The organism is Amycolatopsis sp. NPDC005232 (assembly GCF_040607795.1).
Lineage (GTDB): Bacteria > Actinomycetota > Actinomycetes > Mycobacteriales > Pseudonocardiaceae > Amycolatopsis.
On record NZ_JBEXHL010000026.1, the window covers coordinates 56,910 to 144,086 of the forward strand.

Below are 87,177 nucleotides of genomic sequence, written 5' to 3' on the forward strand. Positions count from 1 at the left end.
AGCCGTGGGCGGCGTCGTGGACCGGCAGGGCGGTGAGGACGTGCCGGCGGATGCGCCGTTGGAGTTCCGCCAGGCGGGGTTTGGGGCGCTCGATGAGGCGGAGGCCGCCGGTGGCGGTGGGGATCCAGCGGTGGTGGTAATGGCGGAGGGTGTGGTTGGCGCGGTCGTTCCAGTGGCGGGGGTCGGAGAACCAGGAGAGTTCGCCTGGGGTGAGGTCCAGGGCTGCGGCGCAGGATTCGAAGGTGGGCCAGTGGGGGACTTGCCAGCGCCAGATTGGGGGGAGGGGGTCTAGGAGGGATGGTTCTTGGGGACCGAGTGGTGTGGCGTTCTCGGTTGGGGCGGCTGGCATGGATTGCTGGCTTGGCTCGGGTTGCTCGACTGACCCGGCTCGCTTGGTTGGCACGGCTCGCCGGCTCGGCTCGGCAGGGTGGGACGGCTCGGGTGGTGTGGCCGGGCTGGTCGGACTGGTCGGGCTGGTCGGCGACGCGGGGGTGACTCTTTCTCCGTTCATCCGCGCGGTCTTGTACGCGCAGCGTGCCGCCCTCGCGTGGGGCGCTGTGATCGGGTGATGTGGTGCGTTCCGGGGTTGCCCCGGAAGGGGTGGTTCTCCACCGGGCTCACCTCCCGCGTCGCCGGTGGTCGAGTTTAGGGGCTTTGGGGGAAGCGGGTGGCGGCTCGGCGTGCTGCGCACACCATTGCGCCCGATTGGTGGGTGGTGGGCACCCCGATTCTTGATTGTCACGACCGCGTTTTGGAAAGACATCGGGGGCCGGCCGGGGGAAGGGTGCGGGGAGGGGTGGGTGGGGGGTGAGTTGTGTTGCCGGGTGGGGGTTGAGGGGTGGCAAGGGCGGCGCCGGCCAGCGTTGTGTGATGGGCAGCGGCGGCGTGTGGTCGGGTTGCGTTGGGAGGTGCCGATGGGACGTGGAGTCGATGAGGCCATGGTCGAAGTTCGGGTCGCAGTGACTGTCGCTGAGCTTGAAGAGGCGCGGGAGTGTTGGCGTGCGGCCAATGTTGCGCGCGGCAAGGTGCCTGGGGTGGAGCGGGTGGAGCGGGTGCGGGAGAAGTTGGCGGATCCCGAAGCGCTGGTGCTCGTGGCGGTGGAGGGCGGGTGCGTCGTCGGCATGGTGTTGGCCGAGGCGGGGCGGCCGGAGGATGGGCGGGGGCCGGTGGAGCCGGGGTTGTGTCACGTCTCGATGGTGTTCGTGCGGCCGGAGCGCTGGGGTGCGGGAGTGGGTGCGGCGTTGCTGGGTGTGCTGAAAGAGTGCGCTGCGGGCCGGGGGCAGAGCCGGTTGCAGTTGTGGACCGGCGTCGCCAATGAGCGGGCGCTCGCGTTGTACCGGCGTGTGGGGTTCAGGGCCAGCGGGCGGCGGCACGAGATCTTCGGGGTCGGGCAGGTCGTTCACCTGGTGTGTTCCGGTGGGTGACACGGGCCACGCGCGGACTCTCTTGACCTCAAGACCTTGCCTATAGCAAGTTTTGCCTTATGCAAGACTCCGATCTTGACCGCCTGGAGCGGCTGACGCGGGTGCTCGTGGCGGTGGCGTGGGACAGTGCGCACGCCGCGCCGCGGGGGGTGACGTTTCCGCAGGTGAGGTTGCTGGTCGTGTTGGCAAGTGTGGGGCGGGTGCCGTGTTCGCGGTTGGCGGCGGCGATGGGCGTGAACGCTTCGTCGGTGACGCGGTTGGCGGACAAGCTCGAGGCGCACGGCTATGTGCGGCGCGGGGAGGACGAGCACCGGCGCACCGTCGTCACTGTTGAGGTCACGAAGGCGGGGCAGGCAGTGGTGGATGACGTGCTCGCGCGCAGGCATGAGGCGCTCGGGGAGTTGCTGGGGCAGCTCGATCCGAAGCAACGTGAACAAGCGGCGGCAAGCGTCGAGGACTTGCTGGCGGCGGCGGAAAAGGCGCCGCTGGTGCCGTCGGCCGGGCCGGGGCGGCTGTGAGCGCGCCGGGGCGGGCGGCGCACCTGGGGGACTTCAGTGTGCGGCCGCGGATGTTGCTGATCACGGCGTTCGCGCTCTTCGTGGGGGCGGCGAGCGCGGTGGCGGCGTTCGCGTTGCTGAAGCTGATCGGGTTGATCACCAATCTCGTCTTCTACCAGCGCGTCGCCACCGACCTGGTGGCGCCGGGCGCGGTGCACCACCCGTGGTGGCTCGTGGTGGTCGCGCCGGTCGTCGGCGGGCTCGTGATCGGGGTGATGGCGCGGTACGGCTCGGAAAAGATCCGTGGCCACGGCATGCCCGAGGCGATCGAGGCCATCCTCACGGGAGAGAGCCGCGTGGCGCCGCGGGTGGCGTTGCTCAAGCCCGTGTCGGCGGCGGTGAGCATCGGGACGGGGGGACCGTTCGGGGCCGAGGGGCCGATCATCATGACCGGCGGCGCCGTCGGGTCGATCCTCGCGCAGCTGCTGAAACTCAGTGCGGACGAGCGAAAGACGTTGCTGGTCGCGGGATCCGCGGGTGGCATGGCGGCGACGTTCAACGCGCCGCTCGCCTCGATCCTGCTGGCCGTGGAGCTGCTGCTGTTCGAGTGGCGCCCGCGCAGCCTCGTGCCGGTCGCGGGGGCCGTCGCGGTGAGCACCGTACTGAGGGGCTACCTCCTCGGCACCGGGCCGGTGTTCGGGGTGCAGGCGCCGCAGAGCACCGGGCCGCTGGCCGACGGGCTGGCGCTGATCCCCGGCATCACCGGCGGCCTGCTGGCCATCGGGGCGACGGCGCTCGTCTACTTCGCCGAGGACCTGTTCGCGCGCGTGCCCGTGCACTGGATGTGGTGGCCGGCGATCGGTGGCCTGATCATCGGCGCGGGCGGGCTGGTCGAACCGCACGCGCTGGGCGTGGGTTACGACGTGATCGACCAGCTGCTCACCGGCCAGGCCACCACGCAGCTGATCGTGGGCATCCTCGTGGTCAAAACGCTGATCTGGGCCCTGTCACTGGGCTCCGGCACGTCCGGCGGCGTGCTGGCGCCGGTGTTCATGATCGGCGCCGCGCTGGGTGCGGCCGAGGGGGCGCTGCTGCCGCACGTCGCGGCCGGGTTCTGGGCGACGTGCGGGCTGGCCGCGGTGGTCGGTGGCGTGATGCGCTCGCCGCTGACCGGCATCGTCTTCACACTCGAGCTCACCCACGCGTGGAGCTACCTGCTGCCGCTCGTGGTCGCCTCGGTGTCGGCATACGCGTTGTCCGTGTTGCTGCTGAAGCGTTCCGTGCTCACGGAGAAGATCGCGCGGCGGCGCTTGCACCTCACGCGCGAGTACACGACCGACCCGTTGGAGACGTTCTTCGTGCACGAGGTGATGACGCCGGGGCCGGCCGCGCCCGCGCGCGTCACCGCGTTCCCCGACGAGACGCTGCGCGAGGTCGCCAACAAGCTCGCGCTCGGCCACGTCACCCGCGCCCGGGTGGTGGACCGCGAGGACCCGGAAAAGGTCCTCGGTGTCGTCACGCTCGCGCAGCTGCTGCACGCGCGCAGACGTGACCTGCACGAGGAGCACCACCGCGAGCGCGTGCTGCCGATGCGGGTCGTGGTCCCGGACTGACAGCCCCGCGCACGTCGCGATCTTGACAGTGTGAAAATGATCCACGTGGGTTCGCAATCGCGGCGGCGCTGGTCGCCCGGGTGGATCGTGTTCACCATCGTCCTGGTGCTGATCGCCGTGCCGGCGAGCGTGGTCGGCTACAACACGCTCACGGCCGGCGCGCACGAGGAGGAGCACACCGTCTCCCCCGCTTACTTCGCCGACGTCTCGGCGCTGCCCGTCGCGCCGCCGGCGCCCGCCGTACAGCCGGGCGGGTCGAGCGGCACCTGGCGCATCGGCTGCGGCCGTGACGAGGAGGGGCGTCACAACTCGGACAACGTCGTGATCAGCCCCGGCGTCGCCGGCGGGGCGCACCATCTGCACGACTACGTCGGCAACGACTCCACCACGGCGTTCTCCACCGACGCTTCCCTCGCCGCCGCCGGCACCACCTGCCAGGCCGGCGACAAGTCGACCTACTACTGGCCCGTGCTGCGCCTGCCCCACGGCGACGCGCGCCAGACCGTGTTCGGGCGGATCCTCGTGCCGGACTCGGTGCTGATCGAGTACCAGGGCAGCCCGGTCACCAACGTCGTGCCGATGCCCCGCTTCCTGCGCGCCAACACCGGCAACCCACACGGGTACACCCAGGGCGGCGTCGGCACCGACCACGTGCAGTGGACGTGTTCCGGCAGCCGCGACCACGTCGGGCGCCAGTACCCGCGCTGCCCGGCCGGGCAGCAAGTCGTGCGGCTGTTCGACTTCCCGAGCTGCTGGAACGGTCGCACCACCGACAGCGCCAACCACAAGTCGCACCTGGTCTTCCCGGCTCCGAACGGCGCGTGCCAGGCCGGCACGTTCGCCGTTCCGCGCCTGCACCTGGAGATCTCCTACACCGTGCCGGCCGGCGCGGAGTACGCGATCGACTCGTTCCCGGAGGAGCTGAACAACCCCGTCTCCGACCACGCCGACTTCATCGACGTGATGCCGGACGCCCTGATGGCGACGGTCGTCGACTGCGTGAACTCCGGCAAGCACTGCTCTGCCTGACGCCCGAGGCCGAACTGTGGCGTTGGTCACGGTTCGGTATCCGCTGAACTGAACCCCGCTCGCCATCCGTGTGCCCCTCGTGGAGGTGAGGAGATCCCGCACCTTGCGGGACTCGGGAGGGTGGTAGCGGATGGCCGGGTTGAGGACCCGTCATCGCCAGCAGGTCGCCGACGAGGCTCTCGTGCGCTCGCTGTTCGAGGAGCACGGCAAGGCGATGCTGGCGTACGCCACGAGGCTGCTCGGTGATCGAGCGGCGGCGGAAGACGTCGTGCAGGAGGCATTGGTGCGCGCTTGGCGACACCCCGACAGCCTGGTCAACGGCAAGGGCTCGGTGCGGGGCTGGCTGCTGACCGTGGTGCGGAACCTGGTCACGGACAAGATCCGGGCGCGGGCCGCGCGGCCCACGGAGGTGGCGGAGTCGCCGACCACCGTGCCGGTGGCGCGCGACCACTCCGACCAGGTCGTGGACTCGATGGTGGTGCTCGCGGCGCTGGACGACCTGAGCGCCGAGCACCGCGAAGTCCTGGAACACGTGTACCTGCACGGGCGGACGGTCGGCGAGACCGCCGAGAAACTGGGCATACCACCGGGCACGGTGAAATCGCGCTCCTACTACGGGTTGCGCGCTTTGCGTGAGCAGTTCCGGTCGCAGCGACTGGGAGTGGGGGCCGCCTGATGAACACTTCGCACAACGACCGGTTCGACCTCGAGGCCTACGTGGCCGGCGAGGCGGGCACAACCGACCAGCAGGACGTCGAGCAGCACCTGACGACCTGCGCGGAGTGCCGGGAGGAGGTGGAGTCATTGCGTGAGATGCAGGAGTTCCTGGGCGCGTTGCCGCCCGAGGCGCTGCTCGACGGGCCGCCGGACGACGCGGACCTGCTGCTGCAACGCACCTTGCGGCAGATCAGGTCGGAGTCGGCGGGTGCCCGCGGCCGGGGCCGGATCCTGGCCGCGTCGGCGGCGGTCGTCGTCGCCGCGGCGGCGCTGGGCGCGGGCGTGCTCGTCGGGAAGTCGGGCGACGGCGGGCCAGGAACGGCCGTCGCCGCGCCACCGGTGTCCGCGCCGGCCACTGTGGCACCAGGAACCCGCTTCGTGACAGGCGAGTCCGCCTCCGGGGCACGGCTGAACGTCGCCGTCACGCCGGCGGTCGGCTGGGTGCGGCTCAACGCGTCCGTCACCGGCATCCCGGAGGGGCAGAAGTGCCGGCTCGTGGTGGTCGGCAAGGACGGCAGCCGTGAGATCGCCGGCAACTGGCTGGTGTCGGACAAGGCCGCGAGCGACGGCGTGAACCTCGACGGTTCGGCGCTCGTCGACCCGGCGAACGTCGCGTCGGTGCTCGTGGAGAACACCGACGGGCACCAGTTCGTGTCGGCCTCGCTGTAGGTTCGTCGAAGGGCGCTGCCCGTTCGTCCAGTGTGGACTGGAGGAACGGGCAGCGCTTTTCTGCTGTCCTGGCAAGGAGTTCTCGTTTTGGCCAGGTGTGACCGCCGTCACGAAACTTCGGTGAACCCTCACGGGGACCACACCCGTGTACCGGTCATCAAAGGCTCGCCATCTCCGGCAGCCGGCTCTGACAGGGAGAAACCCGAAATGTTGCGTACTCGAGTTGCGATGCTCGCCGCCCTGGTGGCGACGGGTGTGGCGGCGCTGACGGCGTGCGGTTCCACCGCCGGCACGCCGAGTGCCGCTCCGGCCGGTGCCGGGGGCACCGACACGGCGTCGTCGGTCAACTTCCTGACCGGGACGGCCCAGGAGAACGGCGCGCCGCAGAACACCGGCGACTTCGCCGACCCGTCCGACACCGACGCCGCCGAGCAGTGGGTGGAGCTCGACGCCGGGTCCGCGTCCGGCCTGAACCCGGTGGTGCTGAACGGAAAAGGCTTCCTGCTCTACCGCTTCGACAAGGACAGCCCGAAGCCGCCGACGTCCAACTGCAACGGTGACTGCGCCAAGACCTGGCCGGCGGTCACGGTGAAGGCGGGCGGCAAGGTGTTCCTCAACGGTGTCGACAAGAACGACGTCGGCTTCGTCAAGCGCCAGGACGGCACGCTGCAGGTCACGATCGGCAACTGGCCGGTGTACAAGTTCAGCGGCGACTCGCAGCCGGGCCAGGCCAAGGGCCAGGGCGTGGGCGGCACGTGGTTCGGCGTCACGCCGGAGGGCGGCAAGGCCCAGGCCTCGCAGGAGGGCACCGACCCGACGACCGGCGTCGACTACAAGACCGGTACCGCCAAGGAAAACGGCGCGGACCTGAGCCAGGGCGACGACTACAAGGGCCCGCGCACCGACGACGCCGCGATGAAGTGGGTGCAGCTGACCCGCGGCTCGGCCGGTGGCTTGAACCCGATCGTCCACGACGGTGCCGGCATGACGCTCTACCGCTTCGACAAGGACAGCCCGAAGCCGCCGACGTCCAACTGCAACGGTGACTGCGCTGTGAAGTGGCCGCCGGTGCTGGTGAAGCCGGGCTCGCGCATCTTCGTCAACGGTGTTCCCGCCGCCAAGATCGGCATCCTGACCCGCGCCGACGGTTCCCGCCAGGTCACCATCGGCGGCTGGGCGCTCTACCGCTTCTCCGGCGACAAGAAGGCCGGCGACATCAACGGTGAAGGCGTCGGCGGCACCTGGTTCGCCATCTCGCCGACCGGTGGCAAGGTACTGCCGAAGGGTGGCGCCCCCGCCTCCAGCGGCCAGGCGGCCCCGCCCGCGTCCTCTTCCTCGACCGCGACCCCGCCGTCCTCGAGCACCACGACTCCTCCCGGTGGCGTGACCCTCGGCAACGGCAGCGCGATCCTCGACAGCGGCATCAACTTCTCCGAGCCCAACGGTTCCTTCGGTGTGGCGGGCCCGGGCTGTGTCGCCAACCCGCAGCCGACGCAGGTTTCCTCCATCCAGCTCAGCGGTGGCCCGGTGAAGCTCTGGAAGGGCCCGAACTGCACCGGTCAGTCGATGGTCATCACGGCCAGCGTGGCCGACCTGAGCAAGATCGGTTTCGACAAGCAGGTCGCCTCGATCCGCTTCGGCGACAAGTGAAGTAACCCGTAGCCGAAGAGCCGGCGTGTGCACCGACGGGGGGTGCACACACCGGCTCTTCTTTTATGGGCACTGTTTACGCTATGTGGCGGGAGTGGCCGGACCAGAAGGGTTCGGCCAGTTTTCGTTTGTCCACTTTGCCCACTGGGGTGAGGGGCAGCTCGGCGGTGAAGTCCACGGTGGACGGTACGAAGTGGTCTCCGCCGAGTTCTTCGCGTACGTGGTGGCGGAGTTCGGCTTCGGTGGCTCGGGCTACGACGACGGCGTGAACCAGCTCCCCCTCGCCGTTCTTTCCCGGGACCGCGAAGACAGCCGCGGCTTTGACGGCGGGGTGGGTGAGCAGGGTGTGCTCGATGGCGGTGGAGGCGACCTTGGTGCCGTGCTCGCCGGTGATGATCACATCGGCGATGCGGTCGTGGAGGTAGAGGTAGCCTTCGTCGTCGAAGTGGCCCAGGTCGCCGGTGGGGAGCCAGTCGTCGGCGATCGGGGGTTCGCCGTGGTAGCCGTCCATCATGGACAGTCCGCGGACGAGGATCTCGCCGTTCTCCGTGCGGGCCTCCATGCCGGGGACGATGCGGCCCACGGAGCCGAGCCGGTGGTCCCGGGTGAGCTCTTCGGCCGAGATGCCGGCGATCATTGGTGCTTCGGTGAGGCCGTATCCCTGGCCGACTTTTGCGCCGAAGGTGTCGAGCGCCTGCCTGAGCCTTCTCGGCGGAAGCGGGGCGGCGCCGAGGGAGAGGGATTTCAGGCTGGAGACGTCGGTGCCGGCCAGTGCCGGGCTGTCGAGGACTTTTGCCAGGCGTGGTGGGGTGAGGGAGAGGCTGGTGACGCGGTGGTTTTCGATGTCGCGGAGGAGCTCTTCGGCGTCGAAGCTTGTGCGGAGCACGATTTTGTTGCCACCCAGGAGTGCGCCGAGCGTGGCGGCGTTGCCGGTCATGTGCGTGAGCGGGGCGGTGATGAGGACGGTTTGGGTGCCGTCGGGGGTGAAGATGTGAGCCATGCCGTCGTAGATGCCGGTGTGGCGGATGAGTTTGGGGGTGCCCGTGGTGCCGCCGGTGGGGAAGATCGCGGTGACCCGGTCGGGGATGGTGTCCGGAGTGGACGGTTTGCCGGTGGTGAGCTCGTCGAGGTCGAGGAGGGTGGCGCCGGTCTGCTCGAGGGCTGCTTCCCTGGCCGGCTTGCTGGCTGACGTTGCCACCAGCAGCACTTCGAGCCCCCGCAACTGGGCGGCGACCTGCGCGAGGATCACTTCGGGCCGGTTGGGCGAGTCGATCGCCACGATGCCGGTTGTGCCGCTGAGGCCGGTGTGGATCCGGCGGAGCGTTTCGGCTGCTGCGCCGTAGGTCGTGGCGCGCCCTTCGTGGTGGAAGAGGACGGTGTCGCCACCCTGGTCGAGCATGGTGAGGACGCGGGTCAGGAAGTAGCTCACGTGCGGCACGGTAGCCGTATCTGCTGATGTTCCGGCCCATGCGGTGCGGCAGCAACCCCTGCGGCGACGGATCCGGCGACCCTTGCGGCGAAGACGGAAGGGCGGGGGCTTTCGGTGAGTCCATTCGGCCGATTCAGGGTTGCCGGATCGGTGCAGGCGCGATTGTCGGTGGTGGGCGCGTATCGGGGCAACTCGGCCAGGGCGCCGCACTGGCAGATTTCGGACATCGCGCACCCTTCGGTCGGAGAGTTTTCGCCCGTCACGCGCGGGCGTTACCGTGGGCCCACTGGAGGGAGTGCCATGAAGCGTGTCGTGCAGGTGGTGGCCGCCGTCGCGGTGGCCGTGGTGACGGTGGGGGCGGTGCCTGGGGCGGCGGGCGGCCGGGAGCTGACGCCGAGGCAGCTGGCGGGGCAGCGGGTCATTTACTCGTACGCCGGGTTGACGCCGCCGGTGCAGCTGCTGCAGCGGATTCGCGCGGGTGAAGCGGGTGGGGTGATCTTCTTCGGCGAGAACATCTCGTCGAGCAGCCAGATCGCGGGCGTGGTGAAGCAGCTTCGCGACGCGGCGGCGCAGAGTCCGGTGCGCGGGCCGTTGCTGTTGATGACCGACCAGGAAGGCGGGCAGGTCCGGCGGCTGCCGGGCGAGCCGACGCTGTCGGAGAAGCAGGTGGGGCAGTCGGCGAACCCGGAGGCGGCGGCGAAGGCGGCCGGCACGGGCGCCGGGAAGAACCTCGCGGGCGTGGGGATGAACGTCAATCTCTCGCCCGTGCTCGACGTCTACCGGCAGGCCGGGAACTTCATCGACGAATACGGTCGCTCGTACTCGAGCGACGCCACCAAGGCGGGCACGCTGGGCCGGGACTTCGTCGCCGCGGAGCAGGCCACGGGCGTCGCGTCGACGGCGAAGCACTTCCCCGGGCTGGGGGCGGCTCCGGCGGGGAGCAACACGGACGTCGCGCCGGTGACGTTGAACGTGCCGCTTCCGGAGCTGCGTACGAAGGACGAAGCGCCGTACGCGGGGACGGCCGCGAAGCTCGTGATGCTGTCGTGGGCCGTGTACCCGGCGCTCGACGCGAGCCACCCGGCGGGCCTCTCACCGACGGTCGTGCAGGAAGAACTGCGCCGCCGCGACGGCTTCCGCGGCGTCACCATCACCGACGCCCTCGAGGCCGGCGCCCTCCAGGACTACGGCGACACCGGCAACCGCGCCGTGCTCGCCGCGAAGGCGGGCGTCGACCTGATCCTCGCCTCCGGCCGCGACGTCAACCAGGGCGACGCGGCTGCCGACGCGCTCGCGAAGAACCTCGGCTCGATCCCGGACTTCACGACGTCGGTGGACCGCATTTCGGCTCTGCGCAAGGGGTTGTCCTAGCCTCGAACGGCGAACCGCCGCAAGCTCGGCGTCGTCACGGCGACGGCGGCGACCGCGGCCATGCACAACAGCCCGCCGCTGACGAGCGACGCCAGCGCAGACGTCGGCGCCGCCACCAGCCCCGCGCGCAGGTTGCCGAGGTCCGGCCCCGCCTGTCCGACGATCTGCTCCGCCGCGGCAACCCGCCCGAGCAGCGCGTCGGGCGTGTGCAGCTGCACGACCGTGCTGCGCGAAACCACCGACACCGTGTCCGCGGCGCCGGCCAACGCCAGGAAACCCAGGCCCAGCCACGGATCCGTGGTGAGCCCGAACAGCGTCAGCGCAAGACCCCAAGCGGCCGACCCCACCAGCATCACCAGCCCCGGCCGTGGCAGGCGGGTGAAGACGCCGGAGAACACGGACGCCGCCACGCCGCCGACGGCGATCGCGGTGAGGAACAGGCCGAGGGTGCGCGGGTTGCCGCCGAAGCGTTCGGCGTTGACGAGCGGGAAGAGGCTCGTCGGCATGGACAGGACCATCGCGGCGAGGTCCGTGAGGAGCGCGCCGCGGACGGCGGGGGTGCGGACGAGGAACGCGAGGCCGTCGGCGATGCCGCGCAGGCCGGGGCGCGCGGAGTCGTCGGGTTGCATGGCCGGCAGGCCGAAGGCGCCGTAGAACGCGCAGCCGAACGTCACTGCGTCGACGGCGTAGCAGCCGGTCACACCGACCCAGCCGATGAGTACGCCGCCGATCGCGGGGCCGAGCAACATGCAGCCCTGGAAGGAAATCCGGTTGAGCGCGAGCCCGGCGGCGAGCTGTTCGCGCGGCAGCAGCCGGGGGATGAACGTGCGCGACGCCGGCCCGCTGCCCGCGACGAAACACGACTGCACCGCCAGGATCGCCAGCACCCCGCCGACGGGGAACCCCGGCACCGCGCTCTGCGCGACCAGCAGCACCGAGCACGCGGCCTGCGCCACCGTCATCACCAGGTAGAACCGCCGCCGGTCGACGCGGTCCACGAGAGTGCCCGCGAACAGCCCGAACGCGACGATCGGCAACGCCTGCGCCAGCCCGACGGCGCCCGTCCACACGGTGCTGCCCGTGCGTTCCCAGACCTGGAACAGCACGGCCACGAGCGTCAGTTGCGCGCCGAGCACCGAGCACGTGCGCCCGATCCACAGCCGCCGAAACTGCGGCGAAGTGCGCAACGGCGTCACGTCGAGCAGCTGCGCTCTCATCGCCAGGCCTCGTCACCTTCGAGCTTCTCGGCGATGCGGTCGTGGAAGCTCTTGCGCGCCAACGCTTTCTCGACGTCCCCGACCACCTTGCTCAACGGGTACGGGATCTCGGCCTCGAGGTCGGCCAGCACTGCCTCCGTCGCGCGCCACTCCGCCGCGAGCCGGCCGACGATCTCCTCGGCCTTGGGCGTGAGCACCACCTTCTTGCTGCGCGCGTCGTCGCCCGTGGTGGTGGTGACCAGGCCGGCTTTGCGCATGGCGGCCACCTTCTGGCTCAACGCCGAGTGCGTCCGCTCGACCGACGCCGCCAGCTCGGTGATCGTCATCGGCCCGCGCGCGTGCAGGCGCAGGAGCTCCATGACGAAGCTCGGTTTGAGGCCTTCGATGCCGCGCTCGGTGTAGAGGCGGCCGATGTCGTCGTCCATCGCGTGCTGGAGCAGGCGCATGGGGCGCCAGAGGCTCTGCTCGGTGGGATCGGTGAACTCGGGCATGAGGGGGAGTGTAACAGGACTTATATAAGTGCTGTTGTAACGGGGCTGTTCGAGTGAAGGTGTTCCGCTGGCTGGGAAATTGGCCGATTCGTTGTGGTTCAAGGGAAATCTTGTTCTTCAATGCCGGTTCGGAAGTCGATCACGCGGGTACTTTTCCGGCGCTGGCAAAGGATTCCCCACCGCTGCCGGCTTGGAGGATGCGTGCGTCACGAGCCGAGGTTCACCCGTCGAGCGGTATTCACGGCGGCGTTCGCGGGGATGGTCGTGAGCGCGTGTGGGGCGGTGTCGCGACGGGTTCCGGCGGGGGCGTCACCGCCGTCCTCTTCGCAGCCGCCACTGTCGCCGCCACCGCCCCCTCCGCCGCCGAACGCGCTGGCCACGAGCCTGCTCGTCGGCTACTGCGGTGCGCCGCACGCGAAAGCCCTCGGCGAGATGACCGGTGATCTCGCGGCGGCCGGGCGCAAGCTTCTCGGGCAGGCGGGGGCGTACCGGCAGGCGGTGACGCCCGTCGTCGAGCTCATCGCGACGGCCGCCCACCGCACGCCCGGCCCCGACGGCATGTACCGCACCCGCGCGTCCGATGCCACGATCGCCGGCTACCTCGCCGAAGCGCGGGCGCTCAAGGGTGTGCTGCTGCTCAACATCCAGCCCGGCCGCGCGGATTTCCTGCCCGAGGTGCGGGCGTACGAGCGGTGGCTGGCCGAGCCGGACGTCGGCGTCGCGCTCGACCCGGAGTGGGCCGTCGAGCCGGGGGTGGTGCCGGGTGAGAAGTTCGGGCGGACGACGGGCGCGGAGCTCGACGGCGTCGCGGCCTACCTCGCCCGGCTTGCCCAGGACCGTCGGCTGCCCGACAAGATCATGGCCTACCACCAGGTCGCGGCTTCGATCGTCCGCGACGAGGCCGCGTTGGGGCCGCACCCGGGTGTGTCCATCGTGAAGGTCGTCGACGGCATCGGCAGCGCGGCCGCGAAGAAGGCGACCTGGCGCACGCTCATGGCGGCCAAACCGGCGCACGTGCTGGCCGGCTTCAAGCTGTTCTACGAGGAGGACACGCGTCACGGCGCAGCGCTGATGACCCCGTCCGAGGTACTCGCGCTCACGCCGAAACCCGCGTACGTCGTGTATGAGTAAGCGCCCCCGATCCGGGTGACACCCACGCGTGTGGTCATCCGCTCGGCGCCGGGAGGAACGGGCACTCTTGCTGGGGACCCTCCACGACGGGAGCAGCTCGTATGCAGGCCTGGTGGCCCCTCGCGACGGTCGCCGCGGTGTTCGCGGCGCTCGCCCTGGTGCACCTCCGCCGCTCGGCCCTGCCGCGCGGCCCCAGGCAGCCGGCCGAGGCGCCTTCGGTCCGGCGGCTGCTGTCGCCTGAACCGCCTGGTGCGGTCGCGCCGCGCGGTCGGGCCCGCCACCGCCTGGAGCCGGCCGCGCGCTCCCGCGGTGAGGTCGACCCTCTGGCGCGCTACCCCGTAGCGCGGCAACGCCCGGTGCCCAACGTCGTCGCCCAGCACCTCGGCGGCCTTGGCCCGACGCCGACGCAACCGTTCGCGCTCCCGCAACCCCGCAACCGCGGCACCGACTCGCGGAACTGGCCCGCCGCCGCGCCCCCGCGCCCGACCCCGCCGACCCGTCGCCGCACCCGCCCCGGCAAGATCATCATCGACCCGGCCTGGCCGGGGCCCCCGGTTTCCCGGTCCCGCCCGGCGGCTCCCGATCCGTCCGGACGGGACCGGGAACCGCGCACCTGGCCCAGCCGACGCGACCGTGACCGCCCCGACGATTGACGACGGTTTCCCGGCACGGAGATCTGACATCGGAACGATGATCGTGGCGACCCCGGCTTCGGAGCGGAGTCGTGGAGCTGTATGCCGCTTCGGCGATCCGCGCTGGTCCGGGTGTCGTGGAGATCGGAGCAGCTCCGGCGGTTGACGGCGGCCGGAATCAGGGTCGTCGTGATCGGGGAGCCGAGATCACGGCGGTAGGGAACGGAATCGCTCGGTGTTCGGCGGCGTCGTGATGGAGATCAGCCGAGATCAGAGCCGCCGCGACCCGCGGCCCCGGAGATCGCAGTCACCCGGACGATTGACGGGCGCCACCGCCGGGTACGTCAGGGATAGCCCGCCGCTGTGGTCCCTCCCCCCACCTCTGCGGCGGCGGGCGCGGGCCGGGCCCCCGACTGCGGGGCCCGGCCCTGCCACAGTCCTATGTGGACTAAATTGCCGGCTCGCCCGGGCAGCTGCCCGTGGCAGTCCGCCCGGTGCTGAAGAACTCCACCGCCTTCGACCCGCACGCCACGAGGTCGAGGGAGCCGTGCGCGCCGTTGTCGACGGTCAGGAGCGAACCGCCGAGGTGGCGGCGCATGTCCTGCGCCCAAGACGCCGGGGTGGTCGTCTCCGTGCGGTGGGCCACCAGTTGCAGCGGACTCGTCCCGCGAACCAGGTGCCACGGCTGCTTCGGCAACGGCCACCCCGCGCACCAGTGCTGGTAGCCGGCCATGCCGTGGAACAGCGGCGACGAAGCCTGCCGCTGCTGCTCCTCGCGCCACATGGCGGGTTCGCTCGGGTCGGCGCCCTGGTCGTTGCACAGCACGGAAACCTGCATGAGCAAGCCGGCGAAGTGGCTGTCCTCGAGGCCGAACCCGGTGAACTCCGGCTCGTTCCCGACGAGCGGCGGGTTCTTGCCGTCGCGAAGGGCGGTGAGGGTGTCGGCCATGGCGGGCCAGTGGGATTGCTGGTAGGTCAGCACGGTGCGGAGGTTGCCGCCGCTGAACGTGAGCGGTTTGCCGTCGGCGGTGACCTGGCGCGGGTGGGCGTCGAGGTCGGCGGCGAGGGCGGTGACGTCGGTGCGGATCTTCGCGGCGTCGGTGCCGAGGTGGTACTGGCCGTCGCGCGCGGCGAGCCAGGCGGCGAAGCGGGAGAAGTTGGCTTCGGCGGCGTCGACCTGGCCGTTGTTCATCGTGCGGAGGCTGAAGTCGGGCGGCATCACGGAGTCGAGCAGCATGCGGTCGACGTGCTGGTCGTAGCGGCTGCGGTACACGGCGCCGAGCGCGGTGCCCCAGGACACCCCGTAGAAGCTGATCTTCTGCTCGCCCAGCGCGATCCGGATCTGGTCGAGGTCGCGCGCGACCACGTCGGTCGACAGGCTCGCGATGAACTCCGGGTCGTAAGCGGTGCAGCGGGCGTTCTGCTTGGCCGTCTGCGAGTAGCCCTGCCGGTACTGCTCGGCCGGCGGCGCGCTCGGGTCGGGATTCGGGCCGTCCTCCGGTGCGACGTCGCACTCCTTGCCGTCGCTGAACCCGACGCCGCGTGGGTCGAAGCCCACGATGTCGTGGTCCACGCCCATGCCCGCCACGGTCGTGTGGCTCAGGGTGAGCGGCATGTCGAGCCCGGAGTTGCCCGGCCCGCCGGGGTTCACGACGATCACCCCCTGGCGCTTCTCCGGCGACGTCGCCTTCAGCCGGCTGACCATCAGATCGAGGCGGCGGCCGTCGGGGTGGGCGTAGTCGAGCGGAACGGAGACCTTCGCGCACTCGGTGCGCGCGTCGGTCTGGTCCCACTCCTTGATCAGGGTGCGGCACGGGGTCCAGGCGAGTGCCGCGTGCGCGGGCGTGGCCGCGACGACTGCGGGCAGTGCGATGGCGACCGCCAGCAAGAGGACGAGCTTCTTCATGATGATCATGATCGCGGCGCGCGAGGCGGGCTGCCTCGGGCGATCGGGTCACAAACCCGGCCGATCGGCTGATGTGCCTTCCTCGAGGCAGCCGGGCGCGACGGTTGTCGGCGGTTGATCGTCTGCGGCATTTCCGGCTAGGCCCTGTCCTGTAAGTCATCGGAGCCAGAGGACGATCGCGGCAATGGTGAGTTCAGCCTGGTAGTAGGCGGCGCGTTTGGCGTAGCGGGTGGCCAGATCACGGAACTGTTTGAGCCGGTTGAAGCACCGCTCAACCACGTTGCGCTGCTTGTAGGCCTCGGCATCGAAAGCCGGTGGTCGCCCGCCGCGGGAGCCTTTGGCTGCACGGCGGGCGATCTGGTCCGCGCGCTCCGGGCTGACGAAGTTGATCCGACGGTCTCGCATTGCCTCCCGGGTCGAGGGATGTGAATATGCCTTGTCCGCGATCACTGTCTCCGGGCGGCACCGCGGACGCCCCGGCCCAAGACGGGCGACGCTGATGCCATCCAGCAGCGGCAGCAGCTGCGGGTTGTCTCCGGCCTGGCCTGGAGTGAGCAGGATCCGCATCGGCAGGCCGCGCGCCTCGACGGCAAGGTGGATCTTCGTGCTCAGCCCGCCGCGGGACCGGCCGAGTCCTTCCCCGTCGATGACGAGGGTTTCGATCTCGTCGCTGCATCCCCTTTTTTCCGGGCGCCAGCGGAATGCTGGTGCGCCCGGACCACGCTGGAGTCGACCGAGACGACCCATTCGAGGTCGCCGACAGCGTCGTCTTTCACGATGACGTGGTCAAGGATCCGATCCCACGTGCCGTCCTGGGTCCACAACCTCAGTCGCTCGTGCGCGGTTTTCCAGGGTCCGTAGCGTTCAGGCAGGTCACGCCACGGAGCACCGGTGCGCAGCTTCCACAGGATCGCGTTGATCACCTGGCGGTGATCACGCCACCGCCGGCCACCGCCCTGCTGAGGTGGCAGCAACGGCTCGATCACCGCCCACGCCTTATCCGTCAACTCACCTCGACCAACCACCGAGCACAACTACCAGACACACAGCTCAACCACTTACAGGACACGCCCTAGGAGCTGTCCTGTAAGTCATCGGAGCCAGATCTACCGCATGGTCACCGACAACGGCGCCTGCTACCGCGCGAACGACTTCGCCGCCGTCCTGCGCGGGGCCCGGCATCAGCGGATCACGCCCTACATCCCACGCCACAACGGGAAAGCCGCTGGGGTGGCTGGTCGGTGATCCGCCAGCGCGAAGAGCTCGCTGGCCCTTGCCTATCGGCTGCACGACTTCTAGCATTCGAATGGATTTCGTCCAGAACTTACCAATGGGGGAAAACCGATGAGAAGAGTCAGCATGACCGTGGCCGCCGCAGCGGCTGCTCTTACTCTCGTCGCCGCGCCCACGGTCGCCGCAGCGGCACCGGCCGGCGCAGCTGCCTACCCCACCTCCTACTTCCTGGTAAAGGACGGCACGGGTGGCTACTTCTCCGGCAGGGTCACCTGGTACAACCGCTCCGTCGGCATCGTGGGGTCGTTGAACTCCAGCGGATGCGAGCGGGCCCTCGCGAGGTCGCTGGTGGACACGAAACAGCTTGACGCGAAGAGCACGAGCCTGCGCTGCAATACCGTCACCTCGTTCAACGTTTCCCTTTCCGCGGACGTTCCCGGTGGAGCGAATCGCGTCTATGTCGACCTCACCGACGAGTACGGCGCAGTGCTGGACTTCCAGAATTGTTTTCTTGGCTCCGCAGACTGCGTCTAGGAGCTGTCCTGTGAGTCATCGGAGCCAGAGCACGATGGCGGCGATGGTGAGTTCGGCCTGGTAGTAGGCGGCGCGTTTGGCGTAGCGGGTGGCGAGGTCTCGGAACTGCTTGAGCCGGTTGAAGCAGCGTTCCACGACGTTGCGCTGCTTGTAGGCCTCAGGATCGAACGTGGGTGGTCGCCCGCCGCGGGAGCCTTTGGCCGTGCGGCGGGCGATCTGGTCATGGCGCTGCGGGCTGACGAAATTGATCCGCCGCTGCCGCATCGCCTCACGGGTCGAGGGATGCGAATACGCCTTGTCCTCGATCACTGTGTCCGGTCGCGACCGGGGGCGACCCGGCCCGAGCCGGGCGATGCTGATGCCGTTGAGCAACGGAACCAGCTGCGGATTGTCTCCGGCTTGGCCCGGGGTGAGCAGGAACCGCATCGGCAGGCCACGCCCGTCGACGGCGAGGTGGATCTTCGTGCTCAGCCCGCCGCGGGACCGGCCGAGTTCTTCCCCGTCGACGACGATGGCTTCGACCTCGTCGCTGCATCCCCTTTTTTCCGGGCGCCGGCCGAGTGCTGGTGCGCTCGGACAACACTCGAATCGACCGAGACGACCCACTCAAGATCACCAACGGCGTCGTCTTTGACAATGACGTGGACGAGGATCTTGTCCCAGGTGCCGTTCTTGGTCCACAACCGCAACCGTTCATGCGCGGTCTTCCACGGCCCATAACGTTCAGGCAGGTCACGCCACGGAGCACCGGTGCGCAGCTTCCACAGGATCGCATTGATCACCTGGCGGTGATCACGCCATCGCCGGCCACCACCGGACACCGGCGGCAACAACGGCTCGATCACCGCCCACGCCCGATCCGTCAGCTCACCCCGCCCAACCACCACACACGATTACCAGACCCACAGCTCAACCACTTACAGGACACGCCCTAGAGGGGCCGTACCGCGACAAGAGGGCCTACGACCTGTTGGTGCGGTGCGAAACCGGCGTGCCCGCGCTCACCGGCACGGTACGAGCGCGAACGGAGGCGTTCGACGCGCTCGCCGGGTAGGTGGGGTTTCCGCTGTACTACACGGTTTGCGGCGGCACGCAGCTTCCTCGCCGTGCAGAACGATCGCGGCTGTGCGCCGATGTGACGGACGCGTTTTTGTCGGGGGTGGGTGCGATGCTTCCGGCATGGTCCCCGTGCTGCTCTTGATCGACGTCCAGAACAACATGCTCCTCCCGCCCGAACCGGTGCCTTCCGCGGCCACCGTCGCCCCGGCGATCGCCGCGGTGCTTTCCCGCGCGCGTGCCGCCGGCGCGCCGGTGGTGCACGTGCGCAACAACGGCACCGGCGACGATCCCGACGTGCCCGGAACGCCGGGCTGGACCTTGATCCACGACGTCCTTCCGGGCGAACACGTGGTGGACAAGACCACACCCGACTCCTTCGCAGACACCCCTCTGTCGACCCTCGTGCCCGCCGGCGCGCCCCTCGTCGTCGCCGGCATGCAGAGCGATTTCTGCGTGCGCGAGACAACCCTGGAAGCCCTCCGGCGCGGCCACCCGGTCACCTTGGTCACCGACGCCCACGCGACCTACGACGGCTCCGTTCCCGCCGCGGAGGCCTCCGCGGCGGTTGCCGCCGAACTGGTCACAGCGGGCGCCTCGCTGGCCTCGAGCGAGGTGGTCCACTTCGGCTGACAGGGATCACAGCCGCCGCGCGGCCGGCCCGGGAGTAGGGTAAGTCATCAGGTGATGACATCAACTGATGACTGAGGTGTGCCGCGATGTCCGAGATGGGCGAACTGCGTGGAACACCCTGGCGGCTCGCGAAATGGGAGCCGCCAGGGTGGGCGTGTGAGGTGACGTCGCGCGGGTTCTTGCCTGGCGGGCAGCGGTCGTCGGGGCGATCCGGGTGCGGTCTCGGCGACTTGCCTGCGAGTGAGTTGGCGGACCGTCGGGCGTTCGGTGTGCCCGCTGCGGGGCTTTTGTGAGCGGGCAGCACGAGCGTTCTGTACGCGCGTCAGGCGAGACGCCGGAGTGCCCTGCGCCCGGGTCTGGCGACGCACCGCAGTGCTCCGCGAGCGGCGCGGGCGAGGCGGGGAAGTTGGCTGAGAGCCGCGCGGCTGAGCGAACCGCGCGGGGGTTGGTGCCCACGTTGGTGTTCCTCGGGCTCGTCGTGGCGGTGATCAGCAGCCTGGGGGCGCCGCTGATTCCGGCGGTGGCCGTGGTGCACGGGGTGTCGCTGGGGGATGCGCAGTGGTCGTTGACGGTGACGTTGGTGGTCGGGGCGATGGTCACACCGGTGATGGGGCGGCTCGGCGACGGGCCGGCGCGGCGGGGCGTGATGCTGGCCGGGCTGGGGCTGGTGGTGCTGGGGTGTGTGCTGGCGGCGTTGCCGTTCGGGTTCGTGGCGTTGCTGGTGGGGCGGGGGTTGCAGGGCGCGGGACTGGGGCTGACGCCGCTGACGATCGTGGCGGCCCGGGAAGCGTTGGTGCCCGCGAAGGCGCGGCCGACGATGGCGATCTTGTCGATCACGACGGTCGCCGGGGTCGGGCTCGGGTATCCGGTGACCGGGCTGATCACGGAGCTGGGTGGGCTGCAGGCGGCGTACTGGTTCGGTGCCGTCGTGGCGGCGGTTGCGCTGGTGGCGGCGATCAAAGTGGTGCCCCATGCCGTGAACGCCGAGGCGAAGCGGCTCGACGTGCCGGGGGCGGTGCTGCTGGGGGCGGGTCTCGGGGCGTTGCTGCTGTGGATCAGCAAGGGTGAGGAGTGGGGCTGGGGTTCGGGCGCGTCGGTCGGTTCGGTGATCATCGCGGTGGGCGCGCTGGTGGCGTGGGTGTGGCACGAGGGACGCAGCAGTCACCCGCTGGTGGAGCTGCGGTTGTTGCGGCGGCCGGGGGTGCTCGCGGCCGACGTCGCGGCGCTGTTGTCCGGCACGGGGATGTACCTGCTGACGTCGTTGATGGTGCAGTTCGTCCAGACGCCGCCGGTCGACGGCGGGCTCGGCGGGTCCGTGGTGGTGGCCGGGCTGGTGTTGCTGCCGTTCTCGATCGGGAGCCTGCTCGCCAGCCGCATCGCGCCGCCGGTGATCCGGCGGGGGCGGGGGCGCGTGCTGATCCCCGGCGCTTCGCTGGTCGGTCTGGTGAGCGTCGGCGTGTTCGGTTTCGTGCGCCACGACTACGTGGTGCTCATCGTCGTCATGGCGGCCACGGGCCTGGCCGTCGGCACGGTTTTCGCCGTGCTGCCCGGCATGATCACGCGCGGGACGCCCCCGCACGAGACCGGTAGTGCGATGAGCTTCAACCAGGTGCTGCGCTACGTCGGTTACTCCACCGGCAGCGCGCTCAGCGCCGCGATCCTCGTCGGGCACACGCCGGACGGCCGGCACTTCCCGAACGCCCTCGGCTACACGGTCGCCGCCTTCGCCGGGGTGGCGGTATGGGTGCTGGCTGCCGTGTTCGGCATGCTGCTGCCCGGAAAAACGACCGAAGGAGCGCGCGGATGACGGACCGACCCACACCGCGCCGTCGGGATGCCGGGCGGACGCGGGCCGCTTTGCTGGCGGCCGCGGCGGAGTTGTTCGCGGAGCGCGGGTATGCGCAGGCGACGATTCGCGACATCGGCGAGCGGGCGGGTGTCGATCCGGCGATGATCGCGCGGTATTTCGGAGGGAAGGCGCAGCTGTACGTCGCCGTGTTGCAGGAGGAGACGGGGGACGAGGGGCTCGCGGATCTGGGGGACGCCGAGCGGTTGCGCGGGCTGGTCGGGCGGGCGGTCAGGCAGGGGCCGGGGCCGCTGTACCAGGTTGCGCTCCAGCCGCACCACGACGTGAAGGCCAACGAGTTTTCGCGGGAAGAGCTGCATCGCCGGATCGTGACGCCGCTTGCGCGTCGGCTGACCTCGGAGGGGGTCGAGCAGGCGCAGGCGCGTGCGGAGTTGCTGACAGCGGCGTTCGTCGGGGTGCTGATCGGGCGGACGTCGGGTGCGCTGCCGGAGCTCGCGGCGCTCGACGAGGAGAGCCTCACGGCGTTGGTGACCCGGCTCGTGTCCTCTATGGAGTGAACCGGGCACGGAAAATGCCTCCAAGTACCGGAACCCGTTTCGGGGTCGGCCGTCCTGGGTAGTGAGGAGGCGGCGTGGGAGCCGCCCACGAAGGGGAGTGCAACATGCGGGGTAAGACGATCGTTCCGGGTATCGCGGTGCTGTTCGCGTTGACGGCCTGTTCGAGCACCACACCACCGTCGGCCGGCGCGCCGCAGCCGGCCCAGAACGCGCCCGTGTCGTCGGCGGTGAACGCGGAAAAACCGGCAGTCCATCAAGAGACCCAGCAAGACAAGGACGTCCAGCAGTCCTTCCACGCCGAGCTCACCATCCAGGACCAGGGCCTCGGCCTGCTCGCCCTCGAGAACACCGGCAAGGACCCCGTGACGATCCAGGGCTGGCCGGCGCTGCAGTTCCTCGCCGCCGACAACTCACCGCTGAAGGTGCCGACGCAGAACGTCGACATCCCCGGCGCGGGCCCGTCCATCACGCTGCGCCCGGGCACCAACGCGTTCGCCGGCGTCAAGTGGGAGACAGGCGACAAGGCCAGCACCGACACGTTCGTCGCGACCACCCTCAAGCTCACCCCGCCCCACGGCACGAGCGCGACGGTCGTCGACGTGATCGGCACGGACGGCAAGAAGGTCGGCTACCCCGAGTTCGATGTCACCTCGGTCAAGGTCGGCACACTGCAGCCCAGCACGCAGGGTGTCCTCGTCTTCTGACCATGTCTCACCGGACGCGCAGGTCATCCAACGCGGACAGGTCCCACAACATCCCGTGGCCCGGCCGGTCCGGAGGGGATACGAGTCCGTTGTGGACGGTCAACGCCTCCTGCAGCACGTCCTCGATCAGCGGGAAGTGCTCCACGTACGGGCAGTTCGGCACGGCCGCGGCCAAATGGACGTGCAGCTCCGGCAGGAAGTGCGGGTTCAGCGTCGCACCGAACGCCTCGGCGATGGCCGAGATCCGCAGCCATTCGGTGACACCACCCGTCAGCGGCACGTCCGGCTGCAGCACCGAAGCGGCCCGCGCGTGCAGGTACGCGGCGAACTCGAAACGTCCGTGCAGGTGCTCGCCGACCGCGACGGGCATCCGCAGGGCGGCGGCGAGCGTCGCGTGTCCGGTGACGTCGTCCGACGAGAGTGGTTCCTCCAGCCAGTAAACGCCCAGGTCCGCCAGCCGGGTTTCCGCGCCCGACGGGCTTTCCTCGGCGCAGTTCATCCACGGCCGCCTGAACCCCGCGTGGATCGGCGAGCGCAGCGCGAACTCGCCGATCGGCAACTACCCGGGGGCCGAGACCGAGCGCGCGTTCGACGCGATCGCGGACAACGCCGACGGCAGCGACGTCGACGGCGTCGTGCTGGAGTACACGAACCCGTGGACCGGCGGCCCGGTGATGCCGACGGTGTCGTGCCGCATCCAGCGGCTCGTCCCCGGCTTCCGCGGTGCGGCCCGCCGGCACACCGCCGGTGCGATCCTGCACGCCGTGCGCGGCGAGGGCACCACGATCGTCGACGGCCAGGAGATCACGTGGGGCGAGAAGGACATCTTCGTGGTGCCGTCGCGGGCGAGGTATGAGCATGTGAACTCGTCGAAATCGGAAGACGCGGTGCTGTTCTCGTACTCCAACGAGCCGGTGGTGCGTGCGCTCGGCCTGTACCGCGAAGAGCTGCTCTGAGTGCTCAGTCCTGGTAGTCCAGCAGCCCGCGGTGGTGCGCCAGCAACGACTTCAGGCTGTCGACGAGCTGCTTGCGCTCGGTGGTGTCGAGGCCTTCGAGCATCCGCTCGTTGACCTCCACCGCGCGCCCAGCCGCCTCCGCGTAGAGGGCGCGCCCTGCGCTCGTCAGCCGCACGACGCGGCGGCGGGCGTCTCCGGGGTCCTTCACCTGGCTGACCAGCCGGCGGGCGACGAGCCGGCGGATCACGTCCGCGGCCGTCGAGCGGTCGAGGCGGGCTCGGGAGCGCAGCGTCGTCTGCGTCAGCGGGCCCTCGTGGGCCAGCGCGTGCAGCACCGCGAACTGCGGCGAGGTGAGGCCGCCGGGGAACACGTCGGACCAGATGGCGACGTGCAGTTGCTGCGTGGTGCGCAGCAGGTGCCCGATCATCCCGTAGAGGTCGAACTCGACCGGATCGGACTTCGCCATCGCCGAACACCCCCGCCCGCGGACTGGTCGTCCGGATACGGACGAACTCCGGGCGAAGGATACAAGCCGCCTGCTCAGCCGGGGTCGGGGCGCACTGGCAGGATCCGCGCCATGAGCACTTTCCCCGCGCTCGACGGCGTGCACCACCACAAGTACCCGGTCACCGACCTCGCCCGGAGCCTGGCGTGGTGGGAGCGCGTGTTCGGCGCGCGGCGGCAGCCCGAATGGGACCACCGCACGCCCGAGGGGGTGTTGTTCGCGTACCTGCTTCGGGTGCCGGGGCTGGCCGACCCGGTGGAGCTGCGGCTGGCGCCCGGCTCGGCGGCCGCCCTGGCGGGGTTCGACCCGCTGACGCTGGCCGTCGCGGACGAGGCCGCGGTACGGGCGTGGGCGCGGCACTTCGACGCGCTGGAAGTGGCGAACTCCGGAGTACTGCGGGGAATCACCGGCTGGCTCGTCGCGACCGCCGACCCCGACGGCGTGCCGATCCGGCTCTACAGCAGGGCGTCGCACGAGTGGGATCCCGAAGGCGCCGACCTGGGCAGCCCCTGGACGGCGCCGCTGCCGCGGGATGTCCCGGCCCGGTGAGGTGCCCCATCGTCCCTTCGCGACGGTGACCTCCGTCGCAAGTCTGATTCGCGTTTCACGGGCCCGGTGAGGCTGGGTCCGTCGAGCGCGAAAGGCGAAGCGGATGAGGCCTTACGAGACGGCGGCGTCGGAGTCGCTGAGCCCGGCCGAGGTCGCCGGGCTGGCGAGGCGGCTCACCGGTCCGGTCGTGTTGCCCGGCGACGCGGGGTTCGACGCGGAGTGCGCGACCTTCAACCTGGCCACGCCGATGCGGCCCGCCGTGGCCATCGGGGCGACCACGGAGGCCGACGTGCGGGAGGCGGTGCGGTTCGCGGCCGACCGGGCGCTGCCGATCGCCGTGCTCACCACCGGGCACCAGGTCGTGAACCGAGCGCGCGGCGCGGTGCTGATCACACTGTCGCGAATGGACGCCGTGGAGGTCGAGCCGGTGGCCGGGATCGCTCGTGTGCAGGGTGGCGCGCGCTGGAGCCAGGTCACCGAACGGGCCGGCGAAAGCGGGCTCGCGGGGGTGAGCGCCGCGTCACCCACGGTCGGGGTCGCCGGCTACCACCTCGGTGGCGGGCACAGCCCGATTCTCGGGCGGACGCAGGGATACGCCGCCGATCACGTGCGCGCGTTGCGGCTCGTCACGGCCGACGGTGCACTGCGCGAGGTGACCGCTGACGCCGAGCCCGAGCTGTTCTGGGGCGTGCGGGGTGGCAAGGGGAACTTCGGCGTGGTCACGTCGATGGAGTTCGCACTGTTTCCCGTGAGGTCCTTCTACGGCGGCGGCTTGTTCTTCGCAGGCGAGCACGCCTCGACGGTCCTGCACACTTGGCGGGAGTGGGTGCCGGCGCTGCCGCGGGAGATGTCGTCGTCGATCGCCTTCCGGCATCGCTCACGGCCGGCGGAGTTCGTGGTCCACGTGCGGTTCTCGTCGCTCGGTTCGCCCGCCGAGGCGAAAGCCGCGCTCGCGCGGCTGCGGGCGCTCGCCCAGACTGTGCGCGACACCGTCGCCGAGACCGCGTACCGCGACGGCCACCGCCTGCACCTGGACCCGTCGGCGCCGGTGGGTTGGCTGGAGCGCTTGGCGGCGCTGCGGTCGTTCCCGGCCGAGGCGGCCGACGCGCTGCTCGCCGTGGCTGGCCCGGATTCCGGCACCGAGCCGGGTTTCGTGGAGCTGCGGGCGCTGGGCGGGGCGCTGGCCGACGAGCCCGCCGTGCCGAACGCCGTCGCCGGCCGTGGTGCGCCATGGGCCCTCGTCGCGTCCGGTGGGCGGGAGGCCGGCGCTCGGCTGGACGCCCTCGTGGAGACGCTCGCGCCGTGGTCGCAGGACGAGCGGAACGCCAACCTGCTGGCCGCCGGCGACGCCACGACTCCCGCCGAGGTGCGCGCCGCGTACGGTTCCGCGCGCTACGAGCGGCTCGCGCAGCTCAAGCGGCGCCACGACCCGCAGAACCTGTTCCGCGTCAACCACAACATCGCGCCGGCGGCCAGCCCGCCGGTGCCCTGGACAGCACGGCCCTGGACAGCACGATGGCCCCGGATCGAGTGATTCGGGGCCATCGTGGTGGTGGGCGATACTGGGATCGAACCAGTGACCTCTTCGGTGTGAACGAAGCGCTCTCCCCCTGAGCTAATCGCCCTCCAGGTGAGTCCACATCGGACTACGTGCGCGATACTGGGATTGAACCAGTGACCTCTTCCGTGTCAGGGAAGCGCTCTCCCGCTGAGCTAATCGCGCGCTGTCGGGAAACCAGCTTAGCGAACCCCTTCCGGGCCCCGTCACGGGGGCCACCCTCCCGCCGCGCCGTGGTCCAAGCGACCCCGTGTGGGGGCCGAAGGGGATCGGCTGGGGACACCGGCCGGGGCCCGAACGGACTGGCCGGCGCGGGGCGAAAACCGCCCGCCCGCGAGACGAGTTGACAAACCCCGCAGCTCGGCGGACGATAACGGAAATGTGCTCTGACGGCGAGGAAAAATAGCGCCGTTCGGTTCCGGTTCAGGTGTCCGGCGCCGATTTCGGAGTAGGCGGCTGTGAGGTGGCGGATGCGGCACGGCGAAGCACCTTCGACTACCACCGCCGCTCACCCTGAGTACAACGCGCTCGGCACTTCCGGCTGGAGCGCGCTGCTCGCCCAGTCGCTGCTCGCGTTCACCGTCGAGTCCGACGATCCGCAGCACTTCCGGGGGTACCTGCGCAACCGCAAGATCGCCGACGTCGACTTCATCGAGATGGCCACCGGCCGCCACGTCGCGCACCGCAGCGCCGACACGATCGCCCGCGACTGCCGCCCCGACTACGTGCTGTGCCTGCAGGTCGCGGGCGTGGGCGAGTTCCATCAGGGCAGCCGCACGGCTGTGCTGCAGCCCGGTGACCTCACGGTCTTCGACGGCACGCGCCCCGCGACGGTGGTCAGCAGCGCCGACTACCGCAACGTCTGCATCAAGTTCCCGCAGCGCCTGCTGCGGCTCCCGCGCTCGCACGTCGACCAGCTCACCGCCGCCCGCATCAGCGCGCGCGACGGGCTGGCCCCCGCGACCGGCGCGCTGCTGATGACGCTCGGTCACGTCATGGAGGACATCTCCGGTCGCACGCGATACCTCGCCGCCCGCAACGCGCTCGACCTCGTCTCGACCATGTTCGAAAGCATTCTGGACGTGTCCGGCGATGACGGAAAAACCGAGGGGAACGTCATTCCCGGACAAATCCGGGAATACATCGACGAACACCTCGGCGACCCGGAATTGTCACCCGCGGCCATCGCCTCCGCGCAATTCATCTCGCTGCGGAAACTGCAGGGCATCTTCCAGCAGAACGGCACCACTGTTTCGGCCTGGATCCGCACGCGCCGCCTCGAGCGGGGCCAGCGCGACCTCGTCTCGTCCGGCGAGCTGTCGGTGGCGGCCATCAGCCGGCGCTGGGGGTTCAAGACGCCCTCGCACTTCGGGCGCGCGTTCAAGGACGAGTACGGCGTGACGCCGGCCGAGTTCCGCCGCGTGGCCTCGGCCGGTTGACGGCCGTCACGCGCAGGCGGCCCGCAGGATCCGCTCCACCGCGCCGGCGTCCACCGGCCGCGGGTTCGGGATGGGCAGCAGCTCGCACACGGCCGTGACGGCCTCGTCGAGCCGGTCGAGCGGGAACCCGACCGAGCGCAGGTCCGCCACCGCCCCCACCTGCCGGTACAGGGCCTGGAGCCCGGCGACGGCGTCGTCGGCACCGAGCGCGCCCGCGATGGCCCGCCCGGCGTCCGGCGCCGCGGCGAGGTTGAACGCGAGCACGTGGGGGAGCACGGCGGCGTGGGTTTCGGCGTGGGGCAGGTTGAAGGCGCCGCCGAGCGCGTGGCAGATCTTGTGGTGCAGCCCGGACCCGGCCACGGCGAACGCCGAGCCGGCCAGGTAGGAGCCGTAGAGCAGCTGCTCACGCTGCGCGGCTCCGGACGCGCGAAGCCCGGCCGCGAGCACGCGGATGCCTTCCGCGGCGACGAGCGAAGTGACCGGATTGGCGCCGGGTGCCCAGAACGCCTCGACGCAGTGCGCCACCGCGTTGAGCGCCGAGGACACCGCGAACGGCCGCGGCAGCGTGGCCGTGAGGTCCGGGTCGTAGACGACGGCGCGGGGCAGCACACGGTCGTCGCGCCCGGTCTGTTTGCGGGCCGCGCTCGTCGTGCCCCATACCGCCGTCACCTCCGAGCCCGCGTACGTCGTCGGCACGCAGACCAACGGGAGGCCGGTGGTGAGGGCGACGGCTTTGCCCGTGCCGGTGGTCGAGCCGCCGCCGACCGTGACCAGCCCGTCGACCGAATGCAGCGCGGCAGCCCGGCGGGCGGCCTCGGCCACGTCGACCGGCACGTGCGGCCGGACGTCGTCGAACCGCACCACCACGCGGTCGGCGACCTCGCGCGTCACTTCGTCGGCTGACGGCGCGCCGGCGATCACCATGAGCCGGACCAGGCCGAGCTCCGCGACCTCGGCCGCGAGGTTCCGCGCGGCCGCGCCGCTCGCGAACCGCACCCGGACGGGCAACGCGCGGTAGACGAACTCCACCGTGCTCACGGGCCCGGAATCCCGGCCAGCAGCGCGGCCGCCGAGGTGGTGGCCTCGGTGGTGATCACGTGCTCGTCGCCGGGGTCGATGCGCAGGTCGACCGACGCTCCCAGCCGCGTCAGCGCTTCGGCGGTCCAGTGGACCCGCTCCGCGGCGACCCACGGATCGTGCTCGATGCTGCGCACCAGCGCGGGGACCCCGTCGAGGGGGTTCTCCGGCGCGGCGTCGATCTCGGCCGGGCCCAGGTAGCCGCCGGTGAACAGGACCAGGCCACCCACCCGCGGGTGCTCGTGCACGGCGAACTGCGCGAGCAGGCAGGCGCCCTGCGAGAACCCCCACAGCACGATCCGCCGCCGGTCGAAGCCGTCGGCCTCGATGGCGGCGAGCGTGGCCCGCACGGCCGCGAGCGCGTGGGTCAGGTCGGGTTCGTTGTCCTGCAGCGCAGCGGTGAACGGCAGCGGGTACCAGGTGTCGCCGGCGGCGTGGGGCGCGTAGTAGCGCACGCCCGGCGCGTCGATGTCCTTCGCGACGCCACGCATGAAGTCCGGCGTCTGCCCGCGGCCGTGCACGGCGAGCACGGCAACGCGGGCGTGTTCGCGCGGCTCGCCCCACTGCTGCACGGGCCGGGTCAGGTGCTTGTTGTCGGACAAACCTTCGTTCCTCTCGCCCCGGAATGCACCGCTGAGAACCACGGCAGCCCTCCGGCGGGGGGTCCCACCGGAGGGCCGTCACGTCAGACCTCGATGTGCTCGAGCTTTTCGAAGATCTCCGCGCGGCGCGACTCGAACTGCTCGGGCAGCTGGAACGCGGTGCCCAGTTCCTGCGGCGACTCGTCGCAGGTCCAGCCGCCTTCGGCGTGGGTCACGGCGAGCTCGAACAGCGCGCCGCCGGGGGTGCGGACGTAGACCGACTTGAAGTACTTGCGGTCCTTGAGTTCGCTGATGTCGGTGTAGCCGGCGCCTTCGACCTGGAACTTCACCTCGTCCTGGTTGGCCAGTGTGCCGAGGTTCCACGCGAAGTGGTGGATCGTGCCGGCGCCGTAGCGCCAGGTGCCCTGCTCGTCGGTGTTGTTGACGATCAGCTCGACGTTGTTGCCGATCTTCTCGCCGCCGATGCGCAGCGCCACGCGGTCGCCTTCTTCGGTCAGCGCGCTGTCGCCGAAGAACGTCTCCTGGCTGAACTCGACCATCCGGTCCGGCGTCGCCACGTGCACGCCGACGCCGTGGATGCCGTGGATCGCGTGCTCGGGCGGCACGCCGTTGCCCGGGTGGCCCACGCGCGGGTCGCCGTCGTTGCCGACCAGCACGTACTCGATGCCGCACGGGTGGCGGAACAGCAGGCGGCGGTCGCCGAACACCTCGGCGTCGTGCACCTCGACCTTGTGCTCGGTGAGCCGCTGGTGCCAGTAGGACAGCGACGTCGAGGGCACCGACAGCTGGACCTCCCGCGCCTGGTTCGTGCCACGCTTCCCGAACAGTCCGGCCTGGGCCCACGGGAACGAGGTCACCACGGACGACGGATCGCCGGCCGCGTTGGAGTAGTAGAGGTGGTAGATCGGGGTCGAGCCGTCGAACAGCACGGTCCGCTTGATGAAGCGCATCCCGAGCGTCTTCACGTGGAAGTCGACGTCTTCCTGCGCGGTGCCGACGGACAGCGTGACGTGGTGGCTGCCTTCGATGTGGGCCATGGGATTCCTTTCCGGAGGGTGGGTGCCGGGTGTGTCCGGCGGGCTCAGCTGTGGACCGCTGGTTCGGCGGCGCGGGGCAACGCCGCGTGACCGAGCGCCGAGGTCAACGCGGTGGCGACCGTTTCGGCCGCCACCTGAGTGTCGTCCGAAGCGCGCCACGCGACCACTCCGTCGGGGCGGACCAGGACCAGCCCGGTGGGGCCGATGCCATACGCCGCGCAGAATCCGCCCGTGGTGTCGGTGAAACTGTCGGCGCGGCCGACCCGGTGGACGTCGAGCGCGATCCCGGTCGCTGCGGCGGCGGCCGTCGCCGCGGCGGCCCATTCGTCGGCGCCGGCCGGTGCGAAAGCCACGAACCGGCGGCCGAACAGGTCATGGGTCGAGATCGGTGCGCCGTCGCGCGTGAGGACGTGGTGCGGGGCGCGGCTGCCGGGCGAACCCGCCAGCTCGCGGGGGTTTCCGTGCACCTGGCCGGGGACGTAGCGGTAGCCAAGGTCGATGTCGGCGTCACCGACGAGCGGTTCCATCCCTCCCGCGGCGAGGAACGGCGCCGCGCGCGTGACGTAGCGGGCGTAGGCCTGTTCGACGGTGAAGCGAGCGACGGGCCGACGCTCGGTTTCGTACGTGTCGAGCAAGCCAGGACCGGCGGTGCCGTCGAGCGCGGCCTTGAGCTTCCACGCGAGGTTGTGCGCGTCGTGGATTCCGGTGTTTCCGCCGTAGCCGCCATAGGGCGGCATCGAGTGCGCGGAGTCGCCGACGAGGAACACGTTGCCGCTGGAGAACCGGTCGGCGGTCTGCGCGGTCGCCTCCCACTTCATGACGTCGTCGATCTCCACGTCGATGTCGGGCACGCCCAGCGCGGCGCGGACGAGCTCCACGCAGCGCTCGTCGGTGAGGCCGGTCCAGAGGTCGCTGTCGGGGTGCCGCGGGTCGCCGAGCCCGTGCACCGCGAGGAAGCCGGACCGGTACGGCTTTTCGATGCGGAAGAAGCCCTGCAACGTCGGGTTGACGACCATGATCACGCCGAGGCTGCGCTCGCGCAGCAACGCGGCCATCTCCGCGTGGAAGTAGATCGTCACGCTCTTCGAAAGCACGCCGTGGCCGCCGAGGCCGATGCCGAGCCGCTCGCGGATGCCGCTGTGTGCGCCGTCGGCCGCGATGAGGTACCGCGCTCGCACCGTGGACGTGGTCCCGGTCGCGCGGTCGCGGAGCACGGCCGTGACTCCGTCGCCGTGGTCGGTGAAGCTCGTGACCTCCGTGCCGAACCGGGTCTCGGCGCCGAGCTCCCGCGCCCGTTCGGCGAGCACCGGCTCGATGGCGACCTGGGTCGCGAAGAGCCGCCGGCACGGGCTGAGGTCACGCACGCCTTCGTTCAACGTCGGCAGGTACCAGGCGATCTCCTTGCCCGCCAGCGTCTCCACGGCCATGATGGCCGCCTCCTGGTCGAACTGTTCCGCGGACCGGCGCTGGATCACGTCTTCGATGCCGGCTTCGCGAAGGATCTCCATCGAGCGCTGGAGGATGAGCGCGGCGCGCGGGTGGATCGCGCTGCCCGGGTGGCGCTCCACGACCAGCGAGGGAATTCCCTGCTGGCCGAGGAGCACCGCGCTGGTCATCCCGATGAGACTGCCACCGACGATGAGAACAGGAACGTCGTGGTCCACTCCGGCCACCTCTTTCCTGAGGGTGTTTCTGGGGGTAGTGAGTCCACTGTAGAAAGTGCTTACTCGGTCCGCATCAGCGTGACGCGCACGGGAATGGCCTTGGCGCGCAATGGGATTTAGTCACGCGAGGTGGACGGTGACCGGCAGCTTCGCGAGCGTGCGCGTGCAGTTGTTGAGCTTGCGCGTCGGCTCGCCGGTGAGCTCGAAGCGGGCCACGTGCTTGGCCAGCGCCGCGAGCGCGGCGTGACCTTCGAGCCGGGCCAGTCCCTGGCCCGCGCAGCCGTGGGTGCCGTAGCCGAAGGCGAGCTGGTCGGCCGCACCGCGCCGGATGTCGAAGCGGTCGGGATCCGGGTACTGGCGCTCGTCTCGGTTGGCCGAACCGTAGAGGAGCACGACCCGGCTGCCGGCCGGCAACGCCAGACCGTCCACTTCGTACTCGCTCCGCGTGACGCGCGCGAAGAGCTGCACGGGTGACTCCATGCGGAGAACTTCGTTGAAAGCACTGGGAATCAGGCTCGGCTCCGCGCGCAACAGGTCCCACTGGTCCGGGTTCCCGGCGAACAGCTCGACGGCGCTGGCGAGCGCGCTCACGGTGGTGTCGAGGGCGGGGATGCTGTAGCCGGCCATGAGCGGCACCACGGCCTCGTGGGGGATCTCGCCCCGGTCGGCCGCCTCGTGGATGGTCGTCGCGAAGCCGCCGGGCAGCATGCGGTCGCGCGTGCAGGTGTGCTCGAGCCAGTCGAACATCTCCTGCATCTTCGGCAACGCGTCGGTCATCCGCCGGTTCTCGGGCCCGACGGCGTTGAACGTCTGCTCACCCCAGTCCAGCAAGCCTTCGCGGCCTTCGTGCGGGAACCCGAGCAGATCGAGCACGATGGACACCGGGATCACCTGCGCCAGGTCGGTGACGGCGTCGAACGTGCCGCGCTGGGCCAGCTCGTCCACGTGCGCGCCGACTTTCCGTTCCACCTCCCCGCGCAGTTCTCGCAGCGCACGTGGGGAAAGCCGTTCGCTCAGCACGTTGCGCAGCGCGTCGTGGTGCGGCGGGTCCGACGCGATGATGGTGCCGGTGAGGGCCTGGTTGAAGATCTCGTTGAGCCCGACGCCGTCGGCCGAGGAGAACGTCTCCCAGTCGGCGAGTGCTTCCCGCACCTGGGCGTAGCGCGCCACGACGTGGACGCCGTAGCGGGCCAGGTGCACGATCGGGCCGGCGTCGCGCAGCTGCCGGTAGAGCGGGTAGGGGTCGGTGAGGGCTTCGTCGGTGAACAGGTCGACATCACTGGACTGGACGGCCGATCGTGTGGGCATGACGTATCACCTTTGATTCGACAGGTACACGGAGGCGGATCAGCGGCCGGCGGGCCGCGACAGTTTCCGGAGCTTCACCACGGACACCTTGTGGTTCACGCTGGCCGACACCACCGGTTCACCGGCGTGGTGCCACTGCAACAGAGCGCTGCGCTCGGCCAGGGATCCTTCGAGGACAACGGGATCCCCCGCGATCGGGGTCGGCCCGCAGACCTTGACGTTCAGGCCGAACGCCTCGGTCCAGAAGTATGGCGCCGGCTGGTGCGCCGGGGCGGCGTCGCCGCGGACCAGAGCCGCGGCGGCCGTGCGGGCCTGGTCGATCGCGCTCGCCCACTGCGGGGTGCGGCGCGGGCCGGCCGAGGACCCGAACGCGACGACGTCGCCGGCCGCCACGATCCCCGGCCCGACGCGGCACCGCTCGTCGACGTGGACGCCGCCGTCGGTCGTGATCCCCGAGCCGGCCAGCCATTCGACGTTGGGCCGGCACCCGGCGGCGGTCACGACGAGATCGGCCGTGAGCTCGCCGCCGTCGGCCAAGCGGGCCCCGGTGACGCGGTCCTCGCCGAGCAGTTCGACGCCGCCGGGTGAGATCACGAGCCGCACGCCGTGGTCGAGCGCGGCCGTGGTCAGCAGCTCGGTGAGGAACGGTCCCAGCGAACGCATGAGCGGCGGTTCCCGGTCGACCACGGTCACGTCGAGCCCAAACCCTCGGCACGCCGAAGCGATCTCCATCCCGAGGAAACCGGCGCCGACGATCAGCACGCGCGGCCGCCGTTCGAGCGAGGCCCGCAGCGCGAGTGCGTCGTCGAGGGTGCGGAGCACGACTTCGCCGGGCGTTCCCGGCGCCGCGAGCCGGCGGGCCCGAGCTCCGGTGGCGATCACGAGGTCCTCGAACGGCACTCGCTCACCGTCGGCGAGCACCACGTGCCGGTTGCCGAGGTCGAGGCCCGTCGCCCGCGCGTGCGTGCGCACCACCACGTCGTCGGGGAAGCCGGGCAGGGTGACGGCCTCGGGCGGCTCGGCACCCTTCAAGACGCTCTTGGACAGGGGCGGCCGGACGTAGGGCTGGTGCGGCTCCTCGCCGAGCAGCGTGATCCGCCCGGCGTAGCCCTCCTGGCGCAGGGCGCCGATGGTGGTCACCGCGGCGAGCGAACCGCCCACCACGACCACACCGGGCCCGGTCACCGCTTCAGCCTCAACGCGGCCACCGGGCACAGCCGGACGGCGGCTTCGGCCCGGTCGCACTGGTCGTCGGGCAGCTCGGCCTGGAGGATCTCGAGCTCCCCCTCGTCGTCGAGGCGGAACACCTCCGGTGCCGACTGTTCGCAGAACCCGTAACCCTCACAGCGATCACGCTCGACCTCGACACGAATGCCCATCGGTCTGCTCCTCGAGTGCGTGCGGTTCGTTCCTTCTGATCCGCGCTGCCCGGTAGCGGCGATCGGCCGGCACCCGGGTCGGCGCCGACTCCGGAGTGCTCCGGACGTTAATCAGGGGGAGGGCCGTCCGGCATCGCTGTCAGGCGCACGGAGCTGTCCGCTGCGCGCACACCGGGTGCTCCCGCGCTGACAGACCGGCCCGCGGCGCGATTCGATTGACCAGTCGATCAAGAGAAGGGAGCCGCATGACAGCGCAGGCCCGGACGAGCGATCGGAAGGCACGCGAACGAATCGTCGACGCGGCGCAGAAGCTTTTCGCAGCACACGGGTACGCCGCGACCGCGACGGCGAAGGTGGCCGCCGAGGCGGGCGTGCCGACCGGCTCGGTGTTCTACTACTTCTCGACCAAGCTGGAGCTGCTGCTCACGACCGTGCGCGAACGCGCGTACAGCGGCACGCTCGCGGTGCCAGCCGGGGCCACCGTCGGCGAAGTGCTCGCCGCGGCGGCCGCCCAGCTGGCCGAGGTGTTCGAGCGGCACCGCGACTCGCAGGTGATCGTGTTCCGCGAAGCCGGGACGCAGCCCGAGGTGCGGGCGGCGGCGCTGCGGCTGATCGAGTCGTCGACCGGTGATGTCGCGCGGCTGCTGGCCGCCGCGCCGGACGCGCCCGACGAGAGGTCGTGCACGACGATGGCCCGGCTGCTCGTGTCGAGCTTGTTGCTGGACAACTTCTTCTCCCGCGACGCCACCGGTCCGGTCGCCACGGCCGAGCTCCTGGCGGGTGCCCGATGACGCGTGTCGCCCTCGTCACCGGGGCGAGCCGGGGCATCGGTGCGGCGACCGCGCGGCTGCTGGGCGAGCGGGGTTTTCGCGTGGTGGTGAACCACCGCGACAGCGCCGAGGAAGCCGAGAAGGTGGCCGCCGAGATCGCCGAACGCGGTGGGGAAGCCGTCGTGATCCGCGCGGACGTCACGGTGGCCGACGACGTGGCCGCGATGACCGAGCAGGTAGAACGGCGGTGGGGCGGGGTGGACGCACTAGTCCACAATGCACTGACGCCGTTCGCGATCACCTCCTACGCCGAGCTCACGTGGGAGCAGCTCGGCGGCAAGCTCGACCGCGAGCTGCGGGCTGCGTTCCTCGTGACCAAAGCCGTGACGCCGGGCATGGTCGCGCGCGGCTACGGCCGGCTCGTGTACCTGAGCACCGGGCTGTCCAAACGCCCGCGCGAGGGCATGATCACGCTCGGCACCGCGAAGGCCGCGCTCGACCAGTTCGTGCGGTTCGTGGCGCAGGAGCTCGCGCCGCACGGTGTCACCGCGAACCTCGTCGCACCGGCCACAGTGGACGAGACGACCGGCATCCGGCGCCTGTCACCGGAGCGCGTGCTGCGGCTCGGCGCGGCGACGCCGATGGGCCGGCTCGTGCGGCCCGGCGAAGTGGCTCGCACCATCGCGTTCTTCGCCGGCGACGAAGCCGGCTTCACCACCGGAACCTACGCGCCCGTCAACGGCGGCGCCGCAATGGACTGAGAGGTTTGCGTTGCACACCATCGATCTGGCTTACGTAGGGCGCGGGATCCACGAGGAGCTCGTCGCGCACGTCGCGGACCAGGAGGGCTACTACGCGGACGAAGGCCTGCACGTCGCCATCCGCGACGGCATCGACTGGGACATCCGGCGGCTGCGCGGCGCCGCCACGATCGGCCTCGGCCGGGCGGTGCTGTCGCGGCTGACCGACGGCATCGGCTGGACGATGCTCAGCGTCAACACCCACCGGCCGCTGTTCTGGTTCCTGGGCCGGCGCGGCCTGGAGTCCCTCGAAGACCTTCGCGGCCGCCGGCTCGCCGTGCACGCGGGTTTCACCGCGCCCGGGTGCTTCGCGCGGATCGTGCTGCGGCGCCACGGGCTCGACCCGGACCACGACCTCACGTGCGTCGTGCGCCCGCCCGGCGACTACGGCATGGACCTGCGGATGCTGCGGGAAGGATCGATCGACGCCGCGTACGTGGGCAGCACTCTCGCGCCCGAGCAGGTCGCCGAGGAGGAAGGCCTGCGCGTGCTGGCGTGGGTCGGTGACCATTTCCGCATCCCGACCGTCGGGGTCGCCGTGGACCCCGCGCACCACTCGCCCGAAAGCCCCGCGGTGCAGGGCCTGGTCCGGGCGAACCGGCGGGCGCTCGCCACGATCGCCGCACGACCGGACCTCGCCGTCGACTACCTCGCGTCCTTCCTGACGCGGCTCACGCGCGCGGAAGCCGCGCGGCACTTCGACAAGTACGTGGGCCCGTATTTCTCCGCCGACGGCCACGTCGACCTGGAGGTGGCCCAGGAAGCCGTCGACGCGGTCGCGACGGAGCTCGGGGTGGCGACGCAGCCGGCGGCCGGGATCTACCGGTCGTGAGGGGTGTTGGCCGCGGTCGGCGGTGGCGTTGAGAAACCAGCCGGTGGCTACCCGTGACGGACCGGTTGGTTGAGCTTCTCGGCGTGCCGGCGGGCGAGGTCGTGGGATGCGGCGAGGGACTCCTTGTGCAGGTGCAGCAACGGACGCAGCTGGTCGACGGTGGGGGCGAAGGTCAGCTCCGGCGTGATGAAGTGCACGTCGAGTCCGAAGAGGACGGTGTCGCTGAGGATGGTCCGCAAGGCGGGCACGAGGTAGTCCTTGCCGTGCTGGGGCGCGCCCGGGCCGTAGCCGCCGCCGCGGGCGGAGACGACGACCGCGGTGCGCCCGGCCGTGGGTGCGGCGCCCGGGCCGAGCCCGATGGTGCGGCCGGGAACCATGACCTGGTCCAGCCAGGCCTTGAACACCGACGGGATCGAGTAGTTGTACATCGGCACCGCGAACAGGTAGGTGCTCGCGCCGAGGAACTCCTCGACGAGCTCGTCCTGCAGTGCCGCCGCTGTGGCCTGTTCGGTGGTGCGGTCGGCGGGCGCGGTGGCGCGCGCCGTGATGCCGGCGGCGTCGAGGTGGGCGACGGGGCTGTGGGCGAGGTCGCGGGTCACGACGTCGCCGGTCCAGGTCTCGGTGAAGGTGTCGGCCACACGCCGGGAAAACGAGGTGTCCGGGGTGGCGGAGGCGTTGACGCGCAAGAGGTACGACATGGTCTCTCCAGAGGTGAAGTGTCAGGCGGACGGAGCGGCGCAGCCGTCGGGCGCGCACACGTCGCCCACGCCCAGTGGCGTGGGCCGGCGGGCGTCCCAGGCTGTTCGCAGTGCCGACACGAGGTCGTCGGTGGAGACCGCGCCGGCGAGCGCGTGGGTGCCGCCGAGGACGAGGAAGGGCGTGCCGCGCGCGCCGAGCCGCTGGGCCATCTCCTGGTCGGCGAGCACGCGGGCGCGGTAGCGGTGGCTGTCCAGCGCGTCCGCCGCGGCGTCGACGTCCAGGCCGGCCTCGGCGGCGAAGTCCAGGACCTCCGCGCGCGTCCAGAGCTTGCGGGCGTGGCCGAAGTGCGCCCGGAACATCGCGGTCCAGATCTCGGCACCGCGGCCCTGCTCGGTGGCGAAGGCGAGCAGCTCGTGCGCCAGGTCCGTCGGCCCGAGCGTGCGGTCGAGGACGTGATACGGCGTGAGGCCCTCGGCCTGCGCGAGGAGTTCCAGCGGCCGCAGGACGTCGTGCTCGACCTGCGGAACGCCGTGCTCGACCAGGAGCTGCCGCTGGCTGACGCCTTCGCGCGGCAGGTCCGGGTGCAGCTGGAACGAACGGTGCACCACGCGCACCTCGGCGCCGTGCTCGAACCGCTCGAGCGCGGTGTGCAGCCGGTGGTCCATCAGCCCGCAATACGGGCAGACGACGTCCGACCAGAATTCGACGTCCACTGTGGTCCCTTCGAGATCCGCTTTCCACCGATGGTGCAACAGATTCGAAGGGCTTACAAAAGGCACATCAATGTGCGTGACCAGGCCGGACGGCGAGCTACTCTGGAGGGGTGAGAACTGTGGGAACCGACGTGCGGCTGAGGGTCGCGCAAGTGCCCGAGCCCTGCGTGCACTGGGCGAACCGCGACGCGGACTTCGTGCGCGAGGTGCTCGACCTCGTCGGTGACAAGTGGAGCGTGCTGCTGCTCGGCACGCTCACGAGCGGCCCGCTGCGCTACTCGGACCTGATCGCGGCTGTGCCGGCCATTTCACAGCGAATGCTGACCTTGACGTTGAAACAGCTGCAGCGTGCCGGGTTCGTCGAACGGACCTCGCACCCGGAGGTGCCCCCGCGCGTGGAGTACACCCTCACGGAGCTGGGTTCGTCGCTGCTCTCGGCGGTGCTGGCGCTGGGCACGTGGTCGACCGAGCACCAGGCGCGGATCCGCGGGAACCAGGTGGCGTTCGACGCGGTGGAGTCGCAGGAGGCCGAGAAGCCCGAGTGACCCCGGATGGTCGCGGGGTCACTCGGACTTCTCAGCGCTCGGCCGCCGTGGGAATCGGCGCTGCCGGGGCCGGCCGGCGAGTGTGGACGAACCGGGCCGACACGATAGACGCGACCAGGCCCAGCACGAGGAAGATCAAGCCGAACGGGCCGAGGTTGTAGGCGCCGAACGCGGCGATCCCCGCTGCGCCCGTGAGGCCCGAAGCGGCCGTCGCGAGGTAGGTGGCGGAGGCGTTGAGGCCGATGCTCACCGGCGCGTGCTCGGGAGAAACCTCGATCAGCCGGTGCTGCAGCGGCACCAGCGTCGCCCAGCCGCAGACACCCCAGACGAACAGTGCGACGGCCGCCGTCGCGAAGGTGCGGCTGCTGAAGGGGAGCAGCGCGAAGTCGATGCCGACGACCACGACCGCCACCGCGATGATGCGCTGGCCGGAGATGCGGTCGGTGAGGTGCCCGGCCGTCACGCTGCCGACGGTGGCGCCTGCGCCCCAGAGGAACAGCAGGATGGCGAGCGCGATGCCGTTGCCGCCGGTGGCCCGGTTGAACGACTCGCCGACGAAGGTGTAGTCGGTGAACAGGCCGGTGAACACCAGCAACGTCGTGAGCAGTGTGAAGCCGATGCGCGCGTCCTTCATCGTCGCCAGTCGCTCGCGCAGCCCGGCGACGTGAGCGGCGGGGATCGCGGGCAGGAGCACGGCGACGCCCACGGCACCCAGCGCGGCGAGCGCGGCGACGAACCACAACGTCGTCTGCCAGTTGGTCTGCGAACCGATCACGGTGCCGATCGGCGCGCCCAGCGCGGTCGCGGAACTGAGGCCGGCCATGACGACGGCGAGCGCGCGCCCGCGTTGGTGGGGCTCGACGAGGGACGCCGCCGTCGCGCTGGCGGTCGGGGTGAACATCCCGGCGCCGAGGCCCGTGATCACGCGGCTGGCGAGCACCAGCCCGTAGAGCGGCAGGGTGGCGGTGAGGACGTTGCCGACCGCCAGGATCAGCAGTCCGGCGATCAGCAGCCGTTTGCGCGGCCAGTGCGCGGTGGTGGCGGCGATGATCGGCGACGACACCGCGTAGGTGAAGGCGAACATCGTCACCAGGAGGCCGGTCGCGGCCGCGTTCGTGTGCAACGAGCGCGAGATCTCGGGCAGGATGCCCGCGATCACGAAGCCGTCCGTTCCCACGGCGAACGTCCCCAGAGCGAGAACGAGCAGGCGTCGGTACACGGGAGAATCCCTTCGAGGAAGGTTTGATGTACGTCAAACCATAAGAAGGTGAAACGGCTCGCGTCAAGGACGGTTTGATGAATCTGGTACCGTTGTGACTGAGGTCGCCGAGGAGGTGCTGTGGCTCGCTACCTGGAGGAACCGGCTGTCGCCGACATCCGGTTCGACGACGTGCTCAACGCGATCGCGGACGACGCGCGCATGCGTGTGCTGGTCACCCTCGCCGACGGCGAATTCCACCCGTGCGGGCCGGAAGGTCTGCTGGCCGCGCTGCACAAGTCGACGTTGTCGCACCACAAGAAGGTGCTGCGCGAGGCCGGGCTGACGCGGACGAAGCTCGAAGGCCGCAACTACTTCGTGTGCCTGCGCCGCGAGGATCTCGACGCGCGGTTCCCGGGATTCCTCGACGCCGTGCTCGCCGGGCTGGCCGAGGTGTACTGATCCGTCCGAAGTGGACGGTATTACTTGAGCATGCGCGTGTCGTCGGCGTGGATCGGCGTGCCGTCGGGTGTGACGTAGGTGAGCCGCGGGATCGGCTCTTCCGTCTCGCGGTCCACGAGCAGTACGTGGTCCTCGCCGGGTTCGTAGGTGTGATCCTGGCCCCACTGCCGCAGGCTCACCACCAGGTCGAACAGGTCCTCGCCGCGCTTCGTCAGCACGTACTCGCGATAGGCGCTGCCGTCCGACGCCGGTTCGACGGACAGCACACCGGCGTCGACGAGGTTGCGCAGCCGGTCGGTGAGGATGTTCTTGGCCACCCCGAGGTTGCGCTGGAACTGCCCGAAGCGGCGGATCCCGTCGAACGCGTCGCGGATGATCAGCAGCGACCACTTGTCGCCGACGAGGTCCACCGTCCGCGCCACGGGGCACCGCGGGCTCGTCCACGTGCGCTCGCTCACCGCGGCCACCTCCGGTTGCTGTTTGAAACCACCCTGGCTAGTCTGGTTGCAGTTTACTACCGGTTGGAGAGGTGGTGTCTTGGAAGGGATCGCCGACCTGGGCGGCACCGAAGGCTGGGGTCCGGTGCATCCGCCGCGGCGTGACGAGCCGGTGTTCCCAGAACGCTGGAACGCCCGGGCTTTCGCGCTGGGCGCGCTGGCCTGGCGCGCGGCCGGCGCCAACCTCGACGCCTTTCGCCATGGCCTCGAACGCCAGGACCGTGACGCATACCTCGGCGAAGGCTACTGGGGCCGCTGGCTCAACGCCGGTGAGCTCGTGCTGCTCGACAGCTCACTGCTGGCGCCCGGAGCCGTCGACGCGCGCGCTCGCCGCCTCGCCGGTGACCCCGTCGAAGAGCCCCCGATCCCCGAGCCGCACAAGCCCGGCTACGCGCCGACCGCCGAAGGTTCCTTGCGGGTCCTCGATGTGCCGCCCGCGTTGACGGCCGGCGACCGCGTGCGCACCAAAACGATGGCGCCGCCCGGGCACACGCGGCTGGCCAAGTACGTGCGCGGACACGTCGGCATCGTCGAGGTCGTGCAGCCGGCCTCGGTGCTGCCCGACACCAACGCGCACTTCGTCGCGGAGAACCCGCAGTACGTCTACACGGTGCGCTTCGCCTCGCGCGAGCTCTGGGGCGTGGACAGCGAGCCCTTCGACGTCACCGTGGACCTGTTCGAATCGTACCTGGAGAAAATCGCGTGACTGCTGAGGAAACCGCCGGACGGCCGTCGGCCGCGCTGCGCACGGAGGCGCTCGAACAACTGCTCGTCGAACGCGGCCTGATCGACCCGGCGGTGGTCGACCGGCTCATCACGACGTACGAGACGAACATCGGTCCGCTCAACGGAGCCAAAGTCGTCGCGAAGGCGTGGACTGATCCGGCGTACCGCGAACGCCTCCTGGCCGACGGCACGGCGGCCACGAAGGAACTCGGTTTCGGCGGGCCGCAGGGCGAGCACATCGTGGTGGTCGAGAACTCCGCGAAGGACCACAACGTGGTCGTGTGCACGCTGTGCTCCTGCTACCCGTGGCCGCTGCTGGGCTTGCCACCGAGCTGGTACAAGGACCCGGCTTACCGTGCGCGCGTGGTCCGTGAGCCGCACAAGGTGCTGTCGGAGATGGGATTGGACCTCGACGCGGACGTGCGCATCACCGTCCGCGATTCCAGCAGCGAGGTGCGCTGGCTGGTGCTGCCGGAGCGTCCGGCCGGCACGGAAAGCCTTTCCGAAGAAGAACTCGTCGAGCTCGTCACGCGCGACGCGATGGTGGGCGTCGCGAAGGTGGCGGCCCCGTGAGCGCGCCGCTGAGCGTCGACGGGGTCGCCGCACCGCCGCGCGCCAACGGTGAGCTGCTCTTCGCGGCGCCGTGGGAGAGCCGCGCGTTCGGGTTGGCGGTGTCGCTTTACGAAGCCGGCGCGTTCGACTGGCCGCGGTTCCAGGCCGCGCTGATCGCGCGCGTCGGTGCGTGGGAAGCGGATCGCGCCGGCGGCTGGAGCTACTACCACCACTGGCTCGCCGCGCTGGAGGACGTGCTCGTCGACACCGGTGCGGTGCCCGGCGGCGAGGTCGCCTCGCGCGCCGGGGCCCTCGCCCTGCGCCCGGCCGGGCACGATCACCCGCACCCCCATCCGTGACTGGTGGTCACGTCGTCGCCAGCGCCGCGGTCGGTGTGAGCCGCGAGGCGCGGACCGACGGGTAGACGCCCGCGACCACGCCGATCACGACCGCGCCCACCAACGCCCCGACGACCGCGGCCGGCGGGATCACGACCGGCCAGCGCTGGTAAGTCGCGTACGCGAGCGTCGCCAAGGCCCCGACCGCTACCCCCGCCAGCCCACCGATCGCTGACAACGTGACGGCCTCGGTGAGGAACTGCACGCGGATCTGACCGCGGTTCGCGCCGAGTGCGCGGCGCAGCCCGATCTCACGGCGGCGTTCCAGCACGGAGATGACCATCGTGTTCGCGACACCGATGCCGCCGACGAGCAACGCGACTCCGGCGAGTCCGAGGAACAAAGTGGACAGTGTCGCCTGCGTGGCCCGCTTGGCCAGCAGGCCGTCCGACGGCAGGCTCACCTGGACCAGGCCCGGCAGCTCCGGGTCCACAGTGGCCGGCAAGACCTTGCGCACGGCCTCGACCTGGGCCTCGTCGGCCTTCACGTAGATCACCGTCGGGCTGCCGTCGAAGTGCAGCTCGGCCTGCGCGGCCGCCCAGCCGACGAGCACGGAGCGGTCGATGTCCGGCGACAGCGGCGTTTTGTCGAGAATTCCGACGACCGTGAACCACGACCGCCCGACGTACACCTGCTGGGGCCGGGCGGCCTCGACGCGCGTGAAGCCGAGCCGGCTCGCCGCGACCGAGCCGAGGACGACGGTGGGGAAGCGTTCGTTGGCAGCGTTGAGGAACTGGCCCGAGCCGACGTGGGCGTTGATTGCTTCCGGCAGGTTCGGTTTGGCGGCCAGCACGGTGAGGCCGGAGTAGTCGTCGTCGAGGTCGTTGCGCCCGACCGGCGTGTTCGTGTTCGCGACCGCGCTGGCGACCGTCACCGGGCCGATCCGCTGCGCCATGGCGACGGATTCGGGCCGCAGCTTCACCGGAGGGTCCGACACGACGGGCGTCACCTGCAGGATGTTGGTGCCGAGCCGCGTGAGCTGTTCCAGCAGCGCCTGTTCGCTCGACGCGGGGATCGCCGTCACGAGGATCATCGTGGCGATGCCGATCGCGATCCCGAGCGCCGAGAGCACGGCGCGGGCGGGGCGCGTGCGAAGCCCGACGAGACCGAGGCGGAGCAGGTCGCCGGGAGCGAGCCGGACGACGGGGATCGGTTGCGCGCGCGTCATCGCCGGGCTCCGATCCGGGTGTCGGCGGTGACGCGGCCGTCGAGGATTTCGATCCGGCGTGGCAACCGCGCGGCGATGTCGCGGTCGTGCGTGATGATCACGATGGTGGCGCCGGCGCGGTTGAGCGTGGTGAACAGCTCCAGGATCGCCTGGCCGGTCGCGGTGTCCAGCGCTCCGGTCGGTTCGTCGGCGAGCACCACGGCCGGGTTGTTGACCAGCGCCCGCGCGATGGCGACGCGCTGGCGTTCGCCACCGGAAAGCTCGGTGGGCCGGTGGTCGACGCGGTGGGCCAGGCCGACCTGGGCGAGCGCCTCGAGGGCCAACGGCCGGCGCCGGCGGCGCGGAACCCCGGCATACAGCAAGCCGGTGGCCACGTTCTCGGCCGCGCTGAGGCCGTCGGACAGGTGGAACTGCTGGAAGACGAACCCCAGTTGCCGGCTGCGCAACGCCGACAGGCGGCGGTCCGACAGCGTCGTGACGTCGTGACCGGACAGCTCCACGGTGCCTGCGGTGGGGCGGTCGAGGGTGCCCATGATGTTGAGCAGGCTCGATTTCCCCGACCCGGACGGTCCGACCACGCCGACGAAATCACCTTCGCCGACAGTCAGGGAGACGTCGTCGAGCGCCCGCACACCACCGGGATAGGCAAGCACCGCGTGGCGGACGGCGAGTACCGGCGTCACGACGTGGTCACCACCTTCAGGCCCGCCGCGACGCCGGTGCCGGTGACCTCGACCATGCCCTTCGTGAACAGGCCGGTGGTCACCGCGAGCAGTGTGCCGTCCGGCTTTTGCAGCCCGTACCCGCCGCCGCTGAGCGCCAGCAGCGCCCCTATCGGCACGGCCAGCACGCCTTTGCGCGTCTCGCCGGTGAAGTTCACCTGCACCGGCGCCGGGTCGACGTGCTGCACCGTGGCGGCGTCGGTGGGCACGACCGTCACGGTCTGCTGCGCCGGCTGGCCGTCCGCCGGGTTGCCGGCACTGCGCGCGGGTGTCGTGGTGCTGATCGAGCCGATGGTCGCGTCCGCGGTGGCGCCGTCGGGCAGGACCACGGTGACCTGGCCGGATTTCTGGATCTGTTGTGCGTCACCGGGTTGCAGCGGCACGTGCACGACCTTCGTCGTCGATGCGACCGACAGCACGCCGTTGCCGGCGTCGTCGCCGAGCTGCGCGCTGGTGGCCGTGACGCGGGCTTCGCCGGCGAGCACCACGGCGTCGTCGGCGTCGAGCACGCCGGTGCGCGGGCGGCCGGTGTCCTGCTGCCAGCGGCGGATCGCGGCGGTCAAGGCCGGCGTGAGCACCGCGTCGTCCTTGCTCACGGTGTAGCGAGGTGCGGGACTGGCCGGGGCGTCGGAAGGCGGTGGTGCGGCCGAAGACGCCGGTGGAGCGGGAGTGCCGGCCGGCAGGTCGACGACGGTGCCCGCTCGCGGCTGGCTGCCGATGCGGTAGCCGAGCGCGGCGAGGTTGTCGGCGACCACCCGGACGTCGCGGCCGACCAGCCCCGGGGTGTCCAGGGCGCGGAACAACGGTGTGCTGCCGTAGAACACCGCCACCGCGCGGTCGTCCACGCGCATGAGCGTCGCGCCGCGCGACACGGTGGAGCCGACCGCAGGCAACCACGTCACGTGGCCTCCGCTGCGGCCTTTGACGGGGATTTCGTCGGCGTAGCCGAGGGTTCCCTGCAGGGTGACCGAGGACGTGAGGTCGGTTCTGACCACCTCGGCGGTCGCGGCGGCCGGGGTCGCGCTCGCCGGAGCGGGACCGTCGCCGGGCGATTGCAGGAGCACCACCACGCCGACGGCGACCACGGCGGCGCACACCGCCGCGAGCACCAGCCGGCGACTACCGCGCACCGAACGCCACCTTCTCGCAGTCGGCGGAGATGACCATGGCCTGCGCGATCGGCACGGATCCGTTCGGGTCGTAGGTGTAGCCGGTGGCGTCGATCTTGACCTCGATGCCGTGGGAGCGCATGCAGTTGGCGAGGTCGCGCATGCCGTCCTGGTAGGAGGCGGGATCCTTGCGTGCCAGGCGGTCCTTGAGGTCCTCGGGCTGCTTCGGCGCGCAGGCCTCGCGGGCGCCCGCGAACTTCGGGTTCGGGTTGTCGTGGTCGCGTTTGTAGTCGGGGATGCCGTGGTCGGTCAGGCACTGGATCCACAGCCGGGTGAGCCGGTCGCGTTCCGCCGGGTCGGTGTCGGGCCGGATCAGCGGCCGTGCGTCGTCGACGGACGTCGTCGCGGACGGACTGGCCGCCGAAGCGCTGCTCGGGAGCGCGGCCACGGACGGCGCGGAGCCGGCGCTCGGTGCGCCGCCGCAGCCGGCGAGGACCAGGGCCGCGGCGGCCAGTGCGGTCCCGGCCAGGAGGGGTCGAAGGGTCATGGCGGCGAGGATGACCGACAGATGTGAAGAGGATGTGGTGGCCGTGATCGACGCCGGGACAACCACGCGGAGCCGGGATACGATGGGTGCCTGCGATTCCCAAGTGGACGCGGGGGTGAGGAGAAACCGGGTGTGCGCCTACGTCCTGGTCGCCGAGGACGATGTGAAGCAGGCCGAACTCGTGCGGCTCTACCTTCGCCACGATGGCCATTCGGTGCAGCTGGTGACCGACGGGCAGGCCGCGCTCGACGAGGTTCGCCGCCGTCGCCCCGATCTGCTCGTGCTCGACCTCATGCTGCCTTCGGTGAGCGGTCTCGACGTGTGCACGAAGGTGCGGCGCGAGTCCACAGTGCCGATCCTGATGGTCACGGCGAAGTCCACTGTGAACGATCGTCTCCGCGGGTTCGACCTGGGTGCCGACGACTACCTCGTGAAGCCGTACGACCCGCGCGAGCTCGTCGCGCGGGCCCGGGTTCTGTTGCGCCGCGCGGATCCGGACGACCAGGGCGAGCCGCCGGTGCGCGTCGGCGACCTCGTGCTCGACCCGGCGCGGTTCGAGGTGCGCGTCGGCGACCGGCCGGTGGAGTGCACGGCCGCCGAGTTCCGCATCCTGACGGCGCTGGCTTCGGCGCCGGGCCGGGTGTTCAGCCGGGCGCAGCTCGTGGAACGGGTGTACGGGATCGACGCGTTCATCACCGAGCGCACGATCGACGTGCACATCAAGAACCTGCGCAAGAAGATCGAGGTGGATCCGCGCAACCCCGAGTACCTGCTCACGGTGTTCGGCGTCGGGTACAAGGTCCGTGATGGCCGCTGAATCCTCCTGGCAGCACAGCATTCGACTGCGTTTCCTCGCCGGCGGGGTGCTCGTCGCCGTGTGCGCGATCGCCGCCACCGCATGGCTCGCGGCGAGCACCACCACCGGCGCGATCCGGCAGGAGCAGGGCGAGACAGCAGCGAGCACTGCGTTGAGCTACAACGCATTGCTCGGTTACGCCGGCGGCCACGCGACGTGGACCGGTGTCGCCGACACACTGCAGGGTCTGCACCGCACGACCGGCCTCGACCTCGAGCTGGCCACGACGTCCGGCGCCCGGATCGCGGCCAGCGGCGACGGTGTGCCGGCGGACGAACGCAAGCTCGCCACGGTCGTCGACCCGCTCGCGGTCGACCCGGCGTTGCAGCCGGACGCCCCCGGCGACCGGATCGACGCGCGCGTGATCGGCCCGTTCACGCTGCCCGCCGCGGAACGGGAGGTGGTGCGCAAGCGCGCCGACGACGAAGTGGTGTGCGCGGGCAAGGTGCCCGCCACCGCGAAGATCGTCGAGACGGCCGGCGGACGCGTGTACGTCGAAGCAGATCCGAAGACCCGCCGGATCTGCGACCAGCTGGGTCTCGCGGTGACCGGCGGACCCGCCGCCGACGACGTGCTGCAGGACCCCACGCCCACCGAAACCGCGGCGCTGGGCGAGCTCAACCGGCTGTTGATTCCGTGCATCGAAGGACAGCAGGACCAGGTGAAAGCCGTGCTTTCCGCGTCGGGCAAGCTCGTGCCCGCGGCGGCGGTCTCCGATTCGGCCGGCTTCACCACGTGCCTCACCCAGGCGCGGCACCGGCAGCTCGCCCCCTACGTGGCTCCCGCGGCGTTGCTCTACGTTTCAGCTCCCGGCACTCCGGGCCCGACCGTGGTCGGCTTGCCCGCCGCGGGCGCGCTCCGGATCGTCGCCGCGGCCGTCGGCGTGCTCGCCCTTACCTTGCTGGTCGGCTTCTTCCTCGCCAACCGGGTGCTGCGGCCGTTGGGCACGCTCGCGGACGCGGCGCGGCGCATGCGGGGCGGCGATCGCACGGCCCGCGCCGACGTCGCGGCGAAGTGGGAGATCGCCGACGTGGCCCAGGCGTTCAACGACATGGCCGAACACGTCGAACGCACCGAGCGGCAGCGCACCGAGCTGGTCAGCGACGTCTCGCACGAGCTGCGCACCCCGCTCGGCACCCTGCGCGGCTGGCTGATCGCGACGCAGGACGGCCTCGCGAAGCCCGATCCGGCGCTGATCGAGTCGCTGCTGGAGGAGACGGAGGTGCTGCGCCACCTCGTCGACGACCTGCAGGACCTCGCGAACGCCGACGCGGGGGAGCTGCGGATGTCTCTCGAAGACGTCGACGCCGGCGAGGTGCTGCGCCAGATCGCGGCCGCACGCCCCGACGTGCTCGTCGCCGCGGTGTCCGGCGCGCTGCCGATGCGGGCCGATCGCGTGCGGCTGCGGCAGCTGATCGGCAACCTCGTCACCAACTCCCTGCGCCACTCGCCGCCGGGCGAGCACGTGGTCCTGCGCGGCGTCCGCGCCGGCGCCCGCGTCGAGCTTTCCGTGATCGACCGCGGCGCCGGCATCGCCGCCGAGGACCTGCCCCACGTGTTCGACCGCTTCTGGCGCGCGGACAAGTCACGCTCGCGCAGCACCGGCGGCAGCGGCCTCGGGCTGGCGATCGTCAAGCACCTCACCGAAGCCCACGGCGGCATCGTCACTGTCGCCAGCACGCCGGGCGCGGGCACGACCGTCACGGTTTCGCTGCGCGCCGGCTGACGAGGACCTGCCTCGCGAACGAGGGTGCCGTCGGTCACTGGGTTCAGCGACAGACTGGAAAAGTATCGATATTTTGCTACTCTAGCGATGAAGCCGTCGAGTCGTCCCGGACAGAGGAAGGCAAGCCGATGCCGCTGCATCGTTTGACGTCGATCACGCTGGGTGTGCCCAATGTGGACGCGACCGCTGGGTACTACGAGGACTTCGGCTTGACGCCGGTGGGCGAGAAGGCGGAGAACCGGTTCGCCACCGCCGAAGGGGGCGAGCAGCTGAAGATCACGCACTCGCCGCTGCGCCGGCTGGTGGAGCTGGGCGTGGGGGTCGACGACCCGGACGACCTCGACCGGATCGAGGCGAGCCTCGCGAAGCTCGACGTGGTCGGGAAGCGCGACGAGACGTCGCTGCGGGTGCTCGACCCGAACTCGAACACGCTGGTGGTGCTGGAGATCGCGCCGCATCTCGTGCAGGCGCCGGTGGAGCAGGTGCTCTACAACGGCCCCGGCCGGCCCTCGCGGCCCAACGGCCGCGCGCCCGGCGTGGAGCGCACGAACAAGGTGCGGCCGAAGAAGCTGGGCCACGTCGTGATCGGGTCGAAGGACCAGGACGCGTCGCAGAAGTTCTTCACCGAGGGCATCGGGTTCAAGGCCAGCGACCACGTCCCCAGCCTCGCGAGCTTCCTGCGCTGCTCGACCGACCACCACAACCTGCTGATCCAGAAGGCGCCCGTCGACTTCCTGCACCACACCGCGTGGGAGGTGGACGACGTCGACGAGGTCGGCCGCGGCGCCACCGAGATGCTCGAAGGCAACCCCGAGCGCCACGTCTGGGGTCTGGGCCGCCACCACATCGGGTCCAACTTCTTCTGGTATCTCAAGGATCCCGCCGGCAACTTCTCCGAGTACTACAGCGATCTCGACTGCATCGTCGACGACGCACTGTGGAAGCCCTCGGTCGTCGACGGCACCCGCGGCATCTACAACTGGGGCCCGCCGCTGCCGCCCTCGTTCATCAAGCCCGAAGACCTCGCCGCACTCATGACCGGCACACACAGCCCTCGCTGACCTTCTTCGCAGACAAGGAAAAACCATGCGCTACGGAAACATCAACGGCCGGGCCGCCCTGATCTCCGGCGACCTCGCCCTCGACGTCGAGAAGGCCAGCGACGGCTTGTTCGGCCCGGACCCCGACGGCGTCTACGAGAACTGGGCCGACTTTGCCGCGTGGGCGCGCGGGCAGTCCTTCGAGGACGCGGTGCCGTTCACCGACGTCGAGGTCGGCCCGCCGGTGCTGCGCCCCGCTCAGATCTTCGGCATCGGCCTGAACTACGACGCGCACGCGGCCGAAGCGGGCCTGGAGGCGTCGGTCACCCGGCCCGCGGTGTTCACGAAATTCGTCACGAGCATCACCGGCCCGTACGACGCGGTGCGGCTGCCCAGCGCGTCGGTCGACTGGGAGGTGGAGCTCGTGGTCGTGATCGGCAAACGAGCCGAGGGTGTGACCAAGGAACAGGGCTGGGACCACGTCGCGGGCCTGACGATCGGGCAGGATCTGTCCGAACGCGACGTTCAGCTCGCCGGCCCGGTGCCGCAGTTCTCGCTCGGCAAGTCCTACCCCGGCTTCAGCCCGATCGGCCCCGCGATCGTGACACCCGACGAGCTTGCCGACCGCGACGACCTCGCGCTGAGTTGCTCCGTCGGCGACGAGGTACTGCAGGACGGGCGCACCCGCGACCTCATCTTCTCGGTGCCGGCGCTGGTTTCGTACCTGTCGTCGATCCTGCCGTTGCTGCCGGGTGACGTGATCTTCACCGGCACGCCGGCGGGCGTGGGGATGGGCCGGGACCCCCAGCGCTACTTGGTTCCCGGCACCACGCTGGTCAGCGAGATCGACGGCATCGGACGGCTGCGCAACGACCTGGTCGCCGACTGAGGCCGGCCGCGGTCCCGGCTCACCCGGCCGGGACCGCCGTTACGGTCGTGAAATATCGATTTTATTGTAGAATGTTCGGGTGGTGACGAAACCTACTGCCAGCCGGACCGAGGAAGTCTTCGAGACGCTCCGGGCCGACCTCCTCGGCGGGCGCTTCGAGCCGGGGCAGCGCATGAAGTCCCAGGAGCTGAGCACGCGCTTCGGCGTGAGCATGTCCGTGGTGCGCGAAGCGCTGACGCGGCTGGCGGAGCAGGGACTGCTGGTTTCCACGCCACAGCGCGGGTTCACCGTGCGCCCGCTGTCCGTCGACGATCTGGCCGACCTCACGAAGGTTCGCGTGCAGATCGAGTCCCTGGCGCTGCGGCAGTCGTTCGAGCTGGGCGACATCAGCTGGGAGACGTCGGTGCTCGGCACGCACCACGCGCTGGAACGCACGCCGGTGATCCTCGAAGACGGTTCGTACAACGAAGGCTGGACGCTGGCCCACCGCGACTTCCACCGCGCGCTGCTGGCCGGCTGCGGAAGCCCGCGGCTCGAGGCGATCGCCACGTCGTTGCGTGACAGCGCCGAGCTCTACCGGCGCTGGTACTGGGCGCTGACCGACGACCACCAGCGCGACATCGCGGGCGAACACCGTCGCCTCAAGGACTTCGCGCTGGACCGCGACACCGACCAGGCCGTGGCACTCCTCGGGGCGCACATCGAACGCGCGCCGCAGGCGTTGATCGCCTACGCACAGGAAAACGGCTTGGACTCGTCGTTCGCGTGACTTTCCATGGATGACGCCGGCCGGGCTGACCCGGCCGGCGCTTTCCCGGATCAATCGACGATCGTCACGACACCCGTCGGCGCGTCGAGTGCTTCGACCGTGAGCTCGGCCGCGCGGTCGATGTGCACGCGGGGCTCGGCGGGCAAGGCACCTTCGTTGTAGGTGCCGGGGCCGTAGAACTGGCCGTAGCTCAGCACCACGCCGCCTTCGGCCAGCACCGACTGCTCGAGGTCCTTCACCGCGACGGCGTCGGGGCCGTCGGGCAGCTGCCACGCCACGCTCTGCGCGAGGATCTTCGGCGCGCCGGCCGCCCGCGCGGCCTCGATCAGGTTGTGGTTGCCCTCGGTGCGGATGCGGGCGTTGCGCTCGGCGTGTTCGCCGATCTTGGTGACGTCGTCGGGCAGGTCGGTGAGCTCGTTGAGCACGACGTCCGGCTTGAAGTCGCGGACGGTCTGCACGAGCGCGTCGCGGTCGAAGACGTCGCACAGGATCGCGACGGCGCCGAGGCCGATCAACGGTTCCATCTTGGCGGCCGACCGCGTCATGGCGCCGACCTCGTGCCCGGCCTCGACCAGCCGCGGGATCAGCCGCTGCCCGAGCACTCCGGAGGCGCCGGCGAGGAATACCTTCATCACTTCTCCTGGTTCTGGGAACTGTCTGACAGCAACCACGCTACGTGTCATGTGGCACGTGGCCGTGGTCCATTACTGCCCCAGAACCGTGGGCCAATCGGGCAATCCTCGCCGTCGGCCGTCATCCTCGGTCAGGGCCGCATGGCGGCCGAGACGTGCCAGGAGTCCTCGAACATCACGAACCGGCGGATGCGCCCGTCCACGCCGACCACGACGTGCACGGCGAAGAGCGTGTCCATCAGCTTGCCGGTGGCGCGCACGAGCACCGACGCCCGGCCGAGTACCACTGCGTCCTCGCCCTCGACGACGATGCGGTCGATGTCGAACGACTTGCGGTCGACGTGGTTTCCCATGTGCGCGAAGAACTCCTGCACCGCTTCGGGCGTGTTTCGCTTGCCCAGCCAAGGAACAGTCTCGGTGTCGCCCGGGATGTCCCAGTGGAAGTCGTCGGCGAGCAGGGCGACGACGCCGGCGATGTCCCCGGCGCCGACGTGCTCGTAGAACTTCTCGACGGTCGTCCGGGTCGGCGGGGTCACGAGCGGTCTCCTGTCTGATGGGGATGCAGCGGACGCACGGCCAAGATCCGGTCGAAATCGGCGCACAGCTTCGCTGCCTCGGGCGCGGACCACTCGGGTGCGCGCCAGGCGACGTGCCGATCAGGCCGCACGAGGACGGCGCCGCTCGTGCCGACCTCGCGCCGGTCCGCCCATTCGCCGAGCGGGTCGGCGAGGTCGCCGGGCCGGTGCCCACCGATCACGTGCACGTCGACGCGCACGCCGGTGCGGGTGGTGAGGTCGTCGGCCACGGTCTGCCACGCTTCGCCGCCGACGCCCGTCAGCAGCGCGAACCCCAGCCCGTCGACGAGGTCCAAGGTGGACAGTGCGTGGCCGTCTTGTTCCAGGCGGGCGTGGGGAACGCGGGCGCCGGGTGCGGTGGTCGGCACGTACTGGAGCACGGGGTCCGGCGGTTCCGCAACGGTCGGCAGGTCGTCGGCGACCAGCGCGCCCGTGGTGTACCGATAGCCGAGCTCGATGCCGTGGGCGTTGAACTGGCGGTCGGTCAGGGCCACGGCCTCCTTGAGGGCCAGGCGGCGGGCGTCGCCCTCGGGGCCCGGCGCGTCGAGCAGCTCCAGTGCGGCCCAGCCGTCCTCAGTGGACTGGCCGGGCGTGAAGCCGAGCGCCTCGTCGACGGCGGCGAGCTCCCCGAGGCTGGTGATGGCGCGCCGCACGCCCGCGTCGCCGACCGGCTGCCGTTCCTGCGAGTAGGTGTCGAGCAACCCCGGTCCCGCGTGGCCCGCCAGCACGAGCGCGAGCTTCCACGCCAGGTTGAACGCGTCGGCCACGGACATGTTCAGGCCGAGCCCGTTGGTCGGCGGGTGGCGGTGCACCGCGTCGCCGAGGCACAGCAGCCGGCCGGCGGAGTACGCGGTGGCGACCTGCGCGTTGACCTGCCAGCCGGCCACGCCCTTCACCTCGACGTCGAGCGCGGGGTCGCCGACGGCCGCGCGCACCCGCGCCACGAACTCGTCCTCGCTCCACTCCGCGAGCGAGCGCTGCGCCGGGTCGTGCATGAAGCACAACACGAACTCCTCGAACGGTTTGTGGCAGATCAGCCCGCCCAGCCGCAACGGGGGCAGCGGGCCGGGCATCACATTCCAGATCAGCACCCCCGGCCGGTGCGCCAGGTAGCGGGTGAGGTCGGCCTTGAACCACACGTTCACCGCGTGTGCCAGCCCCGCCGGGCCCTCCACGCGCAGGCCGGCGGTGGCGAGGACCTTGCTGCGCGCGCCGTCGGCGCCGAGCAGGTAGCGCGAGCGCACCACGTGCTGCTCGCCGGTGGTGCGGTCCACGAGCGTGCTGGTGACACCGTCTTCTTCGACGGTGGCCGACGCGAACTCCAGCTCGAACCGAATGTCGCTGCCCGCCTCGCGAGCGGCGTCGAGCAGCAGGGGTTCGAACACCGTCTGCGGGCAGTTGGCCATCGGCGCCGGGCTCGCCACGGCGTACTCGCCGGCGCGCGCGAGGCCGGTGCCCCAGGCTTCCGAGCGCGCGACCTCGCGCCCGGCGAGGCTCGTGACCCACAGGTTGTCGCGCATCAGCTCGTGTGAGGTCGCGACCGCGTGGAGGCGGTCCTCGACGCCGAGGTGGCGCAAGATCTCGACGGTCCGCTGGTTCACGATGTGCGCCCGCGGCGTGTGCGCGGTGCCGGCGTGCCGCTCGGCGACGAGGTGGCCGACGCCGTAGCGGCTCAGCGCGAGCGCCGTCGTCAGCCCGGCCGGACCGGCGCCGACCACGAGCACGGGGACCTCTCGCGGCATCGTCGGCATGGGTTTCTCCTTCGTCCCCGAGGGTTCCGGGCGGCGGTGCCCGGGCCTTCTCACTGAAGCAAGAAAAAGTCGTGAGGTCAACGTTCGAGCGATAGAACTCGATAATTTCGATAAAGTCTTGCCTTGACGATCGTGAGTGGCCGATACTCGGCTGACCGAGGCGTGAGGGAGAACCCGTGAGCGAGCGTGTGCCGATCTGGACGCCGACGGACGAGGACACGACCCTCGCCGACTTCGCGCGGTGGTGCGTCACCAACCGCGGCGCGCCGGCCGCGATCACCGGCGACTACCAAGCGCTGTGGCGCTGGTCCGTCGACGAGCTGGCCGAGTTCTGGGGCGCTGTCGGCGAGTACTTCGGCGTGGTCGGTGACGGTCCGGTGCTGGTCGGCGACGAGATGCCGGGCGTGCGCTGGTTCCCCGGCACGACAGTCAACTACGTGTGGCACGTCTTTCGCGACCGGCCGGGCGACGGGGTGGCCCTGATCGACGTCACGGAGAGCGGCCTGCGCCGCGAGCTCACGTGGGCCGATCTCGCCCGTGACGTGGCCGCGTTCGCGGGGACGCTGCGGGGCTTCGGCGTGCAGGCCGGCGACCGCGTGGCCGGGTATCTGCCGAACACGGCGGAGAGCGTGATCGCCTTCCTCGGCACGGCGAGCATCGGCGCGGTGTGGGCCGCGTGCGGTCAGGACTACTCGCCGCACGCGGCGGCGGAACGCTTCGGTCAGCTCGAACCGGTGGTGCTCGTCGCGGCCGACGGTTATCGCTTCGGTGGCCGTGAGCGCAGCCGGTCCGCCGAGGTCGCCCAGCTGCGCGAGCTGTTGCCGAGCGTGAAGCACACGGTGGTGGTGAACCGGCTGGCGCAGAAGTCCACTATGGACGGTGTCGTCGACTGGGCCGGCGCGGTCGCGGGCGATCACCACGTCCATCCCGCGCCCGTCGACTTCGACCACCCGCTGTGGGTGCTGTTCTCCTCGGGCACCACCGGCCGCCCGAAGGGCATCGTGCACGGCCACGGCGGCGTTCTGCTGGAGCACCTGAAAGTGCTGCGCCTGCACAGCGACCTCGGTCCCGGCGACGTGTTCTTCTGGTACACCAGCCCGTCCTGGATGGTCTGGAACTACCTCGTCTCCGTGCTGCTGGTCGGCGCGACGGTCGTCTGCTACGACGGCAGCCCGACCCACCCCGGACCCGATCTGCAGTGGGCGCTGGCCGCCGAGCACGGCGTGACGTTCCTGGGCACCAGCCCGGGCCCGCTCGCCGCCGGTGCGCGGGCGGGCCTCGAACCGGCGCGGGACCACGACCTGAGTGCGCTGCGGGCCATCGGCTCGTCGGGTTCGCTGCTGCCCGCCGACGCGTACCACTGGGTTGCCGAGCACGTCGGCCCGCACGTGCAGGTCGTCTCGACGAGCGGGGGGACGGACGTCGTCAGCGCGTTCGCCGGGGGCGCGCCGAACCTCCCGGTGTGGCCGGGTGAGCTTTCCGGGCCGTGCCTCGGCGTGGCGCTGGAGGCGTGGGACGCCGACGGCCACGCGGTGGTCGGGGAGCAGGGCGAGCTGGTCGTCACGAAGCCGATGCCGTCGATGCCGCTGCGGTTCTGGGACGACGCCGACGGAACCCGCTACCGCGAGGCGTACTTCTCGACCTACCCCGGTGTGTGGCGCCACGGCGACTGGATCACCATCACCGAGCGCGGCTCCGTCGTGGTGCACGGACGTTCCGACGCGACTCTGAACCGCAATGGCGTCCGCATGGGCAGCGCGGACATCCACCAGGTCGTGGAAGGACTGTCCGAAGTGGACGAGTCGCTCGTGATCGGCGCCGAACGTCCCGACGGCGGCTACTGGATGCCGCTGTTCGTGAAAACCACCGGCGGCGTGCTCGACGACGCGCTGCGCGAGAAGATCCGTTCGGAGATCAAGCGGTTGCTGTCCCCGCGGCACGTTCCCGACGACATCGTCGCCGTCCCCGCGCTCCCGCACACCCGCACCGGCAAGAAGCTCGAGGTGCCGGTGAAACGCGTCCTGCAGGGCGCGCCGGCCGCCGACGTGGCCGACCCGGGCTCGGTGGACGACGCCGGCCTGCTCGCGTCCTTCGAGCACTACCGGCGTACCCGGACCGAGAAGGAACAGGACTCATGACGATCAGCTGCCAGATCCCGGCGTTCGCGCCGTTCGGCGAAGCGGTCCGGCTGGCGCGCCTCGCCGACGACCTGGGTTTCGGCTCGATCAACTGCTCGCACATCGCGGCGCGCGACTCGTTCACACTGCTGGCCGCGCTCGCGATGAAGACCACCTCGGTGACGCTGGGCACGGCCGTCGCGCCGATCTACCACCGTTCGCCCGCGTCGATGGCCCAGACCGCCGCGACCGTCGACGACCTGTCCGGCGGCCGGTTCCGGCTGGGCCTCGGCGTCGGCCACCGCTCGACGATGGGTGGCTGGCACGGCCAGGAGATCGGCCGCCCGGTCGCGGAAATGCGGGAGTACGCGGGCGTCGTCCGCGCCGTCCTCGCGGGCGAGCAACCGCCGCCGGGCGAGCGCTGGAACTCGACGTTCGCGTTCACCGGGTTCACGCCGCGGCCCGGCATCGAGCTCGTGCTCGCGGGCCTGTCGCCCGCCATGCTGCGGCTGGCCGGCGAGATCGCCGACGGCGTGGTGCTGTGGGCGTGCCCGGCGAGCTACGTCCGTGACGTGGTCGTGCCCGAGGTGCGGGCGGGCCGCGCCCGGGCCGGCAAGGACCTCACGGGCTTCACGATCGCCACCGCCGTCCCCGTGGCTCTCGGCGACGGCGCTCTCGACGGCGTCCGCAGCGAGCTCCACCGCTACTTCGGCCTGCCCTTCTACCGCACGATGTTCGCCGCCGCGGGCTACGCCGCCGACCTCGCCGCGTACGACAAGGCCACCGATGTCGAAGCTCAGAAACTCGCCATCGGCGAAAGCTTCATCCACGAACTCTGCGCCCTCGGTGACGCCGAAACCGTGCGCGAGTCCCTGCGCCACCACCTCGACGCCGGCGCCACCGAGGTCATCCTCACCGCCGCCTGGGGCACCGACTTCGCCCCGGCGCTGGAAGCCGCGGCGTCGACCCTGAACCCGGAGGACTGAATGACCACCGCGTCGAGCCGCGACACGCCCACCAAGATCGTGTTCAACGCCTACTACCGCGTGCACCCGGACGACCGCCAGAAGTTCGTCGACGCGGTCGTGCCGCACCTGAGCTTCGCCGCCGAATCGCCTGGCTGCCTTTTCTACGTCTTCGCAGCGGACCTGCTGGACCCGGCGACCATCCACCTGTCGGAAGGCTGGGTGGACCAGGAGTCCGTGGACCGCTTCCACGCGTCCGAGCCGTTCCGTGCGGCGCTTGACGCCGTGCGCAACGGCGTACGGATCCTCGACCACCAGGGCCAGCGCTACGAGGTCGCCGCGCACGGCAGCTCGGCGCCGCCCGGAGGGATCGCGTGAAACCGGGCCCGGGGAGGTCGTTCCCCGGGCCCGGCCGTCCACAGCGGACACTCAGGCGGCCGCCGGAGTGAGGCGCGCCGAGCGGGCCACCGAGAGGCGGTCCGCGCCCCACACCAGCAGGGCCACCAGGCTGAACCCGGCGCCGAGGACGCAGACCGCGGTCCAGCCCCACGCGCTGTACGCCGTGGTCGCCGCGACAGCGCCGCCGCCGAAGCCCACCGAGTAGTACGCCATGTTGCTGCCGATGAGGCGGCTGCTCGCGTTCGGGTCGAGGCCCACGATGAGGTGCTGGTTGGTCACGTGGATGGCCTGGCCGGCGAAGTCGATCACGATGATGCCGATGATGAGGGGGATCAGCGACTTCGGCAGCCACGCGATCGGCAGCCAGGCCACGGTGAACAACACGAGCGTGATGCCGGTGACCCACTGCGCCCGGCCGCGGTCGGCCAGTGACCCGGCCCGCGCGGCACCGAACGCGCCCGCCGCGCCGACGAGGCCGAACAGCCCGACCGCCGACGTCGACAAGTTCCACGGCTCGGCGGACAGCGGCAGCGCCATCGAACCCCACAGCGCACCGAACCCGGCGAACATGAACATCGTGATCAGGCTCCGCACGCGGAACACGCGTTCGCGCGCGGTCAGCGTGACGATCGACGTGATCAGCTTGCGGTAGGAGACAGACGGCCGGTTCGGCAGCTCCGGCGGCAGCCGCAGGCCGAGGAGGATCGCGACGCCGAGCATGAGCACGGCGGAGACGACGAACACCGAGCGCCAGCCGAACGCGTCGGAGAGCAGGCCGGCCACGGTCCGCGCGAGCAGGATGCCGATCACGACGCCGCTGGTCACGATGCCGAGCACACGGCCGCGGGATTCGGGGCTGGCCAGCACGGCGGAGTAGGCGATGATCACCTGCTGCACCACCGTCGCGAGCCCGACCACGCCGCTGGCGATGAAGAACATCACCGGCCCGGGAGACACGGCCACGGCGAGCAGCGCCAGCGCGGCGATCACCGAGCCGATCGGGATGAGCACGCGCCGGTTGAGCAGGTCGCCGAGCGGCACGAGCAGGATCAGGCCCGCGAAGTAGCCGACCTGCGTCACGGTCGTCACGAAGCCGAGCCCGGCGGCGCCGACTCCGAGGTCGTGGCCGATCTCTTCCAGCAGCGGTTGGGCGTAGTAGATGTTGGCCACCGCGATGCCGCAGACGACGGCCAGCAGGACGGCGAACCCCGTGCTGATGCCGGGGCGTGGAGGTCCGGGAGTTTTCCGGACGTCGAGGGAGGTCATGGCGTTCCTAACAGGTGTCGGGCCACAGTGGTGAGTAGCAACCGGATTGGTGGCCCGCGCGCTGGGCTCAAAACCCACGCTAGGTTGCTATTGGGCCAGGTGTATGGTCCATTTCCATGGTGGGAACACGGGCCACTTCACCCGAGGGCAGACGCTCCGCCGAGGGCCTCGGCGCCGATCTGCACCTCGACCACCTGGACCTTCGCGGCCACCACGGCCTGCGGACGTCGCTGATGGACGCGTTGCGCGAAGCCGTGCGCACGGGCCGGTTGCTGCCCGGCGCGCAGCTGCCGTCGTCACGCACGCTGGCGGCTGATCTGTCGATCGCGCGCAATACCGTGGCCGACGCGTACGCCGAGCTCGTGGCCGAAGGCTGGCTCACCGCGCGGCAGGGTTCGGGCACGCGCGTCGCCCGCCGGGCGGAGCCCCGCCGCGCGCCGACGCCCGGCTCCGACCGCGTCGCGCTCCGCCGGCCGACGCCGATCCGCACGTCGGACACTCGCTTCAGCCTGTTGCCCGGCAACCCGGACCTGGCGAGTTTCCCGCGTGCGCAATGGCTGGCGGCGTCCCGGCGCGCGATCATGGCCGCGCCCCACGAAGCCCTCGGCTACGGCGACCCGCGCGGCCGCGTCGAACTCCGCACGGCGCTCGCCGATTACCTGGCGCGCGCCCGTGGCGTTTACGCGTCGCCTGAGCGCATCGTGATCTGCGCGGGGTTCGTCCACGGGCTGCGGTTGATCGGCAGCGTGCTGCGGGCGCGGGGAGTCGGAACGGTCGCCGTCGAGACCTACGGCGTGCCGCAGTACTACGACCTGCTCACCGAAACCGGCCTGGAGACACCCGCTCTGCCGCTGGACGAGGACGGCACGTGCACCGAGGGACTGCGTTCGCTCGACGCCGGCGCGGTCCTGCTCACGCCCGCGCACCAGTACCCGACCGGCGGCGCTCTGCGCCCGGACCGGCGCGCGGCCGCGGTCGACTGGGCTCGATCGACGGGCGGTTTGGTGCTCGAAGACGACTACGACGGGGAGTTCCGGTACGACCGCCAGCCTGTCGGTGCGTTGCAGGGCCTCGATCCCGAGCGCGTCTGCTACTTCGGCACGGCGAGCAAGTCGCTGGCGCCGGGGCTGCGGCTCGGGTGGCTGGTGCTGCCGCGTTCGGTGACGCACGAGGTGATCGCCGCGAAGGGCCACGTCGACTGGGCACCGGGTTCGTTCGACCAGCTGACGCTCGCCGAGTTCCTCACGTCCGGCGACTACGACCGGCACGTGCGCGCGATGCGGCTGCGCTACCGGCGGCGCCGGGACCAGCTGGTGGCGGCCGTCGCGGAGCACGCGCCGGGGATCCGCGTCTCGGGGATCGCGGCCGGGTTGCACGCGGTGCTCGACCTCCCGCCGGGCACCGAGCGTTCGGTGATCGCCGCGGGTGCGCGGGTGGGTCTGGCGCTCGACGGGCTGGGAGATTTCGCGCACCCGTCTTTGCCGGAGGACAGCGGGCGCGAGGGGCTGGTCGTCGGGTACGCGACTCCGTCGGACAGCGCGTGGTCGGGGGCGTTGGCGGCGTTGTGCTCGGTGCTGCCGCGGTCATAGCGTCGCGAGCACCTGCGCGAGGCCGTCTTCGAGCAGGGTGCCGGTGAGCTCGCCCGCGGCGGCGATCAGCTCGGCGGGGGACTGTCCCATCGCGACCCCGCGGCCGCGTTCGGCGGCCCAGGCGAGGAGTTCGATGTCGTTGTGGCCGTCGCCGACGGCGAGCACGCGGTGCCGGGGGACCGCGAGCTCGGCGCGGACGCGTTCGGCCGCCGCGGCCTTGTTCACGCCCTCGGCGGCGAGGTCGAGCCACGGGGTGCAGGCGAGAGCGAAGCTCACGTTCCGCAGGTGCATTTTTGCCACCAGAGCGAGGAAATCGTCCATGTCGTGGCCGGGCGCGAACGCGACGACCCGGGTGGCTTTCGTGGTCAGCAGCGCCTCGAACGGCACCGCGGCCTGCGCGTCGTCGAGGCCGGTCGTGCCGTCGGGGAACGGTTCGGTGCAACGGTAGCGGCCCAGTTCGTCCTCGACGGCGAAGCGGGCGTTCGGCAGGTGCGTGCGGATGGCGCGCAGGACCTCGGCCGGGTCGAACGACTCCACGTGGTGGCGCCGGAAGCCGGATCCGGATCGGCGCAGGGTGACGGCGCCGTTGGAACAGACCAGGAACCGAGGCGTGATGCCCAGGCGGTCGAGCACGGGGATGGTGCTCGCGGCGGAGCGGCCGGTGGTGAGCACGACGTGGTGCCCGGCCGCGTCGAGCCGGCGGACCTCGGTGACCACGGCGTCGCTGAGTGAGCCGTCCTCGTGGATCAGGGTGCCGTCGATGTCCAGCGCGACGAGCCAACCTCCGGTGTCCTTCCAGGACGGTGCGGTCATGACGGGGATCCTCCAGGGGAGTCGGTTCTTCCCACTGTAGGGACGTTCGCGGGGCTGTCCACTGTGCACTGCGCCATAGGCGATTGGCCCACGATCGACGGCCGGAATTGGACCACGTGCGCGTGGGCAGCGGCGCTTAGCGTGATCTCATGACGATTGAACGCCTGCCCGAGCACACCCCGCGCCTGGATTGGATGAAGCTCGCCCCCGACGTGTTCAAGGCGATGCTGCGCCTGGACACCGCGGCGAAGAAGCACCTCGACGAGGGCCTGGTGAACCTGGTCAAGATCCGCGCGTCGCAGCTGAACCACTGCGCGTTCTGCCTCGACATGCACAGCAAGGACGCGCTCGCGGCCGGCGAGTCGGCCGAACGCATCCTGCAGCTGGGCGCGTGGGCCGAGTCGAAGCACTTCTACACCGCGCGCGAGGTCGCGGCGATCGAGCTGACCGAGGCCGTCACCGTCCTCACCGACGGCTTCGTGCCCGACGAGGTCTACGCGAAGGCGGCGCAGCAGTTCGACGAGACCGAGCTCGCCCACCTCATCGCGGCGATCACCACGATCAACGCGTTCAACCGCTTCGGCGTGTCGACTCGCATGGTGCCGGGCCACTACGCGCCCAACGCGTCCTGACGCCTCGGCTCGCTTCCGTCTTCCCCGCGGAAGCGAGTTCTTTCACTGTCCACACCGGACTCTTCCCGCGAAGGACCCCATGACCACCATCACCACCCCGTTCGGCGCGCGAGCCACGGCCGCCGAGGTCCTCGCCGGAGTGGACCTGACCGGCCGCCGCGTGATCGTCACCGGCGGCGCTTCAGGGCTCGGCGCCGAGACCGTCCGCGCGCTCGCCACGGCCGGCGCCCGCGTCACCATCGCCACCCGCACACCGGCGCACGCCAAGCAGCTCGTCGAGGAGTTCCCGCGCGTCGACGTCGTGGCGCTCGACCTCGCCGACCTCGGTTCCGTGCGGGCGTTCTGCGCGCAGTGGGAAGGCCCGGTCGACGCGCTGGTCGCCAACGCCGGCGTGATGGCCCTGCCCGCGCGCGAGGTCACCGCCGAGGGCTGGGAAATGCACCTGGGCATCAACTTCCTGGGCCACTTCGCGCTCGTCACCGGTCTGCGCGACGCCCTGCGCTCCGGCGGCGGAGCGCGCGTCGTCGTCCTCAGCTCCGGCGCGCACCTGCTGACGGACTTCTCCTTCTCTGACCCGCACTTCGAGCAGCGGCCCTACGACCCGCTCGTCGCCTACGGGCAGTCGAAGACCGCCAGTGTGCTGCTCGCCGCCGGGATCAGCCGCCGCTGGGCCGGCGAAGGCATCCACGCCAACGCGTGCGCACCGGGCGTCATCCGCACGAACCTCCTGCGCCACCTCACTCCCGACGCCCTGCGCCTGCTCGGCGCCCTCGACGCCGACGGCAACGCCACCACCCCGGCCTACTTCAAGACTCCCGAACAGGGCGCCGCCACCCCGACGCTGCTCGCCGCGTCGCCGCTGCTCGACGACGTGACCGGCCGCTACTTCGAGGACAACCAGGAATCGCCGGCCATCGACGGTGGCGCGCACCTCGCCGCCGGCGGCGTGGACGCGATGGCGGGCGTCGCGCGCTGGGCCCTGGACCCGGTCGCGGCGGACCGCCTGTGGGACTACGCCTCGGCGGCTTTGCGCTAGCGGATCAGGGGAGCAACGGCAGCTTTCCGACGATCTTGCCCACCCGGTTGCGCGGCCCGACGATGCTCACCGCGTAGTAGTCGAGCGCCTCGCCGGCGGTTTCCTTCACGCCGGCGAGGTAGTCGGCGTACACCAGCGTGTGCTGTGCCATCACCGGCATGTCCGCCACGAAGCACCCGGGCGACGCCGCGGCCTTGGCGCGGAGGGTGCGCAGCGTCGGACCGTCGGCGGCCAGCACCGAACACCCCGTCCACGGCAACCCGGGATGCGCCTGCCCGTCGGCATCCACGGCGTCATCGCCGAGCAGCCCCGTGATGTTCGGCGCCGTCGCCGCGGCCGCGCAGACGGCCGCGTTCACCGCGCGCCCCGGCGGCAGACCGCTGTCGACGACCACCACCCACTTCAAGCGAGCCGCCCGCGTCGACACGGTCGGATCGACCTCGTTCGGGGCGAACCCGATCGGTGAACTTTCCTCGGCCAATGCTGGACCTCCCTGGCTGTTCGTACTGCGGTTGATTCCTGAAGCTAGACGAACAACCATTGGAATCGCCTAAGATCCGTACAAGTATCGGATTTGGCTTCCTGGAGGCGGACGTGGACGAACTTGATAAGGCCATCCTGCGAGAACTGCAGTCGGACGTCCGGAAGACCAACCGCGACGTCGCCGCCGCCGTCGGCGTCTCACCCACCACAGCCCTCGACCGCACCCGCGCGCTTCGCCAGCGCGGCATCATCCAGGGCGCGACCCTCGACGTGAACCTGCCCGCCATCGGCCGCTCGGTCCAGGCCCTCGTCGCGGTCCGCGTGCGCCCGCCGTCGCGCCGCGTCATCGAAGGCTTCCGCAACTGGGTCACCACGCTGCCCGACATCCTCGGCCTCTACGTCACGACCGGCACCGAGGACTTCATCCTCCACGTCGCGGTCCCCGACAACGCCAGCCTCTACGCCTTTGTGATCGACAAGCTCACCGCGCGCCCCGAAGTGGCCGACGTCCGCACGTCGATCGTCTACGAACACCTCCGCAACACCCGCATCACGCCGGTCGAGCGCTGAAAACCGTTCGCTCGTCGGTGATCCGGGGCTACGAAACGTCTTTCGTGGCCCGCGCCCGGAAGTCACGTACTTTGGCGCGGTTCCCGCACGTCGCCATGGAGCACCAGCGGCGGCGGTGCGCTTTGGTGCGGTCGTAGAACCACAGCGGGCACTCGGGTCCCTCGCAGTTGCGGACCAGGGACCGGTCGCCGTGGACGAACAAGTCGGCCGCCGCTTCCGCGACGGGTGAGAGGAGGGACCGGGGCGTGGTCCACGTCCACCGGTCCTCCAGGTCGAGGTCGGCGCCGGACCGGTGGACCTGCCGGCTGAGGCTGCTTTCGGCGAAGGTGGCGTTCAACGCGGCCAGGAACACCTCGTCCGGTGCCGTGGGATCGCCGTCCGCCCAGGCCTGGACCACCGGACGCAGGCGTTCACGCAACTCGACGGCTTCGAGAGCCGCGGCGTCGAGCTCGGCGCCACCGAACCGGTTGAGCACCGCGTTGCGGTCCTGCACATCGATCAGCCCCGTGAGCTCAAGCCACCGCAGGTAACCCGCTCCGTCGGGGATCAGCTCGGCGCTTTCGGCGGTGGCGGCGGTGTTGAGGAACGCGAGGGCCGGATGGTCACTCAGCCCGAGCAGGGGCAATTCCGGTTCCATCGGCCCTCCTTTCCTGTCCGTCCGTTCCGCGTTCGTTGACAGGCTACCGGGCGCGTTGTAACTGTTGATCTGCACTTTTACCGGTTACAGTCGTCGCCCCGAACCGGTGGGCAATCACATCAGGAAGGCTTGTCATGACAACCGTTCTGCACATCTCGGCCAGCCCGCGAGGTGCCGCGTCGGACTCGGGTGCGCTGGCCGCGGCGTTCCTGGAGGCGTACCAGGACGCCAACGCCGGCACGGTCGTGAAGACGCTGGACCTCTGGGACGGCTCGCTGCCGCAGTTCGGACCGGCCGGCGCGAGCGCCAAGCTTGCCGTGTTCGCCGGCGGCGCACCCGAAGGCGAGCAGGCCGAGGTGTGGGCGCAGGCCCAGACGCTCGCCGACCAGTTCACCTCGGCCGACGCCTACGTCTTCAGCATTCCCATGTGGAACTCGGGCGTGCCCTACGTCTTCAAGCAGTGGGTCGACATCATCACCCAGCCCGGCATGGTCTTCGGCTTCGACCCGGCCGCCGGCTATTCGGGCCTGGTCCACGGCAAGAAGGCCGCCACGATCTACACCAGCGGCGTCTACTCCGAAGGTGTCCCCATCCAGTTCGGCGCCGACTTCCACTCCACTTACGTGAAGGACTGGCTGCGCTTCATCGGCGTCGCCGATGTCACCGAGGTCCGCTTCCAGCCGACCATCCTCACCGGCACCCCGGATCAGGACCGCGCCTCGGCGCTGACCGCCGCCCGTGACGCGGGCAAGGCGTTCTAGTTCGTTCCGGTAATCGGAACTCGGCGGTCCGTCGCCTCGTGGTGACGGGCCGCCGAAGCGCGTCGAGCATCATGTCAATCCTTGACTTGATGCGACCGCAACCTTAACGTTTCCTTTCGCCGCCGGGTTTCCGCAACATTAATTCACATATCTGAATAAATGGCACAGAGGTCCCCACCGTGCGAAAGGAAACTGCGATGCGCATGCGCGCCGCGCTCGTCGTGCTGGCGATTCCCGCTTTCGTGGCTGCAACCGCGTTGTCCGCGGAGGCAGCGCCGGCCACCGGTCAGTCCGTGCTGGGCAGCCCGTCCGTGGCTCCTGGCGGCAACTTCGACCTGTCGACCTGGCAACTCCAGGAGCCGGTCGGCTCACCGGGCTCGCCGACCACCATCTCCTCGTCCCGGCTGCAAGGGCCGAACGGGTTCCAGGACAGCTATTTCTACACCGACACGCGCGACGGCGCGATGACGTTCTGGGCGCCGGAAAAGGGCGTCACCACGCCCAATTCGAACTACGCCCGATCCGAGCTGAGGGAGATGAACCGCGACGGTTCGGCCGCCAACTGGTCGCTGAGCGGATCGCACAAGCTCGGCGCCACGCTGCGCGTGGTGTCGGTGACGTCGAACGTGTGCGTCGGCCAGGTCCACCTCGGCACCGGCGGCTCGTCGACGAAACCGTTGCTGGAGCTGTACTACCGCTCCAGCGGCGACATCGTGCTGGGCACCGAGAACTCGCCCGACGGCGGCCAGACCCTGCACACCGTCGGCCACGTCGCGGTGGGCAAGACCTGGACCTACACGATCGGGATCTCCGGCGGCAACACCATCGACCTCACCGTGAACGGCAGCACGACGCACTACAGCATTCCGTCGTCGTTCAAGGCGTACAAGCAGTACTTCAAGGCCGGTTCGTACAACCAGTCCTCGTCGAGCAGCACGACGAAGGGCGCTCGCGTCGCCTTCTACGGGCTGACGATTTCGCACAGCTGACCAGTTCGGAAAACGGCGCCGCCGGGGCAAAACTCGCCCGGCGGCGCCGTTTCGCGTGTCACGGGCAGGTGCCGTGATTTCCCTCGCTACGAACGAACCTCGGTTTCGTCCGCGGCAGAGGCCGAGATGCTCCGGATGAGCCGGTCGCGCGCCGAAGCCATGTGGTCGGCCAGGAACTCGCTGCACGCGGCGGAATCGCCGCGGGCGATGAGGTCGACGATGGGGGCGTGGCGGTCGTAGGCCATGTTCGCGCGCGCCGAGTCCGGGCCCGCCGCGAGCATGGTGATGCGCGCCAGGCTGCTGATGCCTTCCCACGACTGCAGCAGCAGCTGGTTGCCGGACAGCCGGCACATGGTGCCGTGGAACTCCAGGTCGGCGTCGAGGTCCGCGGCCAGTGACTCGGGCCGGCGCAGGCGGTCGAGGCGTTCGGTCAGCTCGGTGACGGCGGAGGACCGGTCGGGCAGCTCGCACAGCCGGCGCGCGGCGATCGTTTCCAGGCCGAGTCGGACTTCGAAGAGCTCTTCCACCTCTTGGGTCGAGACTTCGCGCACGGACACCCGGCCGCGCGAGTCCTGCGCGACGAGCCCCTCTTGCTGGAGCTGCCGCAGCGCCTCGCGAAGCGTTGCCCTGCTCACCCCCAGCGAAGTGCTGAGGCTGACCTCGGCCAGATGGGTCCCCGCAGGAATGTCCCCGCCGAAGATCGCCGTGCGCAGCAGGTCGACCGTCGACTCGCGCAGCGTGGTCCTGATCGGCTTGCTCGTGATGTTGATGGACACGCCACTCTCCCCGTTCGGACCGGCACCACGTGCGATCGCGGGCGGCCGGTAGCAGTCTAGCGGAAAACTGTTGCTTGACTGACTGTCGACATGCCGACAGGATGGACCGAGCCAGGCCACGAGCCAGGCCACCACGGCCGACGACGCAGCTGCCTCGCCGGCGGCGACGACCAGGAGACCGCGTGCGACCAGCGACGACGACACGAACGCCGACCGCGGCCGACAGCGCCGGGCGGCCGGTTCGCGTGGCCGCGCACCACCTACACCCTGGTTCGACCGTCGCCGCGCGCCGACCGTCCTAGGCAGCTGGCCGGCCCGGTTCCACACGCCCCGCGCCGAAAAACTCGGCCTGGAACCGGAGCTCTCGTTCGACGACATCGTCCGCGCCTATCTCGAAGACCTCGGACGCTGACCCGGCCGGGATCGTCCTTCGTGGACGGTCCCGACACCTCTCTCCCGGAAGTGGAGTTTTCGACCGATGCGAGCGGCACTCGACGACCTGGTCGCCCGGCGACTCGCCGACCAGGCGGCCATTCCCGCGTTCACCTGCTACGGGGCGGACACCGCGCTGGCGGTGGTCAGCGCGGCGGAAGAGGCGGGCCTGCCCGTGATCCTGCTGGTGGCGCCCTCGGCCGCCGAGCCGCGCCTCATCCGGACGCTGCGCTCGATCGCCGACGCGGCGGCCGTCCCGGTGTGCGTGCAGCTCGACCACGCGAAGGACGCGGCGTTGATCAGCATGGCGATCGAGCACGGTGTCGACGCCGTGCTCGCGGACGGCTCCCACCTGCCGCCGGACGCGAACGCGGCGTTCGTCCGCGAGGTCGGGGCTTTCGCCGCAACGCGCGGCGTCGTCGTGGAAGCGGAGCTCGGCAGCGTTCCCGGAGACGAAGACCGAGCGGAAGCCGTCGAGGTCTCCGGCAAGACCGATCCTGCGCAGATCCGGCCGTTCCTCGCGGCCTCGGGGGCCCAGCTGCTCGCGTGCGGCGTCGGCAACGTGCACGGCCGCTACCGCGGTGCGCCCGCCCTCGACTGGCCGCGGCTGGCCCGCATCCGTGCCGAGGCCGGCACCGTCCCGCTCGTCCTGCACGGCGCGTCCGGTCTGCCACCGTCGGACCTGCGTCGCTGCGGTGCCGTCGGCGTCGGAAAGGTGAACGTCAACACCGAACTCCGCACCGCGATGCTCGAAACCCTCGAAGCCGGCGTCGGCCCGGCCCGCGCGTCCGGTGAGGACATGCTGGCGCTCACCCGCGCGGTGCTGGACAAGGCGACCGGCGTCGCGCGCACCGTGCTCGAAACCCTCGGCGGCTAGGGCGGTCAGCCCAGTGTTGCCACTCGCACCCAAGTTATCCGTCATTCACTGAATTCGACGGCGGGTGAACAGGCCGGACCATCACTGAATTGGGTGGCCAGCTGGTCAAGTGCACTTCGATGTCTTCGCTTGCCAAAGCCGCTCTAGTGAACCACTATGCACTAGGGCGCTGCGACGGACGAAGGAGTCGGTGTGGACTTTCAGGAGGCCTCGGAACACAGGGATCTCCGGGACACGGTGCGGGCGATCGCCGCGAAGTTCGGGCCGGAGTACTACGTCCCGCGCGCCGAGGCCGGCGAGCCCACCGCCGAGCTGTGGGCCGAGCTGGGCCGCAACGGGTTCCTGGGGATCAACCTGCCGGAGGAGTACGGCGGTGGTGGCGCCGGCCTGGCCGAGCTGGCGATGGTGTGCGAGGAGACCGCAGCCGCGGGCTGCCCGTTGCTGCTGCTCATGGTGTCCGCCGCCATCTCGGGCGAGATGATCTCCGACTACGGCACCGCCGAGCAGAAACAGCACTGGCTGCCGCGCATGGCTTCCGGCGAGACGAAGATCGTCTTCGGTATCACCGAACCCGACGCCGGGTCCAACACCCACCGGCTCTCGACCGTCGCGGTGCGGGACGGCGACGACTTCGTCCTCAACGGCACCAAGCACTACATCTCCGGCGTCGACGAGGCCGAGGCCGTCCTGCTCGTCACGCGCACCGGCCGCGACGAGACCACCGGCCGCGCCCGGCTGTCGCTGTTCCTCGTGCCCACCGACACCCCCGGGTTCGTCGCGACGCGGCTGCCGGTGTCGGCGAAGCTGCCCGAGAAGCAGTTCGTGCTGCACTTCGACGACCTGCGCCTGCCCGCGAGCGCCCTGGTCGGCGAAGAGGGCAACGGCTTCCACCAGGTCTTCCACGGGCTCAACCCGGAGCGCATCACCGGTGCGGCCGTTTGCGTCGGCATCGCCCGCCACGTGCTGGCCCAGGCCGCGGACTACGCGTCGACGCGGGCCGTCTGGGACGCGCCGATCGGGCAGCACCAGGGCATCGCGCACCCGCTCGCGAAGGCCAAGATCGAGACCGATCTGGCCGCACTGATGACGGCGAAGGCGGCCTGGCAGCACGACCACGGCGAACCGGCGGGCGAAGCCGCGAACATGGCCAAGTACGCGGCGGCCGAGGCGGCCGGAGCTGCCGTGGAAGCGGCGATCCAGACGCACGGCGGCAACGGGTTCGCCACCGAATACGGCCTGCTGCCGTACTGGGGCATCGCGCGCCTGCTCCAGGTCGCGCCGGTGAGCCGGGAGATGGTCCTGAACTACGTCTCCCAGCACAGCCTCGGGCTGCCCCGTTCGTACTGAGCCCGAGACAAGCGAGCCGAGAGAAACGGACCACCGCGAGATGACCACCGTGTTGCGGTCCGCGTTGAACACCGCGGACGAGACCTTCCAGACCAACCTGAAGCACCAGAAACAGGTGCTGGCCGAGCTCGACGAGCAGATCCAGGCGGCCATCGCCGGCGGTGGGCCGCGCTACCAGCAGCGCCACCGCGACCGCGGGCGGCTGCTCGTCCGCGAACGCATCGAGCTCCTGCTCGACCGTGATGCGTCGTTCCTCGAACTGTCGTCGCTGGCGGCGTGGGGCACGCAGTTCTCGGTCGGCGCCTCGGTGGTGACCGGGATCGGCGTCGTCTCCGGGGTCGAGTGCGTGCTGATTGCACACGACCCGACCGTGCGCGGCGGGGCGATGAACCCGTACTCGCTGAAGAAGACGTTGCGAGCGCTGGAGATCGCCCGGATCAACCGGCTGCCGGTGATCAACCTGGTCGAGTCGGGCGGTGCCGACCTGCCCACGCAGTCGGAGCTGTTCGTGCACGCGGGCAAGATCTTCCACGATCTCACCGAGCTGTCGTCGCTGGCGATCCCCACCGTCGCGCTGGTGTTCGGCAACTCGACCGCGGGCGGCGCCTACGTGCCCGGAATGTGCGACTACGCGGTGATGGTCGACGGCCAGGCCAAGGTCTTCCTCGGCGGCCCGCCGCTGGTGAAGATGGCCACCGGCGAGGACGCCGACGACGAGGAGCTCGGCGGCGCGGCCATGCACGCCAAGGTTTCCGGGCTGTGCGACTACTTCGCGGCCGACGAGCGCGACTGCATCCGGATCGGGCGCCAGATCGTCGCCGAGTTCACCTGGCGCAAGCTCGGCCCCGGCCCGACGCTGCCCGCAGACGAGCCGCTGTACGACCCGGAGGAGCTGCTCGGTATCGCGCCCTCGGACATCAAGGTGCCCTTCGACCCGCGTGAGGTCATCGCGCGGGTGGTCGACGGATCGCGCTTCGGCGAGTACAAACCCTTGTGGGGCACCAGCCTCGTCACCGGCTGGGCCTCTGTGCACGGCTACCCGGTGGGCATCCTGGCCAACGCGCGCGGCGTGTTGTTCAGCGAGGAAGCCAAGAAGGCCAGCGAGTTCATCCAGCTCGCCAACCAGACCGACACGCCGCTGCTGTTCCTGCAGAACACCACGGGTTACATGGTGGGCAAGAACTACGAGCAGGGCGGGATCATCAAGGACGGCTCCAAGATGATCAACTCCGTTGCCAACAGCAAGGTTCCGCACATCACGGTGAACCTCGCCGCGTCCTTCGGCGCCGGCAACTACGGCATGTCCGGCCGCGCGTACGACCCGCGGCTGATGTTCGCGTGGGCCGGGTCCCGGCTGGCAGTGATGGGTGCCGCGCAGCTGGCCGGCGTCATGTCCATCGTCGCGAAGCAGTCGGCGGCGGCCAACGGGCGGGAGTTCGACCTCGAAGCGGACGAGCGCAACCGCGCGGCGATCGAGGCGCAGATCGAGAAGGAGTCGCACGCCTTCTTCGTCACCGCGCGGCTCTACGACGACGGCCTCATCGACCCTCGCGACACCCGCACCGTGCTCGGCATCGCGCTGTCCGCCGCGCACTCCAACACCGTCGCCGGCCAGCGTGGCTACGGCGTCTTCCGGATGTGAGGACCACCTTGAAAACCAGCTGGACCCCGCCGGGCACCCGCCCGATCCGGAAGCTGCTCGTGGCCAACCGCGGCGAGATCGCGGAACGGGTGATCCGCTCCGCGCGAGCCCTGGACATCGCCACCGTCGCGGTGCACTCCGATCCGGACGCTGACGCGTTGTTCGTCGAGGCCGCCGACGAAGCCGTGCTCCTGCCCGGCTCGTCGTCGGCCGAGACCTACCTGCGAGGCGAGCTCATCGTCGAAGCCGCGCTGGCCACGGGCGCGGACGCGATCCACCCCGGCTACGGGTTCCTGTCCGAGAATGCCGGCTTCGCGCGCCGCTGCGCCGACGCGGGGCTGGTTTTCGTCGGGCCGCCGGTCGCGGCGATCGAGGCCATGGGGTCGAAGATCGCGGCCAAGGAGTTGATGGCGAAGGCCGGCGTTCCCGTTCTGCCCGGCGCCACCATCGACGACACCACCGATGTGGATGCCGCGACCGTGACCGGCATGGCCGAGGACATCGGCTTCCCGCTGCTGGTCAAGGCGGCCTTCGGCGGTGGCGGGCGCGGGATGCGGATCGTGCGCGAGGCCGCGGAAGTCGTCGAAGCCGTGACGAGCGCGCGGCGGGAAGCGGCGTCGGCGTTCGGCAACGGAACCGTGTTCCTGGAACGGTTCGTGGAGAACCCGCGCCACGTCGAGGTCCAGATCTTCGGGGACGCGCACGGCACCGTCGTGCACCTGTTCGAACGTGAGTGCTCGATCCAGCGCAGGTACCAGAAGATCATCGAGGAAGCGCCGTCGCCGGCCGTGGACGAGGCGCTGCGCAAGCAGCTCGGCGACGCGGCGGTCGCGGCGGGTGCCGCGATCGGGTACACCGGCGCGGGCACCGTGGAGTTCGTGATGGCGCCGAACGGGGAGTTCTTCTTCCTCGAGGTCAACACGCGCCTGCAGGTGGAACACCCGGTCACCGAGGAGATCACCGGGCTGGACCTCGTCGCTCTGCAGCTGAGCGTCGCCGAAGGCGAGCCGCTGCCGGTGGAAGCGACGGAAGCCGGGATCACCGGCCACGCGGTCGAAGCGCGCCTGTACGCCGAGGACCCGGCGGCCGATTACCTGCCGGGCAGCGGCACGCTTCACCGCTTCCGGATCCCGGCCCTGCCGGGGGTCCGCGTCGACACCGGGGTCCGCGACGGCTCGGTGGTCGGCACGCACTACGACCCCATGCTCGCCAAAGTCATCGCGCACGGCCGCACGCGCGCCGAAGCCGTGCGGAAACTCGCCAGAGCCCTTGCCGAAGCGCAGATCCACGGTCTGGTCACCAACCGCGACCTGCTCGTGGCGATCCTGCGTGAACCCGACTTCGCCGCCGGCGCGACCGACACCGGTTACCTCACGCGCCACGATCCCGCCGCGCTGATCGGCGTGCCCGGCAAGGAGGCGGTGACCGTGCACGCGCTGGCGGCCGCCGTAGCGAGTCAGGCCGACCGCCGGGGCCGGGCCGAGGTGCAGCGGGTCGTGCCGACGGGGTGGCGCAACGTCGCGAGCGCCCCGCAGCGCGCCGAGTACCGCCTCGCGGACACCGACGTCGACGTCACCTACCGCTTCACCCGCCAGGGACTCGACGCGTGGGTGGACGGTTCCCCGGTGGACGGCCTCGCGGTCCTCGACGCGCGTCCGGACCGGGTGGACCTGCGCGTGAACGGAATCCGGCGCACGGTCCACGTGCACCAGGTGAGCGACACCGTCTACTGCGACAGCGTGCTGGGTGCCACCACCTTCACCGAACGACCCCGGCTGCCCGAGCCGGGCACGGACGCCGCGCCCGGTTCGTTGCTGGCGCCGATGCCGGGCACGGTCGTCCGGGTCGTCGCGGAACAAGGACAGCACGTCGAGGCCGGCGCGGTGATCGTGGTGTTCGAGGCGATGAAGATGGAGCACTCCGTGCGCGCGCCGGTCGCCGGGCTCGTGGCCGAGCTGTCCGTCGAGCTGGGCCAGACCGTCGAATCGGGCGAGATCGTCGCCGTCATCACCGAAGAGGAGGCCGGATGACCCCCGTGCGCTACGAGGTGACCAACGGCGTCGCCTGGCTCACCATCGACCGCCCCGAGGCGCGCAACGCGTTGAGTGAGGCGGTCCGAAAAGGACTGTTCGACGGCGTGCACCGCTTCAATGCCGACGACGACGCGAAAGTCCTCGTCCTGACCGGCGCCGGCGACAAGGCGTTCTGCGCCGGCGGCGACCTCAAGGAGATGAACGAGACCGCGCTGACCGTGCCGCCCCCGGACTTTCTTCCCCAGTTCGGGCGCAACGTCGACGTGCCGAAGCCGACGATCGCCGCGGTCAACGGGATCGCCTACGGCGGCGGGTTCCTGCTCGCGCAGCAGTGTGATCTCGTGGTGGCCGCCGAGCACGCGCGCTTCGCCGTGTCGGAGGTCAAGGTCGGCCGCGGTTCGCCGTGGGCGGCACCGTTGTCCTGGCTCGTGCCGCCGCGGGTCGCGCTGGAGATCCTGCTGACCGGCGATCCGATCAGCGCCGCGCGGGCACAGCAGCACGGCCTGGTCAACGACGTCGTCGCGGCGGCCGACCTGCGCGAACGCACGCAGCAGTTGGCCGAGCGCATCGCGGCCAACGCGCCGCTGTCCGTGCTCGCCGCCAAGCGCACCGCGTACCTGTCGGCCGGCCACAGCCGGGCCGAGGCCTACGACCTGGCCGAGGAGATCTGGGAACCCGTGTACCTGTCCGAAGATGCGCAGGAAGGCCCGTTGGCGTTCAAGGAAAAGCGCACGCCGGTCTGGCAGGGCCGCTGACGTGGCCGTTTCGATGCGGCAGGTGCTCGACGACCTCGTCGCCGAGACCCGGGTGCTGCAGGACCTCGTGGCGGACCTCGACGACGCGGCGATCTCCCGGCCGACCCCGGCGGTGGGCTGGACCGTCCGGGACCAGCTCACGCACCTCGCGTACTTCGACGAGACGGCGACACAAGCCGCGGTCGACCCGGCCGCGTTCCGGCTCGCCGCCGACGCCCTCGTGGCCGGTGGCATGGATTTCCCCGACCGGGTCGCGGCCGAACACGCGACGCTGCCCGCGGAAGCGGTCCGCACCTGGTTCGACCGGACGCGCCGCGAGTTCGTCACCGCCTTCCGCGACCTCGACCCGAAAGCGCGGCTCCCGTGGTACGGCCCGGACATGAGTGCCCTGTCCTCGGTCACCGCGCGGCTGATGGAGACCTGGGCGCACGGACAGGACGTCGCCGACGCGCTGGGCCGTGACCGCGAGCCGACCGACCGGCTGCGCCACATCGCGCACCTCGGCGTGCAGACCGCCGCGTTTTCCTTCGCCCTGAACGGAAAACCCGCACCGGCCGAGCCGATCCGGGTCGAGCTCACGGCCGCGTCCGGCGCCGTGTGGACGTGGGGGCCGGCCGAGGCCGCGGACCGCGTCACCGGGACCGCGCTCGACTTCTGCCTCGTCGTGACCCAGCGCCGCCACCGCGACGACACCGCTCTCGAGGTGGCGGGCCCGGTCGCGACCGAGTGGCTGTCCGTCGCCCAGACCTTCGCCGGCAGCCCCGGAACCGGGCGAGCGCCCCTGAGCCATGCGGGAGGACCATCGTGACCACGACCGGCGGCCGCGCCGTGCGCATCGGCAACTGCTCCGGCTTCTACGGCGACCGGTTGCAGGCCGCCCGCGAGATGGTCGAGGGCGGCCCGATCGACGTGCTCACCGGCGACTACCTCGCCGAGCTGACCATGCTGATCCTCTGGAAGGCCAAGCAGAAGGACCCGGCGACGGGGTTCGCGAAGACGTTCCTCACTCAGGTCGAGCACGTGCTGGGCACCTGCCTCGACCGCGGCATCCGGATCGTTTCGAACGCCGGCGGCCTCAACCCCGCCGGGCTGGCGGCCGAACTCGGTGCGCTGGCCGAACGGCTCGGCCTGCACCCACGCATCGCGTACGTCGACGGAGACGACCTCGTGCCCCGCCTCGACGAGCTGCAGGCGGCCGGCCACGCCTTCGCGCACCTCGACACCGGCCGCAAGCTCGCCGACGCCGGTGTGCGCCCGGTTTCGGCCAACGCCTACCTCGGCGCGTGGGGGATCACCGAAGCCCTGCGGGCGGACGCGGACCTGGTCGTGACCGGGAGGGTCACCGACGCGTCGGTGGTGGTCGGCCCGGCGGCGTGGTGGCACGGCTGGACCCGCGACGACGCGGACCTCCACGACAAGATCGCCGGCGCGATGGCCGCCGGCCACGTGATCGAATGCGGGCCCCAGGCCACGGGTGGGAACTACGCGTTCTTCGAGGAGGTCACCGACCGCCGGTACCCGGGCTTCCCGATCGCCGAGGTCGACGCCGACGGCTCGAGCGTGATCACCAAGCACGCCGATACCGGCGGGCTCGTGTCCGTGGGCACCGTGACCGCGCAGTTGCTGTACGAGATCGCCGAGCCGGCGTACCTCGGGCCGGACGCCGTGGCCCATTTCGACACTCTCGAGCTCGTGCCCGACGGCGAGCACCGCGTGCGCATCCGGGGCGTGCGCGGCAGCGCGCCGACCGACCGGCTCAAGGTGGCGCTCAACTACGAGGGCGGGTATCGCAACACGATGACGCTCGTGCTGACCGGCACCCGCATCGAGGAGAAAGCGGCGTGGGCCGAGCAGCAGCTGGTCGAGCTGCTGGGCGGACGGGAGCGGTTCGCGGAGTTCGACGTGCGGCTGCTGCGGTTCGACCACCCCGACGCGGCGACCAACGCCGAGGCCACCGCGCACCTGCGCGTGACGGTGAAGGACCCCGACCGGCGCAAGGTCGGCCGCGCGTTCTCCAACACCACCATGGAGCTCGCGCTTGGCGGCTACCCGGGTTTCCACACCACGACGCCGCCGTCCGCGGAAAGCGCGTACGGCGTCTATTGGCCGACGCTGATCCCCGCGTCCGAAGTGGAGCACCGCGTCACGCTGCCCGACGGGACCGTGCGGACCATCCCGCACAGCCCGGTGACGGCGGTTGCGCCTGAGGTCTCGGAGCCGGCGGTGGCCGAGGTGCCCGCCGGGCCGACCCGACGGCTGCCGCTCGGGACGATCGTGGGAGCCCGATCCGGGGACAAGGGCGGCAACGCCAACATCGGGGTGTGGGTCCGCACCGACGAGGAGTACGCGTGGCTGCGCGGTTATCTGACCGTCGAGCGTGTGCGCGAACTGCTCCCGGAGGCTGCGGAGCTGGACATCCGGAGTTACGAGCTGGCCAACCTGCGCGCGGTGAACCTCGTGGTCGTCGGCATCCTCGGTGCGGGCGTCGCCTCCGCGACGCGGCCCGACCCGCAGGCGAAGGGGCTGGGCGAGTACCTGCGCAGCCGCCTCGCGGACGTCCCGGAACACCTCCTGCGGAGCTGAGTCCACAGTGGATGATGCGCGTACGCCGAGACGAGATCCGGACCGCAAGGAGCGGATCCTGGCCGTCTCGGCCGACCTGATTTCGCGACACGGATACCACGCGGTGGGCCTGGCCGAGATCGGCGCGGCGGCGGGCATCGTGAGCACCGGGGTCTACCGCCACTTCCCGAGCAAGGCGGCGATCCTGACCGCGCTGCTGTACCGGGTGATGGACCTGCTGGACTCGGCGGCCGCCGAGATCCTGGCGACCACGCCGGACGAGCGCACCGCGGTGACCGAGCTGGTGCGCCACCACGTCCGCGTGGCCGTGGAGGAGCGGCGGATCCTGCAGGTGTACCACCTGGAGGCGCGCAACCTCCCGGCCGAGGACCTGCGCCGGCTGCAGCGGGCCCAGCGCGAGTACCTGGAGGGCTGGGCGGCAGCGGTGCGGCCACTGCGGCCGGGCCTGGCGGAAGGCGAGGCGAGGGTGCTGGTCCACTCGGCGATCGGCTGCGTGCAGTCGGTGTTGTTCCACCAATCGGGCCTGCTCGCGGACCGGCTGACGGAGCTGCTGCGCGGTGCGGCGCACGCCTGCCTGGGAGTGCCGCCGGTCGAACCGGAGGCGAGCGGGTGAGCCGGGAGCGCGCGGCCGTGCCGAGGTCAGCAGAGCACCGCGCGGGCCACGAGCGCGAGGTCGTCCGGCAGTCCCTGTACGGCGAGCGAATCGACCACAGTGGACTCCCACCGGCACAGGTCCTCGCGGATCTTGCCCACCGGCCCCACGAGGGCGACCTCCTCGACGAGCGCGGTCGGGATCGCGGCCGCGGCGGCCTGCTTTTCGCCGCGGAGGTAGTTGTCCTGCACGCGCGCCGCCACGTCGGCGTAACCCAGGCGGGTGAAAACGTCGTGGTGGAAGTTCGCTTCGCGGGCGCCCATGCCGCCGATGTACAGCGCGAGCTCGGGCCGGACGCGGTCGGCCGCGCGCTCGACGTCCTGGTCCACGACGACCGGCACCGTGGCGATCACCTCGAAGTGCGCCGGGCGACCACCGGGCCGGCGGGCGAAGCCGGCGTCGAGCGCGGCCCGGTAGAACGCGTCGGCCTCGGGGGAGAAGAACATCGCGTGCCAGCCGTCGGCGATCTCGGCCGCGAGCGCGACGTTGCGCGGGCCCTCGGCACCCAGCTGGATCGGCAGGTCCGGCCGCAGGTGGTGCAGCGTCGAGCGCAGCGGCTTGCCGAGCCCGGTGCCCGACGGCAGCGGAAGGCGGTGGAACTCCCCGTCGTAGGTGAGCGGGGCTTCGCGGGCCAGGACCTGGCGGACGACCTCGACGTACTCCCGGGTACGAGCCAGCGGACGGGGGAAGGCGACACCGTGCCAGCCCTCGGACACCTGCGGGCCGGAGGCGCCGAGGCCGAGGACCACGCGTCCGCCGGAGAGGTGGTCCAGCGTCGCCGCCGCCATCGCGGTGGCCGTGGGGGAGCGGGCGGGGATCTGCGCGACGGCCGTGCCGAGGCGCACGCGCGTCGTACGGGCGGCGCACCAGGCGAGCGGGGTGAACACGTCCGAGCCGTAGGCCTCGGCGAACCAGATCCCGTCGAAGCCGAGGTCCTCGATCTCCCGGACGCGCTCGTCCCACCGCGCCGGCACCCCGCGGAAGAACTGGCCGACGTTGACACCCACGGGGATCGGCATTTCGGTCGCCTCCTGAACGCGCATTTGGTGAGTGCATCGTTGTTCACTCGACGCTTCCTAGCAAGCTGCACTGATCGGGTAACGATGTGAATGGCTAGTGACTTTGGTCTTGCCAGTGCGCGCGTCAAGTTGGATGCTGTGCGGCGTCTGGCATTCGGCAAGGAGGCTGGTGTGGACCTGTTCGGGAAGATCGACGTCACGACGTTACGAGGCCGCCGGGCGGTCAACCGCTGGGAACGGACCTCCGTCGGCGACGTGTTCGAACGCCTGACGTGGAGCTACCCCGACAAGGTCGCGATCACCGGCCGACCTGGCGCGTACGGCGAGGAGCGGTTCGCGTCGGTCACCTTCCGCCAGGCCGACGAGATCGCCAACCAGCTCGCCCACGCGCTGGCCGCGCGCGGGCTCGAACCGGGCGCCCGGGTCGCGCTCTTCTGCGAGAACTCCGTCGAGGCGTACCTGGCGAAGATCGGCATCGCGAAGGCCGGGATGGTCGCCATGCCGATCAACCCCGCGCTGGCCACCGACGTGCTCGAATACCTGATCGGCCAGGCCGAACCGGAGGCGGCCATCGTCGACTCCGAACTTTGGCCGCGGGCTCGGGTGGCCTTCGAGACCGCCGGGCTGCCGGTCGCCGCGACGATCACCATCGGCGGCGGCGCGGTCGCGGGCAGCCCGACGTTCGGCGCCTTCCTCGCCGGCCGGCCGGTGACCGAGCCCGACGTCGAGATCCACGGCGACGACATCTGGCAGCTGCTCTACACCTCCGGCACCACGGCCATGCCGAAGGGCGCGATGATCTCGCACTCGGCCAGCCACCTGGCGGCGCTGAACTTCTCCGTCTCGCTGACGCGCGGGCTCCGCGTGGAGACCGAGGTGAAGGTGATGACCTACCTGCCGATGATCTACCACGTCGGCGACCAAGTGTTCACCTTCTCGGCGTTCCTCGCCGGGGGTTCGCTGGTCCTCGGCCGCCGGCCGGTGCCCGACCAGGTCGCCCTGGCCATCGACGAGGAGCGGCCGACCGCGCTGTGGGCCGGCTCGCCGCAGTTCGTCGCCGCGTTGACCGCCGAGGCGGAGAAATCCGGTCGCGATCTCTCCGGCCTCACCGTGCTGGTCTACGGCTGGGGTGCGCTCGAACCGGCCGTTTACGAGACCCTGCAACGGAAAGCGCCCGGCCTGGTCGTGCTCGGCATCTTCGGGCAGACCGAGGCGATCGCGTGCCACCGGTTCTGGCCGGCGAAGTGGCCGGAGGTCTACGAACGCACGGCTCCCGCGTTGAACTACGTCGGGGTGCCGAGTCCGCTGCTCGCCTCCGACGTCGTCGACGAGACCGGTACCTCCCTGCGCGACCAGCCGCAGGTGCCCGGCGAAGCCGTGTACCGGAGCCCGACCGTCACGGCCGGGTACTACCTCAACGAGGACGCGACCCGCGAGGCCTTCCGCGGCGGCTGGTTCCACTCCGGTGACAGCGCGGTGGTGGACGAGGACGGCCTGCGCGTGATGGTCGACCGGTTCAAGGACATCGTGAAGTCCGGCGGTGAGAACGTGTCCAGCTTGCGGGTGGAGGCGGTGCTGCACCGGCACCCGGCCGTCGAGAAAGCCGCCGTGATCGGCCTGCCGCACGAGCACTGGGGCGAAGCCGTGACGGCGGTCGTCGTGCTGCGGCCTGGCGCGGAGGCCGACGAGACGTCGCTCATCGCGCACTGCCGCGCCGCGCTCGGCGGCTACGAGACTCCCAAGGCGGTCGTCTTCGAGGACGCCCTGCCCGAGACCGTCGGCGGCAAGGTCCTCAAGTACAAGCTGAGGGGCCGGCACGCCGGCCTCTACGGGTCGTGAGGCTGAGGAGCAACCTTGCCCCTTCGTGATCTCCGGCGCTTCGCTGTCCTTTGTGGAGGACCCTGATGACTCTGGTCGACCTGACCTACCAGGACTCGATCGCCCTCGTGCGCCTCAACCGCCCGGACCGCCTCAACGCCCTCTCCGACGAGCTCCTGACCGACCTCGAGACCACGCTCGACCGCATCGCCGCCTCGGCTTGCCGCGCGATCGTCGTGACCGGTGCCGGGCGCGCGTTCTGCGTCGGTGCGGACCTGCCCGAGGTGCTCGACCGGCTGGACGGCGGCCAGGAGGACCTGCTGGCATTCGTGCGGCGCGCCGGGAACCTGTTCAGCCGCTGGGAAAACTCACCCTTGCCGGTCATCGCCGCCGTCAACGGTCACGCCGTCGCCGGCGGTTTCGAACTGGTCCTCGCCGCGGACGCCGTTGTCGCGGCCGAGGGCGCCCTCCTCGGCGACGGCCACGTCCGCTACGGCATGCTGCCCGGCGGAGGCGGCGCGGTCCGCATCGAACGCAAGCTCCCGGCCAACGTCGCCCGCCGCCTGCTGCTCACCGGCGACCTCGAACCCGCCGAACGCTTCCATTCCTGGGGTCTCATCGAGGAAGTCGTGCCGGCGCAGGGTTTGCTCGACGCGGCGTTCGCCCTCGCCCGCCGCTTCACCGCCCACAGCGCCCTCGCCCTGGCCGAGGTCAAACGCGTCGCCAACGCCGCCCGCGACCTGCCCACCGCCGAAGCCCTCGACCTGGAGTACGAGACCTTCGCGGCCTACGTGCACTCCCCGGAAATCCGCGCCGGCCTGACAGAGTTCCGCGAGCGCGAACGCCCACCCGCGTAGCTCAGGCGCCCTGCTCGTCCGGCCATTCCTCGCCCGCGTCGCCCGCCTCGACGACGACCGCGGGCGAGGCCGCGTCGATGCCGAGACAGGCGTGTGCCGCGCCGACCAGCAACGCGGCCAGTTGCGGTACCGGCAGGCCGGAGTTGAAGAACAAAATGGACTGGATGCTGCCGATCGCCGCGTGGACCAGGACGCGGATCTCGCCGTCGGCCAGGTCGGTGCGCAGCGGGGCGACCGCGCCGACCCACTCCTCGATGTAGTGGCGCTGAGCGCGGCGCAGGCGCCGGAGGTCGTTCTCCGGCAGGTTGCGCGCTTCGCGGTGGTACACCTGGAGGATCCGGCGGTCGTGGATGGCGATGCGCACGTGGTTGCCGATCAGCTCGCTCACCGCGCGCCGGTCGTCGCCTGCTTCGTCCACGATGGACGAAGCGGCGGTGGACAGCTGGTCCATCACCTGCTCCAGCAGTTCGGCGAGGATCGCCGACTTGCTGTCGAAGTGCCGGTAGATGCCCGATCCCACGATCCCCGCGGCCTGACCGATCTCGGCCATGCCCACGGTGTGGTAACCGTTGCGCGAGATCAGCTCCGCGGCCGCGGTCAGGATCCGGGCTTTGCGCGCGGGATCGCGCCGAGGCCGTTGCGCCTCTTTCACCGGTACCTCCCTCCACGGCTGACTTTCCGATCGTACCTCGCACCCGCGCGCCCCAAGCCGCCGCAGGGCGAGCGTCACTCTTGCTTTGCCGGGCAGAACAACCCGATCACGTGAATTGCGCGCGGGCTCGAGCGTGGTACTGTCCGCTAGCTAGTGAATCACAGTTCACTAGCTAGCCGCACCTCCCAAGACCCTCCACTTTCATGCTCTTCAGAGGGTTTCTTGTGCGGAAGTCCATGGTTCAGGATGACAAAGAGGTCAACCATGCCGCTCATAAAGAACGATAATTCACTACGGCGCCGGCGTGCAGCGACCGTGCTGGCGGCCCTTCTCGTGGCCACCGGAAGCGTCGTGACGCCCGTCTCGGCCGCGGTAAACCCAGCCACAGACTGCAAGAACGTCACGGTTGCGGTGACCGCGGCCGGCCAGCCGGCCACCATCGCCGGCACGCTGTGCGTCCCGCCCGGCGCCACCACCGTGCAAATCCTCGTTCACGGCTGGTCCTACGCGCGGTACTACTGGGACCTGCCGTATGAGCCGGACACCTACTCCTACGTGCGGGCGGCCAACCGGCGCGGCTACGCGACGATGAACATCGACCGCCTCGGTGACGGCCAGTCCAGCCACCCGCTGAGCGCGTTCGACAACTTCTACGCCGACGTCAGCACCGTCCACCAGGTCATCACCGCCCTGCGCGCCGGCAAGCCCGGCACCCGCTTCGACAAGGTGATCGAGGTCGGGCACAGCCTGGGCGGCATCCTCACGATGACGGAAGCGGGCCTGTACAAGGACGTCGACGCCATCATGCCGACCGGCATCGCGCACTCGCTCAACTACACCAACGTCGTCACGAAGATCATCGCCGACGACTACCCCTCGTCACTCGACCCGAAGTTCTCCGGCGCCGGCCTCGACCCCGCGTACCTGACCAGCTACCCCGACACCCGCCGCGGCTTCTACCTGGGCAACGCGACCTCGACCGACCCGGGTGTGGTCGCGAAGGACGAGCAGCTCAAGGAAACCGGCAACCTCGTCGAGCTGGCGACGTTGGCCGGCTACAACGTCCTCAACGTCGACCGCACGCTGAACATCCCCGTCTACACGGTCGTCGGGCAGCACGACCCGTTCATCTGCGGTCTGCTCGGCCCGAGCTGCTCGGATTCCGCGGCCCTGGCCGACTTCGAGCGCCCCTTCTACGGTCCTGACGCGACAGTCCTCGCCGACGTCGTCCCGAACACGGCCCACGACCTCCAGTTGGAGAAGAGTGCGCCGGACAGCAATGCGCGCATGCTCGACTTCGCGGACAAGTACGTCGGGGCCGGCACCGCGGTCCGCGACAGCGCGCCCGGTGCCGCGGCGCCCGTTCCCACGCCGCCGAACCCCACTCCGAGCCTGGCGGCACGGGCGGTCAACGCCACGGTCGTGCAAGCCGCCGTCCCGGCCATCGCGCTGCTTCAGCGCAGCAGCAACGTCGTCCCCGGCCTCGGCGACAACCAGGACCCGATCCCGGGCATGTCGCAAGCCCTCTCGACGATCGGCAACCTCACCGACACCCTCGTCGGCACATTCCCGGAAGAACTGATCAGCGGTAGTTGAGTCGGCCGCAATGACGGCACAACGAAATCGGCGGTTCTCACTCGCGAGTGAGAACCGCCGATTTCGTTTACGTGAAGAATGTGCCCTTGGCAGGATTCGAACCTGCGACACCTGCCTCCGGAGGGCAGTGCTCTATCCCCTGAGCTACAAGGGCGCATCGCTGCGCGACGAAGTCAGCTTAGCGCACCCCGGTTCGCCCGGTGTTCCGCAGGGGGTCACCTTCGGGGCCGACACTGCTAGCGTTGATCTTGCCGACGGAGGGAGCAAGGGTGGCAGCGGAACCGTTCGAGGCCCACGTGACCGAGGCCGACATCGCGGACCTGCGGGAACGGTTGCGCCGCACGCGGTGGCCCGAGGCCGAGACGGTGGACGACTGGTCCCAGGGTTTGCCGCTGGCCTACGCGCAGGAGCTGTGCCGAACCTGGGCCGAGGACTACGACTTCGGCTTCGCCGAGAGGCTGAACGCGTTCCCGCAGTTCCGCGACACCGTCGACGGGCTCGGGATCCACTTCCTGCACGTGCGCTCACCCGAGCCGGACGCGTTCCCGCTGGTGATCACACACGGGTGGCCTGGCTCGGTGCTCGAGTTCCTCGACGTGCTGGGCCCGCTCACCGACCCGCGCGCCCACGGGGGAGACCCGGCGGACGCGTTCCACGTGGTCGCACCGTCGCTGCCCGGGTACGGGTGGAGCGACAAGCCGGCGAAGGCCGGGTGGGGTGTGGAGCGGACCGCGCGGGCGTGGGACAGCCTGATGGTTTCGCTCGGCTACGAGCGCTACGGCGCGCAGGGTGGCGACTGGGGCTCGGCCGTGACCGGAGCGATCGGCGAGGTCGCGCCGGAGCGGGTGGCGGGCGTCCACGTGAACATGGCGGCCGCGCCCCTGGGGCAGTTCGACGACGCGACACCCGAGGAGCAGGCGGCGCTCGCCGCGGCGCAGGAGTTCGGCCGCACCGGGCGCGGCTACTCCGGCCAGCAGTCCACCCGCCCGCAGACGCTCGGCTACGGCCTCACCGACTCGCCTGCCGGCCAGGCCGCCTGGATCGCCGAGAAGTTCTGGGCGTGGACCGACAACAACGGCCACCCGGAAGACGCGCTGACCCGCCGCCAGATCCTCGACGCGATCTCCGTGTACTGGTTCACGGCATCGGCCACGTCGTCGGCGCGGCTGTACTGGGAGAGCTTCGGCACGGGGTTCCGGAACAAGATCACCGCGCCTTCGGGGATCTCGTTGTACCCCAAGGAGATCACGCGGCCCTCGCGCCGTGAGGCCGAGCAGCGGTTCACCGACCTGCGCTGGTTCGAACAGCTGCCGCACGGCGGGCACTTCGCCGCGATGGAGGAGCCGGAGTCGCTCGTCGAGCAGGTGCGCGGGTTCTTCCGCCTGGTGCGCTGATCCCACCAGGCGGGAGTGCTCATCCGGGGGATGGGTATCGGCCTGTGTGCCCGATTACAGTGAACTTAGGCTTACCTGTATTGCACATATGCGCATGCGACTATATATTGCGAAGAGGACCTGGCGACAGGCCCTGCACTAGTGGTGACCTGCGGAAACGACGGGAGGCGACGTCATGGGCCACGGACACGGACACGGTCACACCGCCGCCCCGGCGAGCGCCTCCGGCCGCTATCTGCGCGCGTTGCTGATCGCCCTCGTCATCGGTGCGGGCTTCATGGTGCTGGAGTTCGTGGTCGGCTTCACCACGGGCTCGCTGGCTCTGATCTCCGACGCCGCCCACATGTTCACCGACGTCCTGGGCGTCGGCATGGCGCTCACCGCGATCGTCCTGGCGCGCCGCAGCGGGCCGACGCTCAGCCGCACGTTCGGCATGTACCGCGCCGAGGTGCTGGCCGCGCTGGGCAACGCGGTGCTGTTGTTCGGCGTCGCCGGATACGTGCTGGTGGAGGCCATCGGCCGCATCACCGACCCGCCCGAGGTAGCGGGCCTGCCGGTGATGCTGGCCGCGGGAGCCGGCCTGGTCGCCAACATCGTGTCGTTCTTCGTGCTGCGCTCGGGCGCGCGCGAAAGCCTCAACGTCCGCGGCGCGTACCTCGAGGTGCTCGCCGACCTGATCGGCTCCGTCGGTGTGCTGATCAGCGGCGCGATCACCCTCACCACGGGCTGGCGCTACGCCGACCCGATCATCGGTGTCGCCATCGGCCTGTTCGTGCTGCCCCGCACGTGGGCACTGGCCCGGCGCGCGCTGCGCATCCTGTTCCAGCACGCCCCGAACACCGTCGACGTCGGCGCGATCAGCACGGAGCTCGCGGCCCTGCCGGGCGTCTCCGACGTCCACGACCTGCACGTCTGGACCCTCACCTCCGGCATGGAGGTCGCCTCGGCCCACCTCACGATGAGCGACGAGGCCGAGCAGTCCACCGTCCTCACCAAGGCGCAGGACCTCCTGTCCGCCCGGTACTCCATCAACCACGCGACGCTGCAGGTCGAAGGACCGCAGTGCGCGCGCCGGTGCCAGGAACTGTCCTGGTAACCCGCTTTGAGCCGGGATGGGCGTACGCCTGCCTTGGCGCTGAGCCGAATCCGACGGGATCTGACCCGTTCACCGGTGGCCGCTTCCCCGGGTTGGGGGCAATCTTCAAGCGGCGCAACGGATAAGCAGGCGGGCATGAGCGCGCCTGCCGAACAGACCACCAAGGGGGATGCTCGTGAGTGAGCGAATCAGTTCGCAGCGGCAGGAGTTCGGGATCGGCGTGATCGGGGGGCCGGCCACCGTCGTGGACATCGCGGGCCTGAGGTTCGTGATGGACCCGACGTTCGACGAACCGGGTCCGCGCGCCTACCTGACCAAGCTCGAGGGCCCGGCGGTCGACGAAGCCGGGCTCGGCGACGTCGACGTCGTGCTCGTGAGCCACGCCGCCCACCCCGACAACCTGGACGTCAGGGGCAAGGAATACGCCCTGGCTGCCAAAACGCTCCTGACCGGCGCCAACTCCGCGAAGCTGCTCGGCGCCACCGCCAAGGGCCTCGAGGCCTGGGAGACGATCACCATCCCGCGCGGCGACGGCGGCGGCGACCTGACCGTGCAGGCCGTTCCGGCCGAACACGGTCCCGCCGACGGCGACCGCGACGACACCGGCCACATCAACTCCCAGGTGATCGGCTTCGTGCTCTCGGGCACCGGCCTGCCGACGGTGTACCTCAGCGGCGACAACGCCTCCGTCCGCGTCGCGGCCGAGATCGCAAACAAAGTGGGGCCCATCGACGTCGCGGTCCTCTTCGCCGGCGCCGCCCGCGTCGCGGCGAAGTTCGACGGCCGCCCCCTGACGCTGACCTCCGAACGCGCCGCCGCCGTGGCCGCGGTGCTCGGCGCGAAGACCGTCCTGCCCGCCCACATCCAGGGCTGGGCCCACTTCTCCGAGGGCATCGACACATTCCGGCCCGCCTTCGACGACGCCGGCCTGGCCCACGTCCTGGCGCTGGCCGAACCGGGCGAGTGGAACGTCGTGGGCAAGCAGTCCTGACGCCTTCTTTCTCTGAGCAGGGGCCGGTCGCGGTGGACGAGGTGCGCACC

The 87,177-nt window shown here is 70.6% G+C and carries 88 protein-coding genes, 3 tRNA genes and 2 pseudogenes (1 of these 93 cut by a window edge); 56 read left to right on the top strand and 37 right to left on the bottom strand.

Going from position 1 to position 87,177, the window contains the following annotated elements; genetic code table 11:
• Positions 1-1,123, bottom strand: partial view of a reverse transcriptase domain-containing protein gene (locus ABZU76_RS36240; protein ID WP_354878023.1) — the 5' portion only. The gene continues 725 nt to the left of window position 1, outside the view; 1,123 of the gene's 1,848 nt are visible here — the first part of the coding sequence; it begins with the start codon at positions 1,121-1,123; its stop codon lies off the left edge, out of view.
• Here ABZU76_RS36240 and ABZU76_RS36245 point away from each other — a divergent pair.
• From ABZU76_RS36245 to ABZU76_RS36275, 7 genes are all read left to right on the top strand, one after another.
• A complete protein-coding gene (locus tag ABZU76_RS36245; RefSeq protein ID WP_354878026.1) occupies positions 1,035-1,424 on the top strand; it encodes a GNAT family N-acetyltransferase in 390 nt (129 codons plus the stop codon). The two genes, ABZU76_RS36240 and ABZU76_RS36245, sit on opposite strands and share 89 nt — an antisense overlap.
• Positions 1,425-1,483: 59 nt before the next feature.
• On the top strand, positions 1,484-1,942 hold the full coding sequence (locus ABZU76_RS36250) for a MarR family transcriptional regulator (RefSeq protein ID WP_354878029.1): 459 nt from the start codon (positions 1,484-1,486) through the stop codon (positions 1,940-1,942).
• Positions 1,943-1,992: 50 nt separating this feature from the next.
• Positions 1,993-3,534, top strand: a complete 1,542-nt coding sequence (locus ABZU76_RS36255; protein ID WP_354878032.1) for a chloride channel protein — start codon at positions 1,993-1,995, stop codon at positions 3,532-3,534.
• A 45-nt stretch (positions 3,535-3,579) separates the two neighbouring features.
• On the top strand, positions 3,580-4,563 hold the full coding sequence (locus ABZU76_RS36260) for a DUF1996 domain-containing protein (RefSeq protein ID WP_354878035.1): 984 nt from the start codon (positions 3,580-3,582) through the stop codon (positions 4,561-4,563).
• Positions 4,564-4,693: 130 nt separating this feature from the next.
• Positions 4,694-5,239 carry a sigma-70 family RNA polymerase sigma factor gene (locus ABZU76_RS36265; protein ID WP_220243906.1) on the top strand — a complete coding sequence of 182 codons (546 nt, stop codon included), beginning with the start codon at positions 4,694-4,696 and terminating at the stop codon, positions 5,237-5,239.
• A complete protein-coding gene (locus ABZU76_RS36270; RefSeq protein WP_354878038.1) occupies positions 5,239-5,949 on the top strand; it encodes a zf-HC2 domain-containing protein in 711 nt (236 codons plus the stop codon). The genes ABZU76_RS36265 and ABZU76_RS36270 overlap by 1 nt, the downstream gene beginning before the upstream one ends.
• Before the next feature lie 207 nt (positions 5,950-6,156).
• Positions 6,157-7,599, top strand: a complete 1,443-nt coding sequence (locus ABZU76_RS36275; RefSeq protein ID WP_354878041.1) for a hypothetical protein — start codon at positions 6,157-6,159, stop codon at positions 7,597-7,599.
• A 76-nt stretch (positions 7,600-7,675) separates the two neighbouring features.
• Here the strand turns inward: ABZU76_RS36275 and ABZU76_RS36280 are convergent, their stop codons facing one another.
• Complete coding sequence (locus tag ABZU76_RS36280; protein ID WP_354878044.1) at positions 7,676-9,028, bottom strand: fatty acid--CoA ligase family protein; 1,353 nt, start codon at positions 9,026-9,028, stop codon at positions 7,676-7,678.
• Between the two features lie 300 nt (positions 9,029-9,328).
• Between ABZU76_RS36280 and ABZU76_RS36285 the strand changes: the two genes are divergently transcribed.
• Entirely contained in the window at positions 9,329-10,399 is a 1,071-nt protein-coding gene (locus tag ABZU76_RS36285; protein ID WP_354878047.1) for a glycoside hydrolase family 3 N-terminal domain-containing protein, read from the top strand.
• On the opposite strand, the gene ABZU76_RS36290 is transcribed toward ABZU76_RS36285, so the two are convergent.
• Together ABZU76_RS36290 and ABZU76_RS36295 are read right to left on the bottom strand one after the other, a co-directional pair.
• Positions 10,396-11,616 carry an MFS transporter gene (locus tag ABZU76_RS36290; RefSeq protein WP_354878050.1) on the bottom strand — a complete coding sequence of 407 codons (1,221 nt, stop codon included), beginning with the start codon at positions 11,614-11,616 and terminating at the stop codon, positions 10,396-10,398. The genes ABZU76_RS36285 and ABZU76_RS36290 overlap by 4 nt on opposite strands.
• The gene (locus ABZU76_RS36295) at positions 11,613-12,107 is read right to left on the bottom strand and encodes a MarR family transcriptional regulator (RefSeq protein ID WP_354878053.1); all 495 of its coding nucleotides are present in this window, start codon (positions 12,105-12,107) and stop codon (positions 11,613-11,615) included. Before ABZU76_RS36295 ends, ABZU76_RS36290 begins: the two co-directional genes overlap by 4 nt.
• A 201-nt stretch (positions 12,108-12,308) precedes the next feature.
• On the opposite strand from ABZU76_RS36295, the gene ABZU76_RS36300 reads away from it, so the two are divergent.
• Both ABZU76_RS36300 and ABZU76_RS36305 read left to right on the top strand, forming a co-directional pair.
• Positions 12,309-13,238, top strand: coding sequence for a hypothetical protein (locus tag ABZU76_RS36300; RefSeq protein WP_354878056.1), 930 nt, complete (start codon positions 12,309-12,311; stop codon positions 13,236-13,238).
• A 101-nt stretch (positions 13,239-13,339) separates the two neighbouring features.
• Positions 13,340-13,891: a hypothetical protein gene (locus ABZU76_RS36305; protein ID WP_354878059.1), complete on the top strand. Its 552-nt coding sequence runs from the start codon at positions 13,340-13,342 to the stop codon at positions 13,889-13,891.
• A gap of 427 nt (positions 13,892-14,318) precedes the next feature.
• On the opposite strand, the gene ABZU76_RS36310 is transcribed toward ABZU76_RS36305, so the two are convergent.
• Together ABZU76_RS36310 and ABZU76_RS36315 are read right to left on the bottom strand one after the other, a co-directional pair.
• On the bottom strand, positions 14,319-15,776 hold the full coding sequence (locus ABZU76_RS36310; RefSeq protein ID WP_354878062.1) for an alpha/beta fold hydrolase: 1,458 nt from the start codon (positions 15,774-15,776) through the stop codon (positions 14,319-14,321).
• 156 nt (positions 15,777-15,932) lie between these two features.
• Positions 15,933-16,801 (bottom strand): IS5 family transposase gene (locus ABZU76_RS36315; RefSeq protein ID WP_354878065.1). Its coding sequence is split into 2 segments (ribosomal slippage): positions 15,933-16,433 and positions 16,436-16,801, totalling 867 coding nucleotides; the frame shifts between segments, so codons are not numbered across the junction.
• Between the two features lie 79 nt (positions 16,802-16,880).
• Here ABZU76_RS36315 and ABZU76_RS36320 point away from each other — a divergent pair.
• Positions 16,881-16,997: pseudogene (locus ABZU76_RS36320) on the top strand (IS481 family transposase); the annotation flags it as partial.
• 138 nt (positions 16,998-17,135) lie between these two features.
• Positions 17,136-17,543 (top strand): hypothetical protein, encoded by a 408-nt coding sequence (locus ABZU76_RS36325; protein WP_354878068.1) that lies wholly within the window; start codon positions 17,136-17,138, stop codon positions 17,541-17,543.
• Between the two features lie 15 nt (positions 17,544-17,558).
• Here ABZU76_RS36325 and ABZU76_RS36330 read toward each other — a convergent pair.
• Positions 17,559-18,427, bottom strand: a pseudogene (locus ABZU76_RS36330) (IS5 family transposase).
• A 295-nt stretch (positions 18,428-18,722) separates the two neighbouring features.
• Between ABZU76_RS36330 and ABZU76_RS36335 the strand changes: the two are divergent.
• The 4 genes from ABZU76_RS36335 (at position 18,723) to ABZU76_RS36350 (ending at position 22,300) form a co-directional block, all read left to right on the top strand.
• Positions 18,723-19,232 carry an isochorismatase family protein gene (locus ABZU76_RS36335; RefSeq protein ID WP_354878071.1) on the top strand — a complete coding sequence of 170 codons (510 nt, stop codon included), beginning with the start codon at positions 18,723-18,725 and terminating at the stop codon, positions 19,230-19,232.
• Positions 19,233-19,680: 448 nt separating this feature from the next.
• On the top strand, positions 19,681-21,039 hold the full coding sequence (locus ABZU76_RS36340; protein WP_354878074.1) for an MFS transporter: 1,359 nt from the start codon (positions 19,681-19,683) through the stop codon (positions 21,037-21,039).
• Entirely contained in the window at positions 21,036-21,596 is a 561-nt protein-coding gene (locus ABZU76_RS36345; RefSeq protein ID WP_354878077.1) for a TetR family transcriptional regulator, read from the top strand. Before ABZU76_RS36340 ends, ABZU76_RS36345 begins: the two co-directional genes overlap by 4 nt.
• Positions 21,597-21,700: 104 nt before the next feature.
• A complete protein-coding gene (locus ABZU76_RS36350; RefSeq protein ID WP_354878080.1) occupies positions 21,701-22,300 on the top strand; it encodes a DUF4232 domain-containing protein in 600 nt (199 codons plus the stop codon).
• A 7-nt stretch (positions 22,301-22,307) separates the two neighbouring features.
• Here the strand turns inward: ABZU76_RS36350 and ABZU76_RS36355 are convergent, their stop codons facing one another.
• Positions 22,308-22,859 (bottom strand): enolase C-terminal domain-like protein, encoded by a 552-nt coding sequence (locus tag ABZU76_RS36355; RefSeq protein ID WP_354878083.1) that lies wholly within the window; start codon positions 22,857-22,859, stop codon positions 22,308-22,310.
• A gap of 76 nt (positions 22,860-22,935) precedes the next feature.
• On the opposite strand from ABZU76_RS36355, the gene ABZU76_RS36360 reads away from it, so the two are divergent.
• Complete coding sequence (locus ABZU76_RS36360) at positions 22,936-23,256, top strand: cupin domain-containing protein (RefSeq protein ID WP_354878086.1); 321 nt, start codon at positions 22,936-22,938, stop codon at positions 23,254-23,256.
• A gap of 4 nt (positions 23,257-23,260) precedes the next feature.
• Here ABZU76_RS36360 and ABZU76_RS36365 read toward each other — a convergent pair whose 3' ends face one another.
• Positions 23,261-23,722: a MarR family winged helix-turn-helix transcriptional regulator gene (locus ABZU76_RS36365; protein ID WP_354878089.1), complete on the bottom strand. Its 462-nt coding sequence runs from the start codon at positions 23,720-23,722 to the stop codon at positions 23,261-23,263.
• Positions 23,723-23,833: 111 nt separating this feature from the next.
• Between ABZU76_RS36365 and ABZU76_RS36370 the strand changes: the two genes are divergently transcribed.
• Both ABZU76_RS36370 and ABZU76_RS36375 read left to right on the top strand, forming a co-directional pair.
• Positions 23,834-24,310, top strand: a complete 477-nt coding sequence (locus ABZU76_RS36370; RefSeq protein WP_354878092.1) for a VOC family protein — start codon at positions 23,834-23,836, stop codon at positions 24,308-24,310.
• Positions 24,311-24,413: 103 nt separating this feature from the next.
• The gene (locus ABZU76_RS36375) at positions 24,414-25,844 is read left to right on the top strand and encodes an FAD-binding oxidoreductase (protein WP_354878095.1); all 1,431 of its coding nucleotides are present in this window, start codon (positions 24,414-24,416) and stop codon (positions 25,842-25,844) included.
• 16 nt (positions 25,845-25,860) lie between these two features.
• Here the strand turns inward: ABZU76_RS36375 and ABZU76_RS36380 are convergent.
• Positions 25,861-25,935: transfer RNA gene (locus tag ABZU76_RS36380), tRNA-Val, on the bottom strand.
• Between the two features lie 26 nt (positions 25,936-25,961).
• Positions 25,962-26,033, bottom strand: a tRNA-Val gene (locus tag ABZU76_RS36385).
• Between the two features lie 305 nt (positions 26,034-26,338).
• Here ABZU76_RS36385 and ABZU76_RS36390 point away from each other — a divergent pair.
• Positions 26,339-27,307 (top strand): helix-turn-helix domain-containing protein, encoded by a 969-nt coding sequence (locus tag ABZU76_RS36390; protein WP_354878098.1) that lies wholly within the window; start codon positions 26,339-26,341, stop codon positions 27,305-27,307.
• Positions 27,308-27,313: 6 nt separating this feature from the next.
• Here the strand turns inward: ABZU76_RS36390 and ABZU76_RS36395 are convergent, their stop codons facing one another.
• The 7 genes from ABZU76_RS36395 to ABZU76_RS36425 all read right to left on the bottom strand — a co-directional run bounded on the left by ABZU76_RS36395 (position 27,314) and on the right by ABZU76_RS36425 (position 34,374).
• The gene (locus ABZU76_RS36395) at positions 27,314-28,345 is read right to left on the bottom strand and encodes a maleylacetate reductase (RefSeq protein WP_354878101.1); all 1,032 of its coding nucleotides are present in this window, start codon (positions 28,343-28,345) and stop codon (positions 27,314-27,316) included.
• Positions 28,342-28,986, bottom strand: coding sequence for a dienelactone hydrolase family protein (locus ABZU76_RS36400; protein WP_354878104.1), 645 nt, complete (start codon positions 28,984-28,986; stop codon positions 28,342-28,344). Before ABZU76_RS36400 ends, ABZU76_RS36395 begins: the two co-directional genes overlap by 4 nt.
• An 83-nt stretch (positions 28,987-29,069) precedes the next feature.
• Positions 29,070-30,023, bottom strand: a complete 954-nt coding sequence (locus tag ABZU76_RS36405) for a VOC family protein (RefSeq protein WP_354878107.1) — start codon at positions 30,021-30,023, stop codon at positions 29,070-29,072.
• A 44-nt stretch (positions 30,024-30,067) separates the two neighbouring features.
• Positions 30,068-31,687, bottom strand: coding sequence for an FAD-dependent monooxygenase (locus ABZU76_RS36410; protein WP_354878110.1), 1,620 nt, complete (start codon positions 31,685-31,687; stop codon positions 30,068-30,070).
• A 120-nt stretch (positions 31,688-31,807) separates the two neighbouring features.
• Complete coding sequence (locus tag ABZU76_RS36415) at positions 31,808-32,995, bottom strand: cytochrome P450 (RefSeq protein WP_354878113.1); 1,188 nt, start codon at positions 32,993-32,995, stop codon at positions 31,808-31,810.
• A gap of 39 nt (positions 32,996-33,034) precedes the next feature.
• Complete coding sequence (locus ABZU76_RS36420) at positions 33,035-34,180, bottom strand: FAD-dependent oxidoreductase (RefSeq protein ID WP_354878116.1); 1,146 nt, start codon at positions 34,178-34,180, stop codon at positions 33,035-33,037.
• The gene (locus ABZU76_RS36425; RefSeq protein ID WP_354878119.1) at positions 34,177-34,374 is read right to left on the bottom strand and encodes a ferredoxin; all 198 of its coding nucleotides are present in this window, start codon (positions 34,372-34,374) and stop codon (positions 34,177-34,179) included. Before ABZU76_RS36425 ends, ABZU76_RS36420 begins: the two co-directional genes overlap by 4 nt.
• Positions 34,375-34,619: 245 nt before the next feature.
• Between ABZU76_RS36425 and ABZU76_RS36430 the strand changes: the two genes are divergently transcribed.
• From ABZU76_RS36430 to ABZU76_RS36440, 3 genes are read left to right on the top strand one after another with little or no spacing between them, the layout of a single operon-like run.
• Positions 34,620-35,165, top strand: a complete 546-nt coding sequence (locus ABZU76_RS36430) for a TetR/AcrR family transcriptional regulator (RefSeq protein ID WP_354878122.1) — start codon at positions 34,620-34,622, stop codon at positions 35,163-35,165.
• Entirely contained in the window at positions 35,162-35,905 is a 744-nt protein-coding gene (locus ABZU76_RS36435; RefSeq protein ID WP_354878125.1) for an SDR family oxidoreductase, read from the top strand. Before ABZU76_RS36430 ends, ABZU76_RS36435 begins: the two co-directional genes overlap by 4 nt.
• Positions 35,906-35,915: 10 nt before the next feature.
• A complete protein-coding gene (locus ABZU76_RS36440) occupies positions 35,916-36,776 on the top strand; it encodes an ABC transporter substrate-binding protein (protein ID WP_354878128.1) in 861 nt (286 codons plus the stop codon).
• 47 nt (positions 36,777-36,823) lie between these two features.
• On the opposite strand, the gene ABZU76_RS36445 is transcribed toward ABZU76_RS36440, so the two are convergent.
• Together ABZU76_RS36445 and ABZU76_RS36450 are read right to left on the bottom strand one after the other, a co-directional pair.
• Positions 36,824-37,474, bottom strand: a complete 651-nt coding sequence (locus tag ABZU76_RS36445) for an NAD(P)H-dependent oxidoreductase (RefSeq protein ID WP_354878131.1) — start codon at positions 37,472-37,474, stop codon at positions 36,824-36,826.
• A gap of 21 nt (positions 37,475-37,495) precedes the next feature.
• On the bottom strand, positions 37,496-38,188 hold the full coding sequence (locus ABZU76_RS36450) for a DsbA family protein (protein ID WP_354878134.1): 693 nt from the start codon (positions 38,186-38,188) through the stop codon (positions 37,496-37,498).
• Between the two features lie 110 nt (positions 38,189-38,298).
• On the opposite strand from ABZU76_RS36450, the gene ABZU76_RS36455 reads away from it, so the two are divergent.
• Positions 38,299-38,733 (top strand): helix-turn-helix domain-containing protein, encoded by a 435-nt coding sequence (locus ABZU76_RS36455; RefSeq protein WP_354878138.1) that lies wholly within the window; start codon positions 38,299-38,301, stop codon positions 38,731-38,733.
• Between the two features lie 31 nt (positions 38,734-38,764).
• Here ABZU76_RS36455 and ABZU76_RS36460 read toward each other — a convergent pair whose 3' ends face one another.
• Positions 38,765-39,952: an MFS transporter gene (locus ABZU76_RS36460; RefSeq protein WP_354878141.1), complete on the bottom strand. Its 1,188-nt coding sequence runs from the start codon at positions 39,950-39,952 to the stop codon at positions 38,765-38,767.
• Between the two features lie 120 nt (positions 39,953-40,072).
• Between ABZU76_RS36460 and ABZU76_RS36465 the strand changes: the two genes are divergently transcribed.
• On the top strand, positions 40,073-40,393 hold the full coding sequence (locus ABZU76_RS36465; RefSeq protein WP_255638418.1) for a transcriptional regulator: 321 nt from the start codon (positions 40,073-40,075) through the stop codon (positions 40,391-40,393).
• Positions 40,394-40,413: 20 nt separating this feature from the next.
• Here ABZU76_RS36465 and ABZU76_RS36470 read toward each other — a convergent pair whose 3' ends face one another.
• The gene (locus ABZU76_RS36470; protein WP_354878144.1) at positions 40,414-40,851 is read right to left on the bottom strand and encodes a helix-turn-helix domain-containing protein; all 438 of its coding nucleotides are present in this window, start codon (positions 40,849-40,851) and stop codon (positions 40,414-40,416) included.
• Positions 40,852-40,930: 79 nt separating this feature from the next.
• Between ABZU76_RS36470 and nthB the strand changes: the two genes are divergently transcribed.
• The 3 genes from nthB to ABZU76_RS36485 are packed head-to-tail and all read left to right on the top strand — an operon-like array spanning position 40,931 to position 42,527.
• A complete protein-coding gene (gene nthB, locus ABZU76_RS36475; RefSeq protein ID WP_354878147.1) occupies positions 40,931-41,596 on the top strand; it encodes a nitrile hydratase subunit beta in 666 nt (221 codons plus the stop codon).
• Complete coding sequence (gene nthA, locus ABZU76_RS36480; RefSeq protein ID WP_354878150.1) at positions 41,593-42,189, top strand: nitrile hydratase subunit alpha; 597 nt, start codon at positions 41,593-41,595, stop codon at positions 42,187-42,189. The genes nthB and nthA overlap by 4 nt, the downstream gene beginning before the upstream one ends.
• A complete protein-coding gene (locus tag ABZU76_RS36485) occupies positions 42,186-42,527 on the top strand; it encodes a nitrile hydratase accessory protein (RefSeq protein ID WP_354878153.1) in 342 nt (113 codons plus the stop codon). Before nthA ends, ABZU76_RS36485 begins: the two co-directional genes overlap by 4 nt.
• Before the next feature lie 7 nt (positions 42,528-42,534).
• Here ABZU76_RS36485 and ABZU76_RS36490 read toward each other — a convergent pair whose 3' ends face one another.
• The 4 genes from ABZU76_RS36490 to ABZU76_RS36505 are packed head-to-tail and all read right to left on the bottom strand — an operon-like array spanning position 42,535 to position 46,112.
• Positions 42,535-43,734 (bottom strand): ABC transporter permease, encoded by a 1,200-nt coding sequence (locus ABZU76_RS36490; protein WP_354878155.1) that lies wholly within the window; start codon positions 43,732-43,734, stop codon positions 42,535-42,537.
• Entirely contained in the window at positions 43,731-44,417 is a 687-nt protein-coding gene (locus ABZU76_RS36495; protein WP_354878158.1) for an ABC transporter ATP-binding protein, read from the bottom strand. Before ABZU76_RS36495 ends, ABZU76_RS36490 begins: the two co-directional genes overlap by 4 nt.
• Positions 44,414-45,586, bottom strand: coding sequence for a peptidoglycan-binding protein (locus tag ABZU76_RS36500; RefSeq protein WP_354878161.1), 1,173 nt, complete (start codon positions 45,584-45,586; stop codon positions 44,414-44,416). Before ABZU76_RS36500 ends, ABZU76_RS36495 begins: the two co-directional genes overlap by 4 nt.
• The gene (locus ABZU76_RS36505; protein ID WP_354878164.1) at positions 45,576-46,112 is read right to left on the bottom strand and encodes a hypothetical protein; all 537 of its coding nucleotides are present in this window, start codon (positions 46,110-46,112) and stop codon (positions 45,576-45,578) included. The genes ABZU76_RS36500 and ABZU76_RS36505 overlap by 11 nt, the downstream gene beginning before the upstream one ends.
• A gap of 130 nt (positions 46,113-46,242) precedes the next feature.
• On the opposite strand from ABZU76_RS36505, the gene ABZU76_RS36510 reads away from it, so the two are divergent.
• From ABZU76_RS36510 to ABZU76_RS36530, 5 genes are all read left to right on the top strand, one after another.
• Positions 46,243-46,929 carry a response regulator transcription factor gene (locus ABZU76_RS36510; protein ID WP_354878166.1) on the top strand — a complete coding sequence of 229 codons (687 nt, stop codon included), beginning with the start codon at positions 46,243-46,245 and terminating at the stop codon, positions 46,927-46,929.
• Positions 46,919-48,694 carry an ATP-binding protein gene (locus ABZU76_RS36515; protein WP_354878169.1) on the top strand — a complete coding sequence of 592 codons (1,776 nt, stop codon included), beginning with the start codon at positions 46,919-46,921 and terminating at the stop codon, positions 48,692-48,694. Before ABZU76_RS36510 ends, ABZU76_RS36515 begins: the two co-directional genes overlap by 11 nt.
• 128 nt (positions 48,695-48,822) lie before the next feature.
• Positions 48,823-49,755 carry a VOC family protein gene (locus tag ABZU76_RS36520; protein WP_354878172.1) on the top strand — a complete coding sequence of 311 codons (933 nt, stop codon included), beginning with the start codon at positions 48,823-48,825 and terminating at the stop codon, positions 49,753-49,755.
• 25 nt (positions 49,756-49,780) lie between these two features.
• Positions 49,781-50,623: a fumarylacetoacetate hydrolase family protein gene (locus tag ABZU76_RS36525; protein WP_354878174.1), complete on the top strand. Its 843-nt coding sequence runs from the start codon at positions 49,781-49,783 to the stop codon at positions 50,621-50,623.
• 82 nt (positions 50,624-50,705) lie between these two features.
• Complete coding sequence (locus ABZU76_RS36530) at positions 50,706-51,392, top strand: GntR family transcriptional regulator (RefSeq protein ID WP_354878177.1); 687 nt, start codon at positions 50,706-50,708, stop codon at positions 51,390-51,392.
• A 50-nt stretch (positions 51,393-51,442) separates the two neighbouring features.
• On the opposite strand, the gene ABZU76_RS36535 is transcribed toward ABZU76_RS36530, so the two are convergent.
• From ABZU76_RS36535 to ABZU76_RS36545, 3 genes are all read right to left on the bottom strand, one after another.
• Positions 51,443-52,024, bottom strand: coding sequence for an NAD-dependent epimerase/dehydratase family protein (locus ABZU76_RS36535; protein WP_255638416.1), 582 nt, complete (start codon positions 52,022-52,024; stop codon positions 51,443-51,445).
• A 131-nt stretch (positions 52,025-52,155) separates the two neighbouring features.
• On the bottom strand, positions 52,156-52,560 hold the full coding sequence (locus tag ABZU76_RS36540; RefSeq protein ID WP_354878179.1) for a nuclear transport factor 2 family protein: 405 nt from the start codon (positions 52,558-52,560) through the stop codon (positions 52,156-52,158).
• Positions 52,557-54,350 (bottom strand): FAD-dependent monooxygenase, encoded by a 1,794-nt coding sequence (locus ABZU76_RS36545; protein WP_354878182.1) that lies wholly within the window; start codon positions 54,348-54,350, stop codon positions 52,557-52,559. The genes ABZU76_RS36540 and ABZU76_RS36545 overlap by 4 nt, the downstream gene beginning before the upstream one ends.
• 176 nt (positions 54,351-54,526) lie before the next feature.
• On the opposite strand from ABZU76_RS36545, the gene ABZU76_RS36550 reads away from it, so the two are divergent.
• Genes ABZU76_RS36550 through ABZU76_RS36560 form a run of 3 tightly spaced genes read left to right on the top strand, consistent with a single transcriptional unit; the run spans position 54,527 to position 57,810 of the window.
• Positions 54,527-56,488: an acetoacetate--CoA ligase gene (locus ABZU76_RS36550; protein ID WP_354878185.1), complete on the top strand. Its 1,962-nt coding sequence runs from the start codon at positions 54,527-54,529 to the stop codon at positions 56,486-56,488.
• The gene (locus ABZU76_RS36555) at positions 56,485-57,453 is read left to right on the top strand and encodes an LLM class flavin-dependent oxidoreductase (RefSeq protein WP_354878188.1); all 969 of its coding nucleotides are present in this window, start codon (positions 56,485-56,487) and stop codon (positions 57,451-57,453) included. The genes ABZU76_RS36550 and ABZU76_RS36555 overlap by 4 nt, the downstream gene beginning before the upstream one ends.
• On the top strand, positions 57,454-57,810 hold the full coding sequence (locus tag ABZU76_RS36560; RefSeq protein ID WP_354878191.1) for an antibiotic biosynthesis monooxygenase family protein: 357 nt from the start codon (positions 57,454-57,456) through the stop codon (positions 57,808-57,810).
• 51 nt (positions 57,811-57,861) lie between these two features.
• Here ABZU76_RS36560 and ABZU76_RS36565 read toward each other — a convergent pair whose 3' ends face one another.
• Entirely contained in the window at positions 57,862-59,097 is a 1,236-nt protein-coding gene (locus tag ABZU76_RS36565; protein WP_354878194.1) for an MFS transporter, read from the bottom strand.
• A gap of 116 nt (positions 59,098-59,213) precedes the next feature.
• Here ABZU76_RS36565 and ABZU76_RS36570 point away from each other — a divergent pair, with 116 nt between their 5' ends.
• Entirely contained in the window at positions 59,214-60,686 is a 1,473-nt protein-coding gene (locus ABZU76_RS36570) for a PLP-dependent aminotransferase family protein (RefSeq protein ID WP_354878196.1), read from the top strand.
• Here the strand turns inward: ABZU76_RS36570 and ABZU76_RS36575 are convergent.
• On the bottom strand, positions 60,681-61,499 hold the full coding sequence (locus tag ABZU76_RS36575; RefSeq protein ID WP_354878199.1) for an HAD-IIB family hydrolase: 819 nt from the start codon (positions 61,497-61,499) through the stop codon (positions 60,681-60,683). The two genes, ABZU76_RS36570 and ABZU76_RS36575, sit on opposite strands and share 6 nt — an antisense overlap.
• A gap of 149 nt (positions 61,500-61,648) precedes the next feature.
• On the opposite strand from ABZU76_RS36575, the gene ABZU76_RS36580 reads away from it, so the two are divergent.
• Together ABZU76_RS36580 and ABZU76_RS36585 are read left to right on the top strand one after the other, a co-directional pair.
• Positions 61,649-62,131 (top strand): carboxymuconolactone decarboxylase family protein, encoded by a 483-nt coding sequence (locus tag ABZU76_RS36580; protein ID WP_354878202.1) that lies wholly within the window; start codon positions 61,649-61,651, stop codon positions 62,129-62,131.
• A 79-nt stretch (positions 62,132-62,210) separates the two neighbouring features.
• Positions 62,211-63,167, top strand: a complete 957-nt coding sequence (locus ABZU76_RS36585) for an SDR family NAD(P)-dependent oxidoreductase (protein ID WP_354878204.1) — start codon at positions 62,211-62,213, stop codon at positions 63,165-63,167.
• Positions 63,168-63,171: 4 nt separating this feature from the next.
• Here the strand turns inward: ABZU76_RS36585 and ABZU76_RS36590 are convergent, their stop codons facing one another.
• On the bottom strand, positions 63,172-63,648 hold the full coding sequence (locus ABZU76_RS36590) for a DUF2000 domain-containing protein (protein ID WP_354878207.1): 477 nt from the start codon (positions 63,646-63,648) through the stop codon (positions 63,172-63,174).
• 113 nt (positions 63,649-63,761) lie between these two features.
• Here ABZU76_RS36590 and ABZU76_RS36595 point away from each other — a divergent pair, with 113 nt between their 5' ends.
• Positions 63,762-64,220: an Lrp/AsnC family transcriptional regulator gene (locus tag ABZU76_RS36595; RefSeq protein ID WP_255638415.1), complete on the top strand. Its 459-nt coding sequence runs from the start codon at positions 63,762-63,764 to the stop codon at positions 64,218-64,220.
• Between the two features lie 28 nt (positions 64,221-64,248).
• Here the strand turns inward: ABZU76_RS36595 and ABZU76_RS36600 are convergent, their stop codons facing one another.
• The gene (locus ABZU76_RS36600) at positions 64,249-64,857 is read right to left on the bottom strand and encodes a CGNR zinc finger domain-containing protein (RefSeq protein WP_354878210.1); all 609 of its coding nucleotides are present in this window, start codon (positions 64,855-64,857) and stop codon (positions 64,249-64,251) included.
• Between the two features lie 134 nt (positions 64,858-64,991).
• Here ABZU76_RS36600 and ABZU76_RS36605 point away from each other — a divergent pair, with 134 nt between their 5' ends.
• Positions 64,992-65,618: an NAD(P)H-dependent oxidoreductase gene (locus tag ABZU76_RS36605; RefSeq protein WP_354878213.1), complete on the top strand. Its 627-nt coding sequence runs from the start codon at positions 64,992-64,994 to the stop codon at positions 65,616-65,618.
• A 179-nt stretch (positions 65,619-65,797) separates the two neighbouring features.
• Complete coding sequence (locus ABZU76_RS36610) at positions 65,798-66,607, top strand: polysaccharide lyase family 7 protein (protein WP_354878216.1); 810 nt, start codon at positions 65,798-65,800, stop codon at positions 66,605-66,607.
• 86 nt (positions 66,608-66,693) lie between these two features.
• Here the strand turns inward: ABZU76_RS36610 and ABZU76_RS36615 are convergent, their stop codons facing one another.
• Positions 66,694-67,383, bottom strand: coding sequence for a GntR family transcriptional regulator (locus tag ABZU76_RS36615; RefSeq protein ID WP_354878219.1), 690 nt, complete (start codon positions 67,381-67,383; stop codon positions 66,694-66,696).
• A 478-nt stretch (positions 67,384-67,861) separates the two neighbouring features.
• On the opposite strand from ABZU76_RS36615, the gene ABZU76_RS36620 reads away from it, so the two are divergent.
• The 8 genes from ABZU76_RS36620 to ABZU76_RS36655 all read left to right on the top strand — a co-directional run bounded on the left by ABZU76_RS36620 (position 67,862) and on the right by ABZU76_RS36655 (position 77,665).
• On the top strand, positions 67,862-68,692 hold the full coding sequence (locus ABZU76_RS36620) for a class II fructose-bisphosphate aldolase (protein ID WP_354878222.1): 831 nt from the start codon (positions 67,862-67,864) through the stop codon (positions 68,690-68,692).
• Positions 68,693-68,884: 192 nt separating this feature from the next.
• Positions 68,885-70,039, top strand: coding sequence for an acyl-CoA dehydrogenase family protein (locus tag ABZU76_RS36625; RefSeq protein ID WP_354878225.1), 1,155 nt, complete (start codon positions 68,885-68,887; stop codon positions 70,037-70,039).
• Positions 70,040-70,079: 40 nt separating this feature from the next.
• Positions 70,080-71,681, top strand: coding sequence for a carboxyl transferase domain-containing protein (locus ABZU76_RS36630; protein ID WP_354878228.1), 1,602 nt, complete (start codon positions 70,080-70,082; stop codon positions 71,679-71,681).
• An 8-nt stretch (positions 71,682-71,689) separates the two neighbouring features.
• Positions 71,690-73,711 (top strand): biotin carboxylase N-terminal domain-containing protein, encoded by a 2,022-nt coding sequence (locus tag ABZU76_RS36635; protein WP_354878231.1) that lies wholly within the window; start codon positions 71,690-71,692, stop codon positions 73,709-73,711.
• Positions 73,708-74,469: an enoyl-CoA hydratase-related protein gene (locus ABZU76_RS36640; RefSeq protein WP_354878234.1), complete on the top strand. Its 762-nt coding sequence runs from the start codon at positions 73,708-73,710 to the stop codon at positions 74,467-74,469. The genes ABZU76_RS36635 and ABZU76_RS36640 overlap by 4 nt, the downstream gene beginning before the upstream one ends.
• Position 74,470: 1 nt before the next feature.
• Complete coding sequence (locus tag ABZU76_RS36645) at positions 74,471-75,277, top strand: TIGR03084 family metal-binding protein (protein WP_354878237.1); 807 nt, start codon at positions 74,471-74,473, stop codon at positions 75,275-75,277.
• Positions 75,274-77,052, top strand: coding sequence for an acyclic terpene utilization AtuA family protein (locus tag ABZU76_RS36650; protein ID WP_354878240.1), 1,779 nt, complete (start codon positions 75,274-75,276; stop codon positions 77,050-77,052). The genes ABZU76_RS36645 and ABZU76_RS36650 overlap by 4 nt, the downstream gene beginning before the upstream one ends.
• A 7-nt stretch (positions 77,053-77,059) precedes the next feature.
• Positions 77,060-77,665, top strand: coding sequence for a TetR/AcrR family transcriptional regulator (locus ABZU76_RS36655; RefSeq protein WP_354878243.1), 606 nt, complete (start codon positions 77,060-77,062; stop codon positions 77,663-77,665).
• Between the two features lie 26 nt (positions 77,666-77,691).
• On the opposite strand, the gene ABZU76_RS36660 is transcribed toward ABZU76_RS36655, so the two are convergent.
• The gene (locus ABZU76_RS36660) at positions 77,692-78,723 is read right to left on the bottom strand and encodes an LLM class F420-dependent oxidoreductase (RefSeq protein WP_354878246.1); all 1,032 of its coding nucleotides are present in this window, start codon (positions 78,721-78,723) and stop codon (positions 77,692-77,694) included.
• A gap of 171 nt (positions 78,724-78,894) precedes the next feature.
• On the opposite strand from ABZU76_RS36660, the gene ABZU76_RS36665 reads away from it, so the two are divergent.
• Both ABZU76_RS36665 and ABZU76_RS36670 read left to right on the top strand, forming a co-directional pair.
• Positions 78,895-80,562: an AMP-binding protein gene (locus tag ABZU76_RS36665; RefSeq protein WP_354878249.1), complete on the top strand. Its 1,668-nt coding sequence runs from the start codon at positions 78,895-78,897 to the stop codon at positions 80,560-80,562.
• Positions 80,563-80,627: 65 nt separating this feature from the next.
• Positions 80,628-81,398, top strand: a complete 771-nt coding sequence (locus ABZU76_RS36670; RefSeq protein WP_354878251.1) for an enoyl-CoA hydratase/isomerase family protein — start codon at positions 80,628-80,630, stop codon at positions 81,396-81,398.
• Position 81,399: 1 nt separating this feature from the next.
• Here the strand turns inward: ABZU76_RS36670 and ABZU76_RS36675 are convergent, their stop codons facing one another.
• The gene (locus ABZU76_RS36675) at positions 81,400-82,050 is read right to left on the bottom strand and encodes a TetR/AcrR family transcriptional regulator (protein ID WP_220243841.1); all 651 of its coding nucleotides are present in this window, start codon (positions 82,048-82,050) and stop codon (positions 81,400-81,402) included.
• Positions 82,051-82,365: 315 nt separating this feature from the next.
• Between ABZU76_RS36675 and ABZU76_RS36680 the strand changes: the two genes are divergently transcribed.
• Positions 82,366-83,646 (top strand): alpha/beta hydrolase, encoded by a 1,281-nt coding sequence (locus tag ABZU76_RS36680; protein ID WP_354878253.1) that lies wholly within the window; start codon positions 82,366-82,368, stop codon positions 83,644-83,646.
• Between the two features lie 81 nt (positions 83,647-83,727).
• Here ABZU76_RS36680 and ABZU76_RS36685 read toward each other — a convergent pair.
• Positions 83,728-83,800 (bottom strand) — tRNA-Arg (locus tag ABZU76_RS36685).
• A gap of 115 nt (positions 83,801-83,915) precedes the next feature.
• Between ABZU76_RS36685 and ABZU76_RS36690 the strand changes: the two genes are divergently transcribed.
• The 3 genes from ABZU76_RS36690 to ABZU76_RS36700 all read left to right on the top strand — a co-directional run bounded on the left by ABZU76_RS36690 (position 83,916) and on the right by ABZU76_RS36700 (position 87,127).
• The gene (locus ABZU76_RS36690) at positions 83,916-85,040 is read left to right on the top strand and encodes an epoxide hydrolase family protein (RefSeq protein WP_354878256.1); all 1,125 of its coding nucleotides are present in this window, start codon (positions 83,916-83,918) and stop codon (positions 85,038-85,040) included.
• Positions 85,041-85,215: 175 nt separating this feature from the next.
• Positions 85,216-86,136 carry a cation diffusion facilitator family transporter gene (locus ABZU76_RS36695; RefSeq protein ID WP_354878259.1) on the top strand — a complete coding sequence of 307 codons (921 nt, stop codon included), beginning with the start codon at positions 85,216-85,218 and terminating at the stop codon, positions 86,134-86,136.
• A gap of 175 nt (positions 86,137-86,311) precedes the next feature.
• Positions 86,312-87,127, top strand: coding sequence for an MBL fold metallo-hydrolase (locus ABZU76_RS36700; RefSeq protein ID WP_354878262.1), 816 nt, complete (start codon positions 86,312-86,314; stop codon positions 87,125-87,127).
• The last annotated feature ends 50 nt before the right edge of the window (positions 87,128-87,177 follow it).

Coding starts and splice junctions, on each gene's coding strand:
- ABZU76_RS36490 (WP_354878155.1), bottom strand. CDS start 43,734: ATGACGCGCGCGCAACCGATCCCCGTCGTCCGGCTCGCTCCCGGCGAC.
- ABZU76_RS36345 (WP_354878077.1), top strand. CDS start 21,036: ATGACGGACCGACCCACACCGCGCCGTCGGGATGCCGGGCGGACGCGG.
- ABZU76_RS36370 (WP_354878092.1), top strand. CDS start 23,834: ATGAGCACTTTCCCCGCGCTCGACGGCGTGCACCACCACAAGTACCCG.
- ABZU76_RS36600 (WP_354878210.1), bottom strand. CDS start 64,857: ATGGAACCGGAATTGCCCCTGCTCGGGCTGAGTGACCATCCGGCCCTC.
- ABZU76_RS36335 (WP_354878071.1), top strand. CDS start 18,723: ATGGTCCCCGTGCTGCTCTTGATCGACGTCCAGAACAACATGCTCCTC.
- ABZU76_RS36525 (WP_354878174.1), top strand. CDS start 49,781: ATGCGCTACGGAAACATCAACGGCCGGGCCGCCCTGATCTCCGGCGAC.
- ABZU76_RS36575 (WP_354878199.1), bottom strand. CDS start 61,499: ATGACCGCACCGTCCTGGAAGGACACCGGAGGTTGGCTCGTCGCGCTG.
- ABZU76_RS36535 (WP_255638416.1), bottom strand. CDS start 52,024: ATGAAGGTATTCCTCGCCGGCGCCTCCGGAGTGCTCGGGCAGCGGCTG.
- ABZU76_RS36605 (WP_354878213.1), top strand. CDS start 64,992: ATGACAACCGTTCTGCACATCTCGGCCAGCCCGCGAGGTGCCGCGTCG.
- ABZU76_RS36350 (WP_354878080.1), top strand. CDS start 21,701: ATGCGGGGTAAGACGATCGTTCCGGGTATCGCGGTGCTGTTCGCGTTG.
- ABZU76_RS36585 (WP_354878204.1), top strand. CDS start 62,211: ATGACCACCATCACCACCCCGTTCGGCGCGCGAGCCACGGCCGCCGAG.
- ABZU76_RS36555 (WP_354878188.1), top strand. CDS start 56,485: ATGACGATCAGCTGCCAGATCCCGGCGTTCGCGCCGTTCGGCGAAGCG.
- ABZU76_RS36275 (WP_354878041.1), top strand. CDS start 6,157: ATGTTGCGTACTCGAGTTGCGATGCTCGCCGCCCTGGTGGCGACGGGT.
- ABZU76_RS36695 (WP_354878259.1), top strand. CDS start 85,216: ATGGGCCACGGACACGGACACGGTCACACCGCCGCCCCGGCGAGCGCC.
- ABZU76_RS36560 (WP_354878191.1), top strand. CDS start 57,454: ATGACCACCGCGTCGAGCCGCGACACGCCCACCAAGATCGTGTTCAAC.
- ABZU76_RS36415 (WP_354878113.1), bottom strand. CDS start 32,995: ATGCCCACACGATCGGCCGTCCAGTCCAGTGATGTCGACCTGTTCACC.
- ABZU76_RS36310 (WP_354878062.1), bottom strand. CDS start 15,776: ATGAAGAAGCTCGTCCTCTTGCTGGCGGTCGCCATCGCACTGCCCGCA.
- ABZU76_RS36295 (WP_354878053.1), bottom strand. CDS start 12,107: ATGCCCGAGTTCACCGATCCCACCGAGCAGAGCCTCTGGCGCCCCATG.
- ABZU76_RS36660 (WP_354878246.1), bottom strand. CDS start 78,723: ATGCCGATCCCCGTGGGTGTCAACGTCGGCCAGTTCTTCCGCGGGGTG.
- ABZU76_RS36365 (WP_354878089.1), bottom strand. CDS start 23,722: ATGGCGAAGTCCGATCCGGTCGAGTTCGACCTCTACGGGATGATCGGG.
- ABZU76_RS36505 (WP_354878164.1), bottom strand. CDS start 46,112: ATGACCCTTCGACCCCTCCTGGCCGGGACCGCACTGGCCGCCGCGGCC.
- ABZU76_RS36520 (WP_354878172.1), top strand. CDS start 48,823: ATGCCGCTGCATCGTTTGACGTCGATCACGCTGGGTGTGCCCAATGTG.
- ABZU76_RS36435 (WP_354878125.1), top strand. CDS start 35,162: ATGACGCGTGTCGCCCTCGTCACCGGGGCGAGCCGGGGCATCGGTGCG.
- ABZU76_RS36325 (WP_354878068.1), top strand. CDS start 17,136: ATGACCGTGGCCGCCGCAGCGGCTGCTCTTACTCTCGTCGCCGCGCCC.
- ABZU76_RS36620 (WP_354878222.1), top strand. CDS start 67,862: ATGCGAGCGGCACTCGACGACCTGGTCGCCCGGCGACTCGCCGACCAG.
- ABZU76_RS36285 (WP_354878047.1), top strand. CDS start 9,329: ATGAAGCGTGTCGTGCAGGTGGTGGCCGCCGTCGCGGTGGCCGTGGTG.
- ABZU76_RS36630 (WP_354878228.1), top strand. CDS start 70,080: ATGACCACCGTGTTGCGGTCCGCGTTGAACACCGCGGACGAGACCTTC.
- ABZU76_RS36515 (WP_354878169.1), top strand. CDS start 46,919: ATGGCCGCTGAATCCTCCTGGCAGCACAGCATTCGACTGCGTTTCCTC.
- ABZU76_RS36375 (WP_354878095.1), top strand. CDS start 24,414: ATGAGGCCTTACGAGACGGCGGCGTCGGAGTCGCTGAGCCCGGCCGAG.
- ABZU76_RS36570 (WP_354878196.1), top strand. CDS start 59,214: ATGGTGGGAACACGGGCCACTTCACCCGAGGGCAGACGCTCCGCCGAG.
- ABZU76_RS36390 (WP_354878098.1), top strand. CDS start 26,339: ATGCGGCACGGCGAAGCACCTTCGACTACCACCGCCGCTCACCCTGAG.
- ABZU76_RS36305 (WP_354878059.1), top strand. CDS start 13,340: ATGCAGGCCTGGTGGCCCCTCGCGACGGTCGCCGCGGTGTTCGCGGCG.
- ABZU76_RS36445 (WP_354878131.1), bottom strand. CDS start 37,474: ATGTCGTACCTCTTGCGCGTCAACGCCTCCGCCACCCCGGACACCTCG.
- ABZU76_RS36425 (WP_354878119.1), bottom strand. CDS start 34,374: ATGGGCATTCGTGTCGAGGTCGAGCGTGATCGCTGTGAGGGTTACGGG.
- ABZU76_RS36565 (WP_354878194.1), bottom strand. CDS start 59,097: ATGACCTCCCTCGACGTCCGGAAAACTCCCGGACCTCCACGCCCCGGC.
- ABZU76_RS36545 (WP_354878182.1), bottom strand. CDS start 54,350: ATGCCGACGATGCCGCGAGAGGTCCCCGTGCTCGTGGTCGGCGCCGGT.
- ABZU76_RS36270 (WP_354878038.1), top strand. CDS start 5,239: ATGAACACTTCGCACAACGACCGGTTCGACCTCGAGGCCTACGTGGCC.
- ABZU76_RS36580 (WP_354878202.1), top strand. CDS start 61,649: ATGACGATTGAACGCCTGCCCGAGCACACCCCGCGCCTGGATTGGATG.
- ABZU76_RS36430 (WP_354878122.1), top strand. CDS start 34,620: ATGACAGCGCAGGCCCGGACGAGCGATCGGAAGGCACGCGAACGAATC.
- ABZU76_RS36640 (WP_354878234.1), top strand. CDS start 73,708: ATGACCCCCGTGCGCTACGAGGTGACCAACGGCGTCGCCTGGCTCACC.
- ABZU76_RS36290 (WP_354878050.1), bottom strand. CDS start 11,616: ATGAGAGCGCAGCTGCTCGACGTGACGCCGTTGCGCACTTCGCCGCAG.
- ABZU76_RS36670 (WP_354878251.1), top strand. CDS start 80,628: ATGACTCTGGTCGACCTGACCTACCAGGACTCGATCGCCCTCGTGCGC.
- ABZU76_RS36265 (WP_220243906.1), top strand. CDS start 4,694: ATGGCCGGGTTGAGGACCCGTCATCGCCAGCAGGTCGCCGACGAGGCT.
- ABZU76_RS36405 (WP_354878107.1), bottom strand. CDS start 30,023: ATGGCCCACATCGAAGGCAGCCACCACGTCACGCTGTCCGTCGGCACC.
- ABZU76_RS36250 (WP_354878029.1), top strand. CDS start 1,484: ATGCAAGACTCCGATCTTGACCGCCTGGAGCGGCTGACGCGGGTGCTC.
- ABZU76_RS36255 (WP_354878032.1), top strand. CDS start 1,993: ATGTTGCTGATCACGGCGTTCGCGCTCTTCGTGGGGGCGGCGAGCGCG.